Raw genomic sequence first — 115,343 nt, 5'->3', positions numbered from 1 at the left:
GTTATTCGTTATCAAGAATTATTGGAGGATGGGTCTGGATATGAATCATAGAAGTACTGACACCACCCTCGAAACAAATAATCAAGTAACCCGAAAGCTTAACCGAACATTTCTGATTGTTACCCCTGTCTTATGAGACATCTTGTCAGGTAGATTGTCCCATTGGGACCGTTATGAGCACCTGAGATTTTGTCCGAAGTCGAAGACGCTTGAAGAGGTTATGAACATTCACGATTCAAGGGACGGGGCTTAGCGCCTCGATTCAGTTTCACACGGCCTGCGGTAACTAGTAATGGCTCTTTCGCGCGCACGAGCGCGTTGTCCGTCGATTTGCGCAAGTGAACCGCGAAAGGTTTAGGCCCGCCCCCGGCGTATCGCCGCCTAATGAGCCAGGGCCCCGAACTCATCATCACCGAGAAGGACAACGCCGCCCGGCGCATCGCCGACATCCTGAGCGGCGGGTCCGCCGAGGCCGATCGTCAGAACGGCGTCAACGTCTACAAGTGGGGCGGCAAACGCTGCATCGGCCTCTCGGGTCACGTCGTCGGCGTCGACTTCCCGCCGGAGTACAACGACTGGCGCGACGTCGAGCCCGTCGAGTTGATCGACGCGCCGATCGACAAGCATCCGACGCAGGAGCACATCGTCTCGGCGCTCCGGCTTCTCGCGCGGCGCGCCCGGCGCGTCGTCATCGCGACCGACTACGACCGCGAGGGCGAACTCATCGGCAAGGAGGCGTACGAACTCGTCCGCGAGGTCAACGAGGACGCTCCGGTCGACCGCGTCCGGTTCTCCTCGATCACCGAGAACGAGGTGACCGAGGCGTTCGCGAACCCCGACGAGCTCGATTTCAACCTCGCGGCGGCCGGGGAGGCCCGCCAGATCATCGATCTCGTGTGGGGCGCGGCGCTGACGCGATTTCTCTCGCTTTCGGCCCGCCAACTCGGCGACGACTTCATCTCCGTGGGCCGGGTGCAGGGACCGACGCTGAAACTCATCGTCGACCGTGAGCGCGAGATCGAGGCGTTCGATCCCGAGGACTACTGGGAGCTGTTCGCGGACCTCGAAAAGGCCGATACCGACGAAAACGGCTCCTTCGAGGCGCAGTACTTCTACCTCGACGAGGACGGCAACGAGGCCGAGCGCGTCTGGGACGAAGACGCGGCCGATGGGGCCTACGAGATCCTGGAAGCGGCGTCGGCGGCGGCTGTCGAGTCCGTTCGCCGCCGCACCCGGACCGACGACCCGCCCGCGCCGTTCAACACGACGCAGTTCATCCGCGCGGCCGGGTCGCTCGGCTACTCCGCCCAGCGCGCGATGAGCATCGCGGAGGACCTCTACACCGCGGGGTACATCACCTACCCGCGGACGGATAACACCGTCTACCCTGACGACCTCGACCCCCGGGAGCTGTTGGACGCCTTCACCGGATCGCGGACGTTCGCCGACGACGCGAAATCGCTGCTCGACCAGGAGGACATCGAGCCGACGGCGGGCGACGAGGAGACGACCGACCACCCGCCGATCCATCCGACGGCCGAACTGCCGGGGCACTCGGACCTCTCCGAGGACGAGTGGGAGGTGTACGAACTCGTCGTCCGGCGGTTCTTCGCGACCGTGGCCGAGTCGGCCACGTGGGAACATCTCCGCGTCGTCGCGACCGTCGGCGACGACGAGGAACTCTCGCTGAAGGCCAACGGCAAGCGGCTCGTCGAGCCCGGGTACCACGCGGTCTACCCCTACTCCAACGCCAGCGAGTCGTTCGTGCCGGACGTCGAGGAGGGAGAGCAGCTGGCCGTCACCGAGACCCGACTGGACGCCAAGCAGACCCAGCCGCCGCGGCGCTACGGCCAGTCGCGGCTCATCGAGACGATGGAGTCGATGGGGATCGGAACGAAGGCGACGCGCCACGACATCATCCAGAAGCTGTACGACCGCGGTTACATCGAGAGCGACCCGCCGCGGCCGACGCGCTTGGCCCGCGCCGTCGTCGAGGCGTCCGAAGAGTTCGCCGACCGGATCGTGAGCGAGGAGATGACGGCGCAGTTAGAGCAGGATATGCAGGCGATCACGCGCGGTGACGCCACCCTCGATGAGGTCACCGACGAGTCCAGAGAGATTCTCGAAGCCGTCTTCGAGGGGCTGATGGAGTCTGGCGAGGAGGTCGGCGAGCACCTCCAGAAATCGATGAAGGCCGACAAGACCGTCGGCGAGTGTCCGGAGTGCGGCGGCGACCTCGTGATCCGCAAGAGCCGTCGCGGGTCGTACTTCATCGGCTGTGATTCCTACCCCGACTGCACCAACACGCTGCCGCTGCCGTCGACGGGTAAGCCGCTCTTGCTCGAAGAGACCTGCGAGGAGCACGGCCTCGCGCACGTGAAGATGCTCGCCGGACGGAAGACGTTCGTCCACGGCTGTCCGCTGTGCAAGGCCGAGGAGGCGGACGAACAGGAGGATCTCGTGATCGGGCCGTGCCCGGACTGCCACGCCGAAGCGGGCGGCGAGCTCGCGATCAAACGCCTCCGCTCGGGCTCACGACTCGTCGGCTGCACGCGCTATCCCGACTGCGACTACTCGCTGCCGCTGCCCCGCCGGGGCGACGTCGAGGTGACAGACGAGGCCTGCGAGGAGCACGACCTCCCGAAGCTCCGGATCGTCTACGACGACGACGACGAGGACCGCGAGCCGTGGGAGCTCGGCTGTCCGATCTGCAACTACCGCGAGTATCAGGCCGAACAGAGCGCCAGCGGCTCCGACCTCGAAAGCGTGAACGGGATCGGCGAGAAGACCGCCGAGAAGTTGAAAAACGCGGGCGTCGAAGACGTCGCCTCGCTGAAAGAGGCCGAAGCCGACACGCTCGCCGACCAAGTCGACGGCGTCGGTCCCGATACCGTCCGCGAGTGGCAGGCGAACGCGGACTGACGGTTCGCCCGCCGCGTATCAGACCGTGATCTCCGTCTCGTGAGCCGCGGCCGCGAGCGCGTCTCTGACCCGCGCTGCGCCGGGTAGGTCCGCGGACTCGGCGATGTTCTCCATCAGCACCGTCTCCGAGGGGAAGAGGTGCTCGCCGAGGATCAGACCGTGGTCTCTCGCGGTCGATCCCGTCATCGTCAGGTAGACGCCGAGGCCGACGTCGGCGATGGCGGCCTCCTCCTCGCGGTCGTCGTCGGGGTAGGCGAAGGAGACGCCCTCCAGGGGACGGATCCCCAACACCGCCTCGACGAGGCGTTCGTACCGCGGCGAGATGCACAGTTCGCCCTCGTAGCCCGCGACGAACTCCCGGTCGAGATCGGCACCGGGCGGCAGGATTTCCGGGCGAGCCATCAGCGTGTGATACACGGTGTCCCCGAGTCCGGAGACGACACGGACGTCGGTGTTCATCGGATCGATTCGCGCGTTGACGTCGGCGAGCGAGCCGACGCCCTCGGGCTCGAGTTCGACGACCTCCTCTAAGACGAGGTCGGCGCTGTCGAACCCCAGTCCGAACTCGTGGGTGCGGAGCGCGCGGAACGGCTCCTCGCGACCGACGAACTGGACGGGAACGCCGTCGACGTCGACCGTGAGGCTGTCGAAGACGATCCGACGCGGCATCCCCCGTCGATCGTCGCGCAGCAGCGTGTACTCCGGCGAGTAGTCGTCGTCGAGGTCGGAGTACGTCGCGAGTCGCTGGTAGATGTCGGCTTCGGGTTCGGTGTGGCCCTTCGTGATCGCCTTCTCGTGTCGCAGTGTCGAGATCACCTCGTCGGCGACGGCTTCGGCGTCGGCGTCGGCTCCGCCAACTGCCGAGCGTCGCCCGGCAACGTCGGCGACGCGTTCGAGGACGGCTTCGAGGGGTCGGCCCTTGCGCGGGACGGCGACGCGAATCGCCTCCGTCTCAGTCATTATCGAACGCACGCGGCGGCGGGGTAAACCGGTTGCGCTTCGGCCATCCGGCGTGCAGAGACCATACAACCCGTTCGTCCGGAGAAACAGACGACTCGTTCGTCCAACGATTCCCGGGCTCATTCGTCCAACGGCCCGTTCGTCTTTCCACTGGGGACGACGACCGTTACTCGCCCGGCGGTCCGAACGCCTCGTTGAGGCGGTCGCGGAACGTCTGCAGTTCCTCGATCTCGGCTTCGATCGCGTCGATCCGGTCGAGATCGGCCGACAGCGCCGACAGGTCCGCGCGAAGCTCATCGAGCTCCGCTTCGAGCGCTTCCTGTACGTCGACGATGTCGCCGTCGATCGACGCGATGTCCTCTCGCACGTCGCCCATCTCCTCGTCGAGCCGCGTCACGTGCGCGCCGACCTCGCCGACGTCCTCGGTCACGCTGTCGACTGACGCAGCGACGTCGTCGACGTCGGCAGTGACGTCCTCGACGTCATCGGCAACGTCCGCGACGTCCGCTTCGACGCTTCCGACGCGATCGGTCGTCGCCTCGACCTGTGATTCGATTCCCTCCGCACGCTCGTGGAGTTCGCCGACGCCAGCGACGGCGGTTTCGGCGTTCTCCGCGACGTCGTCCACCCGGGCTTCGAGCCCCTCGATGCGTTCGTCGACGGCGTCGACCGCCTCGTCGAGTCTGCCCAGTTCATCGCGGAGATCCTCGCGGTCGGTCGCCGCGTCGCCGACGTCATCGCGGAGCTGGTCGAGTTCCTCGTCGATCTCGGTCAACTCCCCGTCGAGCCGCTCGACCAACTGCGCGCCGGTCCCCTCCTCGTCGATGAACTCGGCGATCGCGTCGGCGTAGGCGTTGATGTCCTCCATCTGGGCCTGCAGCCGTCGGATGCGGACGTCGGCGCTCCGCGGTAGCCCGACGTCGAGTTCCTCACGGAGGACCGCGAGATCGTCGTCGGCGACGTCGCCCGCGCTGATCTCCGCGGCCAGCGCCGCCGCCAACCCGCCAGCGGCCGCGGTCTCGCCCGGTCCGACTGACGCGGAAGCGGACTCCGGTTCCACCGCCTCGGCCGCCGAATCTTCCACGTGAGCCTCGACGTCGACGTACTCTTCGTCTTCCGGTTCGCCCGCTGTCGTCTCTTCTGCCGCTGTCGTCTCTTCTGCCGCTGTTTCGTCTCCCCTCTCGCCGTCGGTCGGTTCCTCGGTAACCTCGGCGTCGATCGCTTGATCCACTCCTTCGTCCTCGACCGTTTCGTCGGTCGCTTCCTCGTGTGCATCGCCGTCGACCGCTTCGTCGTCGACACCGTCGTCAACGACTTCTTCGTCCACGTCCCCGCTCCCTTCGCGTACGGCGGGTGTCAGGTCAGCCGCGAGCGCACGCGGCGTCGGCGGGGCGTCTGCGACGGCGGATTCAACGGGTGGTTCTGCGGCCGATTCGGCGGCGAGGCGACCGTTGCCCTGCAGGGCGTCGCGGACGAGTTGGCTCCGATCGGCACCGAGGATGTCTTCGACGTCGCGGGCGGCATCCTCGCTCCCGTCCTCGCCCGGCGCGGGCGGTCGTTCGAGGAGCGGATCCCCGAGGAATCCCGAAACGTCCGTGGACTGATCGAGGCGGATTCCGTACACGGTGAGCGCCTCCTCTCGGGGTTCCAGCGTCCGCTCGTACTCGACGCGGTGGTCTTTGTACGCGGTCCAGTTGTCGCTCTCGTAGTCTGGGTGGAAGCCGACGCCCTCCATCGGGAACGCCTCCGGAATCTGATCGACAAGTCGGATGTGCGCCGGTTCGTCGCTCTCCGATACCACCCGAAACTTGATCGCCGGAACGGGGAACTCGTCCCCGGTGAACGACTTCTCGACGCGTACTTCGTCATCTGCGACGGAGACCGTTCGATCGGCGTCGGACTCGTGACTCATAGGCCACCTTACCGAAACAGTTCATATAAAACATCCGGGCAAAATACCGCTCCTGATAGCGCTGCGAAGCGACAGATTGACATTCTGATTCGTACCGGGCCTCGATCTGGGACTCACTCTCGATTTTCAGCGTTGACGCATAACAAGAGCAATTCGTCGTCCCGGCTGAGCGCCACTACAACTGCAGTGTCGGCCCCCTGATTCAACAGCTCATTTCGCGGAGGAATTCGCCGTAGATGTCTCTGGGCTGATGAGTAACGCACCGTACCCCACACGCTTTACTGCGCGCTGTGGTTCGATTCGAACCGATACGGTTCAGACGTACCCCCACCGTTGCTCGGCATTCCGCTGATCTTCGGAACGGACGCCAGCGTCGTCTGTTATCGATATCTCTCTACAACGTCCAATTAAACAAACATTTTTTCAGGCCGTCTCTCAATTAAATTCGGTGATAATCGGGGAGAAGTCTTTTTCCGTGCGGCCACCGAGGCCAGTACGATGGCAACCGACGACGACGCGTCGGCGGCCGATCCCGAGGGGGACGGCGACGACGCGTTGGAGGGCGACGGGGACGGTTCCCCGTCGACGCACGAGGGGGAGGCCGTCGATCGGGCCGCCGAGACTTCGAACGGATCGAGCGCGGATGGGGCTGGGGGGCTTCAACCGACTGCGGACGGAGATCAACCGGCCGACGGATCGACTACACAGCCTGCGGTGGGTTCGGACGACCGGTCCGACGGATCGACTGAGGGCCCGTCTGACGGACCGTCGAACCAACTGACGGGCGAGGTCGCGGATCAACCAACTGGTGAGGAGGCCGACCGCTCGACAGACGACGCGGAAGCGGGTGAGGGAGGAGACGGATCCGATCCCGACGGACCGCGAGTCGCCGTCGGCGCGTACACCTGGTCGGATTTTCTCGACGAGTACGGCGTCGAGGGCGACGTCGAGACGCTGTACGGCGGGATCGACCCGCGAGACTATCACGGGGCCGACGACGGGGAGAACGCCCGCTGGGACGACGGCGTGGAGATCCCGACGCCGACCCGCGAGGACTGGGACGCGGTGAGCGTCGACGTCGAGGCGCACCTCGGGTTCCACCCCGTCGAGACGACCGAGGAACTCGTCTCGGCGATCGGCGAGGCGACGCGAATCCAGCGGGAGTTCGAGGCGTTTTGTGACCCTGAGACGACCCCCGTAGTCAAGGACGTCTGGCTCTGGGAGCACTACAAGCGCGAGTACTACTACGAGGAAGACGGCTCGCGCCCGCGAGACGATGACGGCGAGATCGACCGCTTCGACGAGAGCGAGGCGCTGGGCTTCGACCCCGACGCGATCGAAGACGTGCTCGCCCACGGTGCGAAGCGAGCGACGGAACTCGAGGAGGTCGTCGACGAGCGAACGGTCGACGTGAACCCGGAACTCGACGAGGACGCGTTCTTTGCGAACGCCCGCGGTGCGACGACGGTCGTCAACCGGTACGATCTGGAGAAGGCCGTTCCGCTGGAAAAGAAGACCCACTTCAGGGAGGTCGAACGGTATTGGGTCAACGAACCGCACTCGTTCGTGATCATCTTCCACTCGACGAAGGAGAACGAGAAGAAGTACTATGCGGTCGAACCGTACCAGAACCGGATCGAGGCCGACTTAGCCGAGTACCTGACCGGGAAGCTCCGGACGGCGATCAAATACGACGACGAGAGCGTCGTTGGCGGTGGCCCCGAAACGCGCCGCCGCGTGATCGAACAGCAGTCGCTGGAACTGCTCGAACGGTACAACCTCTACCGCGTTCCCGACCACCCCCGGCAGACGGGGCTGTCGGTCCTCGCGACGAGAAACGGCGACGTCGCCGATGACCCCGAGGATGACGGATTCCTCTCGACGTTCGACTTCGAGCTCCCGTTCGGTCGCGGCGGCGGCGAGGACAGCGAAATAGCCTCTGGGGACGGCGCGTCGTCGAAACGGTCGATGGCGTCGATCGCTCGATCGTTGGGACTCCGTGAAGGCTCACTCGGCGGTCGGTTCGACGGGTTGTTCGCCGGGGCGTCGTCGGTGGCGAGCGATCCCTCGCTCGACGGCATCGCGGCCCGCCCCGAGCCAGCGGTGCTTGAAGAGGACGCGACGGAACTGACCGACTACCAGGTCGAGAAACTGCTGTACGTCCTCCGCCGCGACTTCATCGGCTACGAGCGCATCGATCCGATCAAACACGACGTCAACGTCGAGGACATCTCCTGCGACGGCTACAACTCGCCGGTGTTCGTCTACCACTCCGACTACGAGCAGATCATCTCCAACGTCTACCACGGGGAGAACGAACTCGACGACTTCGTCGTCAAACTCGCCCAGCGGTCGGGCAAGGGCATCTCCAAGCGGCGGCCGCAGGTCGACGCGACGCTCCCGGACGGGTCGCGCGCGCAGCTGACGCTCGGCCGAGAGGTGTCGGACCACGGGACGAACTACACCATCCGCCAGTTCAAGGACGTCCCGTTCACCCCGATCGACCTCATCAACTGGAAGACCTTTTCGTTGGAGGAGATGGCGTTCCTCTGGCTCTGCATCGAGAACGACAAGAGCCTCATCTTCGCCGGGGGGACCGCCTCGGGGAAGACGACCTCGCTGAACGCGGTGTCGCTCTTCATCCCCTCGAACTCGAAGATCGTCTCGATCGAGGACACCCGCGAGGTCGAACTGCCCCAGCGCAACTGGGTCGCCTCCGTCACCCGGCCGTCGTTCAGCGACGACGACCGCGGAGACGTCGACGAGTTCGACTTACTGGAGGCCGCGCTTCGACAGCGCCCGGACTACATCGTGATGGGCGAGATTCGCGGCGAGGAGGGGCGGACGCTGTTCCAGGTGATGAGCACGGGTCACACGACGTACACGACGTTCCACGCCGACAGCGTCGGCGAGGTGCTCAAGCGCTTTACTACCGACCCGATCAACGTCTCAAAGACGATGTTCACCGCCCTGGATCTCGTCTCGGTTCAGACGTCGACGCGCGTGCAGGGCAACAAGGTCAGGCGGAACAAGTCGCTGACGGAGATCAACCACTACGACGCCGAGAACGACGAGATCAACGTCCAGGACGTCTACCAGTGGCAGGCGGAGGGCGACGAATTCCTCAAGATGGGTTCGTCGAACACCCTCGCGGACGTCCGGTTCGACCGCGGCTGGACCCGCGAGCAACTCGACGATGAACTGTTCAAGCGGCACGTCGTGCTCGCGTACCTCATCGACCGCGGCCTCAACACGTACTCGCAGGTGGCGGCGACGCTGCAGGCGTTCATCAACGATCAGGAGACGATCCTCGCGCTGATGGCGCGCGACGGCCTCGAACGGAGCCTCGAAGACCTGCGGGAGATGGAATCCGTCGAGATCAACGTCGACCCCGAGAAGGAGGCGATGGTCCCGCGGCCGAGCCCCGGCGAGGAGATCCAAGCGCTCTGTACGGAGATCCTCGAACGCGCCGAGGAGGAACTGTGGCCCGACTACCGGGACCTGGACGATGTCGACGTCGCGGACGCGCTGCTCGACGTCGAGACGGCCCCAGACGTCACCGCCGAACGTGGCGACCACCCCGAACTCGACGCCCTCGAAGAGCGGACCGACGCACCCGCGCTCGACGACGGATCGGACGCATCTGCCCTCGACGATGGATCGGATGCGCCGACGCTCGACGATAGCGCAGAGACACCGGCGTTAGACGGGGAGTCGGAGACGGGGACCGCAGACGACGAATCGGAGACAGCCGCGACCGAAGGCGGGACGGACCGTCGTGAGGCTGATTCGGTGGACTCTGACGACGGCGACGCCGGTGAACTCGGTATCGAAGACTTGCTCGAAGGCCCTGCCTTCGATGACGATTCTGCGGGTTCAGTGGAGGGCGAGAGCGCCGAGGCGAACGGCGGTGTCGACCGGAATTCGCCGGTCGAATTCGGCGGGGGCGATCCGGTCGAGGGGGAAGGAGGGGACGAAGAGGTCGGAGAGACTACGAACGGTGCGGACGGTGCGGCAGACGACGCGACTGACGAAGCGAGCGGGGAGACCGAGATCGACAGCGACGACGCGTGGGATTTCGGTGACGTCAGGACGGTCGACGACGGCGACAGGTCCGTCGCTGACGTCGACGCGGAGCTGAGCGGGACTGACGGAGACACCGCAGAGGAGAGCGAGACTGCTGAAGGAGACGCGGAGGAGAGTACGGCTTCCGAAGGCGACGAGGAGGGAAGCGCGTCCGACGAGTCGGCGGGGACCGGGCGATGAGTCTGGACGTCGGCGACACCGACAGCGACGGACTCGACCGGAGCACGGACACGCTCGGCGACGCCTTCTATCCGGTGTTCCAGTTCTTCTTCGACGAGGACGGCGATTTCGTCGCCGATCTGGCGAGAAAGCTCGAACAGGCGCGGATGCCGTCGACGGTCGAACTGTACCTCTCGCACGCGATCGCGATCGGCGTCATCGCGGGCGGCGTACTCTGGCTCGTCGGGACGGTCGTCGTGTGGGCGATCTTCGCGCTCGGTCTCGTCTCGCCGGAGGCGATCAGCATCGGCCTTCCCGCGCCGGACGCCGAGACGGCCGCGGCGCTGAAAGCGCTCACCGTTCCCGCGGTCACGCTCGTCTCCGGCGTTGTCTTCGGTGCGATCGGTTTCGGACTGGGCTTCGGCGGTCTCGTCGCCGTGCCGTACTCGACGGCGTCGGGACGGAAGCGCGAGATCAATATGCTGCTCCCGGACGCGATCTCGTTCATGTACGCGCTCTCGGTCGGCGGGCTGAACCAACTGGAAATCCTGGAGGCGATGGGCCGCGCCGACGACACCTACGGCGAGGTCGCCCAGGAGTTCCAGAGCATTGTCCGCGAGACGGAATACTTCGGCACCGACTACCGGAACGCGATCCGCGATCAGGCGATGACGACGCCCTCCGAGGAGCTCTCGCAGTTCCTGACGGATATGCTCTCGATCGTCAACTCCGGCGGCAATATGGAGCAGTTCCTCTCCGATAAGAAGGAGAAACACCTCCGAACCGCGAAACAGGAACAGGAGACCATCCTCGAGACGCTGGAGCTGTTCGGCGAGATGTACATGACGCTGTCGCTGTTTCCGCTGCTTCTCATCATCATCCTCGTCATCATGAGTATGCTCGGGCAGGCGCAGCAGGAACTGCTCTACGGGACCGTCTACGGGCTGATTCCCCTCACCGGCGTGGCGTTTCTCGTGCTCGTCTCGACGGTCAAACAGGACGAACCCGGGGACGGCTACCTGCAGCCGTCGAACAGCTCCGATCGACTCGAACAGGTCAACCGAGAGGGGCTGATCCACATGGGATTGATCGAGAGCTTCGTCGGGGAGTTCCGGCTCTTCGATCGGATCCGCTCGCGGGAGGGGACCTACAAGACGGGAGAGCTGCTCAGGAATCCGCACCTGTTCTTCCGCGACAACCCGCTGTACACGCTGGCGCTGACCGTTCCGGCGGCGCTCGCGCTCCTCGCCGTCGCGGTGGTCAACGGCGCCGCGCCGCTGACGTGGTCGGGGATGGTCGAAAACCCCGTCTGGGGGACGTTTATGTGGTGGTACGTGCCCACTTACGTCGTCGGCGTCCCGCTGGCGGTGTTTCACACCTGGAACGTCCGCTCGCGGAACGCGGTCATCGGGAAGCTCTCGGACAACCTCCGGAAGCTCTCCAGCGCGAACGACACCGGTCAGACGCTGCTGGAATCCGTCGAGACGGTGGCGTCGACCTCCTCGGGGAAACTCGCCGAGGAGTTCGAGGTGATGCACGCGAAGGTGAACTACGGGATGAGCCTGCGCAGCGCGCTCGTCGAGTTCAACAACAAGTACCACATCCCGCGGCTCGCCCGAACGGTCAAGCTCATCTCGAAGGCGCAGGAGGCGTCGAGTCAGATCACCGAGGTGCTGACCACCGCGGCGCAGGCGTCGGAGAACCAAGACGACATCGAGCGCGAGCGGAAGTCGAGAACGCGGATGCAGGTCGCGATCATCCTGATGACGTACCTGACGCTGCTCGGCGTGATGGCGATCTTGAAGACGCAGTTCCTCGACGTGATGTCGGGGTTGACGTCGCAGGCCAGTGCGACCGGCGGCGACGAACTCGCCGGGCAGGGACTGAACTTCGGCGGGGGCGTCGACACCCAGTTGCTTTCGGTGTTGTTCTTCCACGCGGTGACGCTGCAGGCGGCGCTGTCGGGGTTCATCAGCGGCTACATCCGCGACGCCGACATCGTCTCCGGGGTGAAGTTCGTCGTCATCCTGCAGACGATCGCGCTGTTCACCTGGATGGTGGTGGGGTGATGCCGCTATCGCCGACGAGCGGTCACCGCCGCGGGGCCCGCGCGCAGACGACCATCGACTTCGCGATCGGCATCGGGCTGTTTCTGCTCGTCGTCGCGTTCGTCGTCGCGTTCGTGCCGACGGTGTTCGCGCCGTTCCAGAGCGCGGAGGGCCCGCAGACGGCCGACCGAATCGCGACGTCGCTCTCGACGGACCGTCTCGGCGATCCCGCGGAGCCGTACCTGCTGAACGCCACCTGCACGACCGGGCTGTTCGACCAACTCAACGGCGGTGACGACGCGCCCCTCGACTGCCAGTTCGACACGACCGCGGACACGACCGCGGCGCTCCTCTCACTCGACGGACCGCGCGACGCCAACGTCTCGGTCCACGAACTCGACGGCGGCGTCGCGACGGTCGACGGCACGACGCTCACCGCGGGCCCGTCGCTGCCGGAGACGCGGTCTGTGACGTCCGCACAGCGCGTCGTCTCGATCGACGGCGAGACGTACCGACTGCTCGTGAGGGTGTGGTGATGGACCGCGGACAGGCCCACACGCTGGAGGCGATCACCGCCGCGATGATCCTCGTCTCCAGTCTGGTCTTCGCGCTGCAGGTGACGGCCGTCACGCCGCTGACCGGCAGCACGTCCAGCCAGCACATCGAGAACCAACAGGCCGCCGTCGCCGAGGGCGTCCTCGCGACCGCGGACGAGAACGGGACGCTCGCGTCGACGCTCCTGTACTGGAACGAGTCGGCAGGTGGCTGGCACGGCGCGACCCCGGACGGCTACGTTCGCGGCCCGCCGCCGACCGCGTTCGGAGACATGCTCGAAGAGACGTTCCTCGAACGCGGGATCGCGTTCGATCTCACGCTGTACTATATCGACGACAGCGGCGAGCGGCAGCGCGATCCCATCGTCGACCTCGGCGAGCCGAGCGACCACGCCTCGACCGAGCGGCGACTCGTTACGCTCTCTGACGGCGACCGATTGCGCAACCCGGACGAATCGCTCTCGGATACGACCCTGGAGAACGCCTCCTACCTCGTCCAGGACCGAGATCCCGAACAGACGCTGTACTCCGTTGTGGAGGTCGAACTCGTCGTATGGCGGATGTGACTCCCTCCCCCGACGCGACGCGGAAGCCACGTTCTCGAGACGGCGACCGCTGCCAGTCGCTTCGGGACGACCGAGACAGCGGTCAGTCACCCAGTCGAGACCGAAGCAGCGGTCAGTCACTCAGGAGAGACCGAAGCAGCGGTCAGCCACGCAAGAGAATCCGTGACAGCGGGCAGTCACTCGGGGGAGACCGCGACCGCGGGCAGTTGCTCCTCGTCGGCGCGCTCGCGCTCGCGGTCCTGTTCGTCGCGCTGGCGCTGCTTTTGAACACCGCGATCTACACCGGAAACCTGGCGACGCGCGACGCTGGCGTGGACGCGACGCCCGTGATCGAGTACGTCTCCGAATCCCGCGCGGCGGGCGTCGAGGCCGTTCGCTCGGTGAACGACCGCAACAACAGCGACCCGACCGAGTTGAACGCGGCCTTCCGGTCCGCGATCGATCGCTGGGACGACCTCGCCTCACATCACCGAGCCGTCGGGGGCGACGTCGTCGCCGTCGAGGTGGCGACCGTGACGAACGGGACGCGGATCCAGCAGGACGACGCCTCACGGGATTTCACGAGCGACGCGGGCGACCGGAACTGGACCGTCGCCGCCGATGCCGACCTCTCGGGCGTCCGCTCGATGCGCCTTACCGTCGACGAATCGACGCTCGCGGACGATCCGTCGGACCTCGTCGCCGACGACGTCTTCCACGTCAACGTCTCCTCGGATGCGGGCACCACGAGTCTGTTCGTCTACGACGACGGCGGGAATCCGGCGGTCCGCGTGGTCGACGACGGGACCGCACGCCCGGCCTGTTTCGCGGGCTCGGTCACCGACGGGACGTTCGTGATCGACGTCCCGAACGAGTCCGTCGGCGGGGCGGCGTGCCCGGCGCTGTCGAACGTCTCCGCCGTCGGCGACGACGTCGAGATCAGCTATCGGGACTCGCAGATGGCCGGTGGCACGTACACGATGGTGCTTGACGAGCGACCCGGAGAACTCTCCGCACTGGGCGTCGACGCCGTCGACGGCGGGTCGCCCTACTGGACGCACGCGATCTACGGCGCGCAGTTCGACGTGACGTACCGGACCGAGGAACTTGACTACGAGGCGCGAATCGAGGTGCTGCCGGAATGAATCGACCCTCGCGCCGCGACGGCGACACCCGGCGGGATCGCGCGGTCTCGGTCACGGTGAACTACGTGATCGCGCTGAGCATCACCGCGGTTCTCGTTTCGGGGCTACTCATCGCGGGGAGCGGCTACGTCGAGAACGAGCGCGACCGCGTCGTCCGCGAGGAACTCGACGTCCTCGCCGAGCAGCTCGCCGCCGGGATCGACGACGCGGACCGAATTTCGAGATCGACCGCATCGCCTCCCACCCTCCGGATCGGTGTCGATCTCCCGGATCGAGTCGCCGGTGAGTCCTACCGAATCGAGATCAGCGAGCAGTCGCCGCCGGGCGCACAGCCGGGACAGTACGACCTGACACTCCGCTCTGTGCGGTCAGACGTGAGCGTCACGCTTACCGTCTCGACGATCGTTGACGTGGACGAGACGTCCGCGAACGGCGGCCGGGTCGTCATCGAACTCGACACGACGGGCGGCGAGTCGCTCGTCGTCTCCGAGGGGGAAGGCGGTGCGGACGCGCTCTCGCTGTCGCGACCCGCTGCGGTCGACATCGGACGATTTGGGGGGCAACCAGTATGACTGATCGCGCGCAGGCGTCGAACATCGGACTCGTGTTACTGTTAGCGCTGACGATCACCGGCGCGGGCGTCGTCGTCGCGCTCGGTTCGACGGCCCTGACCGACGTGCAGGACAGCACGTCGATCGACCGCGCGGAGCACGCGATGACGCTGCTCGACGCTCGGGCGGCGGTCGTGGGACTCGGTGAGGGTTCCGTTCAGACGGTCCGGCTCGGCGATTCCAGCGGCGGGACCTACGCCGCCGAATCCGAGAGCGGATGGCTGCGGATCAGACACGAGAACTACACCGCCGGAGAGACCGAGGATATCTACAACGCCTCGCTCGGCTCGGTCTCCTACCGAACGGACGAGACGACGGTCGCCTACCAAGGCGGCGGCGTCTGGCGGCAGGAGGGCGGCGGCACGTCGATGGTATCGCCGCCGGAGTTCCACTACCGCGGGACGACCCTGACGCTGCCGGTGCTCCGCGTCCGCTCGACCGACACGGCCAGCGGCGATACGCGGGCGACCGTCCGCCGATCGGGCGAGTTGACCCGGATCTATCCGAACGAGGCGGCGACCGACACTGACGGCGTCGGCGCGCCGTACGACGTCGAAGCCGAAGACGGCTCGATCCGACAGTACGTGAACCCGGTCACGAACGGGACTGTCGACGTGACGGTCCACAGCGCCTATTACGAGGGTTGGGCCGACTACTTCCGGACCCGGACGACCGGAAACGTTTCCGTCGATCACGACAACCGGACGGCGACCGTCGTTCTCGAAACGGCCAACGAGGTCGGCGCGTTCGCGTATCCCGAGAAGGGCGAGAGTATCCCCGTTCGCGGTATCGATGACGGGCACTCTGTCACCGACTTCCAGACGTCCATCAAAAAGGACGGTGGGACGTTCAACAACATCTTCGTCTCCTTCTACGTCGAGGACGGCGACAAGGCCTACGAGGCGGCCGTCGAGGTACCGAACGGCATCGGCAACAACTACTGCAACGGCGGCGAACCCGGTTCGGAAACGCTGACGATGGACATCTACTACGATGACGCGTCGACCCCGGAAGGCGTTCACCGCTGGACGAACGACTCGATCCCGTCCGATTCGGGGGCCGTTCAACTCGACTGCGAGGACGGCGACACGGTGATCGACATCGACTTCACGAGCACCGAGCAGGAGTTCACGTACGGATCAAGCAGTCTCGACGACACCGCGATCGACTGGGACGAGCGCGACGCCGACGCCGCGGGAGATCCGAACCCCACCACATTCGCGCACACAGGCGACGACGGCGAGGACACGACGTACTCCTACGGCGACGCCCAGAACCTCCGGATTCTCACCCGCCACTACTTCGCGATGTTCGATTCGGAGTTCGATCTCACCGTGTATCACGGGCCGGGGAACCGCGGAACATCGCAGATATCCAACAGCGAATCTGGCGGGACGCTGCGCTACGACACGATCGCTGGCGAATCCTACATCACGTACCTGCACGTGACGGAGAACAACGTGACCGTCGAACTCGACTGAGACTATGACCGTCGAACTCGACTGACTCGTCACGAATCGCCATCGCCTGAACTGCTATCGACTCCCCATCGCCCGAACTGATCTCTACTCCTCATCGACTGGACCGGTATCGATCCGCTATCGAAGGGTCGACCCTACTACACTCTGAGCCCCTCGGTCAGACTCAGAATCCCGTTGCCGATTTCGACGACGACCGTTCCCCCGGCCGTCCGATCGATCCGACAACGCCGCACCGTCTCGCGTTCGCCGTCGAGCACCGCTCGAACGTCGTATTCGCCGGGATCCACGACGCCGATTTCGCTGGCGGCCCGCCCGGGTCGCAGGTGGTACTGCGTCTCGAACACGACGTCGCCGTCGGGCGTCGCGATCTCGATTTCGAGGTCGTAGCTCCACTCGTGGGCGTAGCTTCGAACGTGCAGTTCCTCGGCGTGGGCCGCAGTTCGCGCCGCCGACTCGCGGTTGACGTCGGTTCGGTCGAGGGGCTTTCCGATCGCTCGTTCGAGGACCATACCCGAAATTGTTACCCATATAACAAATAAGTCCGCTATACTACAAGAGCTGTTTGAGCGTCTCGGAATCGAGCTCTTGCAGTTTGACGGTTCACTGTGCGTTCCGGAGTCACTCGAACGACGTCGTCACGCGAACCCACACCACCGTCACTTGATCCACGTCGGACGCGGTGCAGGAGATCCGTCCCGGTGAGTCGGCGGTGGGCCCGCTGACCTCCGTACAGTCGAATCCGGACGTTACGTACTGGCGCGCCCACGCGTCAGTGTGCGGCGTCGTGACGTTCACCGTGAGATCGTGGCCGCCGTCTGCGTCGTAGAAGAGCCGGGGCCTGCTGCCCTCCGTGCGGATCCGGACGGTCTGGGAGCCGCCGACCGCGGCGGTCCCGACGTGCTCCTGCTTGAGGAGCGTGAGTCGGACCCGTGAGCCGTCGCCGCCGCTTCCGCCGTCGACGCCGTCGACGATCAGCGGCGGACCGCGAACGACCGACGCCTCGCCGCGGGGACTGTCGCGGAGCACGGCACCGCTGCTGAGTCGGACCTCGCCGCCGGTCGCGGCCTCGTAGACGAGCGGCCGCAGCGAGAACTCCCACGACTCCGCCGCCGCGCCCTCGGGGTCGACGGTCACGTTCATCGAGGCGTCGTCCGCGGTGCGGACCGTCGAGTCGGCGAGTTTCACCTCCGTCCCGCGACTGGGCGCGCCCTCGATCACGTCCCCGAGGTTGTCGGCGAGGACGTCGAACGCGCGCTCGGCGTTCTCGACCCGCTCGGCGTCCCGCGTTTCCTCCAACTCCGAGACGCCGACGGCGTAGACGGTGCCGACGGATGCGATGACGAGCGCGAACACGAGGACGAAACTGACCGTCTCGCTCACTGCGCGGTCGGTCCGATGCCGCATCGCTTTCGTTGTCTGATTGACGTTCTCCGCCCCGTCACCTCGCATATGTGGCGATTTCGCGGTGACCGAGTTAAGTGTGCTGTCGGACGCGATGAAACGGAAGAATCGGGATCGGTGTCAGATCGGAGTCGGCGTCTGTGTCAGATTAGCGTCGGTATCGGAATCGGAGTTCGGAGCCCGCCGCCCGATCAGTCGTCGCTCGTCTGCGCGAGTCGGTCGCCGTCGTCGCCGGGGACCGCCGCCGACGCCGCGGGCGGCAGTTCCTTCCGGACGTCGTCGCGGGCGCGCTCTTCGATGACCTCGGCGTACGCGTCGGGCATCACTTTCACGAAGTCCGCGAGGACCTCACTCCAGTCGTCGAGCATCCACGCCGCGCGGTCGCTGTCGGTGTAAGCCGCGTGGTTCTCGACGAGGCGGCGGAGCATCTGTCGATCGGAGTCGTCGAGGTCGTCCTCCAGCGAGACCATCCCGGTGTTCGTCTGCGTGGCGAACTCGTCGTCGGGGTCGTACACGTACGCGATGCCGCCGGACATCCCCGCGGCGAAGTTGCGGCCGGTGTCACCGAGCACGGCGACGACGCCGCCGGTCATGTACTCGCAGCCGTGATCGCCGACGCCCTCGACGACGGCCTTCACGCCGGAGTTCCGGACGGCGAACCGCTCGCCCGCGACGCCGTTGACGTACAGTTCGCCCTGCGTCGCGCCGTACAGTGCGACGTTGCCGATGAGGACGTTCTCGTCGGGTTCGTAGGCGGCGTTCTCGGGCGTCTCGACGATCACCTTCCCGCCGGAGAGCCCCTTGCCGACGTAGTCGTTCGCCGCGCCGGTCAGCTGCATCGTGACGCCCCCGGCGAGGAACGCGCCGAAGGACTGTCCGGCGACGCCGTCGAAGTCGACGCGGATCGTGTCCTCGGAGAGGCCCGCGCCGCCGTAGGTCTTCGAGATGCGGTTCGACAGCATCGCGCCGACCGCGCGGTCGACGTTGGAGATCGGCGAATCGAGTGCGACGGGGTCGCCGTCTTCGAGCGCGGCCTCGGCGCGCTCGATCAGTTGGTGGTCCAACTGCGCCTCGACCCCCGCGTGGACCTGCTCTTCGGTCTTCTGTCGGACGTCGCCCGCGGGCTCGGCGATAACGTCGGTGAGATCCAGGTGCTTGGCCTTCTCGTGGTCGGTCTCGCGCTGCGTGAGCAGCGAGGGTCGGCCGATCATCTCGTCGAGCGAGGTGAAACCGAGTTCGGCCATAATTTCGCGGAGCTCCTGGGCGATGAAGGTCATGTAGTTGATGACGTGCTCGGGCTGGCCGGGGAAGCGGTTCCGGAGCTTCTCGCGCTGGGTGGCGACCCCGACCGGACACGTGTTCTCGTGGCACTGTCGGGCCATCACGCAGCCGGAGGTGACCAGCGACGACGTGCCGAAGATGTACTCCTCCGCGCCGAGCAGCGCGGCGACGGCGACGTCGCGACCGGTCTTCATCCCGCCGTCGGTGGAGACGCGGATCCGCGATCGGAGCCCCGTCGCGCGAAGCATCTGGTTCGCCTCGGCGAGGCCGAGCTCCCACGGGAGCCCCGCGTTCTTGATCGACGTCTTCGGCGACGCGCCCGTCCCGCCGTCGTGACCCGAAATGTGGACGACGTCGGCGTTGGCCTTCGCGACGCCCGCGGCGATGGTGCCGATCCCCGCCTCAGAGACGAGTTTCACGTTGATGTCTGCCTCGGGGTTGGCGGTCTTCAGGTCGTGGATGAGCTGTTTCAGGTCCTCGATCGAGTAGATGTCGTGCAGCGGCGGCGGCGAGATGAGGCCGACCCCGGGCGTCGCGAAGCGGACGTGCGCGATCATCTCGTTGACCTTCTTGCCGGGGAGGTGACCGCCCTCGCCGGGCTTCGAGCCCTGCGCCATCTTGATCTGCAGTTCGTCGGCGCTCGTCAGGTACTCGGAGGTGACGCCGAAGCGGCCGGAGGCGACCTGCTTGACGTTGCACTCCTTCTCGGTGTCGAAGCGCTCCGGCGGTTCGCCGCCCTCGCCGGAGTTGGACTTGCCGCCGAGGCGGTTCATCGCGATCGAGTTGTTCTCGTGGGCCTCCGGCGAGAGGCTGCCGAGCGACATCGCCGCGGTGGAGAACCGCGTCACGATCTCCTCGACCGATTCGACCTCCTCGATCGGCACCGACTCGCGATCGGAGTCGAATTCGAGCAGACCGCGGAGCGTCTGTAACTCCTCCGATTGGTCGTTGATGAGTTCGGCGAACTCCCGGTACTTCTCGTAGTCGCCCGAGCGGACTGCCTGCTGGAGCGTGCCGACTGTCTGGGGGTTCCACTGGTGGTGGATGCCGTCCGAGCGGTGCTCGTACTCGCCCTGGCGGTCGAGATCGGGGTCCTCGCCGAAGGCGACGGTGTGTCGCGTCCGGACGTCGTCTTCGATCACGTCGATGCCGATGCCCTCGGTTCGGATTTCCGTGCCCTCGAAGTACTCGGCGACGAAGTCGGAGTCGAGACCGACCGCCTCGAAGATCTGCGCGCCCTGATAGGACTCGACCGTCGAGATGCCCATCTTGGCCATCGTCTTCAGCAACCCATCTTCGAGCGCCTTCTTGTACGCCGCGATCGACTCGCTCTCGTCCGCGCCGTCGGGTCCGGCGACGACGTCCGTGATCGTCTGGTAGGCGAGGTAGGGGTTCACCGCGTCCGCGCCGTAGCCGACGAGCGTGGCGAGGTGGTGTACCTCGCGGGGGTCGCCGGATTCGACGACCAGCCCCGCGTGGTTCCGGAGACCGGTCCGGACGAGACTGTGGTGGACCGCACCGGTCACCAACAGGCTTGGAACCGCGATTCGGTCGGGGCCGAGGTTCCGATCCGAAAGGACGACGACGTCCGCGCCGGATTCGATCGCCGCCGCGGCGTCCTCGCGGACGCGCTCGACGGCGTCTTCGAGCGACTGTTCGCGCTCGTAGGTAATATCGACGATCGTCGACTCCATCGAGTCGGCCGCGTCGTCGCCGAGCGACTTGATCGTCGCCGTCTGCGCGTCCGTCAGGACGGGCGAATCGAGGACGAGCTGTCGGGCGTGTTCGGGAGTCTCATCGAGCAGGTTTCGCTGCGCGCCGAGGCGCGATTCGATCGAGGTGACCAGTTCCTCGCGGATGTAGTCCAGCGGCGGGTTCGTGACCTGCGCGAACAGCTGCTTGAAGTAGGTAAAAAGCGGCCGGTTGAAATCCGACAGCACCGACAGCGGCGTGTCGTCGCCCATCGAGCCGACTGGGTCTTTCCCGTCTCTGGCCATCGGTTCGATGAGGTGGTTCAGCTGGTCGTGGGTGTAGCCGAACGCCGCCTGCGACGCGCGAAGGTGGTCGACTTCGTCCCGCGGTGCGTAGTCGTCGGCGTCGACGAGCGCGTCGAGCTGTTTCTGTTCCGCGTCGATCCACTCGCCGTACGTCTCGTCGGTCAGCGATTCGAAGACCTCCTCATCGGGGATGACGCGCCCCTCCTCGGGGTCGGCGACGAACAGCTGTCCGGGCTGGAGTCGCCCCCGCTCTTTGATCTCGCTGGGGTCGGTGTCCAGCGCGCCGACCTCGCTGGCCATCACGAGCGTGTTGTCGGTCGTGACGTCGTAGCGGCAGGGGCGCAGACCGTTGCGGTCGAGAACGGCGGCGACGCGGTCGCCGTCCGTGGCGGCGACGAGCGCGGGGCCGTCCCACGGCTCGATCAGCGACGCGTGGTAGTCGTACCACTCGCGTCGGTCGTCGGCCATCTGCTCGTCGCGGCGGTACGCCTCGGGAATCAGCATCCGAAGGACGTGCGGGAGGTCGCGACCACCTTGGAGGAGGAGTTCGACGGCGTTGTCGACGGAGGCCGTGTCGGATTGGTCCGGGTCGTTGATGACGGGCTTGATCGTTTCCAGGTCCTCGCCGAACGCCGGGTGTTCGAGGTCGGTCTCTCGGCTCCGCATCCAGTTGATGTTCCCCTGGATCGTGTTGATCTCGCCGTTGTGGACGATGTGTCGATACGGGTGCGCGAGGTGCCACGCGCCGAGCGTATTCGTCGAGAAGCGCGCGTGAACCAGCGTGAGCGTCGTCTTCAGCCGCTCGTCGGCGAGGTCGAGATAGTAGTCGGCGAGCTGCTCGCCCTTCAGGAGGCCCTTGTAGACGAGTGTCGTCCGCGACAGCGAACAGATGTAAAACCGCGTCGCGCCCACCGAGTCCAGTTCCTCGACCTCTTTTTCCACCGCGCGGCGGGCGACGTACAGCGCGCGGTCGAAGGCGTCGTCAGCGAGGTCGGACTCGGGAACGACGAACGCCTGCCAGACGTCCGGTTCCGAGTCGAGCGCGGTCGCACCCAGATCGGCGTTGTCGGTCGGGACGTCGCGCCAGTGGACGACCTCCAGATCGTACTCGGTGAGCACGCGCTCGAAGATGGCGACGAGGCCCTCGCGCGCGGCGTCATCCTGCGGCATAAAGATCGAAGCGACCGCGTACTCCGCGGGGAGGTCGGCGTCGACGACCGCCTCGAAGAACTCGTCGGGTCGCTGAATCATAATCCCCGCCCCGTCGCCGGTGTTCTCCTCGGCACCGGTGGTGCCACGGTGTTCGAGGTTCTCCAGCAGTTCGATCCCGTCGGCGACGGTCTCGTGCGAACGGCCGCCGTCAAGGTCGATGACGGCGCCGACACCGCAGTTCGACCGCTCGTCCGTCGGATCCGCGAGCCCGACGGATTCGCCAGTCGTGTTTCTCTGTGGCTTGGTCATATGTGCCACCAATACCTTCCCCCTAAAGGAGTTTCTCCTGTAAGCATAATGGTTCACTAATCACATATAAGGGCATATGTATAATACAAATCTGAGTGAATATCATCTCGACGGACGACGAATGGAGTAAACGACTGTGATAGACTCAGAGACCGCGGATGGGGGTGGACCGATGCCCGCGTACGCCGCGACGACTCACGGCGTGTACTCGTTTGTCGCGTGGTCACTGATCGTCGGACTCGCTTCGAGGAATCCCATATCGGCGAGTTCGTCGGTGACGAACTGGAGCGCCTCGATGTCGAGGCCGACGTCCCGCGGTCGGTAGTAGTCGCGTTCGGTCAGGTAGTACGACGACAGCAGCGCTTCGGGGAGGTCGAAGTGCTCCGCGGCGAGTCGGGCCGTCTCCTCGCGGTTCTCGTAGACGCGTTCGACCATCGAGACGTAGTCGCTCGCCCACGCTCTGATGGCTTCTTCCTTCCCGTCCAGGGAGTCGTTGGACGCGGCGACGAACCCGAACGGGTACGCCTGTCCCCACGAATCGCGGCTGTCGAAGACCGTCTGCATATCGCCTTCAGCCTCGACTGCCGCGGCGAACAGCGCGACGAAGATTCCCGCGTCGACACGGCCCTCGCGGATGGCCGAAGCGATCGACGGGAACGGGAGTTCGACGAACTCGACGCCGTTCTCGGGGTCGATGCCGACGTTTTCGAGCATCCGGTAGATGATCGCGTGCACGCCGGTCCCGAGCGCGTTGACGGCGATCGTTCGGCCTTCGAGGTCCTCCGCATCGGTGACGTCGGAGTCCGCCATCGACATCACCGGGAACCGGAAGTAGTCCTCGTGAGCGTCGTAGAAGTCCATCGCGATCGCGGTGATCCCACCGGGGACGGCGTCCTGTGAAACCGCCGCGGGGAAGCTCGCATACGCCAAGAGCGCCATATCGGCCTCGCCGCTGGCCATCGCGTTCAGCGAGTCCGGCGTACTCTGATTCTGGTTCGTCTCCAACTCGTAGGCCGACCCGAGATTCTCGAACTCCGATTGGATCTCGGGGATCGCCATCAACGAGATGAGGTTCTCCGCCGGGACGGTGTAGTTCATCCGGAGCGTCGGCATCTCGCCGCCGGTGATCGAGCCGAGGCATCCGGCCACGCTGGCCGCACCGATTGCCGCGCCACTCTTGAGGAAGTCGCGTTTCCTGAGGTGCATACTGTACCACAGTTCACGTTGAATATAAAACAATTCTCAATAGGTTCGAGACATCGCCTGGGTATCTCGGTTTTTCTGAGCGCTCTGTCCGAGAAATACGAACTTTGTCTATTTATCTAATAACTGATATGTATCTGTGGGATTTACATCGCTGCTTCGGTCTTTCCCCTGCTCGAATCCGACTCGCTGGTGTAACGCTCCCTGCGAAACGATCGATCCCTCACACGCGGCAGAAAATGCGACGCCTGAACGAGTGCCTCTCTCACTTCGTTCGAGAAATGCGCCGGCCGGGATTGTGAACCACGGTCGCTCGCTCCGCTCGCTCTCTGATTCAAATCGCCAGCGTGACGCATTCGCTCGTCACGTGGGTTCCTCGCAGAATGCGCCGGCCGGGATTTGAACCCGGGCCATGAGCTTGGAAGGCTCAGGTCCTACCACTAGACCACCGGCGCTCGTCCGATTCGGCCTCACCGCGATCACGCGGCGACGACCGTCACTCCTCTGTTCCCGGTCCCCGAATAAGGATGTTACCCTTTCGACTCGGGGTGCCGTGCCGCGACGCCGTCTCACGGAAACCGGCTCACCGATATGGTCGTCGCACGTTCGACATATCCGGACTCTGTATCAGTCGTCGCTCGCGGCGTCCGGTTCGAGCGGCGGCGCGCGCGCCTCCTCGAAGTCGGCCGCGGCCGCGCGAACGCGACTTCCCAGTCCAGGCAGTTCGTCCGGCGACACTGGGCCGTTTTCGCGAATCGTTTCGAGGTCGCGCGGGAACTCTCTGAGGGTGTAGTGGATGTCGATCCCGGCCTGCGCGCCCTGCCCCATCGCGACGGGGACCTGGTTGTGCCCGGAGGTGATGTCGCCGACGGCGTAGACTCCGTCGACGGTCGTCTCCATACTGTCATCGACGACAACTGTGCCGTCGTCGTTCAGCTCACAACCCAACTGCTCGGGGAGCGCAGTGTTGTAATTCGAACCGTACATCGGGAAGCCGCCGCGATACCGCCGAACCGAGTCGTCGCCGGACTCCGGCCCGCTTCCGGTGGAACGCGGACCCACGCTATCCTCGAATTCGAACGCCTCGAGCCAGCCGTCATCGCCCTTCCGCATTCCGACGATCTCCGACTCGATGATGTCGATCGGATGGGCGCGGAGCTGTTCGTCGGTCTCGTCGCTCCATTCCGGTTGTTCACCGCGGAGCAACAGATCAACCTCGTCGGTGAAGTTGAGCATAATCATCGCGACGTGGGCCGCGGCCTCGCCGGTTCCCATCACGTACACCGGCCGGTCGACGAACATGTACGCGTCGCAGTGCAGACAGTAGTGCAACCCTCGGCCGGTCCGCGGGACCGGGGGCTTCGGGCGCTCGTCGTTGAATCCGACGCCGAGGACGACCCGGTCGGCGAGGAACTCCGCGTCGTTGCCGAGGAGTCGGAACCGGCCGTCTTCGGTGCGTTCCGCCTCGACGATGAAGTCGCGGACGATATCCGCACCGTAGGATTTCACCTGTTCTTGTGCGGTCTGAAGGAACTCGTTTCCGGACGTCTCCTCCGGCACGCCGATGACGTTGTGCGTCTCCAACATCATCGCTGCGCGCCCGCCGCCGCGGTCGACGACGGCAGTGTCGTGGCCCAGTCGCGTCGTGTACAGCGCGGTCTGTAGTCCCGCCGGACCGCCCCCCACGACGACCACCTCGTAGTCGCGTACGTCCGCTGTGTCGCTCATTCGTCCGTCCATTGCCGTCGCCCGAACTTAAACGCAGAGTTCGAGTGCGCCGGTGACGTCCAGCCGCGGGCGGTTCGACGCTCGGTATCAGAACGTGCTGATGTCGGGTTGCGATGACTGCGCCGGTCGCGCGCGGTGGAGCGTGTGCTAGTAGCGGGTAACGACAGCCGCGTTGGCGAGTACTGGCGGTGCGCTCGTGACGCGTTCACTCGGCCCCAGGCCCGACGACCGCGTAACAGTTGCCGCTGGAGATCACGCTCGTTACCACGTCGAGGTCGCTCGCGGCCAGATCCGACTCGAACTCCGCGGGATCGTAAATGTGGTAAAACCGTTGGACGCGCTCGCCGCCCGGAAGGGTCCACGGAACGGTCGTGTCGAAGCCGTCCGTCGCGTCGAACCGATCGTGCGCGGTCGACCACGCGCTGACGAGCGCTCGACCGCGGGGACGCAGTACGCGAGCGAGTTCCGAGAGGCTCGCGACGCGCCGTTCGCGCGTTCGGAGATGATGTAGCGTCGCGACGTAGACCGCGACGTCGACGGCGTCGGACCGAAGCGGCAGCGCCGCCGCGTCCGCCTGTACCAGTCCCAGCCTATCGTCGAAACCGCGGCTCTGCGCCCGCTCTCGGGCCGTTCGCAGCAGCGCACCGCTCACGTCGACGCCGACGACGCTCTCGACCACACCGGAAAGCGATTCCGCGTGGCGGCCGTTCCCGCAGCCGAGATCGAGACCGAGCCGTTCCGACGTCGACGCCCCGCGCTGCTCGTCGTTCGCTTTCACCCCCGCGCCACCGGCGAGTGCGGCCTCCGCGTCGGGATCGAGGTCGCCGACCGGCTCCCCGCCGAGGAACGCGGTCACCTCCGGCCACGGATACTCCCGCGTCGACGCGAAGTGGGAGGCGATCTGATCGTAGGTGCGTCTGACCGAAGACCCCACGGCCTCGCCGATCGGCGGTTCCGCTCCGCCCTCCTCGTCCATACCCGAGAGAGGTGATCGCGGTACAAAATCGCGGTGGTCCCGGTCCGGTTGCTGCGGTTCCCGTCCGATCGCAGCGGCGGTACATCGGTCGTCGTCCGACCGTGGCGGTCGCCCGACCGCAGCGGTCGCCGTACAACGTTCGATGCCCGATCGCAGCGGTCGCCGCCCGAGCGCCACCGATCGAGCGCGCTCACAACACCGCGAAGACCGCGTACGCGATAAGGAGGAGGACGCTCGCGTGCTTCAGGCCGTCCGCGACGCTCCCCTCGCCCAACTGGCCCGCGACGAGGCCCGAACAGACGCCCTGGATCGCCGCGATGTGGAAGAACAGGAGCTCGTAAGCGTCCGTGTTGACGGATCTGAGGCCGCCGATAACGCCGGTATCCACGCCCGAAATCTGCCCGGGCGTCGGGCCGCTCGACTGTCCGGCGGCCTCGATCGCGGGGATGAACGCGACGGTCAGGGCGACGACGATTCCGAGGAACACAAGAAACGAGATGTAGATGACGACGAGGTAGGTGACCATCTCCTGTCGTCGCTCTCGGCGGAGGCGTCTGGTCTCTTGGGCCTCGTCGGCTGCGATGTGAAGCACGGGACTGATGTCACCGCTCGCGGCCATCGCGTTTCGGATGAGCGTCACCGCGCGTGAGACCGTCGGGGCGTGCGTCCGGCGTTCCATCCGCACCAGCGCGTCGCTGACGCTCGACCCCCACCGAACGTCCCGCCACACCCGCGCGATCTCGTCACCGAGTCGACCGAGGTCGGCGGTCGAGAGCCGCTTCAGACACCCGACGACGGTGACTCCGGCCTCGTTGATGCTCGCCATTCGGTCGAGGAAATCGGGCATGTCGGCCTCGATGGCGTGCGTTCGACGCTTCTGTACCTCGTGCGCGATGGCGACGCCAACGAGGACGACGGCCGTCGCCAGGACGATCGGACCGTCGGTGATTCGGAGTAGCTCCGAGGCCGCCGCCATCGGACCGACCGAACCGGTTCGAAGGGCGTTGATCGGCTCGCGAGCGGTATCGGCCACCGAGAGCCAGAACAGGAGCAGGGCGGCCGGACCGGTGACGAAAAGCGAGTAGCTCGGTCGGCGAAGCACCGTCCCGACGGGGTTCGCCAACGTCTCTCGAAACGATCCGATTCGATCGTAGACGGCCAGCCGCTGCCGGTTCTCGGCGGTCAGTGCCTGATCTTCTCCCTGCGCCTGAACCGATCCGCCGTCGGCAATCTCGGGAGTCCCAGGTGTGTCGCGGTTGCGTCGCCCCCCGTCAGCGCCACCCGCTTCCGCGGAAACGTCGGGGCCGCCAAGTCCCTCCGTCATACTGTCGACGTAGACGACGAACCCGAACGTGGCCAGCGGGATCGCGAGGTAGGTCACGAGACGGATGAGGATAAGCGTGTTCTGAATCACGAGGCCGACCACGACGAGGACCGTGACGAAGAACAGCGGCCCCGCGACGAGGACGGTGACGTACACCTCAGCGAACGTCGACAGGAGTTCGAGGTACTGCCGCTGCTGTGCCTGCGCTTCCTCCTGAAAGCGTTCGTACTGATCGCGGAGAAACGTCGAGACGTTCTGCCCCGACGAGAGGACGCTCGCGAGGTTTTCGGTGAACTCTTCGAGATTCTCGCTCGGCGTTCGACTCGCAGTCTCACCCAATGCGGTCAGGATGTCGGTCCCGAACGCGTCCATATCTCGCACCGCGACACTGAGCTCGCGGGCGGCTTCGCCGTAGATCCTCTGATTGTCCGCGAGCGTCCGCAACACCTCCTGAAACGGAACGCCGGACCGCGAGAGCGCGTACACGAACGCCACCGTCCGCGGGAGCGTCGCGTCGATCTCGATCCCGCGCGTTCGGGCCCGCTGGTCCAGTACCGTCCAGCGGATCCAGTACGCCCCGAACGCGAACAACGCCCCGACGGTAGCACCCGAAACTAACAGCAGCGCAAAGAGCTGCAGCAGCGAGAGGTTCGGCAACTGCGTGATCGCGGCGAGAAACTCCAGCGACGTCGGCAACGCCGCGCGGACCGCGTCGGGATCGACGGCGAGCGCGCGGAGCACCCCCGCCGCGAGGTACACGCCGTAGACGCTGCCAGCCACGCCCGCCACGGCAGCCATTAAGAGCGTTTGAGAGGCGAACACCCGGTAGCTCTCGCCAACGAACGCCGCCCGCATTCGCGCGGTCTGTCGCCGACGAATCGATTCCGACCGGGTGACGTACCCTCCGAAAATCGGCAGTGCGAGCCGGGTGACGAGCAGCCGCGCCCACGGACTGACTGGAACGAGCGCGACGGGGATCACGAGCAGCGTCACGAACGCGAACGGGGCGTAACCGAGCAGGTCAGCGACGACCATCGAATTCGGCCCCCTCGCCGTCGGTGCCGTGCGTCACGGTCCCGCCGCTACCCGCAGTCTCGTCTTCGGCCGGATCGTTCGCGGCTTCCAGCCGTTCCATCACTCGATCCGGTGCGGAGTAGTACTCGTTGACGAGCGCGGTGAACGTCCGGTAGTTGGTCGTTCCCAGTTCGACCAGCAGCTCCAAGAACCGCTCTCGGCGGTTCATCTCACGCTTGCGCTCCGCGCGGCTCCACCCCCGCTCCCGCTGGATCTCCTCGAGAAGGCTCGAATCGCTGTGCTCGAAGGTGTCAGTCTCGGGCTTCCAGGTGAACGCCCGGGAGTAATCGAGTTCACCGGTTCGCTGATCCACGTCGCCGATCTCACCGATCGTCTTCGATCGGCGCACGCGCTCGCCGTCGACGCGCGTCAGCGTCTGGACGCACAGGAGATCCAGCGATTGGACCATCGCGCGCGGGACGTTGATCGGCTCGTTCTCCAAGCGGTTGATCACCGTCTCGATGCTGTCGGCGTGCATCGTCGAGAACGTCGTGTGTCCGGTGTTCATCGCCTGGAACAGCGTTACGGCCTCGTTCCCGCGAACCTCGCCGACGATGATGAACTCGGGGCGATGCCGGAGCGCCGAGCGCAGGAGATCGTACATATCGATGTCGCTGCCCTCGTGCAGTCGCTCGCGCGTCACCGACGAGAGCCAGTTGTCGTGATACAGCGACAGCTCCCGGGTGTCCTCGATGCTCAGGACCTTCGACCGCGGCGGGATGAACATCGAGACGGCGTTCATCGACGTCGTCTTCCCCGAGGCGGTCCCCCCGGCGAAGATGAGGCTCTTGTTGTTCTCGATGCAGAGCCACAGATACGCCATCTCCTCGACCGAGAACGTCCCGTAGTCGATGAGGTCGATGGGCGTGAACGGCTCGTCGGCGTACTTCCGGATCGTGAACGCCGACCCGCGCGGCGTCACCTCCTCGCCGAGTGCGAGTTCGACTCGCGACCCGTCCGGGAGTGTCGTCCCCACGACGGGCGCGCCGACGCTGACGTGTCGCCCCGACTCCTGTGCGAGCCGAATGACGAAGTCGTCCAAATCGTCCGCCGCGAACGCCACGTTCGTCTCGATGTCGGTGTACTCGTCGTGATAGATGAAGATGGGGAGATCGTAGCCGTCGCAGGAGATGTCCTCGATATGCGGATCGTGCATCAGCGGGTCGATGCGGCCGAATCCGCGGAAGTCGCGCGCGAGGTAGTACAGCAGCGCGTGGAACGTCCGCATCGACACGTCGACGCCGTACTGTTCGAGCAGCGTCCGCAACTCCGAGCGAAGCGTCTCCTCGGCGGTCGGGTCCCCGTTCGTCCGGTACAGGAGCGGATCGCGGATATCGACGACGGCCCGATCGCGCAACTCCGATTCGAACTCGTCGAGTTCGGGTTCGACCGCGTAGTAGTAGTGCTCGCTCTCCTCGTCGTCGTGGGTGATCACGACGTAGGCGTACGGGGCGTTCACCCAGTACCGATCGACGACCTCCTCGCCGTCCGGCGGCTCGAACTCCGCGAAACGCCCGTCTTCGGGTCGGTACGGGTGGACGTCGATCGACGACCCTCGGAGGACGTCGACGACGCGGCCGACCCGTCGTGTGACGCGGCCGAGGAAGCCACTCTCCGCATCCGGAGTCGCTGACGCGGTGACCGCCGATCCGCTGGCAGTCGACGCGTCCGCGTCGCGCGGTTCTGAACCCTCGGACGTCGCCGCGGCTGTCCCGTTGACCCCGCTGCCCTCCGATTCGTGTCCCGCGTTTTGCTCGCCGATACCAGCGTCCCCCACGTGTTACCGGCCGTTTCGTTCGGAGTAACTTATACTGTCGCCCCGTTTCGGACCGTGCCTCGATTCACTCGACCGAGACGTGATTCCGGGCGCTGGCGTCTCCTCCGTCGGCGGGTCAGTCCGCTCTGGCGAACAGTCGGCACCCGCGTTCGACGACCTGTCGACGGCGTCTTCGCCGCTGTTGACGACATCCCCACCGCTGTCGACGGCGTCTCACTCCTGTCCCCCATCGGCGTGCCGAGCAACTGCGACCCGACGCGGGACGATTGTCACGTCACACCCTCGCTGGGCGCGTTCTCGCATATAAACGCTCGCCGCCTGTCCGCGACGACCACTGGCCACGTCCGCGATAGTCCGCCAGCCACGCCCGCGACGACCCGTCAGCTACGCTCGGTCGACGGTCAGCAACAGTGCGCCGAAGACGAACAGCAGGACGACGCCGATCGGGAGCGGGAGGCCCGGAAACCCGCGGGTCACCAGGAGATACGTCGCGACCGCGAGCACGACACCGGTGAGTGTGAGCAGCCCGCCGAGCAGCCGAACCGGGTCGATCGGACCCGATTCGATCCGCTCCTCGTACCGGTAGTAGAGCACCGAGAACGCGATGGCGAGCGCGAGGACGGCCGCGCCGACGGTCCAGACCTGATAGGCCGCCTGAATCGTTTGGCCCACTTGGAACGCCGTCGCCGACAGCGGATCCGAGACGCTGACGCCGCGAGCGGTCGGGACGCCGTAGGCGTACCGGATCTGGAAGAACGGGAACCGAACGAACAGGACGGAGCCGCCGGAGACGCCCGTCGAATAGGTGACGTTCCACGGGACGAGCGCCGCGATCCACGTCGAGACGACCGCCAGTGCCCCCGCGTACTCGGCGCGTACCCAGACCATACCTGCTCACCGTCGGCGTTTCTGTAAAAGGTACCGGACGGTGGTCGAACTGTGGACAGATCGAATCGCCGAACTACGCCAGTCCGAGCAGATCGAAGGCGTAGCCGTTGCCCTTCTCGGTCGCGTGCTCGTAAACGACGTGGGCGGCGGCGACGTCCTGAATCGCCAGCCCCGTCGAATCGAAGACGGAGATCCCGTCCGCGTCGGTTCGTCCGTCCTTCGATCCGGTGACGATCTGGCCGACCGAGCCGTAGATGTCGTCGTCGTCGAGGACGCCCTCGCTCCACGGGACGTTGATCTCACCGGAATGCGTCGTCTGCTCGTAATCGTCGATCACCAGTTTCGAATCGAGGAGTATCTGATCGGCGAGCTCGTGTTTCCCCGTGGCGTCCGCCCCCATCGCGTTGACGTGGGTGTGCGCTCCGACGTCGTCGCGGGCGACGATCGGCGATTCGACGGGCGTCACCGTCGAGAGCACGTCGCAGGAGGCGACCTCGGAGATCGATCCGGCGCGAACGTCGTACTCGCCTTCGAACTCCGCGACGAACTTCGCGACGCGCTCCTCGTCCAGATCGGAGATCACGACCGTCTCGATGTCGCGGACCTCCGCGATCGCGCGGAGCTGCGTGTACGACTGAGCGCCCGCGCCGACGATACCCAGCGAGGTGGCGTCCGGGACCGCGAGGTGGTCCGTCGCCACCGCCGCCGCCGCACCGGTCCGGAGCATCGTCAGCTCTCTGCCGTCCATTATCGACAGCGGAACGGCGGTTTCTGGATCCGAATAGATCATCGTCCCCAGCACCGTCGGGAACCCGAACTTCTCGGGGTTGTCGGGGTGGACGTTCACCCACTTGACGCCCGCCGCGTCCCATGTACCCGCGTCCAGGTACGCGGGCATCGACCGGAAGTCCCCGTTGTACTCCGGTAAATCGATGTAGGACTTCGGCGGCATCTGTGCGTCCCCGCGCTCGAAGGCCGCGAAGGCGTCCTCGACCGCCGGAACGAGGTCGGTCATCGACGCGTTCTCGCGGACGTCGGTCCCGTTTAACAGAAGCGTCTCCATACATCGAGATTCGTTCGAGATGCACTTAATTCATCTCATTTCTGAATCAATTTCTATAAATTTGGAATTGATAAAATTTTAATTCAATTCATCCGGGTCCGGCTGAATTCTGACTTGTCATAACTGCTCACTATCGGCCGTGCTTGGAGCGAGAAAGCGCGCGCTACCGGACGAATACGCGAAAGAAAATCGGGGCCGTCGGTCGTGTCGGCGAGACAGTTCGAGCCGTGGGTAGCGCGCGGTGACGTTTCGGCGACCGCGCTTACGTCGGCTGTGTCAGGCGAGAGCTGACGGTCTACGGAATGGGGTCTCTGACCGCTTTCACATCGCGCCGCCCATACCGCCCATTCCGCCCATGCCACCCATACCGCCAGCGCCGCCGGGTGCGCCGCCTTCGTCGCCGTCGCCGCTGGTGCTCAGCTCGTCGGCGGCGATGATGTCGTCGATCTTGAGCACGAGGTTCGCGGCCTCGGTCGCGGATGACAGCGCCTGCTCTTTGGAGTGCGCGGGTTCGACCACGCCTGCGTCGAAGGTGTCCTCGACGTCGCCGCTGAAGACGTTCAGTCCAGCGCGGACCTCACCGCCCTCGTGGGCCTCGCGGAGCTCCACGAGCGTGTCGATGGAGTCCAGACCGGCGTTCTCCGCGAGGACGCGGGGAACGAGTTCGACCGCGTCGGCGAAGGCTTCGACGGCGAGCTGTTCGCGCCCGCCGACGGATCCGGCGTAGCTGCGGAGCCGCCGGGCGAGCTCGACTTCGATTGCGCCGCCGCCAGCGACGACGCGACCGTCGGAGACGGTCGTCGAGACGACGTCGAGCGCGTCGGTGACGCCGCGCTCGATCTCGTCGACGACGTGGTCGGTCGAGCCGCGCAGCAGCAGCGTGACGCCGTGGGATTCCTCGCCGAGCCCTTCGACGTAGAACAGCTCGTCCTCGCCGTCGCGGCGGACCGAGCCGTGGCCGAGATCAGCACTCGTGAGGCTGTCGAGATCGGAGACGACGCTGCCGCCGACAACGTCGCGCAGGAAGGCGATGTCGGACTTCTTCGTCCGCCGGATCGCGAGGATGCCCTCCTTCGCGAGGTAGTGCTGGGCCATATCGTCGATGCCCTTCTGACAGAAGACCACGTCGGCACCGGAGTCGACGATCTGCTGGACCTTCTGCTTGAGCTGCTTCTCCTCCTGGTCGAGGAACTTCTGGAGCTGGTCGGGCGACTCGATGTTGACCTGCGTGTCGACGTCGGCCTCCTCGATCTCGATCGGCTCGTTGAGGAGCAGTACGTCGGCCTCGTCGAACTGGGTGGGCATGTCGTCGTGGACCGGATCCTTGTCGATGACCGCTCCCTTGAGGAGTTCGGACTCGGCGGTCGAGCGCCCGGTCTGCGTCTCCACGTTCACGTTCGCCAGGTCGACGACGTAGGAACCGTCGTCGGCCTCGACCGTCACGGCGCTGACGGTGTCGACGATGAGATCCGCGAGGAGGTCCTTGTTGAGCTCGGAGCTCTTGCCGGTCATCGACGTCTCGGCGACCTTCTTGAGAAGCTCCGTGTCGTCGGGCTCGACGGATTCGGCGATGTCGTCGACCTGCGCGCGGGCCTCTTGGCTCGCGAGGTGGAAGCCCTTGATGATCGCCGTCGGGTGGATGTCCTGTTCGAGGAGATCCTGCGCGTTCTTGAGGAGTTCACCCGCGGTCGCGACGGCGGTCGTCGTGCCGTCGCCAGCCTCGTCCTCCTGCGTCTCGGCAACCTCGACGATCATCTCGGCCGTCGGGTTGTCGATGTCCATCTCCTTGAGGATCGTTACGCCGTCGTTGGTGATGGTCACGTCTCCCATCGAATCGACGAGCATCTTGTCCATCCCTTTCGGGCCGAGTGTCGATCGAACGGCCTCGGCGACTGCTCGAGCGGCCTGAATGTTGTACTCCTGCGCGTCGCGGTCCTTGACGCGCTGGGCATCCTCGCCCATAATGATCATCGGCTGACCCTGCATTCGCTGACTCATAGACATCGACTGATTGTTTGTGATTCTATATAATACCTGCGATTTTGGGCGTTTCGAGGATCGGTACAGACGCCGGGGCATACCACAGTAAACGGCGTGAATCGGTTACTCAACGCCGGTATTGTGTGATACTCTTTGACAATGCTATTCCGTGAAACGGCCGTGAGTATCGTTATTTAAGTATTGGTCCACAGTGCCCTCTTCGGTACCTGTGTTGCCGGATACCGGTTCTCGGATGACACCGAGAGACGTGGCGACCCCCGCGGAGGCGTCGCGCGAGCGAGAGGCGTACTCTTGCGGAACTCGGAACATCGATAACCGCGATACCGACGTTCGCAAGTGTGCATTCACGCGATCGTACGGTCTCACACGCACGGCTGCGCGATCAGGAACGAACGCTACCCACTGTATTCTGCGAGGAATGCCGCGGCAGTCGTCAGTGCGATTACAGCTCCTCCGGAAGTTCGTCGGCGACGAACGGTTTCTCCCGCGACGGTTCGAACGGTGGGAGCTCCTCGTCGGCGTCGATCGCCTCCATCTCCTCGTCGTAGAGCCGCTCTTGGAGCTGGTTGCGTTTGTTCCGCCCCTTGCGCTCCCGACCGTCTTTTGTGTCAGGCATTGTCAACCGTGTCGAGGATTCCCACACGCATTAACTTTGTGGCGATTCGTTGCTCTCGCGGACGTCCGAGGTTGGTCGGGCTTTCCGGTCCGAGATTTGTGCGTCTCACCGGTCTGAGGTTGGTGCGTCTCACCGAGTGGTTCGCACACGCCACGCAGTGCTCGGTGGTGTTGAAGTCGGAAAAACGCCAGGACAGGGATTTGAACCCTGGATCCCAGAGGGAACACGCTTTCCAGGCGTGCGCCTTACCACTCGGCCATCCTGGCTCGAACGGAGGTAACCTACTGAGTAGTTTAAGTCCTTCCTTTCGCCCCGAGTCGGGGCTCGGCGACGTAGGAGACGCCTCCGACGACGAGGCCGACGGCGACTGCGACGCCCGCTCCGAGCGGGAGAGTTACTCCCAGCGATCCGACGAATAGCCGGTAGCCCTGCACGAGCACGAGAAACGTGAGCGCACCGATGAGTCCCCACAGGAGCGCCGAGCGGGTTCGATTCACGCCCGGACAGAGTCGTTCGGCCGTCTAAAACCTCTCGTTCGATCACGAATCGCCGACCGCGGTGACTCTCCGGCGCGCTCTACTCGCCCGCGTAGCCGTCGCCCTCCTCGACGGGACCCCAGAACGCCGAGTACAGCACGACGAAGTACGTGAACACGAGTGGGAGCAACAGCGCGGCCCCGATGCTCATCAGGTTCAATGGGATCGTGGAGACGATGGCGTCGGCGACGGTCAGCCCCGTCACGGGATCGATCACCGGGTACAGTACCGTCGCGATCAACGCGACTAGCCCGTACGTGAGCCCGGCCGTCGCCGCCAGCGCCCCGACGTACGACTCCCGGCGCATCGCGGCGACGTATGCCCCGCCGAGGGCGACGCTCGCGCCGAGGAGTCCGAGCACCGCGGGTGAGAGCAGGTCACTCCTGAGGGCGGGGCGGGTCGCGAGCAGGAAGCCCACGGCGAGGACGACTAACGCCAGATACGCGAGGAGCGCGCGGGGGCCGTAGACGGTCGTCTCCCGCTGCACTCGCCCGCGCGTCTTCAACCCGAGGAACGCCGCCCCGCCCGTCGTCGAGAGCGCGACCAGCGCGAGTCCCACGACGACCGACGGAATCGAGACGAGCGCCGTCGCCCCCAGCAGCCAGTTCGCGGCGAAAACGCCCAGGAACAGCGGCGCGGTCACGCTGCCGACGACGAAGGCGCGACCCCACCAGCGCTGCCACGCGTCGTCGTGGCGCTGTTCGTACATCTCCGGGGCGAGGCCGCGCGCGATGAGCGCGCCGAGGATCGCGAACATCAGCAGGTAGTGGCGGCTGAAGAGCGTCGCGTAGACTTCCGGAAACGCCGCGAACAGCGCGCCGCCGAAGACGACGAGCCACACCTCGTTGCCGTCCCAGAAGGGTCCGATAGATGCGAGGAGTTGCTCGCGGTCGGACGCGGTACTGCGCGTCGCGAAGAGTACTCCCACCCCGAAGTCGAACCCGTCCAAGAAGAGAAACGTCCCGAGAATGAAGAACAGGAGGGCGTACCACAGCTCCGTGAGTGGGAGGCCGAACAACGGCCCATCGGAGAGCCACCCCGCTTGGAGGACGAGTGTCGGATCGATTGCTGCTACCGCAGCAACCACAGCGATCGCAGCATCCGCTCCCACCGAAGCACCGTCAATCATCGTTACCTCCGGAGGGTGTTGACGGCTGCTGAGACGCCCCGTTGGGGGCGCTGTCGGCGGTCGATTCGTCGACCGCGGGCGGGCCCGCTCTCACGATCCGCGCCACGACGTACGTGTACAGCGAGAGCAGGCCGAGGTAGACGACGCCGAACCCAACCAGCGTCAGCGTCGCCTCGAACCCGGTCAATCCCGGTGAGACGCCGTCGCGCGTTTTCATCACTCCCTGGATGACCCACGGCTGTCGGCCGACTTCGGTGACGATCCAGCCGACCTCGACGGCGAGGATGCCGAGCAGCGACGAGGCCATCAGCGACTTGTGGAGGAGGTCGTCTTCGAGCAACTGGCCGCGCCACCAGCGGTATCCCGCCCAGAAAGCCAGAAGGACGAACCAGAAGCCGAGCGCGACCATGATCCGGAACGACCAGAAGACGATCGCGACCGGCGGCGGTTGGGTGTCGAACTCGTTCAACCCCGTAATCTCCGCCGTGGGATCGCCGCCACTCACGAGCCACGACGCCCCACCGGGGACCCCGAGTCCGAATATTTCCTTCGCGCGCGGATTCAGCAGGTCGTCGAGATCCGTCGGGACGGCGAAAATGTACTCGGGGACGTAGCTGTCGGTCTCCCAGACGGCCTCCATCGCGGCGAACTTCTGCGGCTGGGTCTCGGCGACGTGTCGCGCGTAGGCGTCACCGTGGACCACCTGGAACGGCGCGGTGAGCAACAGCACGACGACGGCGATCTTGAGCGTCGTCTCCCAGAACTCCGGGTGCTCGACGGGGTACTCCCAGTGGTAGTGACGGAACAGGTGATAGGCGGCCACGCCAGCCATAAACAGCGCGACGGAGAGTACGGCGGCGTTCTGCATATGCACGAACATCCACGGGAACCGCGGGTTCGCGTAGGCCGCAATCGGGTCGACGAGCGAGATGAGCGTCTGTCCGTCCTCGACGACGAGTTCGTACCCGCGGGGCGTCTGCATCCAGGAATTCGCGATGAGAATCCACACCGCTGACAGCCACGTTCCCAGTCCGACGGCGACGGCCGAGACCATATAGAGCGCGTCGGAGACGCGCTCCCTTCCGAATACGAACACGCCGAGGAACGTCGCTTCGAGCATAAACGCCATCATCCCCTCGACCGCGAGCGGACCGCCGAAGAGCTCGCCCGCGGCCGTCGAGAACGCGGCGAAGTTCGTCCCGAACTCGAACTCGAGGACGATCCCCGTGACCGTTCCGACGACGAACGAGACGGCGAAGATCTTCGTCCAGAAGCGGCGTAACTGTTCGTACACCGGCTTCCCGGTTCGGATGTCCTTCCACGTGAAGTAGATGAGAAACGGGGCGAGCCCCATACTCATCACGGGGAAGATGATGTGAACGATCGTCGTGAGTGCGAACTGGAGTCGGCTGGCGAGGGCCGGTTCGATCATTGGTGGTGATTGCCGGGCGTAGCGTTGGCTGGCCCTTCCCGTGTACTACTGTGTGCGTGGTCAAGTGTCGCACGGTCGTTCCCATCGACTGGGAACCGTCGATCGAGGGGTGCGCCCGTCGGCATTGCTCGTGATTTTGACGGGGCTGCGGCAACTCCGCCGAGGATACCACGACTCGACGGCCGATTCGCCCGCTAGGCCAACACCTCGACCTCGTACCCCGCCCCTCTGAGCGCGTCGAGCACGTCGCCGATGTGGTCGTGCCCGCGCGTCTCGATATCGATCTCGACGTCGGCCTCGTTCATCGCCACGTCCCGTGAGGTCCGATCGTGCTGAATCGCGTAGATGTTCGCCCGCCGTCCGGCGATGATCTCGACGAGGTCCTGCAACGCGCCGGGACGATCCCGGAGGACGGTACGGATCTTCAGATACCGGCCGGTTTCGACCAGCCCGCGGACCAGGACCGTCGTCAACTGATTCGTGTCGATGTTGCCGCCGCACAGCGCCGGAACGATCGTCTCGCTCCCCTCGTAGTCGAAGGTGTCGAACAACAGCGCCGCCAGCGGGACGGCCCCCGCGCCCTCGACGAGCGTCTTCGACCGTTCGAGCAGATACGTCAGCGCCACGGCGATCTGCTCGTCGTCGACGGTCACGACCTCGTCGACGCGCTCGCGGATGACCTCGAAGGGCCGCTCGCCGACCTTCCGGGTGGCGATGCCGTCGGCGATCGTGTTCACGGCGTCGAGTTCGGTGATGTGACCGGTCCGAACCGATTCCGGAAGCGACGCCGCCCCTTCCGCCTGGACGCCGATGAGGCGGACGTCGGGCTTTCGGGCTTTTATAGCCGTGGCGATCCCGGCGATCAGCCCGCCGCCGCCGACGGGTACGACGACGGTGTCGACTTCCGGACAGTCGTCGACGATCTCCAGGCCGATCGTCCCCTGTCCCGCCATCACTTCGTCGTCGTCGAAGGCGTGGACGTACGTCCGTCCCTCGTCGCGCTCGATCTCGTGGGCTTTCGCCTGTGCTTCGTCGTAGTCCGCACCGTAGAGGACCGTGCGCCCGCCGTACCGCTCCGTCGCTTCCACCTTCGAGATGGGGGCGTGCTCCGGCATCACGATCGTCGCGTCGACGCCCGAGCGCGACGCCGCGAGCGCGACCCCCTGGGCGTGGTTTCCCGCGCTCGCCGTCACGACCCCCGCTTCGCGTGCGCCGTCGTCCAACGTGGCGATTCGGTTGGTCGCCCCGCGGATCTTGAACGCGCCCGTCCGCTGGAACGTCTCGAGTTTGAGATGGACGTCCGCGCCGGTCATCTCCGAGAACGTGTGGGAGTACTCTAGGGGCGTCCACCGGACCACATCGTCGATCCGGTCGCGCGCCGCTTCGATGTCGGCGAGAGAGAGCATATCGACCGAAAGTACCCGGTCGCCGCGCCTAAATGTTCGTGTCTGGCAGGCGAGTCTGATCGGTATGGCTCCCCCATCGTAACGACGCCGAACCGCAGTATTCGTCTCACGTGCTGGCCGCACGCTCCCGGAGTTGTCTCGGTTAGAACCGTCGAACCGCTCCGCTCAGGGTGTTAAAGGGGGAAAGGGGGAATGCACGCGTGTGACGTGCACTCGGCTATGATCCCGGGAGATACATAAATATCCCCCACGCAGGGTGAAAGTGAAATCGGCCGACAGCGACCCCCTCCGCGCCGCTGTCTGACGGTTGTCTGTCGCACGTCCGATCCCGTGGTCGCCTCCTTGGCTTGGGTAGTTCGCCCCCGTCGGTCGAACCGAGGTCGGAAACGACTCTCCTCGGTCGAGGCGATTGCATCCGATTCGATGCGACTCCAGTCGAACAAAGCGAATTCGTCGGCCAAAACGGTACCGCGACGCCGACTCGCCTACCGCTCGTCGAGCGGCGGCACCGTCAGGTCATCCGGGCCGACATACCGCGCGCGCGGTCGAATCAAGCGGTTGTCGCCGTACTGTTCGAGGACGTGTGCGATCCACCCCGCGACGCGTGACATCGCGAAGATCGGGGTGTAGGTGTCGATCGGGATACCCATCTGGTAGTACGTCGACGCCGAGTAGAAATCGACGTTGGGCGCGAGCCCCTTTTCCTCTGCGATGTACTCCTCGATGGCGACGGAGTAATCGTACCACTTGGTGTCGCCCGCGGCCTCGGCGAGCGCCTTCGACTTCTCGCCGAGGATCTTCGCGCGGGGGTCCTTCACGTTGTAGACGCGGTGGCCGAATCCGGGGACGCGGCGTCCCTCCGCGAGCGCGTTCTCGACCCACTCGGTGGGTTCGACGTCGCTCTCGTCGACCTCTTTGAGCATTCGCATCACGTTGGCGTTCGCGCCGCCGTGCAGCGACCCGGAGAGCGTCCCCACGGCGGAGGTGACGGCGCTGTGGAGGTCAGCGAGCGTCGAGGCCGTCACCATCGCCGAGAACGTCGATGCGTTCAGGCCGTGGTCGGCGTGGAGCACGAGCGCGATGTCGAACGTCTCCGCGAGCACCTCGTCGGGTTCCTCGCCGTTGAGCATATACAGGAAGTTCTCGGCGTGGTCGAGGTCCTCTCGCGGTTCGATCGGCTCGTCGCCGTTTCGGATGCGCTCGAACGCCGCCAGCGCGGTCGGAACCTTTGCCGTGATTCGGCAGGCCATCCGCAGGTTCGCGTCGAGATCGGTCACGTCCTCGTGATCTGCGTCCTCGTCGTACGCCGACAGCGCGGAGACGATCGTTCGCAGCGCGGCCATCGGGACCTCCTCGGCCTCGGCGAGCTTTCTGACCACCGAGAGCACCTCGTCGTCGATCGATCTGGCCCCGGCCATCCACGACGCGAAATCCTGGAGCTCCTCGGCGTCGGGGAGGTCGTCGTGCCACAGCAGATAGACGACTTCCTCGTAAGACGCCTCGCGGGCCAGGTCCTCGATCGGGTAGCCGCGGTAGACCAGTTTCCCGGCGTCGCCGTCGATATAACTCAGTTCCGACTCGGCGACGAGGACGCCTTCCAGCCCCCGCTTTAGGTCGTCTGACATACCTATTCAGTTTCCTACCGTGTGAAAAAAGCGTTATCGTTTCCTGGTGTCGGACGACCCCCCGGCACCGCGCACGCCGATTCGCCGGTCCAGCGCGCGTGCGGACCATTCCGGTGCATCTGGAATACCAGCACAGCAGGAATACGGAAGCCGAAAGAGTTGTCGCGGACGCCTCGCACTGCGAGCACCAAGCGTTTTTGTCGTCCGCGTCGAACCGCGAGGTATGGATCCCCAGGACGTCGAGTACGAGCCGGTCAGCGTCAAGGAGGTGCTCGCGGAGATGAAAGACACCGCGGAGCTCCTCATCGATCTCTCGTACTCCGCCGTCCTCAACGGAAGCGACGAGATCGCCCGCGAGGTGCTGGAACTCGAAGGGCGGATGGATATCCTCCAGTTACAGGGGCGAATGAGTCTCCTGATGGCGGCTCGAAGCCCCGAAGACGCCGAACAGCTCGCGCCGGTGCTCGGCGTGATGGGCGCGGCCGAGAAGATCTCGAACGCCGCCGGAGACATCGCGAAGATCGTGCTCGAAGACATCGGGATGCCCGACGCGATCCGCACCGCGCTCCCCGAAGCGATTGAGGTGTTAGTCCGCGCGACCGTCGACGACGGCTCTCCGTACGCCGAGCGGACGCTCCTGGACATCAATATGGAGACCGAGATGGGCGTCCGCGTCATCGCCATCCGACGCGAGTCCGTCACGGGCAAGCGGCGCTGGCTGATGAACCCCGGCCCCGACAGCAGGCTACAGCCGGGAGACTCGCTCCTGCTTCGCGGTCCGCTGGACGGCATCGAGGCGGTCTACGAGTCCGTCTCGGGGAACCCCTACGAGGTCCCTGACGCGGTCGATCCGCCGATTGAGGACCTCGAACGTGCCGTCGATTCTATCACGCTGATGAAGGACATGAGCGAGCTCGCGGTCGATCTGGCCTACGGCGCGGTGCTGTTCGACAGCGAGGGGGTCGCCGAGGAGGTCAAAGAGCTCGAAGCCGAAGTGGACGCGCTGAAATCCCGGTTCGAGGCGTGGACGCTGCGCGCGGCGAGCCGCGTCGAGGACCCGGTTCGACTCCGCGGGCTCGTCCATCTCGCCTCGGCGACGGAGGTCATCTCCGACGCGGCACTCGAAATCAGCGAGGGCGTCCTCCGCGGCATCGACGCCCATCCCGTCGTGGCCGCCGCCGTCGAGGAGTCCGACGAGGTGATCGTTCGGCTCTCCGTCGCTCCCGACGCCCCGCTCGCGGGCACGACGCTCGGCGAACAGATGGTCAAGACCGAAACGGGAATGCGTGTGATCGCCGTCCGCCGCGGCGGCGACGACGGCGAATGGGTGGTCCAGCCGGGGTCGATGACGGAACTCCGCGGCGGCGACGTCATCATCGCGAAGGGGACCCGCGCCGGGGCGAATCGGCTGAGCGAACTCGTCGGAGATGCGAGCGATTTCGACGAATAGCGATTCGACGAATAGCGGCTGCCAGCCACGCACTACGCTCGACGCGGTGGCACACGCTACGCAGTGCTACACCCTATGCAGTCTACACGCTACGCAGTGCTACAACTCTCTAGTCAGTCGAACCACTTCGACGACCGTGAGGGCCGACGCGACGAGCAGCGCCGTCGACGTCGCGAGGACGAACGCGAGGACCAGAAACCACCCTTCGGGACCCAGCACGGGATACTCGCGCGTTCCCGCGAAGGGGCCGAACAGTTCCAACACGCGGGCGACGTAGACGGCGACCGCGAGGGCGACGCCGACGCCGACGCCGATGGCCGCGTTTCGCGGGACGCGGAGCGCGCGGACCAACCCCGATTGCGGTGGTCGGTCGGGAACCTCTTCGCTCACACCGAACCCTTTCCACGCGGTCGACAAAGCGTCGTCGGTCAGTCCCGTGCCCCGGCGACCAGCCACGAGACCGCACGCAGGCGACGCCGTGGCGGAGACCGAACCCCTAAAGGCCGACCCCTCCGAGAGTCGAGTAATGACGACACTCGGCACGGCGAGTGCGGCCCCCGGCGAGCTTGATACGGGCCGTCTGGCGGTGGGCGAATCCCGCGACGGCTCGACCGTCGGGCTGCCCTGTGCGGTCGTGAACGGCGCCGAAGACGGGAAGACACTCTATCTGCAGGCGGCCTCCGACGGCGACGAACTGAACGGTGTCGGCGTCATCAGCCGGGTCGTCCCGCGGCTCGACCCCGCGGAGCTCTCGGGAACGATCCTCGTCGTCGGCATCGTCAACTACCACGCGTTTCAGGTGGCTGAGCACCGGAACCCGATCGACGACACGAAGATGAACCGCGCGTACCCCGGCGACGAGAACGGGACCTCTTCGGAACGCATCGCCGCGGCGACGTTCGACGCGGCGACCCGCGCGGACCTGATCCTCGATCTTCATCAGGGGTCGACCTCCCGGATGATCGACGAGGTCCGCGTCCGCTGCGGCCGCCGCCACCGCCTTCACGACGAGTGTCTCGACCTCGCGAAAACGTTCGGCTGCGGTCACATCCTCGATCAGAAGGGCCCCGAGGGACAACTCGCTCGCGCGGGTCCCGACAAGGGAATTCCGACGATCGATCCCGAACTCGGCGGCTGCGTCGGCTGGGACGACGACAGCATCGCTACTGGTGTCGACGGCGTGTTCAACGTGCTCCGCGCGTACGGTTTCCTGCCGGGCGAGGCGACCACTGACCGGCAGATCCGCGCGAGGGGATTCGACCAGTACGGCTCGCCGAGCGGCGGACTCGTCCGTTTCGACGTCGACCTCGGCGAGCGGGTCACCGCGGGTGACCTCCTCTTCGAGGTGACGGACGTCTTCGGCGAGTTGAAGGCCCGCGTGACCGCGAAGAACGACGGCATCTTCTGGCGCACCCGCCGACTGCCGCAGGTCGCGACCGGCGAGTACGTCTGCTCGGTCGGGACCACCGTCGACACGTACTGAGATGCGTTCCGCGCTCTCCCTCTCCTGTTCCGCCTGCGATCGAACGTACGACGAGTGGGCGTGGCGCTGTGACTGCGGCGCTCCGCTGGATTTCGAATCTCGGTTCGGCCCCGAGGAAGTCGGGACGGACCCACCGGAGTCGTGGGCGGACACCCGCGCCGGTCTGTGGTCCTTTCACGACCTGCTCCCGGTCGACTCGCGCGTCTCGCTCGGCGAGGGGCTGACGCCGCTCGTCGACGCGCCCGACTGGAGCGCGGCGTTCAAACTCGAATACGTCTTTCCCACCGGCTCATTCAAGGACCGCGGCGCGACGGTGACGCTCTCGCTGGCGGCCGAGCTCGGCGTGGACCGAGTCGTCGAGGACTCCTCGGGCAACGCGGGCGCGTCGATCGCGACCTACGCGGCCCGGGCGGGTATCGACGCCGAGATCTACGTCCCGGCGTCGGTCAAACCCGCGAAGCGCCGGACGATCGAGCGGACCGGCGCGACGGTCGTCCCGGTGAACGGGAGTCGCGAGGACGTGACGGCCGCCTGCGTCGACGCCGTCGAGCAGAGCTCAACAAGTCCCCCCTCTCAGGCTCGTGGGGACGCCGTCGATTCCGGGGGCGCGTGGTACGCCTCCCACGCCTGGAACCCGGCCTTTTTCGCGGGCACGGCGACGTTCGCCTACGAGGTGTGCGCCCAGCGGGACTGGGACGCCCCGGACGCCGTCGTCGCACCCCTCGGGCACGGCACGCTCTTTCTCGGTGCCTATCGCGGCTTTCGCGACCTCTACGACCTCGGCTGGATCGACCAGATGCCGCGACTCCTCGGCGCGCAGGCCGCCGGATACGCGCCGATCGCCGCGGAACTCCACGGGTCGGAAGCGGTCGGAACGAACGACGTCGCCGACGGCATCCAGATCCGAGAGCCGGTCCGAAAATCGCAGATCCTCGACGCGATCGACGCCACCGACGGCGACGCCATCGCGCTCTCGTCCGCGGCGGTCGAGCGCGAACTCGACGCGCTCCATCGACGCGGGTTCTACGTCGAGCCGACCAGTGCGGTCGCCCCCGCGGCGCTCGGCGTTTACCGCGAACGCGGCGTCGTCGCTCCCGACGACGACGTCGTCGTCCCGCTCACCGGGAGCGGTTTGAAACTGTCGTGATCCCGTGTCTGCCGGTCACCGGCGGCGCATCTGCTCGTCCCAGTCGATCCACTCCTGCTCCCAGCCGGTCCTCGCGAAATAGCCGGGTTCGCTGGCGCGCTCGGCGTCCTCTCTAATAGTCCGATTTCGCGCGGGTGCGCTCCCCTGCTCGCCGTCGACGAGCAGCGGCTTGAACGCCACCGGACCGCAGCGCTCGACCACCGAGCCGGAATCGTCGACGACGGCGAGAGTCTGTTCGGGACCGCCGAGCGGGAGGACGAGTTTGCCGCCGGGGGCGAGCTGCTCGACGAGTCGCTTCGGCGGTTCGATCGCCGCGGCCTCGACTAAGATCCGATCGAAGGGGGCGTACTCTTGGAATCCGCGCGCGCCGTCGCGGGCGTCGACGAGGACGCCCCCGTAGCCCGCGGATTCGAGGTTCGACCGCGCCGCGTAGACGAGCCGTCGATCGATGTCGACCGCGTGGACGCGCGTGTCGCCGACGAGTTCGGCGAGGATCGCGGCCGTGTAGCCGACACCCGCGCCGACGACGAGCACGTCGCCGGTCGGCTCGGTGTCTGAGTCCCTATCCGAATCGCCGTCGCTCGCCGAGTCGCTGTCTGTCGCCGAGCCGCTATCGATCGCTGAGTCGGGAAGCGCGACGTTCCGCGCGTCGACGTCGAGCGCGGTCAGGAGGCGCGCGACCATCTCGGGAGCGAGCACCGTCGTCCCGGCGACCTCGCTCCGGCCGTCGTACGGCGCGTCGTCGATGAAGTCCTCGCGGGGGACCGTCCGCATCGCGAGCGCGACGGCCCCGTCGATCGACAGCCGCGCCTCCAGGCTGTCGACCATCTCGCCGCGGAGGTCCCCGGGGTCCATATTCGCACTCCGGCGCGCGCACTAATCAACTGCACGCTCCGCGCTCCGCAACTAGATATTCCAGCGCAATCAACCGGACATTTCCGCGTCACCAACCAGCCATTTCAGCGCCACTGACAGGGCATACCGGAGTCATCAGTGGTTGGTCGACCAGGGCCGCATCGCCGATGACAGTTCGACTAGTCCCGTCTCGCCGACGGCTCTGCCGCTCTCTCATCCGGAAACGTCGCCACCGACCGCTCACCCGCGAATCCGGACGAACCGCACGCCTCCGTGCTCGCTCCGGTCGAACGTCCCGTTCTCGCACTTTTCGAGGACGACGAGTTCTTGATAGACGTCGCCGACGGGAGCGACGAGGCGACCGCCGGGCGCGACCTGCTCGCGGAGCGCGCTCGGAACGCTGGGTGCGGCGCAGGTGAGGTACGCGCCGTCGAACGGGGCGTGTCCGGCCCACCCCTCCCGTCCGTCGCCGACGCGGATCGAAACGCGACGCTCGTATCCCAGTCTGGAGAGTGTCTCACGCGCCTTCGATGCGAGGTCGGGATCGAATTCGACCGAGTAGACGTGTCCCTCTGAAACCAATTCGGCGGTCACCGCGGCGTGATAGCCGCAACCGGTCCCGATTTCGAGGATCTGCCGATCGGGAGTGGGATCGAGCAACTCGGCCATCACAGCGACCATATGCGGCGCGCTCACGGTCTGTCCGCTGCCGATCGAGAGCGGCATGTCGTCGTAGGCGCGGTCGCGGATGCCTCGGGGGACGAACTCGTGGCGCGGCACGGCTTCGAGGGCGTCAGCGACACGGTCGCTCTCGACGTGTCCCCGCTCGCGCAATCGCTCGACGAGCGCTCGTCGTTCGGCTGCCCGTTCGGTGCTCACGATACAGCGTTAGCGCTCCGCGCAGTCGAATCTTTCCCCGAGGGAACTGGCTGAAAACCGGTTCGTTACCAGGCCGACCAGGCCGACGTGGTCTGGTCCGTGCCGTAGAGTCGCTTGACGTCTTTCGCGTACACCATATCTCCGTCGTGATCGAACTTCCCGTGACGGTACTCGGGCGCGTCCTGGCGGACCTGAATCGCCTTGATGATGAACTCCTCGTCGCCGAAGGACTCGGTCTCGCCGACGACGAACTCGTGGTCGCCAGGCAGTTGCAGGTCGAAGCTCCGCGTGTCCTTTCGATCGCCGGTGCCCTCCTTCGGGTTGACGGTCACGTTCACCGTCACGTTGTCGACGGCGCGGGTCCAGATCGTGTTGACCTCTTCGACCGTCGCCTCCTCGGCGCGCTGCTCGGGGCCGACCTCGATCCCGGTAATTCGGACGAGCATTATCGCCTCGGGGCTGTCGACGATGAACTCCTCGCCGACCGCGACCGTCTCGTCAAGCGGCGCGTCGACGGTCGTCGAGAACGACTCGTCGTCCTGGGAGACGATGACGTCGCGTTCGACTTCCGTCTCCGATTCGATCCGAACCTTGTGCACGTGGCTGCACTCCGTGCATCGGACGGTGCGGTGGCCGCCGCCCTCTTTCAGTACCTCGTGGACCGTCGGTTCGGCGGGCGAACAGGAGGGACATTCGACCGCGATGCGGTCCTGTGGTGCGCTCATACGGCCTCCTATCCCGTCTGGCCGTAAAAGTCCGCCCTTCCGCACGTCGCGTGGGAGGCGCTGGCTCACTCGGCTCCCGCTCGCGGCTTCGCCGCTCGACGTCGGGGTCGTAGACCTCCCCCACTCACGGTTTCACCGCTCGCTCACCGAGGCAGTTCTACTGCCTCGCCGTCCGCCGTCACGGTCGGCTCCCGAATGATCCCGTCGAGGTGCAGCGGCGCGTCGGTGTCGCCGCCGATCCCCGCGTCGTCGCCGATGGCGATGTGGACCGTACCCGCGGCCTTCTCATCTAAGAGCACCGAGCCGACGAGTTCGGTCACGCCCACGTTGGTGCCGATGCCCAACTCCGCGAGGTTGTAGGCGTCGCGGCCGACCTCCTCGGCTGCCGCCTCGACTTGGCCGCGGATTTCGTCGTCGGAAATATCGGTCACGTACCCGTCTTCGACCTCGAAGCGGAGCGTCTCTCCGTCGCCGAGCAATCCGTGCGGACGCATCGTGCCGTCGACGACGTAGGTGCCGTTCGCGTTCGTCGGCGAGACGAACACCTCGCCCGCGGGGAGGTTCGAGAACCCGCCCGCCTCGTGGACGATGCCGGTGTCGGTGTTCCACGACCTGCCCGCCATCTCGAAGGTGATGTCCGTCCCCGCGGGCGCGGTCACCCGGATCTCCTCGGCGTCTCCCACCTGGTCGAGGACGTCGCGGCAGTGCCCCGCGATGGCGTCGTAGTCGGCGTCCAACCCCGTGACGAAGACGTCTTCGGTGATTCCGGGGAGCGTCGCCCCGCGTGCGCCAGCCTCGCAGGCGCTTCCGCGGGCGCGAGTGTGGCTGATGCTCTTCGTCGTCGGCGCGAGGAAGACGTCGGCGGCGGCCATCGCGGCCGCGACCGGCGCGGGCGGTTCCTCGCCGTGCTGGTCGCCCGGCGGATATCGGAGGATCGTCGTCTCCTCTGTGACCGCGCGTGCGGCCTCGTACAGGGCCTCGCCGATCGGCCGCCGCTCGTCGTCGGTCACGATCACGCACGACTCCGACGCGTCGAGTGCCATACACTGCTCGATCGCCGTCGCCGCGGCGGTCGCGAGTCCGTCGTTCGACATACGCCCGTCTGCGTCGTCCGCGGAGTTAGGCGTTCGGATTATGCCGGTTCTATCGACGGAGCGTCGTCGAAACGGGGGTCAACGCGTGGTCGGCGGCAGTACTCGGATCCGGGGAAATCGCCCGCATTACTCGCCGAGGAGTTAATTTCTCGACGATTCGCTCCGAAATAACTATGCGTCTGCTCCCCGGATTTCCGGGTGATGATACGAGTGGGTGTCAACGGCTACGGAACGATCGGCAAGCGGGTCGCCGACGCCGTCGCGGCCCAGCCCGATATGGAAGTCGTGGGCGTTGCCAAGACACAGCCCAACTTCGAGGCGCACACCGCCGTCGAGCGCGGCTACTCGATGTACGCGGCGATCCCCGAGCGCGCGCCGCTCTTCGGCGACGCGGGAATCGACATCGCGGGCGTCGTCGACGAGATGGTCGCCGACGCCGACGTGATCGTCGACTGCACGCCCTCGGGTATCGGCGCGGAGAACCGATCGCTGTACGCCTCCTACGACACGCCTGCCATCTTCCAGGGCGGCGAGGGTGCGGAGGTCGCCCAAGTGAGCTTCAACGCCCGTTCGAACTACGACGACGCCCGCGGCGCGGACACCGTCCGCGTCGTCTCCTGTAACACCACGGGACTCTCGCGCATCGTCGCGCCGCTGGAGGAATCATACGGCGTCGAGAAGGTTCGCGCAACGCTCGTTCGCCGCGGCGGCGACCCGAGCCAGAACTCCCGCGGTCCGATCAACGACATCCTCCCGGACCCGATCGCAATCCCCTCGCATCACGGGCCCGACGTGAAGACCATCTTCCCCAATCTCGAAATCGACACGATGGGACTGAAGGTGCCCGCGACGCTGATGCACGTCCACGCGCTCAACGTCACGCTCGAATCGGACGTGACGGCCGCACACGTCCGCCAACTCTTGGAGGGCGAGTCCCGCGTGTACGTCATTCCGGAGGGGCTCGGCCTCGACGGGGCTGGCAAATTAAAGGACTTCGCGCTCGACGCCGGACGTCCGCGCGGGGACCTCTGGGAGAACTGCGCGTGGGGCGAGTCGATCGCCGTCGAGGGCCGCGACCTGTATCTCTTCCAGGCGATCCACCAGGAGTCAGACGTCATCCCCGAGAACGTCGACGCCATCCGCGCGATGACGGAGTCGGCCGACGCCGAGGAGAGTATCGAACGCACGAACCGGACGATCGGTATCGGTCTCGCGGGCAACCCCTCCGGCTTCGACGAATCCGATCGGGTCGGCGTCGAAGCCGCAGACGACTGATCTCTGCCGCAGACGACTGGTTCCTGTCGCCGAGCACCGAACGACGGCGACGGACGTTTATTAGCTGGCCGGGCGTGTCCCCGCCCGTGACCGACGACACCCCCTCTCCGGACTCCTCGATCCCGGAATCGGACCGCGAAGACCTCCAGCGACTGCTCGCCGCGTTCGACGCCTTGGCGGAGACCGTCGATTCTCCGACGGAACGCGAGCGGGTGCGGAGCGCTCGGCGCGCGGCGGTCGTCGCCGCTGCGGACGCACCCGTGTTCGGAAAAGTCATCCGCGGGTTCGATCGGAGCGACCTCGCGGAGGCGTTCCTCGGGTGCGTGCTGTTCGGCATCCCGATGTTCGTCGAGGGCGGCACGAACGAGGTCGGACAGGTGTTGGCGACCCGCCCGATTTCGCTCGTCGGTACTGCCCTCGGGACGATCGGGCTCGTCGTCGGGATCCTCTACGTCGCGGACATCCAGGACGTGCGGGTGCAGGACCCGTTCTTCGGCCTCATACCGCGGCGGCTCGTCGGCATTCTCGGCGTTTCGTTTCTCACGGCGCTGGTCGTGATGACCGCGTGGGGCCGAGTCGAGTGGTCGACGCCGGTGCTCGCGCTCGCGACGATCGTCGTCGCGTTCGTTCCGATGAGCGTCGGCGCGGCCCTCGGAGACATCCTTCCCGGTACCTGACCAGCGACACGAGGTCGCACCCGAGTCAGCGTTCGGATCGCTTCACTCGCGTTTCAGCGCTTCGACGCCAGCGAGCGGCTGGCCGGTCAGCGCGCGGATGTACGCGCCGCCCGCGATCGAGACGTGATCGAAGTCGGCCTCGTCCATCCCGTACATCTCGATCGCGCGGGAGGTGTCGCCGCCGCCGACGACGGAGAAGCAGTCGGTCTCGGAGATCGCTTCGAGCACGGTGACGGTCCCGATCGAGAAGCGCTCGTCCTCGAAGACGCCGAGCGCGCCCTTCACGAATACGGCCTCCGAGTCGCGGACGACGTCGGCGTATCCCTCCGCGGTCCTGGTTCCGATGTCCAGGAAAGAGACATCCTTCTCCTCGATCGCGTCGACGTCGATCTCGGCTCGCTCGCCCGCGTCGTCCTCGTAGGCCAGGTCTGTCGCGAGCGTGATCTGCTCGCCCCGCTCGTCGAGCATCTCCTCGACCACCTCGTGGTTCGCCTCCCACTGGGAATCGTAGAGATCGGCGTCGGGATCGAGGTCGAATCCGACCGGGTGGCCCGCGGCGCGGAGGAACAGTTCGCCCGCGATGCCGCCGAGCAGGAAGCCGTCGACTTTGTCACCCAGGTTATTCATCACGTCGATGACGTCCGTCGCCTTGGTGCCGCCGACGACCATCGTCACCCGGCCGTCGAACTCCTTGCCAGCGATGGCGGTGTTGGCCTCGTACTCCGTCTGCATCACGCGCCCGGCGTAGGCGGGAAGTACGAGCGGGAAGCCGACGAGCGAGGCGTGCGAACGGTGCGCGGCCGAATAGGCGTCGTTGACGTACGCGTCGACGTGCGGCGCGAGCGACTGCACGAACTCGCTTTCGGCCTTCGTCTCGGGGGCCTCCTCGGGCAGTTCGTCGTCGCACATCCGCGTGTTTTCGAGGAGGAGGATTTCCCCCGGTTCGAGCGCCTCGATGGCGTCGATCGCCGTCGCTCCATAGGTGTCGGCGACGAAGCCGACGTCGCGGTCGACGTGGTCGGCGAGGATGTCGGCGTGGCCCGCCAGCGAGACGAAATCGTCGCGTCCGGGTCGCCCCTGGTGGGCGAGAAGCACGACGCGGTGTCCCGCCTCGGCGAGTTCGCGCACGGTCTCCGCGTGGCGCTCGAAGCGGCGGTTGTCCTGCGGCTCGCCGTCGACGATCGGTGAGTTCATATCGAGGCGGACGAGCACGCGCTGCTCGGTCGGGAGGTCGTCGAGCGTCTCGAACGTGGCGGTCGGCGTGGATGTGGGCATCGGTGGCTGTGAGATGGATTCGGGAAGGACTTACTTAGTCGTAGTCGGATCCGGTCGCGGCGAATCCGGTCACCGGAGTGTCGTCTCGGTGGAGCGCTTGACTGGGTGTCGTCTCGGTGGAGCGGCTCAGCCGTACGTGACGTAGTGGGCGACGTCGAGCATCCGGTTCGAGAAGCCGTACTCGTTGTCGTACCACGTCAGGATCTTGTAGAGGCCGCCGTCGTTGACCTGATTCGTCGACTGCAGGTCGACCGTCGAGGAGAAGGGGAGTCCCTGAATGTCCGAGGAGACGACCTCGTCGTCGGTGTACCCGAGGACGCCCGCCAGGGGACCGGAGTCGGCGGCCGCGCGGAAGGCGCCGTTGATCTCGTCGGTCGACGGCGCGGCGTCGAGGGAGACGACGAGCTCCGTGATCGACCCGTTCGGAACGGGCACGCGAATCGCCATCCCGTCGAGTTTCCCCTCGAGTTGCGGGAGGATCTCGGTCGTCGCCTTCGCCGCTCCGGTCGAGGTGGGGACGATGTTCTCGGCTGCCGCACGCCCGCGGCGCTGCTTCGAGTGCGGGCTGTCGATGAGGTTCTGACTGCCGGTGTAGGCGTGGACCGTCGTCAGGAGGCCGCTCTCGATGCCGAACTCCTCGTCGAGCACTTTCGCGACCGGGCTGACGGAGTTCGTCGTACATGAGGCGTTCGAGACGACGTCCTCGCCGTCGTACTCGTCGTGGTTGACGCCGTAGACGAGTTGCTTGACCGGTTCCTCGCCCTTCGGCGGCGCGGAGATAATGACCTTCTCCGCGCCCGCTTCGAGGTGGGCCGAGGCGTCCTCCTTCGTGCGGAAGATGCCGGTACACTCCAGGGCGACGTCGACGTCGAGTTCGTCCCACGGGAGCTTCGTGGGATCTTGGACGTTGAACAGCGGGACCGACGTGTCGCCGACGACGAGTGAATCGCCGTCGCGGGAGACCTCGTCGAGTCGACCCATCACGGTGTCGTACTTCGCGAGATAGGCCATATCCTCGAAGTCCATCACGTCGTTGATGCCGACGAGTTCGATCTCCGGGTGGTCACGAACCGCCCGAAAGACGTTGCGACCGATCCGCCCGAACCCGTTCAGGGCGACCCGGACGCTGTCTTCGACCCCCGCCGCGGCGTTCAAGTCGAATTTTTCACTCATATTTGAGTACACATATTCCATATACTTGAATCCCTGTGTCATTAAATTCGTCCCGATATCTCCGGATATCGACTTCGATAGTCTTTGTACCGTGTGATTTGTGGAGTTTTATTCGACTCTCTCACATCCGAATCGCCTCCAGTACGTGCAGAACCAATCATCAAACGCGTTACTTCAAACGGAAATGATCAGAACCAATCAGTTTATCCGCGTGAGGAACTCTAAACGGCATAGACCGGGACACGGTGGCGTGCTCTGCCACTGTCCGGCCGAATCGGCCGGGGGGAGAAGGCTTTTCTCCGGAACCTCCCTACGATGGTTCGATGAGAGACGACCGCGACGACCCGTTCGACGATTTCTTCGATGGGATCGAGCGGATGATGGACGAAATGACTGGGAGCGACGCCACTGGGTTCGCCACGGAGACCCACGTCGACGTCTACGACGAGGGATCGTCGCTCCGACTCGTCGCCGATCTCCCGGGTGTCACGAAGGACGGCGTCGAGTTGCAGTGCGACGGCGAGGTGCTCACAATCTCCGCGGCCGGTGACCGCCGCGAGTACGACGAGCGCGTCCGACTGCCCGCGCGCGTCGACGAACACTCCGCGAGCGCCTCGTTCAACAACGGCATTCTCCAGGTCACGTTCGAGAAGATCGACGACTCCGCCTCGATCGACCTCGAGTGAGCCGTCCAGCCCGCTGAACCGTTCGCGTATTTTTACTCGGAGACCCGCTTCCTGACGATCGACGCCGAACGGCAGCGGGTTCGCTATCCGTGCGTTCGCAACGGTTTGTCAGCCGATCGAGCGCTGCCGTTCGAACGCGTGAGTGGAGGCGTCCAGAAACCAGGATAGCGAGTGCCGCCGCTGGAATGGCGAGTCAGCAGCAAAAGCGCGGTTCGTCGCGCGTCGATGGACCGGACGCGACCTTACGAGACGAGCAGCTTCTCGCCCTTCTCGACGTCGATGCGGCACGGCGGCGACATCTTGTTGTACGCGCGTCGGAGTGCGTCCTTCGCGATGTCCGCGTGCTCAGGCTGGCAGTAGATGGTGAAGACGCGCTCGTTGTTCTGAACGCGCGCGGCGGTGCCGACGGGCTTGCCGAACGCCTGTCGCATTCCGTCGGAGACACGGTCCGCACCCGCACCGGTCGCCTGCTTGTTCTCGCGCAGGATCTGGTGGGGGAACTTCCGGAGGACCATCTTGTAGTTCTCCTGGCCGACCTCCTTGAGCATCACGCGGTTCGCCGACAGACGCGCCGACTCCAGCGAGCCGTGGCGGATCTGACACTCCTCTCCGAGGCGGAGGCTGATCTGGATCGGGTAGTCCTCCGGACCGGTCTGGAGGTTACCCATATTGTGCTGTGCGATCTTCGAGCCGGGAATCCCCGTGACGTAGTCGCGCCGCGTGTAGGACGGCTTCGACAGTTCCCGGTACATTGAGGCGGGTTTGTCGGACATAGTTACTTGTGCGGAACAACGCCGATACGACCTAAAAGCGCTTCGAACTGTTCGCCGACCTCACCGGGGGGTCCCTTCCGAAGCCACGTTCGCGGTCGGATCGACCGGCACGAACGCGAGATCCAGTTCGTCGAGCAGCGCGGCCGCGCGGTCTGTGACCGACGGAGCGACGAGCAGTCCGCGAACGCCCTCGTCGGGGAACTCCTCGTCGACGGCCTCGACGTACCGCCGAAGTTGGCTCGCGGCCGACGGACCGACTCGTCGGCGTTTCAACTCCACGACGACCGGCCGTCCCTCGGCGTCCGCACCGAAGATATCCACGGGGCCCGCGGCCGTCTCCCGTTCGGTCGCCGTCGGCTCGAACCCCGGTTCGACGAGCGCCGGATCGTCGAGGATTCGCTGGCGCAGGTCCTCCTCGCTCCCGGTCAGTCGGAGGTCGCTCCGATCGCTCACCTCGTAGGCGGTCACCTGCTCGACGCGCTCGAAGGCGACGTCGAGTCGCTCCGTCGGCGAGGAGCGCTCGCTGCGGATTCGCAGCTGCCCGTCCCGAACGCTCGCGCGGTGGACGCAGCCCGGTGGTTGCCAGTTGACCGGCTTGCGGTTCTCGTCGGTGTGGACGAGGATCGTTCCGTCGGGCTTGCAGACGACGAGCCTGTCACCCGGACCGAGTTCCGAGGACGCCCGCCCGTCGTAGTCGACGCTACACCGACCGAAGGCAGTCACCATCCGACCGTCGCCGAACGCGGCCTCTAAGAGTCCCAGGGCGTCGCGGTGGGTCGGTCGGTGCAGCGTCGTCACGGACATCGATTTCACTCCCCGTTGGCGCTCGCCGGGTAAAAACGGCGCGTCGTCGAGGTCGCCCCGCCGTCACGGGATCACCGCGACACGACGTCGCGGAAGGTAACGGCGGCGACCGCTCCGACCCCGTTCACCACCGCGTCGGCAACGCTCGCCGTGCGGGTTGCCAGCGGGGCCTGCACGAGTTCGACGCCGAGACCGACTGCGGCGGCGAGCGCGACGGCGACCAACAGCGATCCCAGTCTGGAACTCCCTCCCACATCGGCGGCGTCGACCGCATCGGCTGCGTCGACCGCATCGGCTGCGTCGCCCGTATCGGCCGCGTCGGTCGTCTCGAGACTGTCGGCGAGGAGCCACGCGAGAACGCCGTACGCGACGACGTGGGAGAGGGCGAACACGTCGATCCGACTCGCCAGGGATCCGGCGACGCCGAGTTGTCCGCCAGATTCGGGTTGCCCGACCGGTCCCAGTAGGCCGCCGACCGCGGAAAATACCGCGGTCGGGTCGAGGACCGAGGCGAGGACGACGACCCCGATCCACGCGGCCGCGACGCGTCTCGCGAGCGGTCGCGACGGCCGACTGCCGTCCATCACCGGAACTCGCTCACCATCCCGTCGAGCATCGCCTTCCCGGACTTCAGCAGCGACGGTTTGGTGAGGGTGTCGACTTCCTCGCGCGTGAGCTTGAAATCGAAGAGTTCGAGGTTCGCTTTCAGGTGCGTCTCGTCGGTCGATTTCGGAATCACGACGACGTCGCGGTGCTGAATCGCCCACCGGAGCACGATCTGTGCGGGGGTTTTCTCGTACCGCTCGGCGAGCTCTCCGACGTCGTCGTCGCCGAGGACCGTTCCGCGGGCCAGCGGGCTGTAGGCGGTCAGAAACATCCCCTCCGACTGGCAGTACCGCAACATCCGGCGCTGCGGCTTGTACGGGTGAAACTGGATCTGGTTTGTGACGATCGGCGTCTCGGCGGCCGCACGCGCGCGGTCGAGAAACACCTGCGGGAAGTTGCTGACGCCGACGTTGTACACTTCTCCCAGTTCGACGAGGCGGTCCATCGCGCGCATCGTCTTCGAGACCGAGACGATCGGGTTGGGCCAGTGGAGCAAGAGGAGATCGACGTACGGAGTATCGAGTCGGTCGAGACTCGCCCTCGTCGACTTGATCAGGTTATCGTAGCCCGCGTTTCGCGGCGAAACTTTCGTCGTGAGAAAGATATTGTCCCGATCGACGTCCGCGTCGGCGATCGCGCGCCCGACCTCCTCCTCGTTCCCGTACAACTGCGCCGTGTCGACGTGTCGGTATCCGAGTTCGAGCGCCGTCGACACCGTCTCGTAACACGCCTCGCCGGTGAGTTGCCACGTCCCGAGCCCCACCTTCGGAACGCGCGTGCCGTACGCCTCGGCGTACTCCATCTCGACGTCCTCCTCGTCCATACGGGACCGTTCGGTCGCCGCCACCGAGAACGTGTCGGCGGACGCAACTATCGTTGTTCGTGATTTCGAGTGGTGTCATCTCGCAGACGACGTCGCCACTCCGCGTGTGATGAAATGAGAATAGTTCAGAGAACTGCCGCAACCGAATCGGACTCGTCTGCCCGCTCGCCGCCAGCCTCCGTCCGCTACCGCAGTCGCGTTGACTTCTCCGAGTTACAGGCGCTCGAGGTTCGTCGCGCGCGGGCCCTTGTCGGCCTGCTCGATGTCGAACTCGACTTCCTGTCCCTCTTCGAGGTCCGGGCCGCCGATATCTTCCATGTGGAAGAAGACGTCCTCGTCAGCGTCGTCAGTCGAAATGAAGCCGTAGCCGCCCGTGTCGTTGAAGAAGTCAACCTTACCGTTTGCCATTGCAACCGTACCGAGTGGCCCGCGATGTATAACTGTTGTGCGATGCGTGGTACCACGGGTTTCGAGAACCGCTGTCTCTCCACTCGCCGCGTCAGCCGAACAGCCGATCCAGAATCGACCGCTCGGACGGGCGCTCGGCGAGCAGCACAGAGCACTCGACCTCGTTGACGACGTCGAGGTGCAGCGTGTCGGTCAGGAGCCGAGACAGCAGTCCCCGCTCCGTCGCACCGAGGATCATCAGGGTGTGATCTCTCGCTTCCCGTTCGATTGCGGTCTCGACGTCCCCGGCCTCGACGTGGAGGTCGGCGTCGGTGAGCTCGTGATCGAGCGCCCACGTTTCGAGGAACTGCTGTCCGGACTCCACCTCGCCGTCGTCGTCGACCACGTGGAGCAGCGACACCGCCGACCCGACGGCCGTCTGAAGCATCCGAACGACTTCGGCGCTCAGGTCTGAATCCGGGCCGCCGTAGGTGGGCAGGAGAATTCTGGAGGCGTCGAGGCCGCGGTCCTTGACGATCAGGAAGTCACACGGTAGCTGGTTCGTGAGTTCCGCGAGGGGCCGTTCGGCGCGCGCATCGCTCCACAGGCGGTTGTCCTCCCACCCCATCACGACGAGATCGGGACTCGTCCGCCGGGCGGTGTTGAACACCTCCTCGAAGGACCGGTTGGTGACGACGAGTGACGTCTCGAACCCGACGTCGTATCCCGCCGCAGTCTCGTGAATCGGCTCCATCAGGCGTTCGGACTCCCCGGAGATGCGCTGTCGCTGTCGGGCGCTCGGATCGGCCGGGCGGTTTCCGGGCGTTTGGATCACGTGCACCGCGTGGACGGTCGCGTCCTCCTTCGCGCTCGCGAGGGTACACGCCAGATCGACGAGCCCCGATTCGGTTCGCGGGTTCGCGATCGGGACCATAATCCGGAACCCGCCGTCGCGCGAGAGCGACCGCTCCGAAGGGTCCAAAATCGGTACGTACGAGCGTCCGACGAGGCGTCCGAACAGCCACTCCCGAAGGGTGAGGCGGCGTTCGATCCCCTCGAACCGGGCCGATTCGAGTCGGTCGCGACTCGTCTGGAAGAAGTTGACGAGTGTGACGAGCGCGACGCCGCCGATCGTGTTACCGAGGAGGACCGGTAGGACGAAATCTGTGATGCCCGCTATGAACGCCAACTCGCCGTACAGCACGAGATACCACGCCTCGGAGAACGCGACGACGGAGTGGAACAGGCCGCCGACCGGAATCGCGAGGAACGCCAGGTACGTCACGACGATCCGCGAGATGGTATCGCGCGAGCTGAATCCCACCCAGACGACTCCGGCGACGATGAGTCCCGCGAAGACGGCCTTCGAAAACAGCGCCCACCATCCCACTTCGAACGCGCCGTGACGGGCGAGAGAGAGCGCTTCGTCGGCCGCGGCGGGGTCGAACACGTCCCCCCACACGAGCACGAGCGTTCCGATCGCGCCGCCGACGAAGTTGCCCAACAGAACGATCGTCCAGTGGCGCAACAGCGCCGGGAGGCTCGCGATCCGCTCTAACGTCAGTGCGACCGGAGGTAGCGTGTTCTCGGTGTACAGCTGATAGCCGCCGATGATGATGTAGATGAAGCCGAGCGGGTACAGGAGTGCCCCGACAATCTTGTTGTCCGTGATCGACGAGGCCGAGGCGTACAACAGAAACGTGATGCTGATCGCGAACCCGGCCGCGATGGCGCTGAAGAACAGTTCGCGTCCGGTCGAGGTGACTTCCTCGTCGGCCGCGGCGACGATGCGCTGGAACACCTCGTCCGCGGAGAACCGGTCGCGAACGGCCTCTCCGACGGCTGGCGCGCCCATACGGGACCGTTCGACGGCCTCCCGTACTGACTCGTCTAAATCTGTCCGATCCGGGAACTCGTCGAGATCCGGCCTATCGGGCGGGTCTCCCTGCGGCGGATCGCCTTGCTCTTCCGGGGTAGGCTCGTCCATTGGATTACGCCACTGAGCGGGGCGACTTTATTGTAGTGTTTACGCGGGACGTCATCGAGCCACCAGGTATTAACCTCGGGATCCGAAAGCCCGCCCCGTGCACCGACGAACCTACCTCGCAGGCGCGGTGACAGCCATCGCAGCGACAGCCGGTTGTTCGTCACTTTCAGGTAGCTCCGATGAACCCGGAAACGGCGGCGGTGACGGAGCCAGCACCGAGGAATCGGTTTCCCTCCATCGCGACGACCCCGACGCCAGCGGCGCGCAAACGCTTCGCGTCCCCGTTTCCGAGGCTATCGCGGGCCAGACGCTCGGCGCGGTTTCGGCGACGTATCCCCGCGACCGGTTCGTCGTTGACAGCGCGAGTCACGACGCCATCACCGTTGGTGTCGATCGGACGGGCGACGGGTCGCTCGACGAGGAGTTCGGCTCGGACGCGATCAGCGGCGCGAACAACAACGAGTACTCCTTCACGGTCTCGATGGACACCGAGTACGAACTGCGCCAAGGCGACGTCGTCGCCCTCGAGTATCCCGCCGTCCGGAACCCCGACGAATCGGACGAGTACGAGGTGACCGTCGGCCTCAACGACCAGCAGGAGGCGACGACGTCTGTCGTCATCGAGTAACGGTCCGCTGGTGCGTCGTGAGTTCGTCGTGAGTTCGCCGTGGATTCGCCGTCTCTTCCGGCGGTACAAGCAAGATTCAAGTTCGGTTGTGACGTCCTCTGAGAGGAATGAGAGTTTTCTCGTCGAGAGCGGACCGCTGGCGGGGAATCCTCGTTTTACTCCTCGTTGCGGTCGCTTTCTTGACGCTCTACGTGGCCGTCCAGCGGTACGCGTCGTTCATCTTTCGCGCCGACGAACTCCGAACGTGGATCGCGCAGTTCGGCGTCTTCGCTCCGCTCGTGTTCGTCGTCATTCAGGCGGTCCAAGTCATCGTGGCCCCGATCCCCGGACAGGTCGTCGCGCTCGTCGCGGGCTACCTGTTCGGCCCGTTCTGGGGCACCGTTTACAGCCTCACCGGCGTCCTCATCGGCAGCGCGATCGCGTTCAGTCTCGCGAAGCGATTCGGGCGATCGTTCGTCGAGGACATCCTCCACGAGGACGTCGTCGACCGCTTCGACGACTTCGTCGAGCGGGTCGGCGCGCCGGGGCTCTTCGCGTTCGTCATCATTCCGGGGCTCCCCGACGACGCCATCTGCTTTCTGAGCGGGCTCACGCCCCTGCGGCTCCGGACGTTCATCGCGGTCATCAGCATCGGTCGCCTCCCCGCGTACGTCATCACCGTCTACGCCGGTGGTGAACTGGCCAGCGGCCGGTTCCTCGAGGGGATGGCCCTCGTCGGGGTCGTGATCGCGCTCTCGGCGGTCGGGTACTACAAACAGGAGGCCGTTCGCGACCTCGTCCACCGGCTCGAAGGGCGGATCCAGTTCTGATCGGCTACGACCCCTTCGCGCCCTCGTGCCGGCGGCTCACTGGTGCGGTTCCTCGTCGCGGTGCGCGTCTGGATTCTCCTGCTCTTTGGCTTCTTCCTCGCGAGCGTCCGATTCCTGCTCGAGCGCTCGCTCCGTCTTCGACTCCTCGACGGCTTCGTCGGCTTCCTCGGCCGCTCGTTCACTCTGTTTCTCGTCCTCTGCGGTCTCCAGTTCTGTCTCCTCGTCGATGTCGACGCCGTGTTCGTCGTCAGCCATAGTCTCGTACTTGGCGCTGCAGATACAAGAGTCCGGTGCGCATCTCCGACATTCGATTCGCATCTCCGGATCCGATGCAACCGGGAGAGCGAGCCGTCCTGTCAGTATCGGTGAAGATTAAGTAACGTCGTTTGGGAAAGTACGGTATGGTCGATCCGATCACTGCCACGCTCGGGGCGTTATCGTTGGGCGTCGACGCCGCGAGCGTCTATCACCAGCGGAAGACCGCCGTTCCCGACGGCGGCGTCGACGAAATCGGCGGCGTCAAGGAGTTCTGGGCCGCGCACCGGCAGGATACGCTCAACACGGGGTCGTACGTCACCGTTGAGGGGACGCTGTCGCTGTACGCCCCGATGATTTTCGGAGATCCGCGGCTCATCAAGCAGCGGCACTTCGAGTTCAGAGACGCGCTGTCGACGCGGGCGCCGACCAGCATCGACGCGCTGGTCAGCATCAGTTCGGGCCAGCCGGTCGTCCGCCTGGAACCGATGAAAGGCGTCTACTACGCGGGGCTCTACGAGGGCATCGGCCGGAACTCGATTCCCGTCTTCATCGATCAGAGCCGCCTCGATTCGTGGCGTGACCGGCGGACCAGCGCCGGCAAACAGGTGTGGGACGTCGCGCTGACCGGCCAACTCGACGACCTGCCGACCGAGTGGGACGACTTCTTCTCGATTTTCGGACTCGATCAGGAAGCGCCCGAATACGCGATCTACGTCCAGGACGACAGCGTCTCGAACATCGAGTACCGGGGCGAAACGCGGTTTTTCGAGGCCGACGTGTGGGCCGCCTACGAGCGCGACGGCGACCGCGGGTGGATGACCCGCTGTCCCGACTTCGCCGAACGGACCGAGATCAGGCGCTCCATCGACGCCATCATCGACAACCTCGAAGCGGTCGACGGCCCCGTCGAACTGATCTCACAGTACGACCTCGTGGACCGACCCCTCGGGACGAGCCCGAATATCGATCAGACGGCGACGCACGTCCAGGAGATGTCGAACAGGCGCGTCCGCGAGAACTACATCGACGAGGTGTCCGCGCTCATCGACCGGTACACGTAGAGGGGGTGTCTCGGTTCGGCGCGGTACACTCTCTACTCGCGGCTCGGGCAGTGCGCTCTTCGGTTGGTTCGCAGGAAAATGCCGCCTCCCGAATTCTGAACCTCACTCGCAAATTACAGGTTTGCTCGCTGGTTCAAATCCGTCTGGGTATCGTTTTCACTGCTCACTTCGTTCGCAGGAAAATGCCGCCTCCCGGATTTGAACCGGGGACAGCTCGATCTTCAGTCGAGTGCTCTCCCAGTCTGAGCTAAGGCGGCGCGCACTTCGACCGACGCCCAGTATATAAAAAAGGGTTTCGGATCGCCGCGTCGTCAGCGAGATTTGGCTGTTCTGGACTGTGTTTCAATCTAACCGGTCTCCTCTCCGTTCTGGTACACGCGTTCGTTCGAATCCGGTTCGAGATTTCCGCCTCGTCGTGACGGGTTGAATCGATACTGCAACCGAGGAGTACTGGGCTTTACCATCGTACTGAGTTCGCTCCCTGTTGCGACCCCGCCGTCCCCACTGGTCGACATAACGGACGCCGTCGGCTTCCTCTCACAGTGTTGCGGTTTGCTTCGCGGCTGATCTCTCCTCGAATTTGCGGGATCCGGGAGGATGAATGGATCTGCTCAGTATCAACGCTGAAGGTCTCAACAGGGCCGCTCTACAGCCGAGACGGCGGCTTCGAATTCGGCAGTGGGACACGAGAAGCGGAAGGCCCACCTCCAGGAGCGAACTGTCTGGAGTACCTGAGCCAAACGATTCAGATCGTCGTCGAAGGGCCGTTCCATCGGAGTGGGAACACCCACGACCTGCGGTACGATGATGAACGGTACTCGCTTCAGAAAATATTCGATCCACAGGTAGAGTTGAGAGAGCAGGGTGACTGGAGCACAGCGCGTGTGACTCACTGACGAGCGCGTTTGTTGTTCAACTGTCTTCGACGAGACTTGCGATGATTAATCGCTGGATCCCGCGTCGAAGCAGACCACTGGCTGCTGGCTTCGAAATGTCGAGTGTGTCCGCAACCTCGCTGAGCGTTACGTCGCGCGGATCCTTGAAATACCCTGCTTCGAATGCGACGAGTAGCGCCTCGCGTTGCGTTTCAGTCAATCCGGAAGTTGTTTTCCCCAGACTAGCATACTCGTTTACCCGCCGTAGGTCGATGTCGATACTGTTGGCCTGGGCGTAGTCCCAAACATCGGCCAGTTTTTCCCGATCGGGCATCCACAGCGAGATGAGCCACGCGTTGCCATCGTTTTCCATCTCAAGCGCGACACCGTCGGCTTTCGAGATCACCGGCGAGAACGTCTTCGCTTCGTCAGTGTACTCGAAGCTATAGATTGCCCTCTCGGCGGTGGTTTCGATGACTCGCTTGAACGCTGCTATCGTGTGGTCATTCCGTAACCCCTCTTCGAACCGATCGAAGTCCGCTGACGCAACGTGGTATAGAAATCGGCCCGAATCGGGGTCAGTTCCTGCCTCCGACACAGGCATCACTTTCGCACTTTGGTCGTGACTGACGGTCCTCGTGAGCACAATATCTGGGTGTTCGACTCGGATGACGGCTTTAATATCGCTCATTGGTTCTCCGCACGAGTGGGTTACAAACCGTGTTTCCTGCTCTATTTCAGTGTCCGAAATACTTAGTTGAAACCCCTCTTGCGACGTTCGCCAATAAACGCCCGAGGCCCTCGTATGAGGATCCTCGGACTTGGCCAGTTCCGATGTTCTTGGAAAAATTCGGTGACTAATTCTCCGTTATCATCACCGCTTGCCGCGGTTCTGATTTCTCAGACGCGGTGATTAAAGAGAGCCGTCCAGATGCGCTCGATTCGACTCTCTTCGGAAGATGGAGAAACGCCCACAGGGAGATAGAATTTTGATTCAGTGTCTCTGCTCGTCTCGCTGGTGTGGTTGCTGTCTGCCATACAATCGAATAAGGGGTCCAGAATACCATCGAGATTTAGCTTAATCGGGTAAGACGTTTATAACGGGGCAGTGGATTCCACTCGTATGTGCCGTCGCACTCGTCCGAATCGCACAGCTTAATCGCTTGCTTCAGCCTCTCGGTATGCCCAGAGAACAGCCCAACGAACGGCAGCCTACGATCCCTGTGAGGAGGTTCGAAACGAGGTGTGGAGGAGAGAGAAACGTTGCTGCACCCTCAATACCGTACGCGCGGCGCGGTAGCGCCACCAAGATAACCACGCGTTCCGATGAGAGCCCGGCCCGAAAACCATGCCTTAGAAACCGTGCGTGATACGTATGGGCTCGGGCGGACCCAGCGCGTATCGCGCGGGTTTCCTTCCCTGTCGGCATCGACGCGCTCCAGCCTCCTAACGCGGTTCTGTGAGATCGATGAAAACAGAACACGACGAACTCGAACCGTTGGAGCCGGACCGCGCGCAAGAACTGTACGTGAAACAGAAAGAAATGGATGCCTCCAAGCAGACGGTGCAGTCGCACAGATCTCGACTTAACCCCTTCGTTCGGTGGTGTGCTGAGAGCGATATAGATAACCTGAATGACTTGACTGGCCGTGATCTACAAGAGTATCGCCTTTGGCGTCAGGATGACGGTGATCTAAAGAAAATCACCTTGACTCAGCAGATGAGCACCATCCGGGTGTTCATCAAGTGGTGTGGTTCGATGGAAGCGGTCCCTGCAGACCTCTACGAGAAGGTAATGATTCCACGAGTGACACCGGAAGAAGAGCGATCCGACGAGATGCTTGAGGCTGAAACTGCAGAGGCCATTCGAGAACATTTGGAGAGGTATCATTTTGCATCGATTGAACATACGATATTCGCACTCCTCTGGGAGACGGGTATGCGGTTAGGTGGTGCTCATTCCTTGAATCTCGAAGATATTGATACCCAAGACAAACGGATTGAACTTGTTCACTGTCCTGAGCAGGGGACCGAATTAAAGAACGGTGGGACTGGTGAGCGGCCCATTGCTATTACAGAAGGCTTTTCTGAGGTTTTGCAAGATTTCATCGAAAACAGACGACTAGAGATCACCGACGAGTACGGTCGAGAACCACTATTAACGACTTCCCACGGAAGAATGACACGGACTAACATCAGGAGAATCGTGTACCGTATCACTGCACCGTGCTTCCGGAATGAGCCTTGCCCCGGTTGTACAGGTGCGGAGGAAAAAAAGTGTCCAGAAGCGGTCAGTCCGCATCCAATTCGTCGAGGTAGCATTACTCACTTCCTCACGAAGGATATACCGACCGAGATCGTTAGCGACCGGATGAATGTGAGTCGTGACGTTCTCGATAAACACTACGACCGACGTTCTGAAGAGGTCAAATTAGAGCAACGAAGAGGATACCTCGATAATATCTAATCGACTCCCTACTACTCTCAATTGGACAAGAGAGACTACAATATCTCTTCTCGGTTTGATGATCCCAGATTTGCTCAGTACAGACGAATGCTGTATCACACAGGGTCGTTATTTACCCAAATTCTGTCAGGAACTGGCTGCTGAATATAGAGGGTGAAGTCAGCAGTTGCCCGTCGTTGGTTTCACACCGATCCGGATGAATCAGCCGTTCAGTAGAATTGCGTAGTGAACGGATAGCTCATCGCGGTTTCGACGAAAGAAATGCTGTGCGGATGTTCTATGACACCCTCACCGGGAAAGGTTTATCTGGATTTCCTGAGTTCCCGATTACATATCAAATGGTGGACCCCGGTGCCAGCTCCGATGAGATTCGTGGAGAGATATTCGAATCGTTCACATCGAGAATTGAAGAGAGCGATATTGACGAGGAAATAGCCGAGACAGTACTTACGGAAGTACTAGCTGATGATCCACCGCGCGAATTCTCAGATGAGCTTATAGCGACGATTGGTGACAACGATGAAGCTTGAGAGGCTCGACATCGAAAACTTTCGAGGAGTAAAAGGAAGCTACACATTCGAGCCTGAAGGAAATAATGCGATCATTGTCGGACCCAATGGCTCTGGGAAAAGTTCGATATTAGAGGCTATCAACTTCCTCCTTACACATGATATTCGTCAGCTCGACAGAGATGGAATGAAGAGCGTCAGGAAGCAAGATGTCATACCCAACGTCGACGCAAACGGTGATTGTGTAGTCTCTGGAGTTTTCACAGATCCCGGACGCGATACACAGGTGTCTGTAGAGCGATCGACCGACTCGACCGATCTCGAACCACCAATAGAAGAACTACCAGTCTCGCTACAGCGAACGATCGATACCGCGCTTCAAGGACAACACATCCTCACCCGGGATGACTTGCTGGATCTAATCATCGCTCAACCGAGCTCTCGGAGAGAGGTTCTCAGCGAATTATTGGATCTCCCCGACATCGACGAACGACGTCTTGCACTCCAACGGACCCGAAAAGCTCTCGAAGATGAACTGGAAAAAGCGAAAGCTTCGCGTCAAACAGCGAATGAACGATTACAAGAACTCGCTGAATCGGACGCGTCTGATTCAATAATGCTTCGAACAGACACTATTGAGACGATCAACCGTCTCAGAACCTCGTTCGATGGCGAGCCCGTTGACGAAATCGATCCTGGAACTGTCCGAGAAGGTATCGAATCCCCCGTAGAGGCGGTGTCCACACAGGCACTCCAACGGGAACGACCACGAAAGGAATTAAACCAATTTGCAGATTGGCTAGGCGATTTCTGTGACGACCTGCCTGAACAAATCGACCGGTTGGATGACTTGATTAAAGAATACAGGGAGAGAGATACCTCCAAAATATCCGCATCGAAGCTTGAACTGCTGGAACTGGGGGAAGAAGTTATCGATGCCGACGCAGACGTGTGCCCGCTCTGTGCTCAGGACTGGCGAGGGGACGGCTCCTTATTAGAAGATGTACGTCATCGGCGCGAGCAACTTCACGAATTTCAGCAGACCGTAGACAATATCGATCAGCTACAATCCGATCTGCGGAAGGAGCTCGAACGTGGATTGGATTATTTGGAGTATCTGACAAAAGAGTTGAAGGAAGATCAATACCCAGAAGTAGAGACACTATCTGAATTCAATACGGCACTAAGAAAATCAACGGAGATGATATCCGGTGATTTGCTCGGAAACATCGATTTCAAACCACTCAATCTCCCTATTGCCGGGTCAGATGATACGGATATCAGTGCCCAAATCGAGGAAGCCATTCAGACAACGAATTCCTTGAAATCGACGGCCGAAGATCTCGATGATATCAGTGACACTGAACAGCGATACGAGCGTCTCAAGTCCGTTGCTGAACGGTGGGAAGAATACGAGAACCTGGATGATAAGGTTGACCGTTTGGACTCACTGGTATCCGACACGGAGACCGCTGAGTCGGCGTTCATAGCTGCCCGTAGTGAGGTGATCGGAGAGATTTACGACGACATCACAGATCGTGTCGAAACGTATTATAATTCGATTCATCCGGACGAGTTCGATACCTCAACCTCAATTGTCGTTACAGAAACTGGTGCGGACCTGCAAAAAGAGTTCTATAATGCCGGTGAGTACCCTCCCCACTCCGTATTTAGTGAGGGCCATTTGGATTCGTTGGGCCTCTGTCTCCATCTCGCCCTTGCCGACTATCTACAACAGGACGAGAAGTCCCTCCTCCTTCTTGACGACGTGGTTATGTCCGTTGATCAGAGCCATCGTCTCGAAATTGCACAGATGATAGCTAAAGAGTTCGCAGAGGACTATCAAGTAATCATTACAACCCATGATGAACTGTGGGCCGAACAATTATCCAGCCAAGGGGCCTTACAAGGTGGACCGCAGATACGACTACGAGAGTGGTCATTCGATGACGGTGTGAAAGAAAGTCGCGGGTATATTGACGTCTATGAGCAGTGGGAAACCGTTGAAGAGGCGATGGAAGACGATGAAATGGAACGGGCGGCCCATGAACTTCGATATGCTACAGAGCGTATGTTCCAACAGTGTGCAGTATCGCTAGGAGGCAAAGTCGAATATGATCCTCGGCTCCGGCATACGCTCAGTGACTTCAAAGACTCAGTTTGTCGCCGATTAGACACACTCACTGGAAGAGCGAAAGACAATCTCGATCAATCTGACGAAATGTTTTCCGAAGCAAACGATCTTGACAATGCTTATGGATCAGTCCTAAACGAAGTGGGACAACAACTGAATAAAGTAAATCGTCGCGTTCACTGGACTCCTGGACGATGGTTGACGCTAAGTCCGTCTGAATTCGAGGAAGTTTTTGAAGCACATAAGGCTGCTTACGAACTCCTATACTGCGATGAATGTGGCTCGTGTATCCGCTATGAGGAGTTCGGTGGAGATTATCACGAGCTTAGATGCAATTGCCGGTCCCACTATGATATTCAATGGAGCTGATTTGAGATAAGTAGAGGAATTACAGCGTGTCATAGAATACGTCTCACGCCCTCCGCATAACGATTATAGAGCCCCAACTTCGCGCTTAAGCCCGTAATCTCGACATCCGATAGTTCTATTCAAAACCGAGGCTTCGAATTATATCCGTTGGCAACTATTGTATGACAGGCTCCCTAAGACAGGAGTACTCCCAGTACCTCCAGAAGCTGTATTGAGGATTTAGAAGGGAGACGATGGGTGTGCAAACTGTTCTATGATACCCTCCGGCCAACACGGGAATTCAGCGTCGGCGTCCCAACAGTCGCAGTTTGTGCGATGCTGAATACGCGCCCTGTACTAACCGAATCAGACGGCCCCGATTCTCGGAGTGCGACGTGCTGCATTCGCGCGTTGTATCTTGGACGGTTATCAGAACATCTATCTGAATTAGTAGAAACTCCAACTGTCAATTCGCACGGTTGTTCTACCGGTTGATTCACTGATGACCCCGTGGAAGATAAGACCAACACAGAGTTCCAGAATGCGATCAAGGAAGAGACAGCAGGAGAACTCCAGGTCCATTCCAACCGACAAACTATTCGTTTGGATCTTCGTCTACAGGATGCCCACCATCCGTCATCGCATATTGAGTAAGATTAGCTTCCAGAGCCTCCCGTCGACGCCGAGACTTCCGTTCCTCGGTTCGCTGATCGTAGTGCTTGTCGAGTACGGGAACCGAGACGTCGACACGGTCACTCAGCAGTTCCTTTGGGACGCCCTCGTCCAACTGATGCATTATCGACCACTTCCGCATCGGGTGAGTGCTAAAGCTCGACGGACACTTTGCCGCGCTTGAGTTCTGAGCCGCTTCGCAGTCTGACTGCTCTCGGTCGTGTGGACAGTCATTTGCGTACGTGCACGGCCGGGCCATCTTGTAGAAATCACGTCGTATGGTTGTTGTCGATGGGCGGCCCGAAGACGTTGTGAATAGCGGCTTACGGTCGTAACTGTCGACAACATCGTGCCGTGTGTATTCGACGTAATCAGCGATAAAGTCCCGTAGTCCGTCGGAGATGTTGATAATACGTTCACCATCGGAACCGTTCTTGAGTGGTGTTCCGTACTCTTCGCGGCCTTCCGGACGGTGACGGAGGTGAATCACTCGATCTTCCCGGTCGAAATCGTCGCGGTCGATAGCGCGCACGGCACCCATACGAAGGCCGATCTCAGCAATCAGCTCGAATTCGATGTGCGCCCTCGAAGCATACTCGAATCGGCGAAAATAGGATCGGATTCCCTCTACTTCTTCGGAGTCAGGGACGAACTCGTTGACTTCCTCGTCTGGCGGTACGTTCGGTAATGGGACACGCTCTGAAAGATCAGCGTGGACTGCATCGATGTCTTCGCAGAACTGGAGGAAAACACGCAGGATAGCGAGATTGCCGTTGAGACTGAGCGTATTCAACGCAGTGTTGTTCTTTCGCCACGTCTTGAATTCCATCAACGTTCGACCGCTGACGTCGTTCATATTGTCGATATTGGCTTCGTCCGTCCAATCGACGAACGTTCCGAGCGCCGATGAGTGCTTTCGTCGAGTCGCGGTTCGCAGGTCGTCCAGTCGATGTTCGAGATACCAATCGAGGGCTTCCTGCGGCGCGAGGGGTTCGAGTTCTCGCCCAACCATCACCGCACCCAATTCACCCGCAGTACATATACTGTCCAATTAATTGGGATTGGTGAATTAGCAGAATTGGTAGTCGTATCCAGATAATTGGTGATCATAGTCGGATCCTCGCCGCGTTTTCTCGACTGGAGTCATATTCAAGTCATCTCTTAGCCTCACGCGCGCTCCGGAAACTACAATCAAATCGTTTGTCGAGTCCAAGAAGACTTCAGCAATTCCGGTTATTTGCTCACCGTCAGTGCGGGACTCGCCAATTCCTATGATTGGCAATCCCGAGACTCAACGGATTGCGAATCCCGGGTTATCGGAATTGGCATTCCCCGGTTTTACCGATATTAGCAATCCCGGGATTGCCGGAGAAAGCAATCTGGGGTTGTATGACGATGGCAATACCGAGACTTATAGTCAGTTCCACCCAATATGGATGCGATGGAGCGAGATGTCGAGCTACGGATGAAGGGCCATCTTTACGAGATAGCAGCGGCCAACGACGAGGTATTGGAGTCGCGGCAGGGGTTTCCGGCGTCGGAGGAAGGGTACAAGCAGACGCTAGAGAGCGTGGTGGATACCGCCGGGCTCGATCTGATGGACGAGATGGCGGCGTACATTAAGGAGTACATCCAAGAGCACGAAGAGCGGCCTGCAAACAAAACCGTACGTAAGAAGGCGCGGATCCGGGTTTCGAGGGCCGGCTACCCACCCGACGATTATCTCAATGAGGCCTAGATCTGCTGGCGACGAATATCGATCTGCCAGTTCGGTTCGCCATCTACTCCTGACATTGTCTTACCACGTCGCGTAGCTCTTCGACAGAGTGCGGTGGTAGCGGGACGTGCTCATCCTGCGCTGTGTAGTAGATACTCGTCGTTACCTTCCGATCCTTGTATTCCGACGCGAGGACGTGATAATAGACGCTCAGTTGTTTCCGGTACTCCTCCTCGGCCCGACGGCTCAGGTCGGTCTTGTAATCGACTATCTCGACACGATCCGGCGTCACATGGACCAGGTCGACGATCCCGGAGATCGTGACCCGCTCACCGTCGACCTCGAGTGGCAATCTGGCCCACTCTTCGACGAACAGTTCGCCATCAAGTCCATCGACGAACTCTTGGACTCGTCGCTCGTCTGCGTTCGACGGCGTAACGTCGACCCCGTAGGCGTAGTCCTCGGCGAACTCGTGGAGGTCGGAGCCGAAGCCGATGCCGCGTCCGTCGACGGGTTCCATCTCTTTGTCCGCTTCCTCGTAGACGCTGTCGTCCATCAACGAGTGCGGCGTTTCACCGACGGGTCCATCGGGTGGGGGGATAGTGAACGGAAGCTGCGCCTGAACGGTCCGGTTTCGTTCGATCGCCTCGACCGCTGGAGATTCGGTCTGTATCTCGACGGGCAACTCCTCGATAAACGTGTTGGGCTCCTCGCCGCAGCCGAAGATGACGTGGCTCTCGGCCCGCGTGATAGCGACGTAGAGCAGCCGCCGTTCTTCGTTGTACTCGCGAGGCAGACAGTGTCGAAGGACGTCGTGACGCCAGTTGTCGTAGACGTGGGGGTGCTCGTGAACCTCGGCATACTGCTTTCGCTGACGAAGCCCGACCGGCTCCTCGTATCGAATGACGCTCGAGTCTCGCGACGAAGGTGGGAACCGACCGTCGTTCATATTCGCGAGGATCACGATGGGGTACTCTAGGCCCTTCGCCCCATGGATAGTCTGGACAGTGGCCGAATCGTCGCCAGCACTGGTGTGGACGTCGTGGGTCACTCCATTTTCGATGGCCCGCTCGATGAACCGGATCAAGTCGCCGCGGGTCAGCGTCGTCGAGTCGTGGATCGACTGGATCGTGTGGAGGATGACGTCGGTGTAGTCGCCGTCGAACCCATAGCGGTCAAAGACCCGGCGGGCGACCGACCCGACGGATTCCATCGCGTCGAGTTTATCCCGGAAGTCGGCTATGTTGGTCGGGTAGTCGCCGGTCGAGAGCAAGTGGCTGACTTCATCAAGCGTGTAGCCGGCGCGTTCGAGGACGACGGCCCAGCCGCGGTCGGCGTCTGCTTCCAGGATGCGTAGCCACGCGAGCAAGAGCTTCGCCGGGTCGGTCCGGAACAGCTCGACGCCGCCGTCGTAGGCCATCGGGAAATCGTACGTCTCCGCAACGTCGAGTAGTTCTCGGCCGTAGTCTCGCGTCCGAGTCAAGACGGCAATGTCGCCGTATTCCGGTGGCCGGCGGTTTCCATCCTCATCCTCGACCGCGTAATCGTCGTTTCCGACGACGCGCTGGACGGTCGAAAGGACCGCTTCGTGCTCGTCTTCGTGTTGTATCGCCTCGATGGTCGTCTCGTCGAAGGACGCGTTGGAAGATAGCGACACAACGTTGTCGAGGGCGCTCTCGTCCACCTCGTCCTTGCTCGTTGCCGGCGTGACGAGCGCCTCTTCGGAGAAGTCGAGGATAGTCTGGGTGGACCGGTAGTTCTCCTCCAGTTCGATCCGGTGGACGGCATCCGTTGCGAAGGACACGCGATCGGCGTCATCGTTGAGGTCGGCCGCAAACCGTCCGAGTCGGTTCTCGAATTCGACGATGTTGTCGACGTCGGCGTACTGGAACGAGTAGATGCTCTGCTTCCAGTCACCGACGACACAGAGATTATCGGTGTCGGCCAGGAGGAGTGCCAGCTTGAACTGTATCTCGCTGGTGTCCTGGAACTCGTCCACCATCACGTACTCGAAGGCGACCCGGTCTCGGAGGTCGTGGTTCTCGCAGAGCAGGACAAAGGCGAACAGCTGTATAAACCCGAAGTTGAGGAAGTTACGGCTGAGGGCAAACTCGAGGTATTCGAAGTAGACATCGTGGACAAACGCCTTGAGATCCTCGCGATCCTCGTCGAAGACCTGCTCTGCGACGGGGTCGTCGAGTTGCTTGGTTCCCCGGCCGCCTCGTAACCCGGACTTCGATGGCGCGTCGGGGAGGTAGGTCTTGTTGGTCCCGAAGCGACCGAGTGAATCCCGGAGCTTCGACTGCTTGCTCCCGCCGTTTCTGGGCTCGTTTACCTCGTCGAAGAGTTCACGGAATAGTTCGAAGTCGCCATCGAGGTGTTCCTCGCAGTCACGGTACCACCCGTCGGCAGTCGGGAAGATGCCCTTGGACGCCAGTTCCTTGACGACGTCGAGGAGTTCGAGCGAGTCGCGGACGGTCCGGAACTGGTCAGCATACTCAGGATGGGCGTCGCGGAACTGTCCGAGGAACTCCCGGAACAGCTCATTCTCGACGAGCTCGTCCTCGATAAGGCGGGCCGACCCGGTGATGCAGTCGTCGATGCCGAGGTAGGTCGGTGCGTCGTAACCGTGCTCCTGGAGGATGTCGTGGCAGTGCGAGTGGAACGTCTGAATGGGCACGTCGGCGAGTTCCCGAAGACCATAGCTCGAATGGTCGACGATGCGCTCTTTCATCTCCGTGGCGGCGCTCCGGGTGAACGTCACGAGGAGCACATCGTCCGGTTCGACGCTCGACTGGTCGACAATGGTGGCGTACCGTCGCGTCACGGCGAACGTCTTCCCGGTCCCGGCCCCGGCGTCGACGAGATAGATCCCGTCGGTGTTTTCGATGAGTTCACGCTGTCGGCGGTTGGGCTCGAGACCGGTCATCGCTCACCCTCCAACAGCAGGTCGCGATGGTCGACGCGCCGGTAGTTCGGTTCGCCAGCGGGCCCGTCGACGGGGAATCGGTCCTCGCCAGCCCGGTAGTGGTTGATCTCCTCGATGCGGTCCGCGAGGAACCCTTCGAACGAGTCGAGGTTCTCCCGAAAGAACGCACGCTTGCGAACGCCGTTGAGTTCGCGGATGGCCTGGTCGCAGCCCTTCTCGGCGTCCACGTCGCCTCCCGTGGCCGCGTCGACCGCGTCGGTGAACTTCCGGGCGAACGCCGACTCCCGAAGTTCGTCGCGGTCGGTCGTCTCAGGGAAGGAGAGGTTAGTCACGATGTTCTCGTAGGCCTCGAATCCAAGGTCTTCGAATGTCGCGACGCAGTCGTTGTACCCGTCAAGGAGTATCCCGTAGGCTTCCCTGGATGCGACAAATGCGGCGAACGTCTCAGGATAGTACGTCACCGTGGTCAGCGTGTCGTCGAGGTCGGCTTCGCCGGCGACGACTCCATCCAGCGTCTCGAGGAAGTGGAAAAACGTGAACTCGATTCGCGTGCCCGGCTGTTCAGTCCGGAAGTGACTCAGGTAGAGCGCGGCCTGAAAGTTCGGCGTATCGTCCGGCGGATCAACGGCCGCGCCCGTGACGACGCTGTAGGCCGACTTCCTGCGTCCGCTCTTGTAGTCGACGAGGTGGTCGGCGGCGCGGATGAGGTCGATCTTCCCCTTGGCACCGATGGCCTCGTTTTCGAACCACCGCTCGGTGAGCGGTGAGTCGATCGGTTCGCCAAAGTGGTCCTCGAAGAAGTTGGTACCCCAACCCGAGGAAGGCGTGAGGAAGTCATCTCGTTCCGGACGGTTCGCGTCGAGGAACTCGACGATGGTCTCCAGCCCAATTCGGTACTTCCGCCTGCGAAGCGGCTCGTCATCTTCGTGGAAGAACGCACCCGCCTCGTCGAGCATAACATCGACGACCTCGTCGATGGCCACGTCGTCGATCCGGTCGGGGTGGTTGACGTAGAACTCCGCGAAGTCGTGGAAGAGGTTACCCTCGCGGAAGTAGTCTTTGTCGGGACTATCGAGGAGCCGGCTGAAGAAGTAGTCCCGCGGGCTGTTGACGTAGGTGTTGAGACTCGACTGGCTGACGGTGTCGATGGCCTCTGGATCGACGTTGACGGGTTCCTTCTCGAAGCCGCCCGCGCCGTCGTCGGGAGGACGTGTGTAACGTACCGAGTCCAGGTCGCTGAACCGCTCGAAGTCCGCATCGAGTAGCTCGCCGAGATACAGACACGGCGTCACCGGTTGCCCGCCCGCGGTGTCCTGGACGAGGTAGTATTGCTCGGCCCCACTCTGGAGCAGAAGTTGGAACCGCCGGATGTATCGCTCGAACTGCGCCTCAGTGTCCACCCAGGGGCGTTGCGGTGCTGAGTGAGTCCATCCCTCGTCGATGCCTAGGTAGAAAACGACTGGTCGGTCGACGTAACCCGATGATTTGGCGTCGGCGAGCAGGACGCCCTCGTTCTCGCGGTCGACCGGGACCTCGTATGTCTGGAGGTAGTAGACGAGGTCCTCGACCCGGCGACGGTCGACGGATTGGTCGGCGAGGTCGAGTTCGGAGAGTTCATTGCGGAAGTCGTCCAGGGAGCGACCGGTCTTCGACTCGTAGTCGTTGACGGCTTCCGAGAAGGTGCGAGAATCGATGTCCCCGCAGAACTCGCGAATCCATTCGATTTTCGGAATCTCAACCGCTCTGAGACGCTTCTCGTCGTGCTCGATGTCGACCCCGATACCCATTTGCGAGCAAACCGACTTGACGTCCGCTACAGTCGTGTCCGACCCGCGATACGCCGACCGGAGGAGACATACGAATGCCCGATGGTCGGGGTCGTCGACGAAGCCCGATCCGCCGTAGTACGGGATATCAGCTGCGTCGAGCGCCGATTCGACGAGCGAAGAGTACCGGCTCCCGCTGTCGAGGACGACGGCAATCTCCTCGGAATTCTCAGCCGTTACGGTATCGAGAAGTGAGTCGATGATGTCGGCCGAAGAGTCGAAGACGTGGAAGGGCGGGTGGTCGAATGGGTCGTCAGTGAAGAGGCCAACGCGGTCGTAGTTGACTGGGAGAATAGAGCGTTCCAGTTCAGTCAGTTGTTTGTATCCGACGACGGCGACGGACTGTTCGTTGTCGATAGTGTAGTCGGTAAGTTGGTTCGATGTCGACTGGAGGCCGGCCATAATTCCGACGACCTGTTCGGTCGTGTCGTCGGTGTAGGCGTCGTAGTCGAGGACCGCGTCGTGGGTTCCCCGGTGTTCCCAGCACTGAAGGACGTTACCGATGGCGTAGGCGATGGCCTTCCAGGAGTGGTCGGTCTGGTCGATTACTTCGAGGAAAGCGAGGCGATCCTCGGCTTGTTCGCGGCGGCCGGTTGCGATTCGGCGGGGTGTGGTCGCGAAGGTTCCGAATTGTGGCGTTTCGACGCGCCGGTTAATTGCGTCCGCGAGCGCGTTGTCGGGAACGATGACGAGGTCGTGGTCGGCGACTGCTTCGTAGAGGGCGTCGAGCGGTCGGGCGCGGCGAATAGACACGCTATGCTGTTGGTAAGTATTTGGTTAAATGTGGGGGTTAAGTCGTAGAGAGTGCGATTGAATCCCATTTCGGCATATTTGTGTATGAATTGCCGAATCACTCTGGTTGTCCGCCAATACCAACAAGACAATAGCTAAGAGCGAACATATTCGACCCTAATTTGGAATATAGATTTATATAGTTGTAACATAACTCCCACTATTAACGGAAATAAACTATTAGGCTATCAAATGTCGACGGTCCGCTTCAAGGAATATTTTAGAGGTTAAAGTTGAGAAACTCTCGGCTCGAATTCATTCTGGAAGACGTTCATCGCATCCACCCCCCACTCAATTAGTTGGGTACGCTGATCGGTTGTTAGTTCAGTAATACTCGCTTCGATCGGTGTGGGCCATTTAATTCGGCAGGCCTGTTTTTCCGGCAAACGTTCCCATTCTAATTCAGCTTCTAAGCTTGATTCAATGTCTTCCTGTTCTTCTCGTAACGACTGAAAAATCTCTTCGTTGCGTTCTTTATCCGGTGTTGATATGTAGAGTTCAACCGAGAATTCCGGTCCCTGATGGAAAACCCATCCCAGCCTGACTCTCGACAGACCAGCACTGAAGGTTAGGTAATTACGAGGGCCAGGCTTGAGTTTGTACCAGCTCGGTCGTTTCTCAGAGTACGCTTCGACAAGCTCAGCGAAAAACTGCCGATAGCTCCGCTCGGATTCTGAAAGAGAATCATCTGTAATATCTCGTTCCCATTCATTTGGCTCAACAATTATTTCAAACTCAAATCCACGTTTGTCCGAGCCTTCCACACTCACAACACGTGGTTTGATCGCGAAGAATTTGACATCCTTCGGTCCGCTCTCATTCAACCATTCAAGCACACTACGATGTTCTGGTCTAAATTCCTCAGCTAACCAGATCGTGAAACCTGCATCTTTGCCTGATGAATACGTCAACAACTTTCCAAGGTGGTCGTGATCTGTCTTATTGTATTGATTTTCGATCACCACGGCTTCCCCTGTATTCATCTCCCGTGCTACGATATCAGCTGAAAAGTCACCAACTGCTTCTTCCGTACGTGCATCTTCAAGCTCAATCCCGAGCTCAGCCCCTAACAAATTGACATTTTCTCTCAACCAACGAGTAAAGTCTCTCTCTTCGTTCGCCCAGACAGAGCGAAGGTTATGCTCTTGGATTTTGGCGATATCTCGTTCCATATCTGACTTATTGTGGGGATTCCAATAAGTATGGAGTGGGCCAGAATCCGCTGTTTAATACGCCTCTCTCAGTCTCATTTATGCCTGTTACAATTCGCTATGATAGGAAAGCAGTGCAGACTGAGGTCTCAACCGCTATCAACGCCGACAACACTGTACTCTCGATTGCGACTCGTCCCCCTTGGCTGCGGGGAGGTTGTACTGCTCCATCTTTGAAAGATATGTTCAGACGGTTCGCTTCGTCCGCGGATCATCGACAGCGTCGACGTAGCGGTCGTCGACCTCGCTCGGGGCGAGCGGACCGTGATCCCCCAGGATCTCGTAGACGGTCCGCTGGTGTGGCGTGAGCGATTCAAGGCTCCGCTGTCTGATCTGTGAATGACTGTCCTCGGCGGCGTTTTATTCGGTGTCGTTGAGGTACGAGTCGAGGGGAACGCGGTCGACGCTGACGGTGTCGTAATCCTGTTCTGTGGAGAGTACCGTATCGCCGTTGGTGTGCGCGATCCCGGCGTGTACGGAGTCGAATGGCGTCGTCCCGTACTCTTCGATAAACGAGACCGCAGCGAGCAGCGCTTCCTCGTGTTCTGCGGGACGGACCGGCACGAGTTCAAGGAGGTTCGGAACAATCGTCGCGGCGTCAACGGTGTACTCAGCTGCGTCTTCGTCGTACCAGTACACGAGAAACTCCGTGTAGGCAGTAAGCGACGTGTAGACGTCCTCGGATTCGAGCGCGGCCGTCGCGTTCTCTTTCGGCCAGTCCTCGGGCTTCGCGAGGGCAAACAGAAAATCGCTCTCGACGTACATCTGGAGTCAGTCCTCTTCCTCGTCGCGTTCGGCTGCGACCTCGCGGGCCGCTTTTGAGCGCGCTTCGGCTTTGAGCTCGTCGACGTCTTTGCCCGCCAAGGCGTCGCCGACTTCGTCCTCGATCGCGGCGAGCGGGTCGTCGGCGACGGGGAACAACGCGACGTGCGACGGCAGTTCGACGATGCGGTATTTCTGGCCGTGCTTTTCACGGATCTCCTTGGGGAGGTAGATCCGGCCCCGCTTGTCGGCTTTCGACGTCATAGCGTCAGGTTTAGCCTGTAGAAAGAAAATACTCCCCGTTATTTCGACTCTTTTCCCGTATGTTACAGACGGCAGCTGAGATCGGGACAACACCAATCAGTGCGGGACTTGGTGCCAATATTGAGTAATATGTGTCTGTACAAATTAGCCACTGTGTGCCCAATTAAGGCTTTCAGAGATATCTTTTATGACGTCTCGTCTAATGAGGAGAGTTGCGTTTCATCTTTCCAGCCCATAATCTTCCTTCAAAGAGTTTTACTGAGAGATACGGACGGGGAAACAGCATCACTGGCGCGACAGAAAGGAGTAAGAGAAGAAAAGAGCACAGATAATGCAAAAAATCGACGAGCTAAGTATTGGTGAAGCAGTGTTTGAGTCGTTGTAATATTGACGGGTTTATTTATAATTCGAGTACAGGTTGTCCTCTAATGACGTCTTCCGATGATAGTCGTATGTTCCTAACTGATGATCCAATCACTTCTGAAGAGCAAGACAGCTTTGGCCATATCGAATACGTAGACACTCTCTCCACAGTCATTCAGAATGTTGAGCCACCCTGGCACGTCGGCATCTTCGGTGAGTGGGGGTCAGGAAAAAGCTCGATTATCAAACTGCTGTATAACAGAATACGGAGCCGCTCAGAATTTGACGAGGTGCTTTGTATCGAGTTCGACGCTTGGGCTCACGCTGAAGACTCGATCCGGACAGAACTACTTCTGGAATTAGATCAAGCGATTGGTGAAGAGATCGACGGTGAAGATTCGGAAGGTGTTCTCGGAGAAGACGACATTACGGGCCGGCTTTACGACGTAGAGGAAGATGAGCAAGTCACGAAATCCAGTAGCCCACAAGAAATTATCTCTGATTTCTGGTCTGACAGCCCATTACTTGCAATAGCATTTGTTGGATTGGCTATAGCCGCTGTTGCGTTAGAAGCTGGCGGATACTCTGCTGCCGCATCAGTAGTCCTGACAGGGTTACTGTTACCTGTGCTAGGATATATTCTACAGCAGTTGGATACGGTTGCTCAGACGATTCAGAGGAAGTTTTTGTACCCTCGGAAGGAGTGGACCGGTGCTTATCAAAGGATCTTCGAGTCAATTATTCAGGAGTCGGAGGCCGAAAAGGTCGTCATCTCAGTGGATAACTTGGACCGGTGTGAAAGCGACACGGTCTACGACGTCCTCGTGTCCTTGAAGACCTTCTTGGAGGACGACCGTTGTATCTACTTGATTCCGTGTGATGATGAAGCGTTGGAGAGTCACCTAAAGGCGATTAACGAGGACGGATATTTTGGGGATACACGAAGCGAGCGCGAGTTCCTCAGAAAGTTTTTCCAGACCCATATGCGGATCCCACCGTTCCAAACCGAAGATGTCGAAAACTATGCTCAGGAGCAGAATGAACAGCTTAGCAATTCATTTGACGAAGAGACTGTTGATATCATAGCAAACGCCTACTTTGAGAACCCCCGCAGAATTAAAAACGCGATCAACCGGCTCGTTACTCTCCGAAAAATCGCAGAAGAACGAGAGGCAGAGGGGATACTGAACTCGGGGAGAATCACTGAAAATACGCCGTTCCTTGCAAAGATTTCAATACTGGAAGAGGAGTTCTCAGACTTCTACAGGCAACTTGTAGATGACCCGTACCTCTTAGACGATGTTAATTCATATTTCAACAATGACTTACAAGATGAGGACAAGCAGGACCGTATAAAGAAAATTCTCGATATTGATGAACGAGGAGAATCACGTTTGGAATCGTTCCTCAGCTCGACTCAAAGAGTTACAGCACCGAATGTCCGTCCTTTCCTTAATCTTGCAGAACCGTCCTATTCGTCTGGTTTAGATGATTTAGACGACGTAATGCGGTACTTGAAGACGGGCCAACAATCAGAGCTTCGAGAGCAAATAGAGGATATCAGGGAGAGAAGTCGTTCATTTGCTCAGTACTGTGATGCCATTGATGACGACCTTCAGACCTACCGTTCAAACAGTCGTGAGCAGCCAATGTATAGCATTATTCGAAGTTTGGTCTCTATCTTCAACGTACTAGAGGAAGAAGAAAAGAAGCAGGTCGCCCAAGTCGTCGGCAAATATCTGGTGAGAAATCCTGTACGCGAGGATCTACCTCATCTTAATGCAAAATCTGTATTCCCGATACTACTGGTGATGCCGGCACGTTATTCACGCCGGCTCTTCAACAGGTTCGCAGAATTAGTCAAAATTGAAGATGGACTGAACGATGGTGTCTTAGAGGCATTCATCACACACGCTGACGAAATCCCTAGGCGTACAGTCTCAAAATTCTCTACCAGTGTAATTGATCTGCGAGATGATAACTTGAGTGCTGCTCTGAAGAGTTTAGCAGATTCCAGCGAAGCTAAGGAGCACTTGGTCACGGCTGAGATTATCGAAGTTGCTGCTTCACTGGTTGAGATGGAGGACAATCAGAACGAGTATACAAAGACTGGGCAGTACGGTCAGTTTGATGACATAGCTGGTGTCGATGGCCGTAGCAGCTACGTAGAGAAGCTGCTTGAACTTCGAGACGATTACAATGGGAATCAAGCGGATCAAATCGATCAGTCACTTGCTCGTGAGTTGATGGAGGTAGGTTCAAAGGTTTCAGAATCTACAGCAGAAAAAGTTTTTCAGACGATTAAGGAGCTTCTCGAAGAGAAGAGTAACGAGAGGGTTGTACTTGTTGAGGCCGTCCTACACTTCCACGAGTCGTTCTCAGAGAATACTTGGTCGGAGGTTCAGCAGTTGATTAGCGACTTGTACCGGAAGTGGAATCCGAATAACGTGAGAGAGATCTACGAATTTGCAGTGGAGAATAAGATACCGGTGCTTGAGTCTGAAGAAGAAGTTGATGCGTTTCTCTCTCGTGTACCTAGCCACATCAACAACGAGGACTTCATCATTGACGAAGTGATTCCACGAGTTTCGTCTGAATACGATTCGAAGATTGCTGATAAAGCAGACGGACTGATCCAGAACAACAATAACAACCATAGACAACTCGGGCTTTCGATAGTTGAGAAGCACCCCAGTAGATTTGAGGAAGAGTGGGGTTCGATTATTGAGCAATGCGGTCGACAGGCCAAAGGTGAGAATAACTCAAACGTTAAGAAACGACTCTTGATGCCTATCGCTAAGCATTTCTCGAAGCTTGATGGGCCGGAGCAAGAGAGCTTCATCGGACAAATGGAGATCCTTCTTCGAGGCAATGCAGGCGACTACAAGGTCTATAAGGAACTGTGGGACGCCTTTTCGGAAGACGCAGACGCAGATCGACGTGCAGCAGTTGTCGGGGACGTGCGAGAAGAAGTTGCTCAGAGACTCAGCAATAACCAGAACCCGGACCACCTCACACCGATTATCGAAGTCCTGCAATCGATGCCTGAAGAGCTCGGAAAGAACCAAGGCGGCCGGTTTATGGAACGGCTCAGCAATGCCCTGACTGATCAAAATCTCAACGCCAGTCAATTGAAAACAGTCGTTGAACAGATTGCCGGTTTTAAGGAGTTCTATGGGAAGGAGGATCAGATACTAGATCGCCTAGAGAGCCTTCTCGACCGGACGAATAACAATGCAGTCAAGAATGCGGCTAAGGACTTGATCCAACGGTTCGAGCAATTAGAGACCGTTGATCAGGAAAGGTTGGAAGGCATCAAAGAATATTATCTGGAGTAACTAGTTGAAGTTCTCGACAGTATTCAGAGCGCACCACTCCAAGTCAGGTACGCAATTCCTGCAACGGGAATTGATGAGTACGCCCAAGCGAGCGTGTAATACCATCCAGGGAGTGATTCATCGAACCCGTATGTGTAGAGAGCGAGGCCAGCGACGATAACTCCGAGATTCGCGTACCAAACAAGCCAGTCGCTGACGAACGAGTAGTCGTATAGGTGAATGTTGATGGCTGCGACGTTCGCCCAGATGGCGGGCCGGCTGATGTACTGCTTTTCAACGAGCAGTCCGAGCAGTATCAACGCGATCACGTCCAGATTTTCGATGACAACCGGAGGAAGTACCTCAATCCACATACCTCGTACTTGCTGAGTGTTAAGATAATACTTGTCTGAGCGGAGTGAAACTAATGAGGATTGGGTCCGTAGTTGCTCAGTCAGAGGTCATCGGTATGCTTGATTTCGCGTTTCCGCAAATACGCGACGGTCTCTCCCCGTTCGAGCTACAAGCTCATATCTTTCCGATCTGAACTACTCCCAGCGATTAGTTACTTATTGTATTTGTGGGACTATGCGATAGTGGTTATTATATTGGTGACAGACCGTGGTTTGATTACATTACCGAGAATGTAGTCGGTATGAACATTGATGAGTCCTCCTCTCCTCGCGTCTGGATTGAGAAAACCCAGCAGGAGGGCAGGCGCTACAAGCAAGAAGGAGAATTAGCACTCGGAAAAGCGCTGATTTCACCGAGCAGGGATAATGGTGGCTACCGGCGGTATGAAACCCTGCGCGAAGCTGATATTGGAGATATCGTTCTCCATCTGGTGCAAGAACAATATCAAATCGTCGCGGTTTCCGTTATCGATTCAGAACTACAGGAGGATTTCGAGGGCCCTCCAGATAATCGGTGGAGTGAGGAACAAGCCGGGGGCGGCTATCGTCGTGATCTTCGGTCAAAGGAGGGTATCGAACCGCATATTCACATCTATGATGACATCCTCCGGAACGAGGAATACACCGAGGATCTGCAACGGATTTGTGAGACAACCGACCAGAAAATCTTCTACACAAAGAACCTACAGCTAAATCAAGGACATTATTTTACTGAGTGCCCCCCAGAGCTCGTTGAGATCTTCGCTGCCGAATCATCGAACCTGAGAACGCTACTCGAAAAACACGGCTATACTGTCAGCGGAGGCACCAAGCCGTACAGTGGCATTTCCGAGGCGACGGCTGCAATCCGAGAGCAGCTCACCGATGGATCCCCTGGCAACTGGCTTGGCAGCGCGCTTGCGACTGACGTTATTGAAGAGTGGACGACTGTCCTTCGACGCAATTCCACCGTCGAAAACGACATCGATCCAAGCGATGTCCACGTTTATGAGCAGTTGTTTGATCTGTACAATAGGCATATCGAGCAACTCCAAACCCAAGCTGATCGACTTGGTGTTCAACAGATCACCGACTCCTCACTGACACCTGCGCAAGTTCTCTTCGTCGTGCTAATCCGGGGTCTACAATTACAGGCGGATCTCACCCCAAATTTCAATCACGTGAAGATGGATCAACTACTCGACGAGCGGTTCCGGCGGCCACCGCTGGAAGAGTCGACGAGGCCACCGCGAGGACGGGATACGATTGCTCGCCAACTTTCTCGGGTAAATCAACTTATCTTCCATGGCCCGCCGGGGACGGGTAAAACGTACACTGCCCGCGAGTTCGCCCGATGGTGGATTGCAAAACAGTCGGACGCACCGACGGAAGCCCAACTCGAAGTCGTCACCTTCCATCCGTCGTTTACGTATGAAGATTTCATCGAGGGCTTGACTGCTCGCCAACACAATGGTGGCGTCGAATATGCGGTTGAGGCCGGTGTGTTCAAGCGGCTCTGTGATCGAGCGCGTCTTGCCTACGAGTCGCACCGCGAGGGGGAGTCCGAAGGATCGCCACCGCCATACGTCCTTATCATCGACGAAATCAACCGGGGGAATCTCGCTCAGATCTTCGGTGAGATCATCACCCTCCTGGAACCGGATAAACGACAAGATGCTACCAGCGAAACCGCCACAACGCTCCCCCACTCGAACGAACGGTTCACCGTCCCACCAAATCTGTATGTAATTGGGACGATGAATACGGCCGACCGATCGATTGCCCTGGTGGACGCGGCGCTGAGACGCCGGTTCCGATTCATCCATTTCCCGCCGGAGATGACGCCGCTGGAAGAGAGATATGGATTCGACGGTGAGGTTGAATTAGAGGCGCTCGCTACTGAGGGGGATGCGGCCGATTCGCTGCTTGCCCTCTCAATTCTCGCATGGAAACAGCTGAATGCGCGGATCCGCGATGCATCCCAACTTGGGCGTGGCAAACAGCTCGGCCACTCGTATCTACTCGGGATCGATCAGGACGGTAAGGCGACCGAACAGGTCGCCCAGATCGTTGATGCCTGGCAGTTCGAGATCCTTCCACTTTTGGAGGAATACTACTTTGGGCAGTTCGTCCAGATCGAACAACAGCTGTTCGATGGTGATGCTGGAGAGCTGCTTGATACGGACCGCCAGGAGATTCGCGCATTCACAGCAGGTGAGCTCGCCACTGTACTCGCTGAACTAGTCGGCATCAACGTTGTTTGGGAAACTCCGACGTCATCCGAGGACTCTTTCTCGAACTCGCTCGGCTATTTAGCAGAGAATAACGTGTTGAAGATTGGGGATGAACTCCACTTCGATATTGACAGTATGCACGAGAGTCCGGAGCCACAGTTTGAGCCGGACAGCGACTATTGGGTGTGTACGGTCGCAGATCTCGGGACACAAAAGGGCGTCCGGTGGGCATATGACGGCGAGCTCCATTCTCTAACTGACCTCGCTCGTCGGATCGATCACGATCATCGCGATACCGATCGAACCAGTTACGCGGGCCACGACTACTGGTACATCCCTGGGTATGACGAATACTCTCTCCTCGAACTGGCACGTGCAATTCGAGATGGTGAGCCTATCCCCGAGAAGCTTCAGTCAGCCGAGTTATGAGTGGTCAGCAGTCCGCTTCCCTCTCCACGAGTGAGCCCGACTACACGCTTCGCGAATACGAGGCAACCCCATACCTGGATACAGAAGAGCTTCCCTCAAAGGCTCGAGAGACGGTCGAACGGGAAATTAATGGGGGAACTGGGTCAGATAAAGCGACCCGCCTTCTGCTGGAATATCGGGCAGACGGTCGTGCCCGACTCCGAGCTACTCAGCATATCGGAATCGTCGCATTGCCAGAGGGGCCAACGGTTGAGATTCGCCCAAAAATAGCCAACACAGACCTTCTTGGACTTCTCAAATACGCACAAAATATTGAAGCGCAGACGTTCGAGCAGGAGACTCAACTTGCCGGTGGAGCCCGGTTTATTGATGCGCTTGCGATGCTGTTCCAAAACGAGCTCGATCACGTGTTGACCCAGGGGCTTCACGGGTCATACAGCCGCGTATCACGGACTACTGACCACCTCCGAGGCCGAATCAATGTGCAGCAACAACTTCAACGACAGGGGCCAACGCCGACAGCCTTCGAGTGTACGTACGACGAATTAACGGTTGATACCACGGTTAACCAGGCAATCCTCTATGCCACAACGGTTCTGCAGCGGCTCGTCAGTGACCCCGATCTTAACAGGGCACTACGCCGGCACCAGCAACAGTTACGCCGCCGAGTCGAGCTGACGCCAGTGCGGCCAATCGAGTTGGAATCAGTCGAGCTAACACGGTTGATGGAGTACTACGAGGATCTCGTTCGATTGACCAAGCTAGTGCTACAGAACGTGCATCTCGATTCACTCCGCGTCGCGGACCGAGACTCGTATGCTCTCTTAGTGAATATGAATACGATCTTTGAGGAGGTGGTTGAACGGGTGGTTTCTGAGCTGGCAACTGAACGCGGCTGGGTCGCCACGGCACAGGCTACTTCAACGCGACTTGTCTCAGGCGGTCATCGCCGGATACAGATCCGCCCTGACGTGTTGGTTTCGGATGGGGAGCGTGCTCGGCTTGTGGGTGATGCAAAGTGGAAGCGTGACAATCCAGCAGCCAATAGTCGCGAACCGTCGCCCAGTGATATCTATCAACTTGTCGCGTATCAAGTAGCACACGACGTCCCTGGTGTACTATTTTATCCAGAGCAAGAGCAGGCCCTGCGATCCACATATGAGGTACGTGATCTTGACTCGCTCACGCTGGTGGAAGTCCCCGTCAAAGCTGTTGATGGACAGTCCCTCCTTACAACGATTCAACGGGGTGTTGCTGCCCAACTTCCTTGGTGAGGCCATTATCGTTCAGAAGCGCCTTATAACAATGTCTTGAGAAGGGTGTTTCTGTACTCGTTCCCACGGCCTACGGAAACGGACGGTGAGACGGTGCACGCCGATGCCTAGGTGATAGTCAAACAGGGAAGCACGGGGGTTGTGTGGGCCTTCGTTGACGAACTTCCAAGTCGTCCATTCGATGGTACCCGGAGGCACTAGCAGACCCGCCGCTGTGCGACTCAGAGCGTGACTAATCGTACAATGAACTCTTTCGAGGACACTTGACCGAAACTTTATCAGAGGTAGCAAGAGCAGTACCTCTCAATGCAGGATATCCTTCGTTCCATCTTCGAGAACGTACAACAGAATCCCAACCTATCCGAAAGTGAGGTTATGGATATTTTTGTTGACGAAGGGTTCTTTTCCGAGCTTGGGTACGAAGGGTTCGGAGTAGACATACGCTCTGAAGAGAGTATCGTGGGGAAGGGACGAGCAGATTATTCAGGGAAAGACGACCTCGATAATACGGTATTCACAATCGAATTTAAGAAACCGTCTAGAGACGAAGACCTAGCAAATCACAAACCCCAACTCTGGGAGCAATATGTAAAGCCTCTCAAAGCCAGATATGGCGTTCTGACTGACGGACAGGAAATCATTCTATACGAACGTGGGGCACGGGACCGGGCAGAACGTATCTTCCGCAATTCGCTAGAAGAGATTACTGACGTGGAAGCTGACGAGATCGTTGACCTTCACAAACCGAGTTACGAATTTAGTACGAAATCCGAACTCACCGAGTATCTCGATTCGATTGATTCTGTATCTATTGGAGAGGTAATTGATGATGAGCAGGTTGGTCAGAATGAGTTCCTGACTACCTTCGCTAACGAGCAGAATACCATATTCTATGAAATGCTCGAAAAGACGTACAACCTCCTCGACTACTATGTCGAGCGCGAAGAGAATTCGTTCCCAAAGGACGCTTACGAGTTCTGGGAGGAGTACTACTCGGCAGAACCTAATTGGAGTGATCTCCCTGATGAGTGGCAGGATATCGCCGGGTCAGCAGCGAATAAAGAGAAGGTTATGTTCGCTGTTGAAACTGTCCAATCCTTGCTCGGACGGTTTATGTTGGCGAAGGCCTGTGACGACTTTGATTTCCCCTCTCTGTCGCTCTCGGAGTTTATTATAGGAAATACACGCGAGTTTCGTGACACGGTTCCCGTCGGGTCTTACACAATCGCTGCGAGTGACTTGATGGACCAGATGCGGCAGGAACTCGTAGAATCCATTTTCGAACAGGACATCTACTACTGGTGGAACGCACCTGTTGAGGACTACGACGCGGGTGACGTTCGGGAACTGAGTCAAACAGACTGGCCGCGGGCTATGCGAGAGTTTGACCGAACACTGCTTGAGTTTATTCTATCTGTCTCACGCTTTAACTACATGAATATCCGTGGCGACCCACTCGGAGAGCTGTACCAGAAGCACTTCACACAAGAAACTCGCCGTGCACTGGGTGAGTTCTACACCCCCCCAAGTTTGGCAGAATACGTCTTGGACTCCGCAGGTTACGATCCTGCGGAAAGTGACCGGGACCTTCGTCAGCAACGGCTTATCGACCCTTCATGCGGCTCTGGTACGTTTCTGATACAAGCCCTAGAAAAATACCGGGAGCAGTGTGGTGGGGACACGAACTGGGCAACTGAACTCCGTAACCTATGTGAGCGGTCCCGACTCGTTGGATTAGATATCCATCCGTTCGCAGTCGTGCTAGCCCAGATTCGGTTTATGCTCGATATTCTGCCGGAGTACGGGGAAGCAGTCGAGCAGGAGGGTCCGGGGTTCGTCCTCAAACGACTCCCGATTTACCGCACCGACTCACTTATCGATGAGAGTCAAGTTGAGGAGGGACTCCAGCAGACTCTCACTGCCAGCCACGATAAGGGAATGATTGAATTCAAGATGCCTCTCCCAATTCGTCAAGGAAGTGATTTCGAATCCCTCCCATTCGAACTGCCCGAGTTTAGTTATGTACAAGAGAAGACGCTAAACGAAATTCAGAACCAACAACAGTACTTCTCAGCGCTACTCGGCGTATTCGACGCAGTCAAAGAAATCGGCGGGCGGCAAGAACGCTACGAGGTTGAGCAGGACGAATTGGAGTCATACTTTACTGATTACTTTGAGCCCCACATCAGTACGGAGCAGATTGCAAATGTCTTTCTTGATACAGCAAACGGATTCCTCGGAACAGTTGAAGACTTACGTCACGACTACAATGACGGCCGACTGTTGAAACTCATTGAGGACGTTGTGCTCGCGTCTATCATTAAGAACGATATTTCACATGACTACGTCATTGGGAACCCACCGTGGGTCGCTAAGCAGAACCGATATACTGGGGATGACCAGAACCGGCGGATGCAGCAACTCTACTATTCGGCATGGAGCGAATCAGACCCCTATATGGAGTTTATGGAGCGTGGTCTCGATATGCTTCACACTGGGGGGAAACTCGGGTTCGTCGTATCAAACCGTTTCCTCTATAATTCAGGTGCAAAGGAAATCCGTGCCCTACTTGCTAAGAATCGGATTCACGAAATTATCGACTTTACCGATGTTCCGATATTCCCTGACGCAACGAACTACACCGCGGCAATAACGGTTGAGAAGGAGGTCGATAACGACGATTGGGACTCGTTCATAGAAGACGATTCTTTCACTAATGAGCATTCAATCTTGTCGACTCGTGTTCGTCAGTGGGAGGAGACAGATGACTCCGATAATGTGGATGTTCAGTCTTTGATTAGTACTATCCGAGCGCGGGTACCTCACCCGACCATCGAGTTCTTCGACATAGATTCCAAACACCTCCAAGGTCGTGTATGGGTAAAACGAGGTGAAGTCTATCGTGAGGAGATGTCTACTCGTTTCACGGCAAACGGCCAGCGTGTTTCTGTTTCGAAGATGCTGCCGATAGCAGACGTGTGGCCGTTCTGCCCTATGAGTGAGTATGACGTTCTGGGCCAGGTTGAGGACCTAATGGATATGCGTCTGGGGGATAGGCGAGTTATCCGGAACAATTCCCCAGAGGATGCACCGAATTTGGTCGGGGATGAAATTATGGTGGGAATTCAGACTAGTGGAGATAATGCATACATCGTTCATCCTATCGTGGGTATTAGCAAGGAGAAACTGAGTGAAATAGATACGCTCCCGATTACTCCGCGCGGGATTGACGAAACATATACTGTAGAAACGGGGCTTTTGAAGATAGACATCAGTAGTCAGGACGTTGAACGATGGTTGCCTTCTTGGGACAACCGCCTTGTTTTCGTCCCGTACAAACAGGGTGACGAGCGAGCGCAATTGATTCGCCCCCGAGAGTTGAAAGAAGAATATGAGCAGACGTGGGAATACTTCTCTGACGCGAAGGTCTTGGAAACGTTGTCCGAGGACTCCGTGGAGCGTGAGGAGATTCATAACCGCCTCGCCTACGAACTTGATGTAATTGACGAGGATGATGTGACGACAAATGATGGTGAGCGTGATTATAGACAGGCAGACCTTTCATCAAGCCAGTATCAGGACCTGAGTCGTGCGATTAGAACAAATGTAGATGTCATTGACTTGTTCGACAAGGATCTCTGGTGGTATCGGTATATGCGCCGCCAGAATATTGAGTCGCTTCCGTATCCCAAATTGCTAACAGGCAATCAAAAGAACGAAAATAGCCTATGCTTCGACGATGAAGGCATTATTGCACCGCATAATGCGCGGGTCTATTCGTTTGCCGTTGCTGAGGATAAAAGATATTCCATAGCAGGAGTTTTGAATTCTGCTATAACAGAATATTATCATAAACACCATTCTCGAATCCACAGAGGGAGAGCCTACAGTTACATTAAAGACTATATCTCAAAATGGCCGGTGAAAGTTCCAACAGGGGAATTGAAAGAACGCATTGAAACTGCGGTTAATGAGATTCTTCACCTGAAAGACCTTGAAACGAAGATACCCCAATTCCCGGACCCGTATATTCTTAAGGCCCGTGAGAAGGGAGCGGAATTTATAGATGTGACAATAACTCCTGAATCGACTTTTATTTCTTCACCATCTGTCCAGCAGAATTTGGACCGGGATACGACATTAGTCTTGGACGATGGTCAATCACTTTCTGAGGGTATTGACTCCGGCGTGAAGGCCGAATATGTACAAACTGCACTCCAAGATACCAAACTACACAAGAACCAAACACTTTCGCTACCCGTCCCCCTTGATGACGAAGTTGCGCAAAACGCGCTGGATGAGCTAGCTGAGGATATCTCAACCCGCAACGATGGAGATATTGCTGAATTAGAGGAGCAAATCAATGAAGCTGTATTCGAACTCTATGGGCTATCGGAAGAAGATGTTCAGGAGCATGTGCATAGATATAATAGGCAACACGAATCCGTGAAACCGTTGGACATCGTAGATTGAGAATATAATGCCCGAATCAGTCGAAGTAGTGAATGTAGTCGGAAGTGGAAATCTAGGTCGTGAATTGGACCTTGATGCAGTTCTACAAGATATTGCCGAGAATTCTTCTATCGAGAATGTTAACAGAACCAGCCAAGGGATTACAGTCCGATTTTCTGGCGAAACAGGAACTATCAGCCTCTATCGTTCGGGCAAATACACTATTATGGGAAGTGATTCAGTTGAGGGATTACACCGAACGAACGAGAGCTTTTTAGAGATACTGATAGAGTATGGAATAATCGACGGGAAGAACGGGCACTCCGTTTCGGTAACCAACTATGTGTATTCAGTTGACCTTGATAGAGACATCAATGTCACTCAACTTGATATTTGGCTAGGAGAGGAAGCCGAGTATGAGCCAGAACAATTCCCATATATCGTCTATCACCCATCAGATATTAACTGTACAATGACAATCTCTGCATCGGGTAAATGTGTCATCAATACCTCTGTCGGGGAAGAAGCAGTCAACCGTGTCATCTCGAAACTTAAGCAACAATTGGATGAGCTGCAAATGTAGGAATAGATCTTATCTAATTACAATATAGTACGGCTCAGAGCCATTCTCGGGACGATAAAGGTAGAATGTCTTTCCGGTCAAATCCAACTCACTCACCTTTTGGTTCAATTCACCCCACCGTAGCATTGTCGTTACATTCCGCTGTTCAGCTTCCCAGACTGGTTTATGAATGAGTTCAAGTTGATGATAGCCTTCATACTCATCGTCGAGGTTTACGTGAAAGATGACCTGAGCAGATTCAACAATCGGATTAGTCTCAATTTCCTCCCAATCAAAGTCTGAAAATACATCATATCTGAAGTACGTGGTTTGGTCAATAACATCCCCAGAAACTTCCCAACCAGCTTGACTAAATCGCAATTGCCCAGTTACGTGGCTAGCTCTAGGATCTTGAGCATCTGATCGAGGTAAATCTGGCTTTTCCCACAGTAGAGGTCCTCGTCCCGTATCCATCTCCTCTACCTGACGAACCTCTGAGTCTGAGAGTCCAGGGCCTGAGTGTTCTGCTGGTGGACGAGCAACATCTATCGGGGGGAACAGGTCGCGGACTTCATCAGATGTGTCGCTTTGGCCCGAAGCTGATGACTCAGAATTGCCCCTAGTATCTACTTCACTATCTACGAGGTTGCTTTCGTATAGCATATTAATCAAATCAGTAGATAATTTATGGACATTAGGACTAGTCCCTGAAATCAACGGCTGATAGTATTCCCGAATATCGGTTATTACCGCCTCTCCATCCTCATCGGGTTTTTCGAAATCGACAAGAATCGATGATTCCACGTTTCGAAATAGACCTGAATTGGTTAGATTAGAAGAACCAACAATCACTCTCCCGTTATCGGGCCCCTCAAAAACGTAAATTTTTGGATGGAATGTGCTTGGAGACCTAGTATAGAATACACTTGCACCAATATCTAACTCTAATAAGTCTTCTAACGCTTCTTTTGTGGTTCCTTTTTGATCAATACCGACAATAACTTGAAATTCATCGATATTCTCCTTTGACTGTTGTATTACCCCACTTAGATTTCGGATTCCAGATGAACGAGCAAAGGCGACGAGGGAGAGGAATTTCGTATAGCTCTCATCGGCAAATGACTCGTTGAGTAGGACGCCTATTGGATTATCAGAATTCTCGAATCCTTGACCGACAAAAGACACTTTCATACAACCCGGTTCCTATCCGATTCACTAAGCATTTTCTGACAGGAAGGTCGCTATGTCTGGTTTCGTGTAGTGAAACAGTAGGACCGATAACAAGACCTATGTGACCTCTCAGAATGTTCTCTATTCGGTTTTTGGTCACGATTATCCTTTCTTAGAAGGTTGCAGACGCGATTCTATGACGTTGTCCATTCTTCCTGCAAATGGATGGATAGAAAGCTGGCTCGGCACTCATAGGCCATTCGGCGCGATAGAACTCAAGCGTTTGCCGTCCAGCCAGCTAATCTGAACACAGCCCCGATACATTGATACTCCAGCGCGCGTTCGGATAACGCAGAACCTCGGACGGAGGCGGGGGCCAGTCGACAAACGATTGGGTTCGGGAAAATCGAACCCCGTCGCTACGGCGACAAAAATTGGGAAAATTGGGCTATATCGCTTCTACGCGATGAAATCGGTGCCTTAGAAACCGTGCGTGATACGTATGGGCTCGGGCGGAGTCGAACCACCGATCTCTTCCTTGTAAGGGAAGCGTCATAACCACTAGACCACGAGCCCGCACGTCGAAGAAGTCCGCACGCGGGTATAACGGTTTCCAATCCCGAACGGCGGAATCCTTACGCCCACGCGCTCGGACTACACGATATGGCCGATCGGTCACGACTCGCTACCGTCATCCTCGCCGTCGCCGTCCTCCTCGCGGTCGGCGTCGTCGCCGTCGCGAGCAATCCCGGACTTCTCCCGACCGGCGAGTACAACCGGACAACAGTAACACTCGTCGACGACGATACCGACGAGACGCTCGCGACGGTGACCGCCCGGATCGCCGACACGCAGTCGAAGCGCTACACCGGACTCAGTGAGACCGACTCCCTCGGACCGAACGAGGGGATGCTCTTCGTCCACGACGAGGCGGGCGATTACGCCTACGTGATGCGGGATATGGCGTTCCCGATCGACATCGTCTTCGTCGACAGCGAGGGGACGATCACCGCGATCCACCACGCCGAACTGCCGCCCGACGGAACGGCTAACGACGATCTGACCCGCTACCGCGGCCGCGGTCAGTATGTGCTCGAAGTGCCGTACAACTACACCGTCGAGCGCGGCGTCGAGGTCGGCGACCGCGTCCGCGCCGACGGCGAGTGGGGACCGCCAGCGGACGGGGCGTGACACGCGGCGGAACCGAAAGCCCGAGGAGCCCCGGGACTCGCCCTTCACGTATGAGCGATCCGACCAGCGCGCTCGACGCCCTGGCCGCCCTCGACGGCTGGCACGTGGAGGGGTACGCCGCGCGGGTTCACTACCGCGGCGCGGACGACCGCTACAGCATCGAGTTCTACGGCCCATCCGAGTGCGTCCTCTACTGGAAGGTGAAAGGCGACGGCGAGACGGCCGTCCCCGTCGGCCGCGACACGGTCCCCGAGCCGCTCCGTGCGCGAATTCGGGACGACCTCGACGCCGCCGGACTCGACCCCCGCGTCGAACGGCGTTCGCTGTAGGCCCGACGATGTCGCCCGTGGGTTCGATGGCACCGCCTGTCGGCCCGATCCGTTCACCTGTCGATTCGGCGACGTCCGCTGTCGGATCAACGGCGTTCGCCGTCCGCTCGAACAACGGACATCGCGCCGAAATCGAGTCGGTCGATCGATGGAACCCTTTAGTACCGACGAGGCCTGAAACACGGTGATGGTCAGCCCCGCCGAGGACGACCCCTTCGAGCAACAGCGCGAGCGCGCGGAAAACCCGATGCGCCGCCTCTTCGACGAGTACGGCCGCGAGAACGCCTTCGCGTTCGTGGTCGGCCTGGCGTCCAGCATCGTCGCGCGCTTGCTCGACCTGCTCCCGCCGGTCCTCCTGACGGTCGCGGTCGACTCGATCTTCTTCGACGAGCGCCCGTTCTCGCTGTGGCTCGTCCCCGACGCGTGGCTGCCGACGACGCAGACCGGACAGCTCTATCTCGCCGCCGGGCTCATCGCGCTCTCGTTCTTCGGCGGGGCGGCGTTCCACTGGACGCGGAACTGGGGGTGGAACTCCTTCGCCCAACACATCCAACACGCCGTCCGGACCGACACCTACGACAAGATGCAGCGGCTGAATATGGACTTTTTCGCCGACAAGCAGACCGGCGAGATGATGTCGATCCTCTCGAACGACGTCAACAGGCTAGAGCGGTTCCTCAACGACGGGATGAACTCGGCGTTCCGCCTCGGCGTGATGGTGATCGGCATCGCGGCGATCCTCCTGTACTGGAACTGGCAGTTGGCCGTTGTCACGCTCACCGTCGTTCCCTTGATCGGGTTCTTCACCTACCGCTTCGTGCAGACGATCCAGCCCAAGTACGCCGACGTCCGCTCGTCGGTCGGGCAGTTGAACTCCCGGCTCGAAAACAACCTCGGCGGCATCCAGGTGATCAAGTCCTCGAACACCGAGGACTTCGAATCCGATCGCGTCGACGGCGTCTCACAGGACTACTTCGACGCCAACTGGGACGCGATCGGCACGCGGATCAAGTTCTTCCCCGGCCTCCGGCTTCTCTCGGGCATCGGCTTCATCCTCACGTTCTTCATCGGCGGGATCTGGGTACTCACCTACCGGGAGACCGGCAGCGCACCGCTGTTCTTCTCCGGCGGGCTCACGCCCGGCGAGTTCGTCGGGTTCATCCTCTTCACCCAGCGGTTCATCTGGCCGATGGCGCAGTTCGGCCAGATCATCAATATGTACCAGCGCGCGTACGCCTCCGCCGCGCGGATCTTCGGCCTGATGGACGAACCCGCCCAGATCGCCGAGGATCCGGACGCCGAGGAACTCCTCGTCGCGGACGGACGGGTCGTCTACGACGACGTGAGTTTCGGTTACGACGCCGACGAGACGATCATCGAGGACGTCTCTTTCACCGTTGAGGGCGGGGAGACGCTCGCGCTGGTCGGTCCGACGGGCGCCGGGAAATCGACCGTGCTCAAGCTTTTGCTCCGGATGTACGATGTCGACGAGGGATCGATCTCCATCGACGATACCGACGTCCGCGACGTGACGATTCCGAGCCTCAGGCGCTCGATCGGCTACGTCAGCCAGGACACGTTCATGTTCTACGGAACGGTGGAGGAAAACATCCGCTACGGGACGTTCGGGGCGACGCACGGGGACGTCGTCGAGGCCGCCAAGGCCGCCGAGGCCCACGAGTTCATCCGGAAACTGCCGGACGGCTACGACACCGAGATCGGCGAGCGCGGCGTGAAGCTCTCCGGCGGCCAGCGCCAGCGGCTCTCGATCGCCCGCGCGGTCCTCCGCGACCCGGAAATCCTCGTGCTCGACGAGGCGACTTCCGACGTCGACACCGAGACGGAAATGCTCATCCAGCGGTCGCTCGACCGCCTCACCGAGAACCGAACGACGTTCAGCATCGCCCACCGGCTCTCGACGATCAAGGATGCCGAGCAGATCGTCGTCCTCGAAGACGGCGAGATCGCCGAGCGCGGCACCCACGAGGAACTGCTCGAAAACGACGACCTCTACGCGCACCTCTGGGGCGTGCAGGCGGGCGAAATCGACGAACTCCCCGACGAGTTCATCGAGCGCGCGAGCCGCCGCGTTTCGCGGACCGAGATCGAGTCCGACGCCGACGACTGAGCGTCACCCTTCGAACCGCCTCGCTTCGCGTCCGTTCACCTACTCCAACTCCGCCCGCAGCGCCTCGTTCATCGCGTCGACGGGGGCGTCGCGGCCGGTCCAGATCTCGAACGCCTCCACGCCCTGGAACAGCAGCATCCACGCGCCGTCGATCGTCGTTGCGCCCGCGTCCGCGGCCGCTCGAAGCAGCCGCGTCTCGATCGGCGAGTAGACGGCGTCGAGAACGGCCAAGTCGGCGTGAAGGTGCTCTTCGGGGACGGGCGTCTCGTCGACGTCTGGCTCCATTCCGACGCTCGTCGCGTTGACCAACAGCGCCGCGTCGGCGACCCGATCGAGCGTGTCGAGTCCGCCCGCGGTCGCGCCGGGGACGTCGGCGGCGAGCGATTCCGCCCGGTCGACGGTGCGATTGGCGATGTGGACCGACGCTCCGGCGTCGGCGAGCGCGAACGCCACCGCGCGGCCAGCCCCGCCTGCCCCCACGACGACCGCGTCGCGACCGTCGATCGAAACGCCGTGGTGGGCGAAGGACCGCTCCACGCCAGCGACGTCGGTGTTGTAGCCGCGCGGCGGGGATGCCGAAAAGTCGATCGTGTTCACGGCACCGACGCGTCGGGCGACGTCGTCGAGTTCGACCGCCTCGAGGACGTCCCGCTTGAACGGGATCGTGACGTTCAGTCCGGCGATTCCCAGTACCTCGGCGGCGTCGACGGCGTCGGCCGCGGCGTCGCGGTCGGGCTCGAACGTGACGTAGCGCGCGTCGATATCGAGCGCTTCGTAGGCCGCCTCGTGCATCGGCGGCGACAGCGAGTGGCCGACCGGGTTCCCGAGAAGTCCGAATACCTGCATACGCAGGGGTCTTCCGCCGACCGTGTTAAATGGTCTCCTCGGCGGCCATCGCTCGCGAACAGCGACGCTCCCGCGGCGTTCCGAACCGCAAGAGATACGCCGCCGAGGGGAGCAGTTCCGGGTGATGACTTCTCGCCTGCGTCACCCGCTCACCGCTGCGGGTGGAGCGCTCGCGCTGACGCTGCCGTGGGTTGTCTCGTGGGCCACCGGAATCTCGGCGGGCTTGGGGCCGACGACCGTCGTCAGCGTGGCCGGGCTCGCGGTCCTCGGCGCGTCGTTCCTCCTCGCGTGGGGTGCAGAAACGGCCGAAAAGGACGTTCCCCGCGCGTTCGCCATCGCCGTGCTCGCCGTGCTCGCGGTCGCCCCCGAATACGCCGTCGACGCGCTGTACGCGTGGCAGGCGGCGACCGACCCCTCGCGGGCGAACCTCGCGGTCGCCAATATGACCGGTGCGAACCGGATCCTCATCGGTCTCGGCTGGTCCGGGATCGCACTGTTTTCGATCTACAAGGCCACGTCGGGCTCTCGGAAGGACAGAGCCGTCGTGAACCGCGAGGGAACGCTCCGCGACGCGGTGAAACTCGATCCGAGCATCTCGACGGAGATCCTCTTTCTGTTCCTGGCGACGGTGTTCGCCTTCTTTGTCCCGCTCAACGGCGGGATCGACGCCATCGACACGATCGTGCTCGTCGGCCTCTACGTCACCTACATCGCGATCATCATCCGCGGTGACGTCGAGGACCACGACGACCAGATCGGCGTGCCCCGGTACTTCCAGGCGAAACCGCGCTCCGTCCGCGTTCCGATCATCCTCTCGCTGTTCGTTTACTCGGGCTTTCTGATCTTCACCGCTGTCGAACCGTTCGCACACGGGCTGGAGTCGCTGGGGCTGCAGTTCGGCATCCCCGAGTTCTTTATGATCCAGTGGATCGCGCCGCTGGCCTCCGAGAGCCCCGAACTCATCGTGACGGCGTATCTCGTGAACAAGGCGCGTTCGACCGCCGCGTTCAACGCGCTCATCTCCTCGAAGCTGAATCAGTGGACGCTGCTTATCGGGACGCTTTCGGTCGTCTACAGCATCTCGCTCGGCGCGTACGGCGTCCTCCCGTTCGACTTCAAGCAGGCGGCCGAAATCTGGCTCACCGCGGCGCAGAGCTTCTTCGCAATCGCCATCCTCGTGAATTTCCGGATCAGCGTTCGTGAGGCCGTGACGCTCCTGGTGCTCTTCGTCTCGCAGGTCGTCATCGAGTTCGGACTCATCCGGACGTACCCCGAGGCGCTCGCCGAGCAGTACTCGATCTATCTGTTGCTCACGTACTCCATCGTGTACATCCTCCTCGGCGCGGGCCTTCTCGCCACGCGCCGCCAGGATCTCCGTCGACTCGCCCGGCTCACCGTCGCGAACATCCGCGGCACGTCGGTTCCGGAGCCCGAACGAGCGGATTGAATCGAGGCGTCGCCCCGGCCGTTCGATCCGCTCCGAGAGTTTTTATACCGAGGGCGGACCACTCTCGTCCGTGATCGGACTGGTCGTCAGCCGGGAGGATTCCGCATCCGTGGCTATCGGCGAGGCGCTTCGCGACCTCGCCGCGTGGGAGCGGCACGAAGACGCCTCCAGAAGCGACGCCGACGGCGGCGGGACGTACTACCGCTATCGAGATTTCGAGCTCCGCGCGCTCGACGAGTGGCACCTCGAACTCGACGGCGTCGCCGACGCGTTTTCGGAGCCGCCCGAGTTCGTGTCCTTCCTCTCGCGGCACGCGGGCGACACCGGACCGCTCCTGACCGCCCACTTCACCGGCAACTTCGGCCCGGCCGAGTACGGCGGCTCCCCGAGTGAACTCGCGCGCGCCTGCCCGAACGCCCAGCGCACCGTCGTCGAGGCCTTCGACAGGCACGCGCCCGACGGCTACGAGGTCGGCATCGAGGGCACGCACCACGGCCCGAGCGACGTCGGCGCGCCCTCGCTGTTCGTCGAACTCGGGAGCAGCGAGACGGAGTGGGACGATCCGGCCGGTGCCCGCGCGGTCGCCCGCGCCGTCTTGGAACTCTCCGGCGTCGCCGCCGACGCGCCAGCGTCGACCGCTACGGGCGACCGTCGGCACGTCGTCGGCTTCGGGGGCGGCCACTACGCGCCGCAGTTCGAGCGGATTCTCAGGGAGACAGACTGGGCGGTCGGCCACGTCGCCGCCGACTGGGTGCTGCAGTCGATGGGCGCGCCGGAGGCCAACGCCGACGTGATCGACAGCGCCTTCGAGCGGTCGTCGGCGACCCGCGCGCTCGTCGTCGACGACGATCCCGAACTCGAAGCCGTCGTCGACGACCTCGGCTACCGCGTCGTCGACGAGACGTGGGTCCGCACCACCTCCGGCGTCGATCTCGACCTCGTCGCGGCGCTCGAATCCCGCCTCTCGACGGTCGACGAGGGGCTTCGGTTCGGTGCGTCGGCGGAGGCGGTCGATTCCGAGACGCTCGCTGCGGACGTCGGCGACATCGACGACACCTGCAAAATCGTCGCGCTCCCGGACGACCTCCTCGCGGAAGCGTCCGGGATCGACCGCGACGAGACGTTCGAGGCCGTCGCGTCCCGCGTCGTCGCCTTCGAGACGAGAGAGGGCGGGACGAAGCCGCGCGGACGCGCCGCCGTGACCGACCGAACCGCCGTTGACGACGTCGTCGACGCGCTCTCGTGGATTCTCGAATCGAAGTACGACGCGGTCCGCGTCGACGGCGACCGGGTGATCGCGACGCGCGAGACGTTCGACCCCGCGGCGGCGGCGGAGGCTGGGGTCCCGGAGGGCCCCGAGTTCGGCCGGTTATCGGCGGGACAGCCCGTCGAAGTCGACGGCGTCGAGGTGACGCCCGAGGAGGTCACCGCCGAGGAGCGGGTGACGTTTTCGACGGCGCGGCGGGACGCGCACCCCGAAGCCCGGTGAACCACCGCGAGAACCGGCCTCAACGTCAGACGCGCGTCGGACGTAAGGGGGAAAGATCATTAGGCTGTATTCGGTACGAACGCCCATACTATGGACTCCATCGTCGACGATGCGATTGACGAGGCCGAGGAGACGGGGGATGGGAGCGCCGTCGACGCACCCGCGGGCGGGGAGATGCCCCGCACCGGAACGATGACCGACGAAGAGCTACAGGAGGTTCTCGTCGACCTCCAGACCGATATCACGGTCGTCGGCTGCGGCGGGGCTGGCGGCAACACCGTGAACCGGATGCACGAGGAGGGCATCGAGGGCGCGACGCTCGTCGCCGCCAACACCGACGTCCAGCACCTCGTCGAGATCGAGGCCGACACGAAGATCCTGATGGGCGAACAGAAGACGCAGGGCCGCGGCGCGGGATCGCTCCCGCAAGTGGGGGAAGAGGCGGCGCTGGAGTCCCAAGAGGAGATCTACGACGCGATCGACGGCTCCGATATGGTGTTCGTCACCGCCGGACTCGGCGGCGGCACCGGCACCGGCTCCGCGCCGGTCGTCGCGAAGGCGGCTCGGGAGTCGGGCGCGCTCACCATCGCGATCGTCACGACGCCCTTCACCGCCGAAGGTGAAGTTCGCCGAACCAACGCCGAGGCGGGTCTGGAGCGACTCCGCGACGTCGCCGACACCGTCATCGTCGTCCCGAACGACCGACTGCTCGACGCGGTCGGCAAGCTTCCGGTCCGACAGGCGTTCAAAGTGAGCGACGAGGTGCTGATGCGCTCGGTGAAGGGCATCACCGAACTCATCACCAAGCCCGGGCTGGTCAACCTCGACTTCGCCGACGTGAAGACGGTGATGGAGCGGGGCGGCGTCGCGATGATCGGCCTCGGCGAGTCCGACTCCGAGTCGAAGGCGCAGGATTCCGTCAAGAGCGCGCTCCGTTCTCCCCTCTTGGACGTCGACATCTCTGGCGCGAACTCCGCGCTGGTGAACGTCACCGGCGGCTCCGATATGAGTATCGAGGAGGCCGAGGGCGTCGTCGAGGAGATCTACGACCGGATCGATCCGGACGCCCGCATCATCTGGGGGACCTCCGTCGACGAGGAACTCGACGGCACGATGCGGACGATGATCGTCGTCACCGGCGTCGAATCGCCGCAGATCTACGGTCGCAGCGAGGAGGAGGAATCCCAGCCGCAGCCCCAGCCGCAGGCTCCCCAGCAGGGCCAAGACCAGGGAACTGAAATCGACTACGTCGAGTGAACGGGTGGCTTTCGCCTCGTTCCCTGCCGTAAGCCGCGGTCGCGACTGCGACCGTTGAATTTCGGACCACTTCGTGTGAACCCGGATCAGACTTCTCTCGTCGTCGGCTCGTCCGGTTTCAGTTCTTCGAACCGTCGGGTGTCAATTCCTGGCCTCGTCGTCGATTCGTCCGGCCGCAATTCCCGACATCGTCGTGGGGGCTGTATCAATAGATAGAAAAAGCCGGGCGCACTATCGACACGCAACGATGGACGTTAAGTACGACCTGACCAGCTACGTGCGGGTGCTGAAACTGGCCAGCACCCCCTCGTGGGAGGAGTTCTCACAGATTGGTCTCATTGCCGGTGCCGGGATCGTTCTCGTCGGCTTCCTGGGCTTTCTCATCTACGCGGTGATGTCCTTCCTCCCGGGGGGTGTCTGAGGTGCCGATCTTCTCCGTGAAGACGACCGCCAGCCAGGAGCGCACCGTCGCAGATATGATCGCGAACCGCGAGGAACCCGAGGTGCACGCCGTATTAGCCCCCGACTCGCTCACGAGCTACGTGATGGTGGAAGCGGACAACGACGCGGTGATCACGCGGGTTCTCGAAGAGATTCCGCACGCCCGCGGCCTCGTCAAGAGCGGCGGGGAGGCCGGTCGCTCCTCGATGGCGGAGGTCGAACACTTCCTCTCGCCGACGCCCGACGTCGAGGGCATCGCCGAGGGCGACATCGTCGAACTGATCGCCGGGCCGTTCAAGGGCGAGAAGGCCCGCGTCCAGCGGATCGATGAGACGAAAGACCAGGTCACCGTCGAACTGTACGAGGCGACCGTTCCGATTCCGGTCACCGTCCGCGGCGACCAGATCCGCGTGCTCGACAGCGACGAGCGCTGAGGCCGAGACGGGAGGCAGTTTCGTATTCCGTTGTGAGCGGTGAGGCCCTGTTCTCTCGCGCCGTTCATACGCTCACAGGCCGCTCATCCTTCCCCGCGCCCGCTTATCCTTCCCCGCGCCCGCTCAGTTTGTTTCCGAACGAACGCTTGACACCCAAGCAGTGGCGGAAGCGCAGCGATCGAACCGAAGTACACAGGTCGGTACCGGCGGCTACAGCGCGTCGCGTTGCTTGAGTTCCTCGACGACCACCCGGAGGTCGGCCTCGTCTTCGATCGCGGCCTTGACGTCCTCGCGGACGCGGACCGCAGTCGAATCCGCGTCGTAGGCGCGAACGTACTCCGCGCGGGAATGCTCCTCGAAGGCGTGCCGAATCGCGAAATAGCCGTCCGGGACGATGCTGCCGCAGACCGTGCACTCGTGACGGTCGTGTTCGACCGTCTGGTGGATGATCGCGGATTCGACGTCCTCGAACCGCTCCGAGCAGCCGCCGATGCCGCACTTCCACAGAGACATACCGAAGGCCACGACCACCGTCGACAAAACCGTTCCGCAGGCGACGGTAAATAGAAATCACTAACCGAACCCCGCTCGAACCGCGGGACGTGACCGACACCGCCGCGTCCGACTCGGGCTCAGCAGACGACGCCGACTCGATCGTGGCGGAATCGACGCGAACGGAGGCGAGTTCGGTGCAATCGGGAGCGACACCCGTGCAGGATGACGCGGACGGCCAAACCAGGGTCGACCTCCACGTGAAAATCCTGAACGAGCGCGTCGTCAGCCGCGCGAAAGCCCGCGGCATCGACGTGTTGGTCTACGCCCCGCACTTCGTCCGCCTCCCCGAGATCAGCGCCCGCGCGGAGCGCTTCTCCGACGACGACCTGCTCGTCGTTCCCGCTCGCGAGGTCTTCACCGGCACGTGGCGCGACCGACGCCACCTCCTCGCGTTGGGTCTCTCCGAACCGGTTCCCGATTTCATCTCGCTGTCCGGCGCGTTCGACGCCTTCGAGCGGCAGGACGCGGCCGTCCTCGTCCCGCATCCGATGTTCCTCAACGTGAGTCTCGATGCCGACGAGGTGCGGACGCACCTCGATCGCGATCGGATTCACGCAGTCGAGACGCACAACTTGAAGCTGTTCGACCGACAGAACCGGCGGGCGCGCCGTCTCGCACGCGACGTCGGCGCGCCGGGGTTCGGTTCGTCGTACGCGCATCTCCACGGGAGCGTCGGCGAGGTGTGGACGACGTTCGATCGCGAGATCGACTCCGAGGCGGATCTCATCGCGGCGCTGCGCGAGGGGGAACCGCGCACGGTCTACCGGCGTGACGGCGCGAGTCATCTCGTCCGCGGACTCGCGGAATTCGCCCATCTCGGCTTCGAGAATACCTGGAGCAAACTCGACCGGATCTTTCTCTCCGGAACCGAGCCGACGCATCCGAGCCACGTCGCCTACGGCGGGCGCTTCGACGACGTCAGCGTGTACTGAGACCCGTCGGACGTCAGACCCCGACGAGCGCCGCGATGAGGTTCGTCGCTTCCGTCAGCGGCGTGTCGAGCGCGACGAGGTAGTTGTGGACGGCGAACAGGATTCCGAGTTCGACGAGCGTGACGAGGACGGTCACCCGGATCGCCCACTTGCTCGACGTCGCGACGCCGGTCGGAAAGCCGTACTCCGTCGAGGAGAAGGGATACCACAGCGCGATGCCGCGCTTCGAGCCGACGATGTCGAGGACGTAATGCGTCGCGACGCCGATCCAGACGAACTGGAGGTTGCCGAAGAGGTACGGGAACGCGAGGAAGATCCCCAACACGGGGAGGTTATGCAGCGTCTTTCGGTGGCGGCCGAACGCGGTGTCCACGTCCGGGAAGAGCGCGCCGAGGATGACCGGCAGCGACAGCGCGGCGATCGAGCGACCGACGTCGCCAGCGAGCGCCCAGGCGGCGTCGGCGGTGCTCTCACCGTTCGTCCCCTCTAGTATCGGTCCGGCGGTCGGGTCGACGGTGAGAATGACTCCCAGTCCGATCGCCAAGAGCGCGCCGTTCAGCACGTGTCCGTCTTTGTTCATCGCCTGTGTCTGCGCGGGTGTCCCCTACAAACGTTGTGTCTCGGCGGCGGTGGTAGACCGCCGTGCTACGACGACGACGGAGGGTCGTATTTCCACGACGATGGCCGGTCGTATATTCGCGACGACGGCGATACGTTGCAACGACAGCGATCCGTCGCCTCCGAAAGCGCCGTTTCCGCGCGAGACTACGCTTCGACGGCCGCCAGAAGCGTCTCTAACGCCCGCCGGGCGATTTGCTCTTTGATCTCGGTTCGGTCGCCATCGAACTCGAAACGGTCGACGCGGGTGTAGGAGTCGCCGGTGCCCCACTCGCCGCGGTACGCGAGGCCGACGTAGACGGTTCCGACCGGCTTCTCGGGGGTGCCGCCCTCGGGACCGGCGACCCCGGTCGTCGAGATCCCCCAGTCGACCGCGGCGACGTCGCGGACGCCGCTCGCCATCTCGCGCGCGACCGGTTCGGACACCGCGCCGTGTTCGTCCAACGCTTCCCGCGAGACGCCCAGGGCGGTCAGTTTGGCGTCGTACGAGTAGGTGACCACCGATCGATCGAAGTACGCTGACGAGCCGGGAACGTCCGTCAGGAGCGACCCAATCAACCCCCCGGTGCAGGATTCGGTGACGGCGAGGGTCGCGCCCGCCTCGCGGAGGGCGTCGCCGACGCGGACCTCGATCGGTGGCTCGGAAGCGAATTCGCGCATAGGACGACGACGGGGGCCGACGACAAAAGCGATGGCGAAAAACACACCTACGATCCGCTCGTCGCCGCAGACGAGATGGCTGACAGGGTCGATCCCTCGGACGAGTCCGCGGACGCCTCGGATGACCGGGCGGATCCTTCCGACGGTTCCGCGGACGCGTCGGGCGATTCCTCGAGTTCCTACGACGAACCGCTCTTTCAGCGCGTCATCGGGTACGCCGCGGACGCCGACCGCGACGTCGTCGATATGGTCTCGGGACACCCCGACTGGGAGCCGCCGCGGGCGCTCCGCGACGGACTGCACGCCTACGCCGACGCCGACTCCCGAGAGTTCCAGTACCCGCCCAGCGAAGGGCTCAGGGAACTCCGCGAGGAGATCGCGAGCCGACGGAACGTCGACGCCTCGCGGGTCATCGTCACCAACGGTGCGGGCGAGGCGAACTACCTCGCGATGGCGGGCGCGCTCGAACGCGAGGCGGGTTCGGAGTTCCTGCTGACCGATCCGGTTTATCCGTACTACCCCGGCAAGGCGGAGCTGCTCGACGCCGACGTCACGCGCGTCCCCGTCCACGAAGACGGCCGCGTCGACGTCCGCGCGATGCGCGCGGTCGCGTCCCCGGAAACCGCCGCGATCGTACTCAACACGCCGAACAACCCCACTGGAGCGGTCTACGACCGCGAATCGGTCGCGGAACTGGCCGACGTCGCGAGCGAGGTCGACGCGCTGCTCGTCGTCGACGAGGTGTACGACCACTTCGACTTTTCGGGTCGGTTCGAGAGCGCGCTCACGCTCGATCGCGACCGCGTCGTGGTCACCACGGCGTTCTCGAAGTCGATGGCGATCACGGGCTTCCGGGTCGGCTACGCGGTCTTTCCTGAACCCCTCGTCGACGAGGCGCTGACGCGGCATATGCTCGTGAACGTCGCCACGAGTCGACCCGCCCAGGCCGCCGTCGCGACTGCGCTGGCGGAGACGCCGCCGTCGTACTACGAGTCCGTCCGCGACACGCTACGCGAACGGATCGACTCGTTCACCGACGCGCTCGACGCCGCGGGCGCGGAGTACACCACGCCGGAGGGCGCGTTTTACGTCCTCGCTCGCTTCGACGGATTCCCGGGTACGATGGAGAACGTCGAGCGATTGATCGACGAGGCTGGAGTCGCCGGAATGCCCGGCGAGGCCTTTGGCGACGCCTACGACGAGTGGGTTCGCTTCGCGCTCTGCACCGACCGTGCCGACGAGGCCGCCGATCGGCTGGCTGCCTATTTCGAGGGACAAATCGACTGAGCGATTGACTGACCGATGGACCGAGAAGTACACAAGTCCCCGTCTCGTCGTCCCGCGTATGTCGAGTATCGACGTCGACGCCGAGCCGAGCGACGACGAGCACGAATCGGAGAGTGACGCGTCGGGAGACGGTCACGCGATCGACGTCGAGCCCGTGGATCGAGTCGAATCTCCCACCGGGAACGCGATCGAGGACGTCGATGCCGCGGGGCTGCCCGACGCCGTCGACGCGCCGGACTACGTCCTCTACGGCGGGAAGGGCGGCGTCGGCAAGACGACGATGGCGGCGGCGACGGCGCTCGCATCGGCCGCGTCCGGCACCGCGACGCTCGTCGTCTCCACCGATCCGGCGCACTCGCTGTCGGACACGCTCGACGTCGACGTGCCCGCCGAGCCGACGCGGATTCGCGAGTCGATGCCGCTGTACGCCGCGGAGATCGACCCCGACGCGGTCGTCGCCGGGCCGTTTACCCCCGGCGCTGGCGACGAAGCGAGCGGGTTCGGCGGGAACGGAGCGGCAAACGACGGCTTCGATCACGCCGCCGACGTCGAGGACAACCCCTTCGCCGACGATCGCGACGGCCCGTTCTCGGACGCCGGCGGCGGGGACAGCGGAGCGGGGGCGTCCCCGTTCGGCGACCTCGGCGGGATGGAGGACTTACTCGGCGGCGCTATGGGGCCGGGATCGATGCCCGGGGCCGACGAGGCGGCGGCGATGCAGCAACTGCTCGAATACCTCGACGACCCGCGATTCGACCGGGTCGTCGTCGACACCGCGCCGACCGGACACACGCTCAGACTGCTCGAACTCCCTGAAATGATGGACACGATGTTGGGGCGGGTCGCGAAGCTCCGCCAGCAGTTCTCGGGGATGATGGAGGGCGTCAAGGGGATGTTCGGGATGGGATCGGCGGAGGCGGCCGCCCCCGATCTCGACGAGCTCCGCGAGCGGATCGAGCGGCTGCGCGCGGTCCTGCGCGACCCCGCGAAGACCGATTTCAGAGTCGTGATGATCCCCGAGGAGATGAGCGTCGTCGAGTCCGAGCGGCTCGTCGAACGCCTCGACGGCTACGGCATTCCGGTCCAGACGCTGGTCGTCAATCGAGTGATGGAGGACCTCGCGGACGTGACGGCCGCAGATATCGACGACCGCTGGGTCGTCTCACCCGACTTGGAGCACTGTGAGTTCTGCCAACGCCGCTGGGGAGTCCAGCAGGACGCGATCGGTCGCGCGACCGAGCTGTTCAGAGGGCGCGACGTGCGGCGCGTGCCGCTCCTCGCCGAGGAGGTCCGCGGCGAGCGGGCGCTCCGGGTCGTCGCCGCCTGCCTGGCGTGAGGCGGGGAATCCGACTTACAGCTTTCTGAGGTACCGATACGCCGTGTCGAGCCACCGCGACGGGAGGTGCCGCGCGAGCACGGCGATCCGGGCGGCGGTTCCGGGTTGATAGCGCGCGTGAGGCTTCGTCGAGGAGGCGGCGTCGACGATGTCCTCGGCGACGCGCTCGGGGGAGATCGCGCCGAGACCGCCGCCCCCGATCAACTGAGTCTCCGAAAACAGCTCGTAGAACGACTCGTAGGCACCCGATCGGTCCAATCCCGGGATGTCGGTGTCAGCGTCGGCGTCAGCGTCGGTGTCGGCTTCGATGTCAGCGTCGGTTCCGCTCCCATCGCCGCCGTTGACCTCGCGCTCGGCGCGGTCCGAGAAGTTCGTCTCGACCGGTCCGGGTTCGATGAGAACGACGTCGATACCGTACTCGTCGACTTCGTTTCGGAGCGCGTCGCTCATCGCCTCGAGGGCGAACTTCGACCCGGCGTAGACGCTGCCGCCGGGGAAGGAGATCCGCCCGGCGGCGCTGGAGACGTTGACGATGGTTCCCCCCTCCTGGGCGCGCATCTGCGGGAGGGCGGCGCGGATCAGTCGATGCGGGCCGTAGACGTTCACGTCGAACTGCCGGTGGACCTGCTCGGTCGGGACGTCTTCCAGCGGCCCCATCTGCCCGAAGCCAGCGTTGTTGACGAGGCAGGTGAGATGTCCCTCCTCGTCGACGATTCGATCGACCACCCGGTCGACGTCGTCTCCGTCGGTGACGTCGAGCGTCGCGATGCGGCACCCCTTCTCGCCGAGGGTTTCGATGTCGGCGGGGTTGCGGGCCGTCGCGTAGACGCACCAGTCCTCCTCGAGGAAGGCCAGTGCCGCCGCGCGGCCGATGCCGGACGAACAGCCGGTGATGAGGACCGTCTTCGGATGCACGACTCCCGAAACGGACCGCGCGGTGTTAACTGTGGGCGATTCGCGGGCATCGGTCCGTTGCGCGGACACCACTTCGGCGCGACCGCGACCACACGCTTAACTGTCTCGCCGGGATGCTTCGAGTATGCGATTCGACCGACGATCCGGGGTTTTCCTCCACCTCACCTCTCTTCCGGGTCCGCACGGCATCGGCGACCTCGGGGACGGCGCGCGGGCGTTCGTCGACTGGCTCGCCGACGCCGACCAGTCCTACTGGCAGTTCTGTCCGCTCGGGCCGACGGCGTCCGTCCACGGCGACTCGCCGTATCAGGCGTACTCCGCGTTCGCCGGAAACCCGCTCCTCGTGAGCCTCGACCGCCTCGTCGACGCGGGCTACCTCCACGCCGACGAGCTGGAACCCGTCCCCGACTTCTCGGCGCACGAGGTCGACTACGATCGAGTCCGCGCGTACAAGACCGAGCGGCTCCGCACCGCGGCCGAGCGCTTCCGGGCGACGGCCCGTGGAGGCAACGAGCGCGTCGGAAGCGGCGGGGGCATCGGCGACCGGACTGGCGGAAGCGACGCGGACCGCGAGGCCTTCGGGTCGTTTCGCGAGCGCGAGTCGGAGTGGCTCGACGACTACGCGCTGTTTATGGCGTTGCGGACGCGGTACGACGGCGCGTGGACCGCGTGGCCGGAGCCGATCCGGCGACGCGACCCCGACGCGCTCGCGACCCACCGCAAGGAGTTGGCGTCGGAGGTCCACTACCACCAGTTCGTCCAGTTCGCCTTTGATATGCAATGGCGCGCGCTCGGGAGCTACGCCGACGAGCGGGGGATCGATCTCATCGGCGACCTCCCGATCTACGTCGCCCTCGACAGCGCCGACGTCTGGGCGAGCCCCGAGGTGTTCGACCTGACAGACGACGGCGAACCCGCGGCCGTGGCGGGCGTGCCGCCGAACCCGGGTGACGACGGACAGCGCTGGGGAAATCCCGTCTACGACTGGGAGTCGTTGCGCGCGGACGACTACGGGTGGTGGCTGGCCCGCCTTGAGCGCCTGTTCGACCTCGTCGACGTCACTCGCATCGACCACTTCAAGGGGTTCGACGAGTTCTGGGCGATCCCCGCCGAATCGGACTCACCGGCCGACGGGGGGTGGCGCGACGCCCCCGGTGTCGACTTCTTCGAGACGGTCGCCGAGCGGCTCGGCGACCTGCCGTTCGTCGTCGAGGACCTCGGCTTTCTTGACCAGGGGCTCGTCGACCTCCGCGAGCGGTTCGGGTTCCCGTCGATGCGCGTTCCCCACTACGCCGACTGGTGCCGCGAGGGCGATATGTACCAGCCGATGCACTACCCCGAGAACAGCGTCGCGTACACCTCGACGCACGACACGAACACGCTCGTCGGCTACTACGAGTCGCTACCGCCCCGCCAGCGCGACTGCCTCCACTACAACATCGGGGCCGACGGCTCGGAGATCACGTGGTCGCTGATCGAAGCGGTCTGGCGCTCCGATGCGATCTTGGCCGTTACCACGGTGCAGGACGTCCTCGCGCTCGGCGAGGAAGCGCGATTCAACCGCCCGGGGACGACGTCCGGAAACTGGGCGTGGCGCTGCACCCGCGAGGCGTTCGATTCCGACCTCGCACAACGGCTCGCTCGGTTGACGGATGAACACATCCGAAACTGAGCGTCGTTTGGCGGACGAGTTCGTCCGAAACTGAGGGCTCGCTGCCCCGCCGTTTTTTGTCCGAGGGGATCGAGTCCGGAACGTGGTTCGTCGCTCCGTCGGATACAGCTCACTCATCGCCGCCGCTGGACTCGTCCTCGCCGCGACCGCGATCCGCTCTTCGGAACTGTTCGCCGACGCGCTCGTCGATGGCGTCCAGTTGCAACCGCTGCTCACTCGGGGACTCGTCGCGGCGGCCGTCCTCGCGGCGGCGACCGGTGCGTACCTCGTCGTCGAGTCGGTCCTCGCGGCTCGGCTGTCGAACAAGCGCCGGACGCACGACGTGCGGAACGTGCTCAGACTCGGCTTCGGTGCCGTCGCGGCCGCGGGGGTCGCGGGCGTCCTCACCGACCAGTGGCTCGGCGTCCTGTTCTCGCTCGGGGTCGTCGGGTTCGCGGTCACCTTCGCGCTCCAACAGCCGCTGCTCTCGCTCGTCGGCTGGTTCTACATCGTCCTGAAACGGCCTTACAGCGTCGGCGACCGGGTCGAGATCGCGAACACCCGCGGCGACGTCATCGAGGTGGGCTTTCTGACGACGACGCTGTGGGAGGTCGGCGGACGGCTCGTCACCTCCGGACAGCCCTCCGGGCGGGTCGTGACCGTTCCCAACGCGGAGGTATTGTCCGCGCAGGTCGTCAACGACACGACCCTCTTCGAGTTCGTCTGGAGCGAGGTGTCGATTCAGGTGGCCTACGAGACCGACCTCGCGTTCGCCCGCGAGGTGATGATCGAAACCGCGACAGACCACCTGGGCGAGGAGATGCGCCGCGGAATCAGGGCGTACCGCTCTGAGTTGGATCGGACGGCCGTCGAGCTCGATGTACGGGAAGGGCCGACGGTCAACGTCGTCCAACAGGAGTCGTGGGTCGAACTCCGACTGCGTTTTCTCTCGCGCTCTCGGCAGGTGACCCGCAACCGAAACGCGATCTACGAGCGGGTTCTCGCGCGGTTCAACGAGGAGCCCGACCGCGTGAAGTTCCCCGTGAGCCGAAACCGGTGATTCTGGTGTGAGGAGACGTCGACACCGAGGCCCGATGTCAGCATCGGCCACCGGCGACCGTGTTCTCGCCGCCGCTCGCACCCGCCACATCGAAACCGGGATACGCCCCGAATCCCTCTCGACTTCCAATGACGGCCGAACCCGGCGCGCGGAGTGACTCCGACGGGACTGGAGCCGACGGTGACGAAGCGCTCGAAACCGGAGCGCTCGACCTCTCGGAAATCCGCGGTCCGTTCGACCTGCAGTCGACGCTGGAGAGCGGTCAGTCGTACCTGTGGGACCGCCCCGACGGACGGATGTACGAGTCGATCGACGCCCACGGCGGCGACGCGTGGTACAGAACGGTCGTTCCGCCGATCGACGGCGTCACCGACGAGGACCTCGTCGTGCGCGTCCGCCAGCGCGACGGCGCGCTGGAGTGGGCGGCGACCGGCGATCCGGTCCCCGCGTTGGAACACCTGCTCCGCCTCGACGACGACCTGGCGGCGATCTACGCGAGCGCCCCCGACGACGACATCTTCGCGCGGGCGTTCGACGACTATCGGGGAATGCGGCTCGTCCGCGACCCGCCCTTCCCCTGTCTGGTCTCGTTCATCTGCTCGGCGCAGATGCGCGTCTCGCGGATCCACGGGATGCAGATGGCGCTTTCGGAGGCGTTCGGAACGCCCCACGGGTTCGCCGGGGAATCGATTTCGGCCTTCCCGACGCCCGAGCAGCTCGCAGCGCGGGGCGAGGACGACCTCCGCGAACTCAAGCTCGGATACCGCGCGCCGTACGTCCAGCAGACCGCCGAGATGATCGCCGACGGCGAAGCGAATCCGACCGAGGCGGTCGGGCTGTCCTACGAGGACGCCCGCGAGTCGCTCACGCGGTTCGTCGGCGTCGGCGACAAGGTCGCCGACTGCGTCCTCCTGTTCTCGCTCGGATATCTCGAAGCCGTCCCACTCGACACGTGGATCCGCGGCGCGATCGCCGATCACTTCCCGGAGTGCGATCGGGGGAACTACACGGAGACGTCAAGGGCGCTCCGCGAGCGCCTCGGCGGCGAGTACGCGGGCTATGTGCAGACGTACCTCTTTCACTACCTGCGAGCGGGCGGGGAGGCGTGACGGTCGGAGCGAAATGCGAGCCACGCTCTCCGGACCACTTTCTGCGATTCGCTGCGCCTCGCCCCCGAGACGGGGCCGACCACCGAACTAATTCTCAGCAACCGGGCGAACCTTTGATGCCGTCGGCCACCAATTTAGCACTATGGACTGCAGAGTCGTCGTCGAGGCCGCGATTCCGGTATACGACGTGACGACGCCCGACGAGGCGATCCGCATCGCCATCTCGAAGACGGGCGAGATGCTGAATCCCGACCTGAGCTACGTCGAGATCTCGATGGGGTCGCGGACGACTCCCGGCGGCGAAGAGCTTCCCCCCGCGTTCGTCGCCGCCGACGAGGCCCTCGTCGCCCTCGAACTGGAGATGACCGTGTTCAACGTCGAACAAGAGGAACACGCCTCCAGGATCGCTCGTAAGGAGATCGGCCAACGACTCGAAAGCGTCCCGCTGAAAGTCCTTTCTGTGGAGGCGATCGACAAGTCCGAAGACACAGACGAGGAGACGACCTCCGACGGAGAGAGATCCGACGATGAGACATCTGCCGACAATACGACCGAGGAAGCCACGTCCGCCGGTTCGGTTTCCGGAGGCGAGGACGATTCCGACGGCACGGATTCCGCGGACGACACCGGTTCAGCGAACGACACGGATTCCGCGGACGACACCGACGACCTCATTCCGGAGTTCGACGATCTGATCGAAGACGGGTGAGATCTGTCAGAAACCGGTTTCACTCTCCTGAACGCGGTTGAACCCGCTCGGCAACAGATCGCTCGCGCGATAGTGGCCCGCTCGGCTGTGACCTGTGAGGTATTCGCGAATAGAAGAACTGTAGCGGTCGCTAATCGATCGTACCGGTTGGAGGATGCGGCGAGTTGGTCGGGATTAGTCAGCGGTCGCTGCGACGCGGCTCTGTTCGGTTTCGTCGAGCGAGGAAGTGATTCCTTTGACCAATTTAAAAACGGCGGCCTTGTGATCCGTCTTCGATTTGTGAATCGATGTCGGTCGTACGCCGAGTTCGTTGTATGCTTCGAGCGAGACGTCGTCGTCTTCCCACATCTCGACCTGTGTGTGTACTTCCGCAAGCAGGCCGTGAAGGTGGATGAGCTCCTGCTTCTTCATGAGCAACCAAGAGTTGAGACTGGAAGGATATATTATTATCCTGAGTCTCGTTAACACGCACCTGTCGAATATGCGGGCGAAACGCCAGGATTCGGCGGAATTGCCGTTTTCAATAATGAACAATTATGTGGTCACGACAGATCGCTATGCGTGCACGCCCCGCGATTCGACCGACAGCGGGCGGCCGTCCGCGGCGTCGGCCACGACTACTGTCGGTCGCCCCAGCCGTCGATTTCAGTGTGTGATCGTCCGTCGTCCAGTGCGACTGTCTATACCGACGCCCGGGTCCGAACGTACATATGAACGCTTTACACTGCCCGCGCCGATAACCTATCTATGGACTACGAGGATCAACTCGAACGAGCACTCGATAACTCGCCCGACATCGCCGAGGGAAGCGGACGGTTCGAGGTGCCCGATCCCGACGTCCGTCCGGAAGGTCACGTGACGGTCTGGGAGAACTTCGAGGCGACGCACGACCGGCTCGCCCGCGACCCTGATCACCTGGTCCGTTTTATGCAGTCCGAACTCGGGACGAGCGCGCAGATCGACGACCGCGGCCGCGCGCGGTTCACCGGCGACTTCAAACAGCGCCGCGTCGCGGAGGCGCTAGACGCCTACGTGGCGGACTTCGTGACGTGTAGCGAATGCGGATCGCCGGACACGCGGCTCGTCGACGAGCACGGCACGACGGTGTTGAAATGCGATGCCTGCGGGGCGCTCTCGTCGATCCCTGATCTGTAGAACCCGGTACCGAATCGGTGCCGAACGAGCCTGCACTACTCGAACTGCTTGACTGTGTTGAGGTCGCGCTCAGTCCGCATAAACTCCGCGAGCCGCCGCGTCGCGCCGCAGGACGAACACGTGAAGTTCTGACGATGGTTGGGCAACGAGGTCGGCTCCGTTTCCCAGCCTTTCGTACACTCGGGGCACAGCAGTCGGACAAACGCTTCGACCATAGCGTGACCGACTCGCGGTACCTCAATAAATGTTCGTGCAGGACTATTACTGATGTTCCGATGACGTGTTGAGCGCGCTCGCAGATGGTGTACAATCGTAGACGGTCTGTGCGGTCTGGTCATCTGTGTGATGCCACGAAAACACGAACGCACGAAACGCGTGATTACGACAGGCGAATCTACGCGACCATCCCGGCGTCGTCGGCTTCGAGAAGCTCCTTGTATCGGTTTCGGATGGTGACCTCGGAGACGTCTGCGACCTCACTCACTTGGCTCTGGGTGACCTTCTCGTTAGTGAGCAACGCGGCCGCGTACACCGCGGCGGCTGCGAGACCGACGGGGGATTTCCCGGAGTGGATCGCCGCGCGCTTCGCGTTGCGAAGGAGCTGACGCGCTTGTCGCTCGGCCTCGTCGGAGAGTCCGAGCTCGGAGGCGAACCGGGGAACGTACTGCTCGGGGTCGGCGGGCTCGACTTCCAGCTTGAGTTCCCGGACGACGTAGCGGTACGTCCGCGTCAGTTCCATCTTGTCGACGCGGGAGACGCGCTCGATCTCGTCGAGCGACCGCGGCGTTCCGGCCTGTCTGGCGGCCGCGTACAGCGCGGCTGTGGCGACGCCCTCGATGGAGCGACCGGGGAGCAGATCTTCGCTGAGCGCGCGGCGGTAGATGACCGACGCGGTCTCT

At 62.1% G+C, this 115,343-nt stretch carries 92 protein-coding genes, 4 tRNA genes and 1 pseudogene; 42 read left to right on the top strand and 55 right to left on the bottom strand.

The annotated features are described in order from the left end of the window. Positions 1-384 precede the first annotated feature (384 nt). Positions 385-2,922 carry a DNA topoisomerase I gene (locus FJT57_RS05165; RefSeq protein WP_144902341.1) on the top strand — a complete coding sequence of 846 codons (2,538 nt, stop codon included), beginning with the start codon at positions 385-387 and terminating at the stop codon, positions 2,920-2,922. 18 nt (positions 2,923-2,940) lie between these two features. Here FJT57_RS05165 and FJT57_RS05160 read toward each other — a convergent pair whose 3' ends face one another. Both FJT57_RS05160 and FJT57_RS05155 read right to left on the bottom strand, forming a co-directional pair. Continuing rightward, complete coding sequence (locus FJT57_RS05160; RefSeq protein WP_144902338.1) at positions 2,941-3,882, bottom strand: hypothetical protein; 942 nt, start codon at positions 3,880-3,882, stop codon at positions 2,941-2,943. A 166-nt stretch (positions 3,883-4,048) separates the two neighbouring features. Next, complete coding sequence (locus FJT57_RS05155) at positions 4,049-5,794, bottom strand: hypothetical protein (protein WP_144902335.1); 1,746 nt, start codon at positions 5,792-5,794, stop codon at positions 4,049-4,051. Positions 5,795-6,292: 498 nt separating this feature from the next. Here FJT57_RS05155 and FJT57_RS05150 point away from each other — a divergent pair, with 498 nt between their 5' ends. The 7 genes from FJT57_RS05150 to FJT57_RS05120 are packed head-to-tail and all read left to right on the top strand — an operon-like array spanning position 6,293 to position 16,423. Then, complete coding sequence (locus tag FJT57_RS05150) at positions 6,293-10,060, top strand: ATPase, T2SS/T4P/T4SS family (RefSeq protein ID WP_238993907.1); 3,768 nt, start codon at positions 6,293-6,295, stop codon at positions 10,058-10,060. Next, positions 10,057-12,108, top strand: coding sequence for a type II secretion system F family protein (locus tag FJT57_RS05145; RefSeq protein ID WP_144902333.1), 2,052 nt, complete (start codon positions 10,057-10,059; stop codon positions 12,106-12,108). The genes FJT57_RS05150 and FJT57_RS05145 overlap by 4 nt, the downstream gene beginning before the upstream one ends. Further along, complete coding sequence (locus FJT57_RS05140; protein ID WP_144902330.1) at positions 12,108-12,623, top strand: DUF7287 family protein; 516 nt, start codon at positions 12,108-12,110, stop codon at positions 12,621-12,623. Before FJT57_RS05145 ends, FJT57_RS05140 begins: the two co-directional genes overlap by 1 nt. Further along, positions 12,623-13,207, top strand: a complete 585-nt coding sequence (locus FJT57_RS05135) for a DUF7288 family protein (RefSeq protein ID WP_144902327.1) — start codon at positions 12,623-12,625, stop codon at positions 13,205-13,207. The genes FJT57_RS05140 and FJT57_RS05135 overlap by 1 nt, the downstream gene beginning before the upstream one ends. Next, a complete protein-coding gene (locus FJT57_RS05130; RefSeq protein WP_144902325.1) occupies positions 13,195-14,331 on the top strand; it encodes a DUF7261 family protein in 1,137 nt (378 codons plus the stop codon). Before FJT57_RS05135 ends, FJT57_RS05130 begins: the two co-directional genes overlap by 13 nt. Further along, on the top strand, positions 14,328-14,903 hold the full coding sequence (locus FJT57_RS05125; RefSeq protein ID WP_144902322.1) for a DUF7266 family protein: 576 nt from the start codon (positions 14,328-14,330) through the stop codon (positions 14,901-14,903). The genes FJT57_RS05130 and FJT57_RS05125 overlap by 4 nt, the downstream gene beginning before the upstream one ends. Then, the gene (locus FJT57_RS05120) at positions 14,900-16,423 is read left to right on the top strand and encodes a DUF7289 family protein (protein ID WP_144902319.1); all 1,524 of its coding nucleotides are present in this window, start codon (positions 14,900-14,902) and stop codon (positions 16,421-16,423) included. Before FJT57_RS05125 ends, FJT57_RS05120 begins: the two co-directional genes overlap by 4 nt. A 137-nt stretch (positions 16,424-16,560) precedes the next feature. Here FJT57_RS05120 and FJT57_RS05115 read toward each other — a convergent pair whose 3' ends face one another. From FJT57_RS05115 to citZ, 19 genes are all read right to left on the bottom strand, one after another. Next, on the bottom strand, positions 16,561-16,932 hold the full coding sequence (locus tag FJT57_RS05115; RefSeq protein ID WP_144902317.1) for a hypothetical protein: 372 nt from the start codon (positions 16,930-16,932) through the stop codon (positions 16,561-16,563). A gap of 109 nt (positions 16,933-17,041) precedes the next feature. Continuing rightward, the gene (locus tag FJT57_RS05110) at positions 17,042-17,872 is read right to left on the bottom strand and encodes a DUF7289 family protein (RefSeq protein ID WP_144902314.1); all 831 of its coding nucleotides are present in this window, start codon (positions 17,870-17,872) and stop codon (positions 17,042-17,044) included. 143 nt (positions 17,873-18,015) lie between these two features. After that, entirely contained in the window at positions 18,016-22,563 is a 4,548-nt protein-coding gene (gene gltB, locus FJT57_RS05105) for a glutamate synthase large subunit (RefSeq protein WP_144902312.1), read from the bottom strand. A 195-nt stretch (positions 22,564-22,758) separates the two neighbouring features. Then, the gene (locus tag FJT57_RS05100; RefSeq protein ID WP_144902309.1) at positions 22,759-23,769 is read right to left on the bottom strand and encodes an ABC transporter substrate-binding protein; all 1,011 of its coding nucleotides are present in this window, start codon (positions 23,767-23,769) and stop codon (positions 22,759-22,761) included. 381 nt (positions 23,770-24,150) lie between these two features. Then, positions 24,151-24,221: transfer RNA gene (locus FJT57_RS05095), tRNA-Gly, on the bottom strand. A gap of 172 nt (positions 24,222-24,393) precedes the next feature. Continuing rightward, the gene (locus FJT57_RS05090) at positions 24,394-25,494 is read right to left on the bottom strand and encodes an NAD(P)/FAD-dependent oxidoreductase (RefSeq protein WP_144902307.1); all 1,101 of its coding nucleotides are present in this window, start codon (positions 25,492-25,494) and stop codon (positions 24,394-24,396) included. Positions 25,495-25,699: 205 nt separating this feature from the next. Then, positions 25,700-26,470: a class I SAM-dependent methyltransferase gene (locus FJT57_RS05085; protein WP_144902304.1), complete on the bottom strand. Its 771-nt coding sequence runs from the start codon at positions 26,468-26,470 to the stop codon at positions 25,700-25,702. Between the two features lie 190 nt (positions 26,471-26,660). Continuing rightward, entirely contained in the window at positions 26,661-28,829 is a 2,169-nt protein-coding gene (locus tag FJT57_RS05080) for a type II secretion system F family protein (RefSeq protein WP_144902300.1), read from the bottom strand. After that, the gene (locus FJT57_RS05075; protein WP_238993906.1) at positions 28,816-30,645 is read right to left on the bottom strand and encodes a type II/IV secretion system ATPase subunit; all 1,830 of its coding nucleotides are present in this window, start codon (positions 30,643-30,645) and stop codon (positions 28,816-28,818) included. Before FJT57_RS05075 ends, FJT57_RS05080 begins: the two co-directional genes overlap by 14 nt. Positions 30,646-31,029: 384 nt before the next feature. After that, positions 31,030-31,533: a DUF7549 family protein gene (locus FJT57_RS05070; protein WP_144902297.1), complete on the bottom strand. Its 504-nt coding sequence runs from the start codon at positions 31,531-31,533 to the stop codon at positions 31,030-31,032. Between the two features lie 73 nt (positions 31,534-31,606). After that, positions 31,607-32,596 carry an ornithine cyclodeaminase family protein gene (locus FJT57_RS05065; RefSeq protein WP_144902294.1) on the bottom strand — a complete coding sequence of 330 codons (990 nt, stop codon included), beginning with the start codon at positions 32,594-32,596 and terminating at the stop codon, positions 31,607-31,609. 321 nt (positions 32,597-32,917) lie between these two features. Continuing rightward, entirely contained in the window at positions 32,918-34,567 is a 1,650-nt protein-coding gene (thsB, locus tag FJT57_RS05060) for a thermosome subunit beta (RefSeq protein WP_144902610.1), read from the bottom strand. Between the two features lie 472 nt (positions 34,568-35,039). Beyond that, positions 35,040-35,213, bottom strand: coding sequence for a hypothetical protein (locus tag FJT57_RS16610; RefSeq protein ID WP_203229098.1), 174 nt, complete (start codon positions 35,211-35,213; stop codon positions 35,040-35,042). A 185-nt stretch (positions 35,214-35,398) separates the two neighbouring features. Then, positions 35,399-35,479 (bottom strand) — tRNA-Ser (locus FJT57_RS05055). Positions 35,480-35,506: 27 nt separating this feature from the next. After that, a complete protein-coding gene (locus tag FJT57_RS05050) occupies positions 35,507-35,710 on the bottom strand; it encodes a hypothetical protein (RefSeq protein ID WP_144902292.1) in 204 nt (67 codons plus the stop codon). 79 nt (positions 35,711-35,789) lie between these two features. Next, complete coding sequence (locus FJT57_RS05045) at positions 35,790-36,878, bottom strand: cytochrome d ubiquinol oxidase subunit II (protein ID WP_144902289.1); 1,089 nt, start codon at positions 36,876-36,878, stop codon at positions 35,790-35,792. Then, entirely contained in the window at positions 36,871-38,310 is a 1,440-nt protein-coding gene (locus FJT57_RS05040) for a cytochrome ubiquinol oxidase subunit I (RefSeq protein ID WP_144902287.1), read from the bottom strand. Before FJT57_RS05040 ends, FJT57_RS05045 begins: the two co-directional genes overlap by 8 nt. A gap of 194 nt (positions 38,311-38,504) precedes the next feature. Next, complete coding sequence (gene ilvA, locus FJT57_RS05035) at positions 38,505-39,716, bottom strand: threonine ammonia-lyase (protein ID WP_144902284.1); 1,212 nt, start codon at positions 39,714-39,716, stop codon at positions 38,505-38,507. Between the two features lie 485 nt (positions 39,717-40,201). Next, positions 40,202-41,341: a citrate synthase gene (citZ, locus tag FJT57_RS05030; RefSeq protein ID WP_144902281.1), complete on the bottom strand. Its 1,140-nt coding sequence runs from the start codon at positions 41,339-41,341 to the stop codon at positions 40,202-40,204. A 223-nt stretch (positions 41,342-41,564) separates the two neighbouring features. On the opposite strand from citZ, the gene FJT57_RS05025 reads away from it, so the two are divergent. After that, positions 41,565-42,791 carry a potassium channel family protein gene (locus tag FJT57_RS05025; RefSeq protein WP_144902279.1) on the top strand — a complete coding sequence of 409 codons (1,227 nt, stop codon included), beginning with the start codon at positions 41,565-41,567 and terminating at the stop codon, positions 42,789-42,791. A 99-nt stretch (positions 42,792-42,890) separates the two neighbouring features. Here FJT57_RS05025 and FJT57_RS05020 read toward each other — a convergent pair whose 3' ends face one another. Continuing rightward, entirely contained in the window at positions 42,891-43,181 is a 291-nt protein-coding gene (locus FJT57_RS05020; protein WP_144902276.1) for a DUF7536 family protein, read from the bottom strand. Positions 43,182-43,317: 136 nt separating this feature from the next. Between FJT57_RS05020 and FJT57_RS05015 the strand changes: the two genes are divergently transcribed. Further along, a complete protein-coding gene (locus tag FJT57_RS05015) occupies positions 43,318-44,274 on the top strand; it encodes a succinylglutamate desuccinylase/aspartoacylase family protein (protein WP_144902274.1) in 957 nt (318 codons plus the stop codon). 1 nt (position 44,275) lies between these two features. Next, positions 44,276-45,421 carry a threonine synthase gene (locus tag FJT57_RS05010; protein WP_144902271.1) on the top strand — a complete coding sequence of 382 codons (1,146 nt, stop codon included), beginning with the start codon at positions 44,276-44,278 and terminating at the stop codon, positions 45,419-45,421. A 15-nt stretch (positions 45,422-45,436) separates the two neighbouring features. Here FJT57_RS05010 and FJT57_RS05005 read toward each other — a convergent pair whose 3' ends face one another. From FJT57_RS05005 to FJT57_RS04990, 4 genes are all read right to left on the bottom strand, one after another. Next, on the bottom strand, positions 45,437-46,276 hold the full coding sequence (locus tag FJT57_RS05005) for a protein-L-isoaspartate O-methyltransferase family protein (RefSeq protein WP_144902268.1): 840 nt from the start codon (positions 46,274-46,276) through the stop codon (positions 45,437-45,439). Positions 46,277-46,516: 240 nt separating this feature from the next. Continuing rightward, positions 46,517-47,155 (bottom strand): protein-L-isoaspartate(D-aspartate) O-methyltransferase, encoded by a 639-nt coding sequence (locus FJT57_RS05000; protein ID WP_144902265.1) that lies wholly within the window; start codon positions 47,153-47,155, stop codon positions 46,517-46,519. 65 nt (positions 47,156-47,220) lie between these two features. Continuing rightward, on the bottom strand, positions 47,221-47,880 hold the full coding sequence (locus FJT57_RS04995) for an HVO_0476 family zinc finger protein (RefSeq protein WP_144902262.1): 660 nt from the start codon (positions 47,878-47,880) through the stop codon (positions 47,221-47,223). Between the two features lie 143 nt (positions 47,881-48,023). Beyond that, positions 48,024-48,974, bottom strand: a complete 951-nt coding sequence (locus FJT57_RS04990) for an aminopeptidase (protein WP_144902259.1) — start codon at positions 48,972-48,974, stop codon at positions 48,024-48,026. 201 nt (positions 48,975-49,175) lie between these two features. Between FJT57_RS04990 and FJT57_RS04985 the strand changes: the two genes are divergently transcribed. Next, positions 49,176-50,249 (top strand): type II glyceraldehyde-3-phosphate dehydrogenase, encoded by a 1,074-nt coding sequence (locus FJT57_RS04985; RefSeq protein WP_144902256.1) that lies wholly within the window; start codon positions 49,176-49,178, stop codon positions 50,247-50,249. An 86-nt stretch (positions 50,250-50,335) separates the two neighbouring features. Continuing rightward, entirely contained in the window at positions 50,336-50,926 is a 591-nt protein-coding gene (locus FJT57_RS04980) for a DUF2391 family protein (protein ID WP_203229097.1), read from the top strand. A gap of 42 nt (positions 50,927-50,968) precedes the next feature. Here FJT57_RS04980 and FJT57_RS04975 read toward each other — a convergent pair whose 3' ends face one another. Together FJT57_RS04975 and gap are read right to left on the bottom strand one after the other, a co-directional pair. Next, positions 50,969-52,201, bottom strand: coding sequence for a phosphoglycerate kinase (locus tag FJT57_RS04975; RefSeq protein ID WP_144902253.1), 1,233 nt, complete (start codon positions 52,199-52,201; stop codon positions 50,969-50,971). A 126-nt stretch (positions 52,202-52,327) separates the two neighbouring features. Then, positions 52,328-53,374, bottom strand: a complete 1,047-nt coding sequence (gene gap, locus FJT57_RS04970; protein ID WP_144902250.1) for a type I glyceraldehyde-3-phosphate dehydrogenase — start codon at positions 53,372-53,374, stop codon at positions 52,328-52,330. Between the two features lie 323 nt (positions 53,375-53,697). On the opposite strand from gap, the gene FJT57_RS04965 reads away from it, so the two are divergent. Next, positions 53,698-54,060, top strand: coding sequence for an Hsp20/alpha crystallin family protein (locus tag FJT57_RS04965; RefSeq protein WP_144902247.1), 363 nt, complete (start codon positions 53,698-53,700; stop codon positions 54,058-54,060). Between the two features lie 242 nt (positions 54,061-54,302). Here the strand turns inward: FJT57_RS04965 and FJT57_RS04960 are convergent, their stop codons facing one another. The 6 genes from FJT57_RS04960 to FJT57_RS04935 all read right to left on the bottom strand — a co-directional run bounded on the left by FJT57_RS04960 (position 54,303) and on the right by FJT57_RS04935 (position 59,440). Then, entirely contained in the window at positions 54,303-54,833 is a 531-nt protein-coding gene (locus tag FJT57_RS04960; RefSeq protein ID WP_144902245.1) for a 50S ribosomal protein L16, read from the bottom strand. 60 nt (positions 54,834-54,893) lie between these two features. Next, positions 54,894-55,637: an endonuclease NucS gene (gene nucS / locus FJT57_RS04955; RefSeq protein ID WP_144902242.1), complete on the bottom strand. Its 744-nt coding sequence runs from the start codon at positions 55,635-55,637 to the stop codon at positions 54,894-54,896. A 71-nt stretch (positions 55,638-55,708) separates the two neighbouring features. Then, entirely contained in the window at positions 55,709-56,221 is a 513-nt protein-coding gene (locus tag FJT57_RS04950) for a hypothetical protein (protein ID WP_144902239.1), read from the bottom strand. After that, complete coding sequence (locus tag FJT57_RS04945; protein WP_144902603.1) at positions 56,221-57,045, bottom strand: aldo/keto reductase; 825 nt, start codon at positions 57,043-57,045, stop codon at positions 56,221-56,223. Before FJT57_RS04945 ends, FJT57_RS04950 begins: the two co-directional genes overlap by 1 nt. 234 nt (positions 57,046-57,279) lie before the next feature. Next, complete coding sequence (locus tag FJT57_RS04940; RefSeq protein ID WP_049986547.1) at positions 57,280-57,474, bottom strand: cold-shock protein; 195 nt, start codon at positions 57,472-57,474, stop codon at positions 57,280-57,282. A gap of 91 nt (positions 57,475-57,565) precedes the next feature. Next, positions 57,566-59,440 carry a formate/nitrite transporter family protein gene (locus tag FJT57_RS04935; RefSeq protein ID WP_144902236.1) on the bottom strand — a complete coding sequence of 625 codons (1,875 nt, stop codon included), beginning with the start codon at positions 59,438-59,440 and terminating at the stop codon, positions 57,566-57,568. A gap of 97 nt (positions 59,441-59,537) precedes the next feature. Here FJT57_RS04935 and FJT57_RS04930 point away from each other — a divergent pair, with 97 nt between their 5' ends. Beyond that, positions 59,538-60,068, top strand: coding sequence for a hypothetical protein (locus tag FJT57_RS04930; protein ID WP_144902233.1), 531 nt, complete (start codon positions 59,538-59,540; stop codon positions 60,066-60,068). A gap of 107 nt (positions 60,069-60,175) precedes the next feature. Then, a complete protein-coding gene (locus tag FJT57_RS04925) occupies positions 60,176-60,877 on the top strand; it encodes a TVP38/TMEM64 family protein (protein ID WP_144902230.1) in 702 nt (233 codons plus the stop codon). Positions 60,878-60,913: 36 nt separating this feature from the next. Here FJT57_RS04925 and FJT57_RS04920 read toward each other — a convergent pair whose 3' ends face one another. Continuing rightward, positions 60,914-61,132: a hypothetical protein gene (locus FJT57_RS04920; RefSeq protein WP_144902227.1), complete on the bottom strand. Its 219-nt coding sequence runs from the start codon at positions 61,130-61,132 to the stop codon at positions 60,914-60,916. A 146-nt stretch (positions 61,133-61,278) separates the two neighbouring features. On the opposite strand from FJT57_RS04920, the gene FJT57_RS04915 reads away from it, so the two are divergent. Further along, on the top strand, positions 61,279-62,196 hold the full coding sequence (locus FJT57_RS04915) for a hypothetical protein (protein WP_144902224.1): 918 nt from the start codon (positions 61,279-61,281) through the stop codon (positions 62,194-62,196). A 183-nt stretch (positions 62,197-62,379) separates the two neighbouring features. Here FJT57_RS04915 and FJT57_RS04910 read toward each other — a convergent pair. Both FJT57_RS04910 and FJT57_RS04905 read right to left on the bottom strand, forming a co-directional pair. Next, positions 62,380-62,453, bottom strand: a tRNA-Phe gene (locus tag FJT57_RS04910). A gap of 655 nt (positions 62,454-63,108) precedes the next feature. Then, positions 63,109-63,762 (bottom strand): helix-turn-helix domain-containing protein, encoded by a 654-nt coding sequence (locus FJT57_RS04905; protein WP_144902221.1) that lies wholly within the window; start codon positions 63,760-63,762, stop codon positions 63,109-63,111. Positions 63,763-64,539: 777 nt separating this feature from the next. Between FJT57_RS04905 and FJT57_RS04900 the strand changes: the two genes are divergently transcribed. The 3 genes from FJT57_RS04900 (at position 64,540) to FJT57_RS04890 (ending at position 68,550) form a co-directional block, all read left to right on the top strand. After that, positions 64,540-65,538: a tyrosine-type recombinase/integrase gene (locus FJT57_RS04900; protein ID WP_144902219.1), complete on the top strand. Its 999-nt coding sequence runs from the start codon at positions 64,540-64,542 to the stop codon at positions 65,536-65,538. A gap of 272 nt (positions 65,539-65,810) precedes the next feature. Further along, entirely contained in the window at positions 65,811-66,068 is a 258-nt protein-coding gene (locus FJT57_RS04895; RefSeq protein WP_144902216.1) for a hypothetical protein, read from the top strand. Then, positions 66,058-68,550, top strand: a complete 2,493-nt coding sequence (locus tag FJT57_RS04890) for an AAA family ATPase (RefSeq protein WP_144902213.1) — start codon at positions 66,058-66,060, stop codon at positions 68,548-68,550. Before FJT57_RS04895 ends, FJT57_RS04890 begins: the two co-directional genes overlap by 11 nt. A gap of 574 nt (positions 68,551-69,124) precedes the next feature. Here the strand turns inward: FJT57_RS04890 and FJT57_RS04885 are convergent. Then, a complete protein-coding gene (locus FJT57_RS04885; protein ID WP_144902211.1) occupies positions 69,125-70,213 on the bottom strand; it encodes a tyrosine-type recombinase/integrase in 1,089 nt (362 codons plus the stop codon). Between the two features lie 429 nt (positions 70,214-70,642). On the opposite strand from FJT57_RS04885, the gene FJT57_RS04880 reads away from it, so the two are divergent. Beyond that, the gene (locus tag FJT57_RS04880; protein WP_144902208.1) at positions 70,643-70,939 is read left to right on the top strand and encodes a hypothetical protein; all 297 of its coding nucleotides are present in this window, start codon (positions 70,643-70,645) and stop codon (positions 70,937-70,939) included. A 43-nt stretch (positions 70,940-70,982) separates the two neighbouring features. Here the strand turns inward: FJT57_RS04880 and FJT57_RS04875 are convergent, their stop codons facing one another. The 6 genes and pseudogenes from FJT57_RS04875 to FJT57_RS04850 form a co-directional block, all read right to left on the bottom strand. Continuing rightward, positions 70,983-73,847 carry a UvrD-helicase domain-containing protein gene (locus tag FJT57_RS04875; RefSeq protein WP_144902206.1) on the bottom strand — a complete coding sequence of 955 codons (2,865 nt, stop codon included), beginning with the start codon at positions 73,845-73,847 and terminating at the stop codon, positions 70,983-70,985. After that, entirely contained in the window at positions 73,844-76,426 is a 2,583-nt protein-coding gene (locus FJT57_RS04870; RefSeq protein WP_144902203.1) for a PD-(D/E)XK nuclease family protein, read from the bottom strand. The genes FJT57_RS04875 and FJT57_RS04870 overlap by 4 nt, the downstream gene beginning before the upstream one ends. Positions 76,427-76,692: 266 nt before the next feature. Then, on the bottom strand, positions 76,693-77,637 hold the full coding sequence (locus FJT57_RS04865; protein WP_144902200.1) for a DUF4268 domain-containing protein: 945 nt from the start codon (positions 77,635-77,637) through the stop codon (positions 76,693-76,695). Between the two features lie 128 nt (positions 77,638-77,765). Beyond that, a pseudogene (locus FJT57_RS17235) lies at positions 77,766-78,036 on the bottom strand (AAA family ATPase); the annotation flags it as partial. Then, positions 78,037-78,441, bottom strand: coding sequence for a PIN domain nuclease (locus FJT57_RS04855; RefSeq protein ID WP_144902198.1), 405 nt, complete (start codon positions 78,439-78,441; stop codon positions 78,037-78,039). Between the two features lie 6 nt (positions 78,442-78,447). Continuing rightward, a complete protein-coding gene (locus FJT57_RS04850) occupies positions 78,448-78,702 on the bottom strand; it encodes an AbrB/MazE/SpoVT family DNA-binding domain-containing protein (RefSeq protein WP_144902195.1) in 255 nt (84 codons plus the stop codon). A 428-nt stretch (positions 78,703-79,130) separates the two neighbouring features. Between FJT57_RS04850 and FJT57_RS04845 the strand changes: the two genes are divergently transcribed. Further along, positions 79,131-82,403 carry a KAP family P-loop NTPase fold protein gene (locus FJT57_RS04845; protein ID WP_144902193.1) on the top strand — a complete coding sequence of 1,091 codons (3,273 nt, stop codon included), beginning with the start codon at positions 79,131-79,133 and terminating at the stop codon, positions 82,401-82,403. 23 nt (positions 82,404-82,426) lie between these two features. Here the strand turns inward: FJT57_RS04845 and FJT57_RS04840 are convergent, their stop codons facing one another. Then, positions 82,427-82,756: a hypothetical protein gene (locus FJT57_RS04840; protein WP_144902190.1), complete on the bottom strand. Its 330-nt coding sequence runs from the start codon at positions 82,754-82,756 to the stop codon at positions 82,427-82,429. Positions 82,757-83,037: 281 nt separating this feature from the next. On the opposite strand from FJT57_RS04840, the gene FJT57_RS04835 reads away from it, so the two are divergent. The 4 genes from FJT57_RS04835 to FJT57_RS04820 all read left to right on the top strand — a co-directional run bounded on the left by FJT57_RS04835 (position 83,038) and on the right by FJT57_RS04820 (position 91,746). Next, positions 83,038-85,437: an McrB family protein gene (locus FJT57_RS04835; RefSeq protein WP_144902187.1), complete on the top strand. Its 2,400-nt coding sequence runs from the start codon at positions 83,038-83,040 to the stop codon at positions 85,435-85,437. Next, a complete protein-coding gene (locus FJT57_RS04830; RefSeq protein WP_144902185.1) occupies positions 85,434-86,711 on the top strand; it encodes an McrC family protein in 1,278 nt (425 codons plus the stop codon). The genes FJT57_RS04835 and FJT57_RS04830 overlap by 4 nt, the downstream gene beginning before the upstream one ends. A gap of 306 nt (positions 86,712-87,017) precedes the next feature. Beyond that, positions 87,018-91,184, top strand: coding sequence for an Eco57I restriction-modification methylase domain-containing protein (locus tag FJT57_RS04825; RefSeq protein ID WP_203229095.1), 4,167 nt, complete (start codon positions 87,018-87,020; stop codon positions 91,182-91,184). A gap of 7 nt (positions 91,185-91,191) precedes the next feature. Further along, positions 91,192-91,746: a TBP family protein gene (locus tag FJT57_RS04820; protein WP_144902183.1), complete on the top strand. Its 555-nt coding sequence runs from the start codon at positions 91,192-91,194 to the stop codon at positions 91,744-91,746. Positions 91,747-91,755: 9 nt separating this feature from the next. Here FJT57_RS04820 and FJT57_RS04815 read toward each other — a convergent pair whose 3' ends face one another. Both FJT57_RS04815 and FJT57_RS04810 read right to left on the bottom strand, forming a co-directional pair. Then, positions 91,756-92,916: a phospholipase D-like domain-containing protein gene (locus FJT57_RS04815; RefSeq protein ID WP_144902180.1), complete on the bottom strand. Its 1,161-nt coding sequence runs from the start codon at positions 92,914-92,916 to the stop codon at positions 91,756-91,758. Positions 92,917-93,398: 482 nt separating this feature from the next. Then, a tRNA-Val gene (locus tag FJT57_RS04810) sits at positions 93,399-93,471 on the bottom strand. Positions 93,472-93,558: 87 nt separating this feature from the next. On the opposite strand from FJT57_RS04810, the gene FJT57_RS04805 reads away from it, so the two are divergent. The 3 genes from FJT57_RS04805 (at position 93,559) to FJT57_RS04795 (ending at position 96,543) form a co-directional block, all read left to right on the top strand. After that, positions 93,559-94,086 (top strand): DUF192 domain-containing protein, encoded by a 528-nt coding sequence (locus FJT57_RS04805; RefSeq protein WP_144902177.1) that lies wholly within the window; start codon positions 93,559-93,561, stop codon positions 94,084-94,086. 50 nt (positions 94,087-94,136) lie between these two features. Further along, complete coding sequence (locus tag FJT57_RS04800) at positions 94,137-94,415, top strand: DUF7538 family protein (protein WP_144902175.1); 279 nt, start codon at positions 94,137-94,139, stop codon at positions 94,413-94,415. Between the two features lie 187 nt (positions 94,416-94,602). Next, entirely contained in the window at positions 94,603-96,543 is a 1,941-nt protein-coding gene (locus FJT57_RS04795; RefSeq protein ID WP_144902172.1) for an ABC transporter ATP-binding protein, read from the top strand. Between the two features lie 39 nt (positions 96,544-96,582). Here FJT57_RS04795 and FJT57_RS04790 read toward each other — a convergent pair whose 3' ends face one another. Next, a complete protein-coding gene (locus tag FJT57_RS04790; RefSeq protein WP_144902170.1) occupies positions 96,583-97,389 on the bottom strand; it encodes a shikimate dehydrogenase in 807 nt (268 codons plus the stop codon). 124 nt (positions 97,390-97,513) lie between these two features. On the opposite strand from FJT57_RS04790, the gene FJT57_RS04785 reads away from it, so the two are divergent. From FJT57_RS04785 to FJT57_RS04765, 5 genes are all read left to right on the top strand, one after another. Then, complete coding sequence (locus tag FJT57_RS04785; RefSeq protein ID WP_144902167.1) at positions 97,514-98,836, top strand: sodium:calcium antiporter; 1,323 nt, start codon at positions 97,514-97,516, stop codon at positions 98,834-98,836. A gap of 70 nt (positions 98,837-98,906) precedes the next feature. Beyond that, positions 98,907-100,325: a D-aminoacyl-tRNA deacylase gene (locus tag FJT57_RS04780; protein ID WP_144902165.1), complete on the top strand. Its 1,419-nt coding sequence runs from the start codon at positions 98,907-98,909 to the stop codon at positions 100,323-100,325. Positions 100,326-100,415: 90 nt separating this feature from the next. Next, positions 100,416-101,582 (top strand): cell division protein FtsZ, encoded by a 1,167-nt coding sequence (ftsZ, locus tag FJT57_RS04775; RefSeq protein ID WP_144902163.1) that lies wholly within the window; start codon positions 100,416-100,418, stop codon positions 101,580-101,582. Positions 101,583-101,829: 247 nt separating this feature from the next. After that, positions 101,830-102,003 carry a protein translocase SEC61 complex subunit gamma gene (locus FJT57_RS04770; RefSeq protein WP_103992772.1) on the top strand — a complete coding sequence of 58 codons (174 nt, stop codon included), beginning with the start codon at positions 101,830-101,832 and terminating at the stop codon, positions 102,001-102,003. Position 102,004: 1 nt separating this feature from the next. After that, a complete protein-coding gene (locus FJT57_RS04765; protein ID WP_144902161.1) occupies positions 102,005-102,457 on the top strand; it encodes a transcription elongation factor Spt5 in 453 nt (150 codons plus the stop codon). Between the two features lie 210 nt (positions 102,458-102,667). On the opposite strand, the gene FJT57_RS04760 is transcribed toward FJT57_RS04765, so the two are convergent. Beyond that, positions 102,668-102,970, bottom strand: a complete 303-nt coding sequence (locus tag FJT57_RS04760) for a DUF7565 family protein (RefSeq protein ID WP_144902159.1) — start codon at positions 102,968-102,970, stop codon at positions 102,668-102,670. Positions 102,971-103,167: 197 nt separating this feature from the next. Here FJT57_RS04760 and FJT57_RS04755 point away from each other — a divergent pair, with 197 nt between their 5' ends. Beyond that, positions 103,168-103,944, top strand: a complete 777-nt coding sequence (locus FJT57_RS04755) for a PHP-associated domain-containing protein (protein WP_144902597.1) — start codon at positions 103,168-103,170, stop codon at positions 103,942-103,944. Between the two features lie 13 nt (positions 103,945-103,957). Here FJT57_RS04755 and FJT57_RS04750 read toward each other — a convergent pair whose 3' ends face one another. Then, positions 103,958-104,524: a metal-dependent hydrolase gene (locus FJT57_RS04750; protein ID WP_144902157.1), complete on the bottom strand. Its 567-nt coding sequence runs from the start codon at positions 104,522-104,524 to the stop codon at positions 103,958-103,960. A 185-nt stretch (positions 104,525-104,709) separates the two neighbouring features. Continuing rightward, positions 104,710-105,222 carry a CinA family protein gene (locus FJT57_RS04745; RefSeq protein ID WP_144902155.1) on the bottom strand — a complete coding sequence of 171 codons (513 nt, stop codon included), beginning with the start codon at positions 105,220-105,222 and terminating at the stop codon, positions 104,710-104,712. 75 nt (positions 105,223-105,297) lie between these two features. Between FJT57_RS04745 and FJT57_RS04740 the strand changes: the two genes are divergently transcribed. Next, positions 105,298-106,509, top strand: a complete 1,212-nt coding sequence (locus FJT57_RS04740; protein WP_144902153.1) for a pyridoxal phosphate-dependent aminotransferase — start codon at positions 105,298-105,300, stop codon at positions 106,507-106,509. Between the two features lie 67 nt (positions 106,510-106,576). Next, positions 106,577-107,845 carry an ArsA family ATPase gene (locus FJT57_RS04735; protein ID WP_238993919.1) on the top strand — a complete coding sequence of 423 codons (1,269 nt, stop codon included), beginning with the start codon at positions 106,577-106,579 and terminating at the stop codon, positions 107,843-107,845. Positions 107,846-107,860: 15 nt separating this feature from the next. On the opposite strand, the gene FJT57_RS04730 is transcribed toward FJT57_RS04735, so the two are convergent. Beyond that, on the bottom strand, positions 107,861-108,760 hold the full coding sequence (locus FJT57_RS04730) for an SDR family oxidoreductase (RefSeq protein WP_144902594.1): 900 nt from the start codon (positions 108,758-108,760) through the stop codon (positions 107,861-107,863). 124 nt (positions 108,761-108,884) lie between these two features. On the opposite strand from FJT57_RS04730, the gene malQ reads away from it, so the two are divergent. The 4 genes from malQ (at position 108,885) to FJT57_RS17275 (ending at position 113,289) form a co-directional block, all read left to right on the top strand. Continuing rightward, positions 108,885-110,432, top strand: a complete 1,548-nt coding sequence (gene malQ, locus FJT57_RS04725; protein ID WP_144902149.1) for a 4-alpha-glucanotransferase — start codon at positions 108,885-108,887, stop codon at positions 110,430-110,432. An 82-nt stretch (positions 110,433-110,514) separates the two neighbouring features. Next, a complete protein-coding gene (locus FJT57_RS04720) occupies positions 110,515-111,471 on the top strand; it encodes a mechanosensitive ion channel family protein (protein ID WP_144902147.1) in 957 nt (318 codons plus the stop codon). Between the two features lie 128 nt (positions 111,472-111,599). Further along, a complete protein-coding gene (locus FJT57_RS04715) occupies positions 111,600-112,580 on the top strand; it encodes a DNA-3-methyladenine glycosylase family protein (protein WP_144902145.1) in 981 nt (326 codons plus the stop codon). Between the two features lie 142 nt (positions 112,581-112,722). After that, on the top strand, positions 112,723-113,289 hold the full coding sequence (locus FJT57_RS17275) for a DUF555 domain-containing protein (RefSeq protein ID WP_144902143.1): 567 nt from the start codon (positions 112,723-112,725) through the stop codon (positions 113,287-113,289). Positions 113,290-113,463: 174 nt separating this feature from the next. Here FJT57_RS17275 and FJT57_RS04705 read toward each other — a convergent pair whose 3' ends face one another. Continuing rightward, the gene (locus FJT57_RS04705) at positions 113,464-113,700 is read right to left on the bottom strand and encodes a UPF0058 family protein (protein WP_144902141.1); all 237 of its coding nucleotides are present in this window, start codon (positions 113,698-113,700) and stop codon (positions 113,464-113,466) included. A gap of 336 nt (positions 113,701-114,036) precedes the next feature. Here FJT57_RS04705 and FJT57_RS04700 point away from each other — a divergent pair, with 336 nt between their 5' ends. Then, entirely contained in the window at positions 114,037-114,444 is a 408-nt protein-coding gene (locus FJT57_RS04700) for a translation initiation factor IF-2 subunit beta (protein WP_144902139.1), read from the top strand. 35 nt (positions 114,445-114,479) lie between these two features. Here FJT57_RS04700 and FJT57_RS04695 read toward each other — a convergent pair whose 3' ends face one another. Further along, entirely contained in the window at positions 114,480-114,659 is a 180-nt protein-coding gene (locus FJT57_RS04695; protein WP_144902137.1) for a DUF7836 family putative zinc-binding protein, read from the bottom strand. 179 nt (positions 114,660-114,838) lie between these two features. Beyond that, on the bottom strand, positions 114,839-115,343 hold a 505-nt coding region (locus FJT57_RS16920), incomplete at its 5' end, for a transcription initiation factor IIB (RefSeq protein WP_238993905.1).

Origin of the sequence: Halobellus captivus (genome assembly GCF_007655485.1) — an archaeon.
Taxonomy (GTDB): Archaea; Halobacteriota; Halobacteria; order Halobacteriales; family Haloferacaceae; genus Haloquadratum; species Haloquadratum captivum.
This window is presented reverse-complemented; position numbering and strand designations above follow the sequence as displayed.

Excerpts from the sequence above, each read along its gene's own strand:
- FJT57_RS05165 (WP_144902341.1), top strand. The coding sequence starts at position 385 with ATGAGCCAGGGCCCCGAACTCATCATCACCGAGAAGGACAACGCCGCC.
- FJT57_RS05160 (WP_144902338.1), bottom strand. The coding sequence starts at position 3,882 with ATGACTGAGACGGAGGCGATTCGCGTCGCCGTCCCGCGCAAGGGCCGA.
- FJT57_RS05155 (WP_144902335.1), bottom strand. The coding sequence starts at position 5,794 with ATGAGTCACGAGTCCGACGCCGATCGAACGGTCTCCGTCGCAGATGAC.
- FJT57_RS05150 (WP_238993907.1), top strand. The coding sequence starts at position 6,293 with ATGGCAACCGACGACGACGCGTCGGCGGCCGATCCCGAGGGGGACGGC.
- FJT57_RS05145 (WP_144902333.1), top strand. The coding sequence starts at position 10,057 with ATGAGTCTGGACGTCGGCGACACCGACAGCGACGGACTCGACCGGAGC.
- FJT57_RS05140 (WP_144902330.1), top strand. The coding sequence starts at position 12,108 with ATGCCGCTATCGCCGACGAGCGGTCACCGCCGCGGGGCCCGCGCGCAG.
- FJT57_RS05135 (WP_144902327.1), top strand. The coding sequence starts at position 12,623 with ATGGACCGCGGACAGGCCCACACGCTGGAGGCGATCACCGCCGCGATG.
- FJT57_RS05130 (WP_144902325.1), top strand. The coding sequence starts at position 13,195 with ATGGCGGATGTGACTCCCTCCCCCGACGCGACGCGGAAGCCACGTTCT.
- FJT57_RS05125 (WP_144902322.1), top strand. The coding sequence starts at position 14,328 with ATGAATCGACCCTCGCGCCGCGACGGCGACACCCGGCGGGATCGCGCG.
- FJT57_RS05120 (WP_144902319.1), top strand. The coding sequence starts at position 14,900 with ATGACTGATCGCGCGCAGGCGTCGAACATCGGACTCGTGTTACTGTTA.
- FJT57_RS05115 (WP_144902317.1), bottom strand. The coding sequence starts at position 16,932 with ATGGTCCTCGAACGAGCGATCGGAAAGCCCCTCGACCGAACCGACGTC.
- FJT57_RS05110 (WP_144902314.1), bottom strand. The coding sequence starts at position 17,872 with ATGCGAGGTGACGGGGCGGAGAACGTCAATCAGACAACGAAAGCGATG.
- gltB (WP_144902312.1), bottom strand. The coding sequence starts at position 22,563 with ATGACCAAGCCACAGAGAAACACGACTGGCGAATCCGTCGGGCTCGCG.
- FJT57_RS05100 (WP_144902309.1), bottom strand. The coding sequence starts at position 23,769 with ATGCACCTCAGGAAACGCGACTTCCTCAAGAGTGGCGCGGCAATCGGT.
- FJT57_RS05090 (WP_144902307.1), bottom strand. The coding sequence starts at position 25,494 with ATGAGCGACACAGCGGACGTACGCGACTACGAGGTGGTCGTCGTGGGG.
- FJT57_RS05085 (WP_144902304.1), bottom strand. The coding sequence starts at position 26,470 with ATGGACGAGGAGGGCGGAGCGGAACCGCCGATCGGCGAGGCCGTGGGG.
- FJT57_RS05080 (WP_144902300.1), bottom strand. The coding sequence starts at position 28,829 with ATGGTCGTCGCTGACCTGCTCGGTTACGCCCCGTTCGCGTTCGTGACG.
- FJT57_RS05070 (WP_144902297.1), bottom strand. The coding sequence starts at position 31,533 with ATGGTCTGGGTACGCGCCGAGTACGCGGGGGCACTGGCGGTCGTCTCG.
- FJT57_RS05065 (WP_144902294.1), bottom strand. The coding sequence starts at position 32,596 with ATGGAGACGCTTCTGTTAAACGGGACCGACGTCCGCGAGAACGCGTCG.
- thsB (WP_144902610.1), bottom strand. The coding sequence starts at position 34,567 with ATGATCATTATGGGCGAGGATGCCCAGCGCGTCAAGGACCGCGACGCG.
- FJT57_RS16610 (WP_203229098.1), bottom strand. The coding sequence starts at position 35,213 with ATGCCTGACACAAAAGACGGTCGGGAGCGCAAGGGGCGGAACAAACGC.
- FJT57_RS05045 (WP_144902289.1), bottom strand. The coding sequence starts at position 36,878 with ATGATTGACGGTGCTTCGGTGGGAGCGGATGCTGCGATCGCTGTGGTT.
- FJT57_RS05040 (WP_144902287.1), bottom strand. The coding sequence starts at position 38,310 with ATGATCGAACCGGCCCTCGCCAGCCGACTCCAGTTCGCACTCACGACG.
- ilvA (WP_144902284.1), bottom strand. The coding sequence starts at position 39,716 with ATGCTCTCTCTCGCCGACATCGAAGCGGCGCGCGACCGGATCGACGAT.
- citZ (WP_144902281.1), bottom strand. The coding sequence starts at position 41,341 with ATGTCAGACGACCTAAAGCGGGGGCTGGAAGGCGTCCTCGTCGCCGAG.
- FJT57_RS05025 (WP_144902279.1), top strand. The coding sequence starts at position 41,565 with ATGGATCCCCAGGACGTCGAGTACGAGCCGGTCAGCGTCAAGGAGGTG.
- FJT57_RS05015 (WP_144902274.1), top strand. The coding sequence starts at position 43,318 with ATGACGACACTCGGCACGGCGAGTGCGGCCCCCGGCGAGCTTGATACG.
- FJT57_RS05010 (WP_144902271.1), top strand. The coding sequence starts at position 44,276 with ATGCGTTCCGCGCTCTCCCTCTCCTGTTCCGCCTGCGATCGAACGTAC.
- FJT57_RS05005 (WP_144902268.1), bottom strand. The coding sequence starts at position 46,276 with ATGGACCCCGGGGACCTCCGCGGCGAGATGGTCGACAGCCTGGAGGCG.
- FJT57_RS04995 (WP_144902262.1), bottom strand. The coding sequence starts at position 47,880 with ATGAGCGCACCACAGGACCGCATCGCGGTCGAATGTCCCTCCTGTTCG.
- FJT57_RS04990 (WP_144902259.1), bottom strand. The coding sequence starts at position 48,974 with ATGTCGAACGACGGACTCGCGACCGCCGCGGCGACGGCGATCGAGCAG.
- FJT57_RS04985 (WP_144902256.1), top strand. The coding sequence starts at position 49,176 with ATGATACGAGTGGGTGTCAACGGCTACGGAACGATCGGCAAGCGGGTC.
- FJT57_RS04975 (WP_144902253.1), bottom strand. The coding sequence starts at position 52,201 with ATGCCCACATCCACGCCGACCGCCACGTTCGAGACGCTCGACGACCTC.
- gap (WP_144902250.1), bottom strand. The coding sequence starts at position 53,374 with ATGAGTGAAAAATTCGACTTGAACGCCGCGGCGGGGGTCGAAGACAGC.
- FJT57_RS04965 (WP_144902247.1), top strand. The coding sequence starts at position 53,698 with ATGAGAGACGACCGCGACGACCCGTTCGACGATTTCTTCGATGGGATC.
- FJT57_RS04960 (WP_144902245.1), bottom strand. The coding sequence starts at position 54,833 with ATGTCCGACAAACCCGCCTCAATGTACCGGGAACTGTCGAAGCCGTCC.
- nucS (WP_144902242.1), bottom strand. The coding sequence starts at position 55,637 with ATGTCCGTGACGACGCTGCACCGACCGACCCACCGCGACGCCCTGGGA.
- FJT57_RS04950 (WP_144902239.1), bottom strand. The coding sequence starts at position 56,221 with ATGGACGGCAGTCGGCCGTCGCGACCGCTCGCGAGACGCGTCGCGGCC.
- FJT57_RS04945 (WP_144902603.1), bottom strand. The coding sequence starts at position 57,045 with ATGGAGTACGCCGAGGCGTACGGCACGCGCGTTCCGAAGGTGGGGCTC.
- FJT57_RS04940 (WP_049986547.1), bottom strand. The coding sequence starts at position 57,474 with ATGGCAAACGGTAAGGTTGACTTCTTCAACGACACGGGCGGCTACGGC.
- FJT57_RS04935 (WP_144902236.1), bottom strand. The coding sequence starts at position 59,440 with ATGGACGAGCCTACCCCGGAAGAGCAAGGCGATCCGCCGCAGGGAGAC.
- FJT57_RS04925 (WP_144902230.1), top strand. The coding sequence starts at position 60,176 with ATGAGAGTTTTCTCGTCGAGAGCGGACCGCTGGCGGGGAATCCTCGTT.
- FJT57_RS04920 (WP_144902227.1), bottom strand. The coding sequence starts at position 61,132 with ATGGCTGACGACGAACACGGCGTCGACATCGACGAGGAGACAGAACTG.
- FJT57_RS04915 (WP_144902224.1), top strand. The coding sequence starts at position 61,279 with ATGGTCGATCCGATCACTGCCACGCTCGGGGCGTTATCGTTGGGCGTC.
- FJT57_RS04905 (WP_144902221.1), bottom strand. The coding sequence starts at position 63,762 with ATGAGCGATATTAAAGCCGTCATCCGAGTCGAACACCCAGATATTGTG.
- FJT57_RS04900 (WP_144902219.1), top strand. The coding sequence starts at position 64,540 with ATGAAAACAGAACACGACGAACTCGAACCGTTGGAGCCGGACCGCGCG.
- FJT57_RS04895 (WP_144902216.1), top strand. The coding sequence starts at position 65,811 with ATGTTCTATGACACCCTCACCGGGAAAGGTTTATCTGGATTTCCTGAG.
- FJT57_RS04890 (WP_144902213.1), top strand. The coding sequence starts at position 66,058 with ATGAAGCTTGAGAGGCTCGACATCGAAAACTTTCGAGGAGTAAAAGGA.
- FJT57_RS04885 (WP_144902211.1), bottom strand. The coding sequence starts at position 70,213 with ATGGTTGGGCGAGAACTCGAACCCCTCGCGCCGCAGGAAGCCCTCGAT.
- FJT57_RS04880 (WP_144902208.1), top strand. The coding sequence starts at position 70,643 with ATGGAGCGAGATGTCGAGCTACGGATGAAGGGCCATCTTTACGAGATA.
- FJT57_RS04875 (WP_144902206.1), bottom strand. The coding sequence starts at position 73,847 with ATGACCGGTCTCGAGCCCAACCGCCGACAGCGTGAACTCATCGAAAAC.
- FJT57_RS04865 (WP_144902200.1), bottom strand. The coding sequence starts at position 77,637 with ATGGAACGAGATATCGCCAAAATCCAAGAGCATAACCTTCGCTCTGTC.
- FJT57_RS04855 (WP_144902198.1), bottom strand. The coding sequence starts at position 78,441 with ATGTACGTCGAGAGCGATTTTCTGTTTGCCCTCGCGAAGCCCGAGGAC.
- FJT57_RS04850 (WP_144902195.1), bottom strand. The coding sequence starts at position 78,702 with ATGACGTCGAAAGCCGACAAGCGGGGCCGGATCTACCTCCCCAAGGAG.
- FJT57_RS04845 (WP_144902193.1), top strand. The coding sequence starts at position 79,131 with ATGACGTCTTCCGATGATAGTCGTATGTTCCTAACTGATGATCCAATC.
- FJT57_RS04840 (WP_144902190.1), bottom strand. The coding sequence starts at position 82,756 with ATGTGGATTGAGGTACTTCCTCCGGTTGTCATCGAAAATCTGGACGTG.
- FJT57_RS04835 (WP_144902187.1), top strand. The coding sequence starts at position 83,038 with ATGAACATTGATGAGTCCTCCTCTCCTCGCGTCTGGATTGAGAAAACC.
- FJT57_RS04830 (WP_144902185.1), top strand. The coding sequence starts at position 85,434 with ATGAGTGGTCAGCAGTCCGCTTCCCTCTCCACGAGTGAGCCCGACTAC.
- FJT57_RS04825 (WP_203229095.1), top strand. The coding sequence starts at position 87,018 with ATGCAGGATATCCTTCGTTCCATCTTCGAGAACGTACAACAGAATCCC.
- FJT57_RS04820 (WP_144902183.1), top strand. The coding sequence starts at position 91,192 with ATGCCCGAATCAGTCGAAGTAGTGAATGTAGTCGGAAGTGGAAATCTA.
- FJT57_RS04815 (WP_144902180.1), bottom strand. The coding sequence starts at position 92,916 with ATGAAAGTGTCTTTTGTCGGTCAAGGATTCGAGAATTCTGATAATCCA.
- FJT57_RS04805 (WP_144902177.1), top strand. The coding sequence starts at position 93,559 with ATGGCCGATCGGTCACGACTCGCTACCGTCATCCTCGCCGTCGCCGTC.
- FJT57_RS04800 (WP_144902175.1), top strand. The coding sequence starts at position 94,137 with ATGAGCGATCCGACCAGCGCGCTCGACGCCCTGGCCGCCCTCGACGGC.
- FJT57_RS04795 (WP_144902172.1), top strand. The coding sequence starts at position 94,603 with ATGGTCAGCCCCGCCGAGGACGACCCCTTCGAGCAACAGCGCGAGCGC.
- FJT57_RS04790 (WP_144902170.1), bottom strand. The coding sequence starts at position 97,389 with ATGCAGGTATTCGGACTTCTCGGGAACCCGGTCGGCCACTCGCTGTCG.
- FJT57_RS04785 (WP_144902167.1), top strand. The coding sequence starts at position 97,514 with ATGACTTCTCGCCTGCGTCACCCGCTCACCGCTGCGGGTGGAGCGCTC.
- ftsZ (WP_144902163.1), top strand. The coding sequence starts at position 100,416 with ATGGACTCCATCGTCGACGATGCGATTGACGAGGCCGAGGAGACGGGG.
- FJT57_RS04770 (WP_103992772.1), top strand. The coding sequence starts at position 101,830 with ATGGACGTTAAGTACGACCTGACCAGCTACGTGCGGGTGCTGAAACTG.
- FJT57_RS04760 (WP_144902159.1), bottom strand. The coding sequence starts at position 102,970 with ATGTCTCTGTGGAAGTGCGGCATCGGCGGCTGCTCGGAGCGGTTCGAG.
- FJT57_RS04750 (WP_144902157.1), bottom strand. The coding sequence starts at position 104,524 with ATGAACAAAGACGGACACGTGCTGAACGGCGCGCTCTTGGCGATCGGA.
- FJT57_RS04745 (WP_144902155.1), bottom strand. The coding sequence starts at position 105,222 with ATGCGCGAATTCGCTTCCGAGCCACCGATCGAGGTCCGCGTCGGCGAC.
- FJT57_RS04740 (WP_144902153.1), top strand. The coding sequence starts at position 105,298 with ATGGCTGACAGGGTCGATCCCTCGGACGAGTCCGCGGACGCCTCGGAT.
- malQ (WP_144902149.1), top strand. The coding sequence starts at position 108,885 with ATGCGATTCGACCGACGATCCGGGGTTTTCCTCCACCTCACCTCTCTT.
- FJT57_RS04715 (WP_144902145.1), top strand. The coding sequence starts at position 111,600 with ATGACGGCCGAACCCGGCGCGCGGAGTGACTCCGACGGGACTGGAGCC.
- FJT57_RS17275 (WP_144902143.1), top strand. The coding sequence starts at position 112,723 with ATGGACTGCAGAGTCGTCGTCGAGGCCGCGATTCCGGTATACGACGTG.
- FJT57_RS04705 (WP_144902141.1), bottom strand. The coding sequence starts at position 113,700 with ATGAAGAAGCAGGAGCTCATCCACCTTCACGGCCTGCTTGCGGAAGTA.
- FJT57_RS04700 (WP_144902139.1), top strand. The coding sequence starts at position 114,037 with ATGGACTACGAGGATCAACTCGAACGAGCACTCGATAACTCGCCCGAC.
- FJT57_RS04695 (WP_144902137.1), bottom strand. The coding sequence starts at position 114,659 with ATGGTCGAAGCGTTTGTCCGACTGCTGTGCCCCGAGTGTACGAAAGGC.